The sequence below is a fragment of the Arthrobacter sp. N1 genome (assembly GCF_048288285.1).
GTDB lineage: Bacteria > Actinomycetota > Actinomycetes > Actinomycetales > Micrococcaceae > Arthrobacter_D.
Window position 1 is genome coordinate 2,672,031 of the sequence record NZ_CP102608.1, and the last position, 114,864, is coordinate 2,786,894.

General features: G+C 67.7%; 105 protein-coding genes and 3 pseudogenes (2 of these 108 running past the window's edge). 54 read left to right on the forward strand and 54 right to left on the reverse strand.

The features are described from left to right. The 3 genes from NVV32_RS12345 to NVV32_RS12355 form a co-directional block, all read right to left on the reverse strand. A protein-coding gene (locus NVV32_RS12345) for a mannitol-1-phosphate 5-dehydrogenase (protein WP_422390348.1) crosses the window boundary here: on the reverse strand, positions 1 to 793 show its 5' portion. 359 nt of this gene lie to the left of the window's left edge; only the first 793 of its 1,152 coding nucleotides appear in the window; its start codon is at positions 791 to 793; its stop codon lies beyond the left edge, outside the window. Beyond that, positions 793 to 2,784, reverse strand: a complete 1,992-nt coding sequence (locus NVV32_RS12350) for a PTS mannitol transporter subunit IICBA (protein WP_422390349.1) — start codon at positions 2,782 to 2,784, stop codon at positions 793 to 795. Before NVV32_RS12350 ends, NVV32_RS12345 begins: the two co-directional genes overlap by 1 nt. A gap of 62 nt (positions 2,785 to 2,846) precedes the next feature. Further along, complete coding sequence (locus NVV32_RS12355) at positions 2,847 to 3,575, reverse strand: TetR/AcrR family transcriptional regulator (protein ID WP_055768309.1); 729 nt, start codon at positions 3,573 to 3,575, stop codon at positions 2,847 to 2,849. Between the two features lie 119 nt (positions 3,576 to 3,694). Here NVV32_RS12355 and ptsP point away from each other — a divergent pair, with 119 nt between their 5' ends. Continuing rightward, positions 3,695 to 5,380 (forward strand): phosphoenolpyruvate--protein phosphotransferase, encoded by a 1,686-nt coding sequence (gene ptsP / locus NVV32_RS12360; RefSeq protein ID WP_055768306.1) that lies wholly within the window; start codon positions 3,695 to 3,697, stop codon positions 5,378 to 5,380. A 55-nt stretch (positions 5,381 to 5,435) separates the two neighbouring features. Here ptsP and NVV32_RS12365 read toward each other — a convergent pair whose 3' ends face one another. The 3 genes from NVV32_RS12365 to NVV32_RS12375 are packed head-to-tail and all read right to left on the reverse strand — an operon-like array spanning position 5,436 to position 8,221. After that, the gene (locus NVV32_RS12365) at positions 5,436 to 6,035 is read right to left on the reverse strand and encodes a maltokinase N-terminal cap-like domain-containing protein (RefSeq protein WP_422390350.1); all 600 of its coding nucleotides are present in this window, start codon (positions 6,033 to 6,035) and stop codon (positions 5,436 to 5,438) included. 9 nt (positions 6,036 to 6,044) lie between these two features. After that, complete coding sequence (locus NVV32_RS12370; protein WP_422390351.1) at positions 6,045 to 7,040, reverse strand: DUF6807 family protein; 996 nt, start codon at positions 7,038 to 7,040, stop codon at positions 6,045 to 6,047. Then, complete coding sequence (locus tag NVV32_RS12375; protein ID WP_422390352.1) at positions 7,037 to 8,221, reverse strand: Gfo/Idh/MocA family protein; 1,185 nt, start codon at positions 8,219 to 8,221, stop codon at positions 7,037 to 7,039. Before NVV32_RS12375 ends, NVV32_RS12370 begins: the two co-directional genes overlap by 4 nt. A 168-nt stretch (positions 8,222 to 8,389) precedes the next feature. Here NVV32_RS12375 and NVV32_RS12380 point away from each other — a divergent pair, with 168 nt between their 5' ends. After that, entirely contained in the window at positions 8,390 to 9,442 is a 1,053-nt protein-coding gene (locus NVV32_RS12380) for a LacI family DNA-binding transcriptional regulator (RefSeq protein WP_422390353.1), read from the forward strand. A gap of 27 nt (positions 9,443 to 9,469) precedes the next feature. On the opposite strand, the gene NVV32_RS12385 is transcribed toward NVV32_RS12380, so the two are convergent. Continuing rightward, entirely contained in the window at positions 9,470 to 9,694 is a 225-nt protein-coding gene (locus NVV32_RS12385; RefSeq protein WP_422390354.1) for a hypothetical protein, read from the reverse strand. Between the two features lie 271 nt (positions 9,695 to 9,965). Here NVV32_RS12385 and NVV32_RS12390 point away from each other — a divergent pair, with 271 nt between their 5' ends. The 10 genes from NVV32_RS12390 to NVV32_RS12435 all read left to right on the forward strand — a co-directional run bounded on the left by NVV32_RS12390 (position 9,966) and on the right by NVV32_RS12435 (position 16,943). Further along, positions 9,966 to 10,691 (forward strand): GAF and ANTAR domain-containing protein, encoded by a 726-nt coding sequence (locus NVV32_RS12390; protein WP_422390355.1) that lies wholly within the window; start codon positions 9,966 to 9,968, stop codon positions 10,689 to 10,691. Next, positions 10,691 to 10,987: a hypothetical protein gene (locus NVV32_RS12395; protein ID WP_055768287.1), complete on the forward strand. Its 297-nt coding sequence runs from the start codon at positions 10,691 to 10,693 to the stop codon at positions 10,985 to 10,987. The genes NVV32_RS12390 and NVV32_RS12395 overlap by 1 nt, the downstream gene beginning before the upstream one ends. A gap of 112 nt (positions 10,988 to 11,099) precedes the next feature. Beyond that, positions 11,100 to 11,396 (forward strand): hypothetical protein, encoded by a 297-nt coding sequence (locus NVV32_RS12400; protein WP_055768284.1) that lies wholly within the window; start codon positions 11,100 to 11,102, stop codon positions 11,394 to 11,396. Positions 11,397 to 11,547: 151 nt separating this feature from the next. After that, a complete protein-coding gene (locus NVV32_RS12405; protein ID WP_055768281.1) occupies positions 11,548 to 11,847 on the forward strand; it encodes a hypothetical protein in 300 nt (99 codons plus the stop codon). A gap of 155 nt (positions 11,848 to 12,002) precedes the next feature. After that, positions 12,003 to 13,190, forward strand: coding sequence for a Gfo/Idh/MocA family protein (locus NVV32_RS12410; protein WP_055768278.1), 1,188 nt, complete (start codon positions 12,003 to 12,005; stop codon positions 13,188 to 13,190). Then, the gene (locus NVV32_RS12415) at positions 13,187 to 14,341 is read left to right on the forward strand and encodes a dihydrodipicolinate synthase family protein (RefSeq protein WP_422390356.1); all 1,155 of its coding nucleotides are present in this window, start codon (positions 13,187 to 13,189) and stop codon (positions 14,339 to 14,341) included. The genes NVV32_RS12410 and NVV32_RS12415 overlap by 4 nt, the downstream gene beginning before the upstream one ends. Beyond that, entirely contained in the window at positions 14,338 to 15,231 is an 894-nt protein-coding gene (locus NVV32_RS12420; protein ID WP_422390357.1) for a sugar phosphate isomerase/epimerase family protein, read from the forward strand. The genes NVV32_RS12415 and NVV32_RS12420 overlap by 4 nt, the downstream gene beginning before the upstream one ends. 9 nt (positions 15,232 to 15,240) lie before the next feature. Next, positions 15,241 to 15,627, forward strand: a complete 387-nt coding sequence (locus NVV32_RS12425) for a nuclear transport factor 2 family protein (protein WP_422390358.1) — start codon at positions 15,241 to 15,243, stop codon at positions 15,625 to 15,627. 202 nt (positions 15,628 to 15,829) lie between these two features. Next, a complete protein-coding gene (locus tag NVV32_RS12430) occupies positions 15,830 to 16,636 on the forward strand; it encodes an SRPBCC family protein (RefSeq protein WP_422390359.1) in 807 nt (268 codons plus the stop codon). Between the two features lie 142 nt (positions 16,637 to 16,778). Continuing rightward, positions 16,779 to 16,943 (forward strand): zinc-binding dehydrogenase, encoded by a 165-nt coding sequence (locus tag NVV32_RS12435; protein WP_422392044.1) that lies wholly within the window; start codon positions 16,779 to 16,781, stop codon positions 16,941 to 16,943. 213 nt (positions 16,944 to 17,156) lie between these two features. Here the strand turns inward: NVV32_RS12435 and NVV32_RS12440 are convergent. The 8 genes and pseudogenes from NVV32_RS12440 to NVV32_RS12475 all read right to left on the reverse strand — a co-directional run. Next, a pseudogene (locus NVV32_RS12440) lies at positions 17,157 to 17,354 on the reverse strand (MarR family transcriptional regulator); the annotation flags it as partial. 253 nt (positions 17,355 to 17,607) lie between these two features. Continuing rightward, on the reverse strand, positions 17,608 to 18,243 hold the full coding sequence (locus NVV32_RS12445; RefSeq protein ID WP_422390360.1) for a GNAT family N-acetyltransferase: 636 nt from the start codon (positions 18,241 to 18,243) through the stop codon (positions 17,608 to 17,610). Positions 18,244 to 18,344: 101 nt separating this feature from the next. Continuing rightward, positions 18,345 to 19,436, reverse strand: coding sequence for a tRNA (adenosine(37)-N6)-threonylcarbamoyltransferase complex transferase subunit TsaD (gene tsaD, locus NVV32_RS12450; protein WP_422390361.1), 1,092 nt, complete (start codon positions 19,434 to 19,436; stop codon positions 18,345 to 18,347). Beyond that, positions 19,433 to 19,900 carry a ribosomal protein S18-alanine N-acetyltransferase gene (gene rimI, locus NVV32_RS12455; RefSeq protein ID WP_422390362.1) on the reverse strand — a complete coding sequence of 156 codons (468 nt, stop codon included), beginning with the start codon at positions 19,898 to 19,900 and terminating at the stop codon, positions 19,433 to 19,435. The genes tsaD and rimI overlap by 4 nt, the downstream gene beginning before the upstream one ends. Then, complete coding sequence (gene tsaB, locus NVV32_RS12460; protein ID WP_422390363.1) at positions 19,897 to 20,586, reverse strand: tRNA (adenosine(37)-N6)-threonylcarbamoyltransferase complex dimerization subunit type 1 TsaB; 690 nt, start codon at positions 20,584 to 20,586, stop codon at positions 19,897 to 19,899. Before tsaB ends, rimI begins: the two co-directional genes overlap by 4 nt. A gap of 9 nt (positions 20,587 to 20,595) precedes the next feature. After that, positions 20,596 to 21,147: a tRNA (adenosine(37)-N6)-threonylcarbamoyltransferase complex ATPase subunit type 1 TsaE gene (gene tsaE / locus NVV32_RS12465; protein WP_422390364.1), complete on the reverse strand. Its 552-nt coding sequence runs from the start codon at positions 21,145 to 21,147 to the stop codon at positions 20,596 to 20,598. Beyond that, positions 21,134 to 22,300: an alanine racemase gene (gene alr / locus NVV32_RS12470; RefSeq protein WP_422390365.1), complete on the reverse strand. Its 1,167-nt coding sequence runs from the start codon at positions 22,298 to 22,300 to the stop codon at positions 21,134 to 21,136. Before alr ends, tsaE begins: the two co-directional genes overlap by 14 nt. A 103-nt stretch (positions 22,301 to 22,403) precedes the next feature. Then, positions 22,404 to 22,772 (reverse strand): VOC family protein, encoded by a 369-nt coding sequence (locus NVV32_RS12475; RefSeq protein ID WP_422390366.1) that lies wholly within the window; start codon positions 22,770 to 22,772, stop codon positions 22,404 to 22,406. Positions 22,773 to 22,833: 61 nt separating this feature from the next. Here NVV32_RS12475 and NVV32_RS12480 point away from each other — a divergent pair, with 61 nt between their 5' ends. From NVV32_RS12480 to NVV32_RS12495, 4 genes are all read left to right on the forward strand, one after another. After that, positions 22,834 to 23,295, forward strand: a complete 462-nt coding sequence (locus NVV32_RS12480; RefSeq protein ID WP_422390367.1) for a MarR family winged helix-turn-helix transcriptional regulator — start codon at positions 22,834 to 22,836, stop codon at positions 23,293 to 23,295. 80 nt (positions 23,296 to 23,375) lie between these two features. Next, positions 23,376 to 23,591 (forward strand): AsnC family protein, encoded by a 216-nt coding sequence (locus tag NVV32_RS12485; protein WP_422390368.1) that lies wholly within the window; start codon positions 23,376 to 23,378, stop codon positions 23,589 to 23,591. After that, complete coding sequence (locus NVV32_RS12490; protein ID WP_422390369.1) at positions 23,591 to 24,235, forward strand: GIY-YIG nuclease family protein; 645 nt, start codon at positions 23,591 to 23,593, stop codon at positions 24,233 to 24,235. Before NVV32_RS12485 ends, NVV32_RS12490 begins: the two co-directional genes overlap by 1 nt. Before the next feature lie 364 nt (positions 24,236 to 24,599). Beyond that, on the forward strand, positions 24,600 to 25,724 hold the full coding sequence (locus NVV32_RS12495; protein WP_422390370.1) for a hypothetical protein: 1,125 nt from the start codon (positions 24,600 to 24,602) through the stop codon (positions 25,722 to 25,724). A gap of 109 nt (positions 25,725 to 25,833) precedes the next feature. Here the strand turns inward: NVV32_RS12495 and NVV32_RS12500 are convergent, their stop codons facing one another. Continuing rightward, positions 25,834 to 26,973 (reverse strand): PfkB family carbohydrate kinase, encoded by a 1,140-nt coding sequence (locus tag NVV32_RS12500; protein WP_422390371.1) that lies wholly within the window; start codon positions 26,971 to 26,973, stop codon positions 25,834 to 25,836. Positions 26,974 to 27,058: 85 nt separating this feature from the next. Here NVV32_RS12500 and NVV32_RS12505 point away from each other — a divergent pair, with 85 nt between their 5' ends. Next, the gene (locus tag NVV32_RS12505; RefSeq protein WP_422392045.1) at positions 27,059 to 28,507 is read left to right on the forward strand and encodes a 6-phospho-beta-glucosidase; all 1,449 of its coding nucleotides are present in this window, start codon (positions 27,059 to 27,061) and stop codon (positions 28,505 to 28,507) included. Here the strand turns inward: NVV32_RS12505 and NVV32_RS12510 are convergent. The 10 genes from NVV32_RS12510 to glmS form a co-directional block, all read right to left on the reverse strand. After that, complete coding sequence (locus NVV32_RS12510; protein WP_422390372.1) at positions 28,462 to 29,262, reverse strand: HpcH/HpaI aldolase family protein; 801 nt, start codon at positions 29,260 to 29,262, stop codon at positions 28,462 to 28,464. The genes NVV32_RS12505 and NVV32_RS12510 overlap by 46 nt on opposite strands. A gap of 44 nt (positions 29,263 to 29,306) precedes the next feature. Continuing rightward, a complete protein-coding gene (locus NVV32_RS12515) occupies positions 29,307 to 29,846 on the reverse strand; it encodes a GNAT family N-acetyltransferase (protein ID WP_422390373.1) in 540 nt (179 codons plus the stop codon). Further along, entirely contained in the window at positions 29,846 to 30,892 is a 1,047-nt protein-coding gene (gene mgrA / locus NVV32_RS12520) for an L-glyceraldehyde 3-phosphate reductase (RefSeq protein WP_422390374.1), read from the reverse strand. Before mgrA ends, NVV32_RS12515 begins: the two co-directional genes overlap by 1 nt. 52 nt (positions 30,893 to 30,944) lie before the next feature. After that, positions 30,945 to 32,150, reverse strand: coding sequence for a GGDEF domain-containing protein (locus NVV32_RS12525; RefSeq protein WP_422390375.1), 1,206 nt, complete (start codon positions 32,148 to 32,150; stop codon positions 30,945 to 30,947). A 163-nt stretch (positions 32,151 to 32,313) separates the two neighbouring features. Continuing rightward, positions 32,314 to 34,065 (reverse strand): malto-oligosyltrehalose trehalohydrolase, encoded by a 1,752-nt coding sequence (gene treZ, locus NVV32_RS12530; protein WP_422390376.1) that lies wholly within the window; start codon positions 34,063 to 34,065, stop codon positions 32,314 to 32,316. Then, positions 34,062 to 36,374 (reverse strand): malto-oligosyltrehalose synthase, encoded by a 2,313-nt coding sequence (treY, locus tag NVV32_RS12535; RefSeq protein ID WP_422390377.1) that lies wholly within the window; start codon positions 36,372 to 36,374, stop codon positions 34,062 to 34,064. The genes treZ and treY overlap by 4 nt, the downstream gene beginning before the upstream one ends. Positions 36,375 to 36,495: 121 nt before the next feature. Then, positions 36,496 to 38,682, reverse strand: coding sequence for a glycogen debranching protein GlgX (glgX, locus tag NVV32_RS12540; protein ID WP_055768216.1), 2,187 nt, complete (start codon positions 38,680 to 38,682; stop codon positions 36,496 to 36,498). Between the two features lie 144 nt (positions 38,683 to 38,826). Further along, complete coding sequence (locus tag NVV32_RS12545; protein ID WP_422390378.1) at positions 38,827 to 40,389, reverse strand: bifunctional ADP-dependent NAD(P)H-hydrate dehydratase/NAD(P)H-hydrate epimerase; 1,563 nt, start codon at positions 40,387 to 40,389, stop codon at positions 38,827 to 38,829. 44 nt (positions 40,390 to 40,433) lie between these two features. Continuing rightward, on the reverse strand, positions 40,434 to 40,805 hold the full coding sequence (locus NVV32_RS12550) for a holo-ACP synthase (RefSeq protein WP_422390379.1): 372 nt from the start codon (positions 40,803 to 40,805) through the stop codon (positions 40,434 to 40,436). Positions 40,806 to 40,862: 57 nt separating this feature from the next. Further along, a complete protein-coding gene (glmS, locus tag NVV32_RS12555; RefSeq protein ID WP_422390380.1) occupies positions 40,863 to 42,803 on the reverse strand; it encodes a glutamine--fructose-6-phosphate transaminase (isomerizing) in 1,941 nt (646 codons plus the stop codon). 61 nt (positions 42,804 to 42,864) lie between these two features. Between glmS and coaA the strand changes: the two genes are divergently transcribed. From coaA to NVV32_RS12570, 3 genes are all read left to right on the forward strand, one after another. Beyond that, positions 42,865 to 43,842 (forward strand): type I pantothenate kinase, encoded by a 978-nt coding sequence (gene coaA / locus NVV32_RS12560; RefSeq protein ID WP_422390381.1) that lies wholly within the window; start codon positions 42,865 to 42,867, stop codon positions 43,840 to 43,842. Between the two features lie 8 nt (positions 43,843 to 43,850). Further along, positions 43,851 to 44,705, forward strand: coding sequence for a D-alanyl-D-alanine carboxypeptidase family protein (locus tag NVV32_RS12565; protein WP_422390382.1), 855 nt, complete (start codon positions 43,851 to 43,853; stop codon positions 44,703 to 44,705). Positions 44,706 to 45,033: 328 nt separating this feature from the next. After that, positions 45,034 to 45,954 carry a 2-dehydropantoate 2-reductase gene (locus tag NVV32_RS12570; protein ID WP_422390383.1) on the forward strand — a complete coding sequence of 307 codons (921 nt, stop codon included), beginning with the start codon at positions 45,034 to 45,036 and terminating at the stop codon, positions 45,952 to 45,954. Between the two features lie 87 nt (positions 45,955 to 46,041). Here the strand turns inward: NVV32_RS12570 and NVV32_RS12575 are convergent. The 6 genes and pseudogenes from NVV32_RS12575 to NVV32_RS12600 all read right to left on the reverse strand — a co-directional run. After that, a pseudogene (locus tag NVV32_RS12575) lies at positions 46,042 to 46,089 on the reverse strand (hypothetical protein); the annotation flags it as partial. A 157-nt stretch (positions 46,090 to 46,246) separates the two neighbouring features. Then, positions 46,247 to 47,644, reverse strand: coding sequence for a sensor histidine kinase (locus tag NVV32_RS12580; protein ID WP_241742711.1), 1,398 nt, complete (start codon positions 47,642 to 47,644; stop codon positions 46,247 to 46,249). Positions 47,645 to 47,820: 176 nt separating this feature from the next. Next, complete coding sequence (locus NVV32_RS12585; RefSeq protein WP_422390384.1) at positions 47,821 to 48,570, reverse strand: response regulator transcription factor; 750 nt, start codon at positions 48,568 to 48,570, stop codon at positions 47,821 to 47,823. Positions 48,571 to 48,742: 172 nt separating this feature from the next. Beyond that, positions 48,743 to 49,000, reverse strand: a complete 258-nt coding sequence (locus NVV32_RS12590; RefSeq protein WP_422390385.1) for a hypothetical protein — start codon at positions 48,998 to 49,000, stop codon at positions 48,743 to 48,745. Positions 49,001 to 49,321: 321 nt separating this feature from the next. Then, on the reverse strand, positions 49,322 to 49,900 hold the full coding sequence (locus NVV32_RS12595; protein ID WP_422390386.1) for a hypothetical protein: 579 nt from the start codon (positions 49,898 to 49,900) through the stop codon (positions 49,322 to 49,324). Positions 49,901 to 50,273: 373 nt separating this feature from the next. Then, a complete protein-coding gene (locus NVV32_RS12600) occupies positions 50,274 to 50,885 on the reverse strand; it encodes a hypothetical protein (RefSeq protein ID WP_152812310.1) in 612 nt (203 codons plus the stop codon). Between the two features lie 272 nt (positions 50,886 to 51,157). Here NVV32_RS12600 and NVV32_RS12605 point away from each other — a divergent pair, with 272 nt between their 5' ends. Next, positions 51,158 to 52,489 (forward strand): HupE/UreJ family protein, encoded by a 1,332-nt coding sequence (locus NVV32_RS12605; RefSeq protein WP_422390387.1) that lies wholly within the window; start codon positions 51,158 to 51,160, stop codon positions 52,487 to 52,489. A gap of 109 nt (positions 52,490 to 52,598) precedes the next feature. Further along, positions 52,599 to 53,660 carry an intradiol ring-cleavage dioxygenase gene (locus NVV32_RS12610; RefSeq protein ID WP_422390388.1) on the forward strand — a complete coding sequence of 354 codons (1,062 nt, stop codon included), beginning with the start codon at positions 52,599 to 52,601 and terminating at the stop codon, positions 53,658 to 53,660. A gap of 114 nt (positions 53,661 to 53,774) precedes the next feature. Here NVV32_RS12610 and NVV32_RS12615 read toward each other — a convergent pair whose 3' ends face one another. Then, complete coding sequence (locus tag NVV32_RS12615) at positions 53,775 to 54,188, reverse strand: MerR family transcriptional regulator (protein ID WP_422390389.1); 414 nt, start codon at positions 54,186 to 54,188, stop codon at positions 53,775 to 53,777. A gap of 86 nt (positions 54,189 to 54,274) precedes the next feature. On the opposite strand from NVV32_RS12615, the gene NVV32_RS12620 reads away from it, so the two are divergent. Beyond that, positions 54,275 to 55,258 carry an aldo/keto reductase gene (locus NVV32_RS12620; protein ID WP_422390390.1) on the forward strand — a complete coding sequence of 328 codons (984 nt, stop codon included), beginning with the start codon at positions 54,275 to 54,277 and terminating at the stop codon, positions 55,256 to 55,258. 419 nt (positions 55,259 to 55,677) lie between these two features. Here NVV32_RS12620 and NVV32_RS12625 read toward each other — a convergent pair whose 3' ends face one another. Continuing rightward, positions 55,678 to 56,940, reverse strand: a complete 1,263-nt coding sequence (locus NVV32_RS12625; RefSeq protein ID WP_422392046.1) for an alpha-hydroxy acid oxidase — start codon at positions 56,938 to 56,940, stop codon at positions 55,678 to 55,680. A 351-nt stretch (positions 56,941 to 57,291) separates the two neighbouring features. Between NVV32_RS12625 and NVV32_RS12630 the strand changes: the two genes are divergently transcribed. The 6 genes from NVV32_RS12630 to NVV32_RS12655 all read left to right on the forward strand — a co-directional run bounded on the left by NVV32_RS12630 (position 57,292) and on the right by NVV32_RS12655 (position 66,731). Beyond that, positions 57,292 to 59,466, forward strand: coding sequence for a beta-glucosidase family protein (locus tag NVV32_RS12630; RefSeq protein ID WP_422390391.1), 2,175 nt, complete (start codon positions 57,292 to 57,294; stop codon positions 59,464 to 59,466). A gap of 227 nt (positions 59,467 to 59,693) precedes the next feature. Then, entirely contained in the window at positions 59,694 to 61,001 is a 1,308-nt protein-coding gene (locus tag NVV32_RS12635; protein ID WP_422390392.1) for an ABC transporter substrate-binding protein, read from the forward strand. 104 nt (positions 61,002 to 61,105) lie between these two features. Continuing rightward, positions 61,106 to 61,990, forward strand: coding sequence for a carbohydrate ABC transporter permease (locus tag NVV32_RS12640; RefSeq protein ID WP_422390393.1), 885 nt, complete (start codon positions 61,106 to 61,108; stop codon positions 61,988 to 61,990). Positions 61,991 to 61,994: 4 nt separating this feature from the next. Then, positions 61,995 to 62,903, forward strand: coding sequence for a carbohydrate ABC transporter permease (locus NVV32_RS12645; RefSeq protein WP_422390394.1), 909 nt, complete (start codon positions 61,995 to 61,997; stop codon positions 62,901 to 62,903). Between the two features lie 471 nt (positions 62,904 to 63,374). Then, complete coding sequence (locus NVV32_RS12650) at positions 63,375 to 65,591, forward strand: family 78 glycoside hydrolase catalytic domain (protein WP_422390395.1); 2,217 nt, start codon at positions 63,375 to 63,377, stop codon at positions 65,589 to 65,591. Positions 65,592 to 65,723: 132 nt separating this feature from the next. Beyond that, entirely contained in the window at positions 65,724 to 66,731 is a 1,008-nt protein-coding gene (locus tag NVV32_RS12655; protein WP_422390396.1) for a LacI family DNA-binding transcriptional regulator, read from the forward strand. Between the two features lie 265 nt (positions 66,732 to 66,996). Here NVV32_RS12655 and NVV32_RS12660 read toward each other — a convergent pair whose 3' ends face one another. After that, positions 66,997 to 67,455, reverse strand: coding sequence for a winged helix-turn-helix transcriptional regulator (locus tag NVV32_RS12660; protein ID WP_422390397.1), 459 nt, complete (start codon positions 67,453 to 67,455; stop codon positions 66,997 to 66,999). A gap of 72 nt (positions 67,456 to 67,527) precedes the next feature. On the opposite strand from NVV32_RS12660, the gene NVV32_RS12665 reads away from it, so the two are divergent. Continuing rightward, positions 67,528 to 68,367 carry an SDR family oxidoreductase gene (locus NVV32_RS12665; RefSeq protein ID WP_422390398.1) on the forward strand — a complete coding sequence of 280 codons (840 nt, stop codon included), beginning with the start codon at positions 67,528 to 67,530 and terminating at the stop codon, positions 68,365 to 68,367. 478 nt (positions 68,368 to 68,845) lie between these two features. Here NVV32_RS12665 and NVV32_RS12670 read toward each other — a convergent pair whose 3' ends face one another. Both NVV32_RS12670 and NVV32_RS12675 read right to left on the reverse strand, forming a co-directional pair. After that, complete coding sequence (locus NVV32_RS12670) at positions 68,846 to 72,232, reverse strand: DUF5695 domain-containing protein (RefSeq protein ID WP_422390399.1); 3,387 nt, start codon at positions 72,230 to 72,232, stop codon at positions 68,846 to 68,848. Between the two features lie 345 nt (positions 72,233 to 72,577). Next, positions 72,578 to 73,624, reverse strand: coding sequence for a LacI family DNA-binding transcriptional regulator (locus tag NVV32_RS12675; protein ID WP_422390400.1), 1,047 nt, complete (start codon positions 73,622 to 73,624; stop codon positions 72,578 to 72,580). Between the two features lie 305 nt (positions 73,625 to 73,929). On the opposite strand from NVV32_RS12675, the gene NVV32_RS12680 reads away from it, so the two are divergent. The 5 genes from NVV32_RS12680 to NVV32_RS12700 all read left to right on the forward strand — a co-directional run bounded on the left by NVV32_RS12680 (position 73,930) and on the right by NVV32_RS12700 (position 79,711). Further along, positions 73,930 to 75,141, forward strand: coding sequence for an ABC transporter substrate-binding protein (locus tag NVV32_RS12680; protein ID WP_422390401.1), 1,212 nt, complete (start codon positions 73,930 to 73,932; stop codon positions 75,139 to 75,141). A 118-nt stretch (positions 75,142 to 75,259) separates the two neighbouring features. Continuing rightward, the gene (locus NVV32_RS12685; protein WP_422390402.1) at positions 75,260 to 76,213 is read left to right on the forward strand and encodes a carbohydrate ABC transporter permease; all 954 of its coding nucleotides are present in this window, start codon (positions 75,260 to 75,262) and stop codon (positions 76,211 to 76,213) included. A gap of 4 nt (positions 76,214 to 76,217) precedes the next feature. Beyond that, entirely contained in the window at positions 76,218 to 77,042 is an 825-nt protein-coding gene (locus tag NVV32_RS12690) for a carbohydrate ABC transporter permease (RefSeq protein WP_422390403.1), read from the forward strand. Between the two features lie 94 nt (positions 77,043 to 77,136). After that, positions 77,137 to 79,062, forward strand: a complete 1,926-nt coding sequence (locus tag NVV32_RS12695) for a glycoside hydrolase family 127 protein (RefSeq protein WP_422390404.1) — start codon at positions 77,137 to 77,139, stop codon at positions 79,060 to 79,062. Positions 79,063 to 79,525: 463 nt separating this feature from the next. Further along, positions 79,526 to 79,711, forward strand: coding sequence for a hypothetical protein (locus NVV32_RS12700; protein ID WP_422392047.1), 186 nt, complete (start codon positions 79,526 to 79,528; stop codon positions 79,709 to 79,711). 66 nt (positions 79,712 to 79,777) lie between these two features. On the opposite strand, the gene NVV32_RS12705 is transcribed toward NVV32_RS12700, so the two are convergent. From NVV32_RS12705 to NVV32_RS12720, 4 genes are all read right to left on the reverse strand, one after another. Further along, positions 79,778 to 79,996 (reverse strand): DUF4913 domain-containing protein, encoded by a 219-nt coding sequence (locus tag NVV32_RS12705; RefSeq protein ID WP_422390405.1) that lies wholly within the window; start codon positions 79,994 to 79,996, stop codon positions 79,778 to 79,780. A gap of 320 nt (positions 79,997 to 80,316) precedes the next feature. Continuing rightward, positions 80,317 to 80,688 (reverse strand): DUF4913 domain-containing protein, encoded by a 372-nt coding sequence (locus tag NVV32_RS12710; protein WP_422390406.1) that lies wholly within the window; start codon positions 80,686 to 80,688, stop codon positions 80,317 to 80,319. Between the two features lie 20 nt (positions 80,689 to 80,708). Beyond that, positions 80,709 to 82,115 (reverse strand): type IV secretory system conjugative DNA transfer family protein, encoded by a 1,407-nt coding sequence (locus tag NVV32_RS12715; protein ID WP_422392048.1) that lies wholly within the window; start codon positions 82,113 to 82,115, stop codon positions 80,709 to 80,711. 108 nt (positions 82,116 to 82,223) lie between these two features. Continuing rightward, positions 82,224 to 82,367, reverse strand: coding sequence for a hypothetical protein (locus tag NVV32_RS12720; protein WP_422390407.1), 144 nt, complete (start codon positions 82,365 to 82,367; stop codon positions 82,224 to 82,226). Positions 82,368 to 82,749: 382 nt separating this feature from the next. On the opposite strand from NVV32_RS12720, the gene NVV32_RS12725 reads away from it, so the two are divergent. Next, positions 82,750 to 83,025, forward strand: a complete 276-nt coding sequence (locus NVV32_RS12725) for a hypothetical protein (RefSeq protein WP_422390408.1) — start codon at positions 82,750 to 82,752, stop codon at positions 83,023 to 83,025. A gap of 393 nt (positions 83,026 to 83,418) precedes the next feature. Here NVV32_RS12725 and NVV32_RS12730 read toward each other — a convergent pair. From NVV32_RS12730 to NVV32_RS12740, 3 genes and pseudogenes are all read right to left on the reverse strand, one after another. Further along, positions 83,419 to 83,757: pseudogene (locus NVV32_RS12730) on the reverse strand (VIT1/CCC1 transporter family protein); the annotation flags it as partial. Positions 83,758 to 84,102: 345 nt separating this feature from the next. Beyond that, entirely contained in the window at positions 84,103 to 85,149 is a 1,047-nt protein-coding gene (locus NVV32_RS12735; RefSeq protein WP_422390409.1) for an NAD(P)-dependent alcohol dehydrogenase, read from the reverse strand. Positions 85,150 to 85,491: 342 nt separating this feature from the next. Then, complete coding sequence (locus NVV32_RS12740) at positions 85,492 to 85,629, reverse strand: hypothetical protein (protein ID WP_422390410.1); 138 nt, start codon at positions 85,627 to 85,629, stop codon at positions 85,492 to 85,494. A gap of 274 nt (positions 85,630 to 85,903) precedes the next feature. On the opposite strand from NVV32_RS12740, the gene NVV32_RS12745 reads away from it, so the two are divergent. From NVV32_RS12745 to NVV32_RS12755, 3 genes are read left to right on the forward strand one after another with little or no spacing between them, the layout of a single operon-like run. Then, positions 85,904 to 87,307 carry an MFS transporter gene (locus NVV32_RS12745; RefSeq protein ID WP_422390411.1) on the forward strand — a complete coding sequence of 468 codons (1,404 nt, stop codon included), beginning with the start codon at positions 85,904 to 85,906 and terminating at the stop codon, positions 87,305 to 87,307. Between the two features lie 60 nt (positions 87,308 to 87,367). Beyond that, complete coding sequence (locus NVV32_RS12750; protein ID WP_422392049.1) at positions 87,368 to 89,488, forward strand: molybdopterin oxidoreductase family protein; 2,121 nt, start codon at positions 87,368 to 87,370, stop codon at positions 89,486 to 89,488. Continuing rightward, positions 89,485 to 91,008 carry an FAD-dependent oxidoreductase gene (locus tag NVV32_RS12755; protein WP_422390412.1) on the forward strand — a complete coding sequence of 508 codons (1,524 nt, stop codon included), beginning with the start codon at positions 89,485 to 89,487 and terminating at the stop codon, positions 91,006 to 91,008. Before NVV32_RS12750 ends, NVV32_RS12755 begins: the two co-directional genes overlap by 4 nt. A 15-nt stretch (positions 91,009 to 91,023) precedes the next feature. Here NVV32_RS12755 and NVV32_RS12760 read toward each other — a convergent pair whose 3' ends face one another. The 3 genes from NVV32_RS12760 to nirB are packed head-to-tail and all read right to left on the reverse strand — an operon-like array spanning position 91,024 to position 95,926. After that, a complete protein-coding gene (locus NVV32_RS12760; RefSeq protein ID WP_422390413.1) occupies positions 91,024 to 92,145 on the reverse strand; it encodes a uroporphyrinogen-III synthase in 1,122 nt (373 codons plus the stop codon). Continuing rightward, positions 92,142 to 93,248 (reverse strand): uroporphyrinogen-III C-methyltransferase, encoded by a 1,107-nt coding sequence (gene cobA / locus NVV32_RS12765; protein WP_422390414.1) that lies wholly within the window; start codon positions 93,246 to 93,248, stop codon positions 92,142 to 92,144. Before cobA ends, NVV32_RS12760 begins: the two co-directional genes overlap by 4 nt. Positions 93,249 to 93,250: 2 nt before the next feature. After that, on the reverse strand, positions 93,251 to 95,926 hold the full coding sequence (gene nirB / locus NVV32_RS12770; RefSeq protein WP_422390415.1) for a nitrite reductase large subunit NirB: 2,676 nt from the start codon (positions 95,924 to 95,926) through the stop codon (positions 93,251 to 93,253). A 228-nt stretch (positions 95,927 to 96,154) separates the two neighbouring features. Between nirB and nirD the strand changes: the two genes are divergently transcribed. From nirD to NVV32_RS12790, 4 genes are all read left to right on the forward strand, one after another. Beyond that, entirely contained in the window at positions 96,155 to 96,526 is a 372-nt protein-coding gene (gene nirD, locus NVV32_RS12775; RefSeq protein WP_422390416.1) for a nitrite reductase small subunit NirD, read from the forward strand. Between the two features lie 19 nt (positions 96,527 to 96,545). Further along, a complete protein-coding gene (locus NVV32_RS12780) occupies positions 96,546 to 97,346 on the forward strand; it encodes a sirohydrochlorin chelatase (protein ID WP_422390417.1) in 801 nt (266 codons plus the stop codon). Between the two features lie 118 nt (positions 97,347 to 97,464). Beyond that, the gene (locus NVV32_RS12785; protein WP_422390418.1) at positions 97,465 to 98,673 is read left to right on the forward strand and encodes a cysteine desulfurase-like protein; all 1,209 of its coding nucleotides are present in this window, start codon (positions 97,465 to 97,467) and stop codon (positions 98,671 to 98,673) included. A 74-nt stretch (positions 98,674 to 98,747) separates the two neighbouring features. Continuing rightward, positions 98,748 to 99,416, forward strand: coding sequence for a DUF305 domain-containing protein (locus tag NVV32_RS12790; RefSeq protein WP_422390419.1), 669 nt, complete (start codon positions 98,748 to 98,750; stop codon positions 99,414 to 99,416). A gap of 189 nt (positions 99,417 to 99,605) precedes the next feature. Here the strand turns inward: NVV32_RS12790 and glmM are convergent, their stop codons facing one another. The 3 genes from glmM to rplM form a co-directional block, all read right to left on the reverse strand. Continuing rightward, a complete protein-coding gene (gene glmM, locus NVV32_RS12795; protein ID WP_055768158.1) occupies positions 99,606 to 100,964 on the reverse strand; it encodes a phosphoglucosamine mutase in 1,359 nt (452 codons plus the stop codon). A 111-nt stretch (positions 100,965 to 101,075) separates the two neighbouring features. Next, entirely contained in the window at positions 101,076 to 101,573 is a 498-nt protein-coding gene (gene rpsI / locus NVV32_RS12800; protein WP_055768155.1) for a 30S ribosomal protein S9, read from the reverse strand. Between the two features lie 40 nt (positions 101,574 to 101,613). After that, entirely contained in the window at positions 101,614 to 102,057 is a 444-nt protein-coding gene (gene rplM, locus NVV32_RS12805; protein WP_055768152.1) for a 50S ribosomal protein L13, read from the reverse strand. Between the two features lie 503 nt (positions 102,058 to 102,560). Here rplM and NVV32_RS12810 point away from each other — a divergent pair. The 9 genes from NVV32_RS12810 to NVV32_RS12850 all read left to right on the forward strand — a co-directional run bounded on the left by NVV32_RS12810 (position 102,561) and on the right by NVV32_RS12850 (position 110,056). Then, complete coding sequence (locus NVV32_RS12810; RefSeq protein ID WP_422390420.1) at positions 102,561 to 102,815, forward strand: Flp family type IVb pilin; 255 nt, start codon at positions 102,561 to 102,563, stop codon at positions 102,813 to 102,815. 97 nt (positions 102,816 to 102,912) lie between these two features. Then, positions 102,913 to 103,272 carry a TadE/TadG family type IV pilus assembly protein gene (locus NVV32_RS12815; RefSeq protein ID WP_422390421.1) on the forward strand — a complete coding sequence of 120 codons (360 nt, stop codon included), beginning with the start codon at positions 102,913 to 102,915 and terminating at the stop codon, positions 103,270 to 103,272. Between the two features lie 68 nt (positions 103,273 to 103,340). Continuing rightward, on the forward strand, positions 103,341 to 104,303 hold the full coding sequence (locus NVV32_RS12820; RefSeq protein ID WP_422390422.1) for a Tad domain-containing protein: 963 nt from the start codon (positions 103,341 to 103,343) through the stop codon (positions 104,301 to 104,303). A 22-nt stretch (positions 104,304 to 104,325) separates the two neighbouring features. Beyond that, entirely contained in the window at positions 104,326 to 105,090 is a 765-nt protein-coding gene (gene cpaB, locus NVV32_RS12825; RefSeq protein ID WP_422390423.1) for a Flp pilus assembly protein CpaB, read from the forward strand. Further along, positions 105,087 to 106,283, forward strand: a complete 1,197-nt coding sequence (locus NVV32_RS12830; protein WP_422390424.1) for an AAA family ATPase — start codon at positions 105,087 to 105,089, stop codon at positions 106,281 to 106,283. Before cpaB ends, NVV32_RS12830 begins: the two co-directional genes overlap by 4 nt. After that, positions 106,280 to 107,719: a CpaF family protein gene (locus NVV32_RS12835; RefSeq protein ID WP_422390425.1), complete on the forward strand. Its 1,440-nt coding sequence runs from the start codon at positions 106,280 to 106,282 to the stop codon at positions 107,717 to 107,719. The genes NVV32_RS12830 and NVV32_RS12835 overlap by 4 nt, the downstream gene beginning before the upstream one ends. Before the next feature lie 124 nt (positions 107,720 to 107,843). After that, on the forward strand, positions 107,844 to 108,659 hold the full coding sequence (locus NVV32_RS12840; protein WP_422390426.1) for a type II secretion system F family protein: 816 nt from the start codon (positions 107,844 to 107,846) through the stop codon (positions 108,657 to 108,659). A 10-nt stretch (positions 108,660 to 108,669) separates the two neighbouring features. Continuing rightward, positions 108,670 to 109,551, forward strand: a complete 882-nt coding sequence (locus tag NVV32_RS12845; protein ID WP_422390427.1) for a type II secretion system F family protein — start codon at positions 108,670 to 108,672, stop codon at positions 109,549 to 109,551. A gap of 127 nt (positions 109,552 to 109,678) precedes the next feature. After that, positions 109,679 to 110,056: an Hpt domain-containing protein gene (locus tag NVV32_RS12850; protein WP_157365754.1), complete on the forward strand. Its 378-nt coding sequence runs from the start codon at positions 109,679 to 109,681 to the stop codon at positions 110,054 to 110,056. 15 nt (positions 110,057 to 110,071) lie between these two features. On the opposite strand, the gene NVV32_RS12855 is transcribed toward NVV32_RS12850, so the two are convergent. Beyond that, on the reverse strand, positions 110,072 to 110,848 hold the full coding sequence (locus NVV32_RS12855) for a response regulator transcription factor (RefSeq protein ID WP_055768127.1): 777 nt from the start codon (positions 110,846 to 110,848) through the stop codon (positions 110,072 to 110,074). A gap of 193 nt (positions 110,849 to 111,041) precedes the next feature. Between NVV32_RS12855 and NVV32_RS12860 the strand changes: the two genes are divergently transcribed. Next, positions 111,042 to 112,736 (forward strand): sensor histidine kinase, encoded by a 1,695-nt coding sequence (locus NVV32_RS12860; protein ID WP_422390428.1) that lies wholly within the window; start codon positions 111,042 to 111,044, stop codon positions 112,734 to 112,736. After that, positions 112,737 to 113,381 carry a prepilin peptidase gene (locus tag NVV32_RS12865; protein ID WP_422390429.1) on the forward strand — a complete coding sequence of 215 codons (645 nt, stop codon included), beginning with the start codon at positions 112,737 to 112,739 and terminating at the stop codon, positions 113,379 to 113,381. Here NVV32_RS12865 and NVV32_RS12870 read toward each other — a convergent pair. From NVV32_RS12870 to NVV32_RS12880, 3 genes are all read right to left on the reverse strand, one after another. Beyond that, positions 113,378 to 114,166: an anti-sigma factor gene (locus NVV32_RS12870; protein ID WP_055768118.1), complete on the reverse strand. Its 789-nt coding sequence runs from the start codon at positions 114,164 to 114,166 to the stop codon at positions 113,378 to 113,380. The two genes, NVV32_RS12865 and NVV32_RS12870, sit on opposite strands and share 4 nt — an antisense overlap. After that, positions 114,153 to 114,722 carry an RNA polymerase sigma factor gene (locus NVV32_RS12875; protein WP_422390430.1) on the reverse strand — a complete coding sequence of 190 codons (570 nt, stop codon included), beginning with the start codon at positions 114,720 to 114,722 and terminating at the stop codon, positions 114,153 to 114,155. The genes NVV32_RS12870 and NVV32_RS12875 overlap by 14 nt, the downstream gene beginning before the upstream one ends. 86 nt (positions 114,723 to 114,808) lie before the next feature. Next, positions 114,809 to 114,864 carry the 3' end of a sortase domain-bontaining protein gene (locus NVV32_RS12880; protein ID WP_422390431.1) on the reverse strand. It continues 679 nt past the right edge of the window, so 56 of the gene's 735 nt are visible here — the last part of the coding sequence; the start codon falls outside the window, past its right edge — the gene reads right to left on this strand; the stop codon is at positions 114,809 to 114,811.

Below are 114,864 nucleotides of genomic sequence, written 5' to 3' on the forward strand. Positions count from 1 at the left end.
GCTCCGCCTCGTCGAAGCCGTGCTTCGACACCAGCAGCTGCTTGGTCTCGTCGAGGACCGCGCGCACCTTGCCCGCGATCCCCTCGTCCGCCATCGCGTCGGCGATCTTGTCCACACCGGCCGCGTAGCCGAAGTAGGCGGCCGAGGCATGTCCGGTGTTCACCGTGAACAGCTTGCGCTCGATGTACGGGGCGAGGTCGTCCACGTAGGTGGCCCCCGGGATCTCCGGAGCCCGGCCCGCGAACGGCGTGCGGTCGATGACCCACTCGAAGAAGGTCTCCACCGTCACGTCGAGACCCTGACCCTCGGCCTGGTTCGGCACGATCCGGTCGACGGCCGTGTTGGCGAAGACCGCCCGGGCCGTGAGGTCAGCACCTTCGTAGACCTGTTCCACCTCGCGCCGCAGGAGATCCGTCGCGTTGATGGCGTTCTCGCACGCCATGACCTGCAGGGGTGCCGACCCGGCGTCGCGCTGGGCGATGGCCCGGGCGATGACCGGAGCCAGGAACTTCAGGACATTGGGTCCCACGGCGGTGGTCACGATCTCGGCCGAGGCGATCTCCGCGACCACCTCCTCCTCCTGCGAGCGCGAGTTCAGGGCGCGGTAGTTGTCCACCGTCTTCACCGCGGGCTCCTCCCCGACCTCGTGGACCTCGTAGCCGGGCGTCGAGGCCAGCTGATCGATCAGGGCGTCCGCGACGTCGGCGAAGACCACCTCGTACCCGGCTTCGTGGAGCAGGAGCCCCACGAAGCCGCGTCCGATGTTGCCGGCACCGAAATGTACTGCCTTCACTACGCATTGACCTTTCCGAAGAGGGCGAGGACCTCGTCCACCGAGGTGGCCTCGTCGAGCTTGGCCACCTGGTCCTTGTCGGAGAAGACACGGGCGATCGCCGAGAGGATGGACAGGTGCTCATTGTTGACGCCTGCGACGCCCACCACGAACTTCACCTGCTTGCCGTTCCAGTCGATGCCCTCCGGGTAGCGCACGATCGACACGGCCGAGCGCTTGATCAGGTCCTTCGCCGCATTGGTACCGTGCGGGATGGCGAGGAAGTTCCCCATGTAGGTCGGGACCGACTTCTCGCGCTCGTGCATGGCGGCGACGTAGGTGGCATCCACCGCGCCGCGATCCACCAGCAGGCGGCCCGCCTCGTTGATGGCGTCCTCCTGCGTCGTGGCCCTGCCGTGCAGGACGACGCTCTCCTCGGCCAGGACGTCGTTGCCGCCCCCGGCTGCATCGCCGTCGCTGACGTCGTCGACCTCGGATGCCGCTGCTGCGGGCATCGGGGCCTTCGGGTCCACGCCGCCCTCGGCCGCCGCACTGGCGCGGACCAGTTCGACGATCTCGTCGTACCGCGGGCTGTTCATGAAGTTGTCGACGGCCACGTGCGTGGCGCTCCGCGTCAGGGGCTCGGCGCGTGCGGCGAGGTCCTGGTGCGTGACGACGACGTCGTAGTCGTCCTTCAGATTGGCGATGGCGGAGTTGGTGACCTTGACGTCCGGGAAGCCGGCGGCCTTGATCTTGTTGCGCAGCACCGAGGCGCCCATGGCGGAGGAGCCCATTCCGGCGTCACAGGCGAAGACGATCGAGCGGATGGGACCGTCGGTGGCCGACGAGGACGCGAAGTTCCCGGTGACCGAGCTCTTCTTGCCCTTCAGGCCCTCCATCTTGGCTGCGGCACCCGAGATGTCGTCGTCGTCCGAGGCCTTCGAGGTCTTGAGGATGACGGAGCCGATGAGGAAGCTGACCGCTGCTGCCATGAGGACGGACAGTGTGATGCCCACGAAACTGTCGGACGCCGTCGCCGCGTAGACGGCGATGATGCTGCCCGGCGCCGCGGGCGAACGCAGGCCGGCTCCCGTGAGGACGAGCGTGAAGATCCCGGCCATGCCGCCGCCGATCACGGCGAGGACCATGAGGGGCTTCATGAGCACGTAGGGGAAGTAGATCTCGTGGATGCCGCCGAGGAACTGGATGATGATGGCGCCGGGGGCGGAGGCCTTGGCCATGCCGCGGCCGAAGATCGCGTAGGCGAGCAGGAGGCCGAGACCGGGGCCGGGGTTGGCCTCGAGCAGGAACAGCAGCGACTTCCCCGTCTCGGTGGCCTCCTGCGTGGCAAGGGGTGTGAGCACGCCGTAGTTGATGGCGTTGTTGAGGAAGAGGATCTTCGCCGGCTCGATCAGGATGCTGGTGAAGGGCAGCAGGCCGTTGCTGACCAGGAAGTCCACGCCCCTGCCCGCGGCGTCGCTGAACAGGGTCACCACGGGGCCGACGGCCAGCAGGCCGAAGACCGCCATGAGCGCCGCGAAGATTCCCGCGGAGAAGTTGTTGACGAGCATCTCGAAGCCGGGGCGGATCTTACCGTCCCAGATGGAGTCGAGCTTCTTCATGAGGTACGCGGTGAGCGGGCCCATGATCATGGCACCGATGAACATCGGGATGCTCGTCCCGACGATCACGCCCATCGTGGCAGCGGCGCCGACGACTCCGCCGCGGGTCTCGTAGATCATCTTGCCGCCGGTGTAGCCGATGAGCAGCGGCAGCAGGTAGGTGATCATCGGGCCGACCAGCCCCACGTTCGGATCCCCCGCCGCGTTCTCCCCGAAACCGCCGAGGACGCCCACGGGGAAGTATCCGGCCTCGATGAACAGCGCAGTGATCAGGCCCCAGGCGATGAACGCACCGATGTTGGGCATGATCATCGCGGAGAGGAAGGCTCCGAACTTCTGCACGCGGACCCGGGCACTGGTGCCGGATCGTGCCTCTACTTGTATTGCCACATTCTTTCCTTACCGTTGTCCCCGCAACTCTGCCGGGAGGGATGGGTGGTGGGTGAAGCGCGTCAGCTCCCGGATCTGCTGGAGATCCGCTGGAGCCATTCGAGGAAGAGCTTGAGTTCCGAACTGGAGAGCTGGTCCGGATGTGAGGACTGGAGCGCCGCGTTGAGGGCGATCGCGGCCACGACGACCGACGGCGTCCCCTCGGTGTCGGTCACCGGGTCCGCTTCCGAATCGGTGGCGACCGCGGAGATCACGGCCTCCCGGGTCATGGCGGAGAGCTCGAGGTTGCGTTTGGCGGCCGGTTCCGCGATCAGCATCAGCGTGACGCCGATGTTGGCCGCGAGCATGCTCCGTGCAGCCTCGTGGGGCGAGACCACGAGGCGGGCCGCCTCGGCGGCGCGGGCGAGGACCTCCTCGAGGAACGCCTCGGCACTCGCCACCATCGACGGGCGGCGTTCCGGGCGGATGTTGCCGAACATGACGAGATAGAGATGCGGGTGGTCGAGCCCGAACTGCACATGGTTGTCCCAGTGCATCCGGAGGTCCTCGATGGGCTGGCCCGAGGTGGGGAGGGATCGTTCTCCGTCGAGATACTCGGAGAAGCCCTCCGCGACGACGGCGTCGAACAGGCCCTCCTTGTCACCGAAGTGGTGGTACAGGGTCGGCGCCGACACCCGGGCGGCCTCCGTGATCTGCCGGGTCGAGACGGGCTCGCCGTTGGACTCCGCGAGCAATGCCGCAGCGGCCCTGAGCAGCCTGGTCTTAGGCGCGGGTTCGCCTACCTTTTTCATGCCTGCTACCGTAACACCTATAGCACCGTTATATGAAGTGGCTCACACAAGCCCTTTGCGTCCGGCGGCACAATGGTGTTAGACCGAGACCACCACCGGCAAGGAAACGAGGACGTTCAATGGAGAATTTCGCAGGGGTCGGAGTCAGTCCCGGACGCGTGATCGGACCCGTCCGCCACATGCCGACACCCGTCAGCGAACCTCCCGCAGGTGAACGCCACGACTCCCCGGACGCTCCCGACGAGGCCGTCGCCGCACTGAAGACCGCGTCGAAGGCGGTGCAGGAGGAGTTGAAGCGCCGCGCCGGCATCGCCAAGGGCGACGCGAAGGCCGTGCTCCAGGCGACCTCACTCATGGCTGCGGACCCCATGCTGCTGAAGTCCGCGACGAAGCTGATCACCAAGGGAACGTCCCCGGCCCGCGCCGTGTGGGAGGCCGGCGCATCGGTCGCCGAGATGCTCCACAACCTCGGCGGCTACATGGCCGAGAGGACGGCCGACGTCCTGGATGTCCGGGCGCGGATCGTCGCCGAACTGCGCGGCCTGCCAGCACCCGGCATCCCCTCCTCCGACACGCCCTTCGTCCTCGTCGCCGAGGACCTCGCCCCCGCCGACACCGCCACACTCGATCCCGCCATGGTCCTCGCCCTCGTCACCTCGGGTGGCGGTCCGCAGTCCCACACCGCGATCATCGCGCGCTCACTGGGCCTGCCCGCCGTCGTCGCCGCGACGGGTGTCGACGGGATCGAGAAGGACGCCGTGGTCTACGTGGACGGCGCCGCGGGCACCATCGCCCTCGATCCCGGCGCGGAGGAGGAAGCCGCCGCCGAGGCCTACAGGACGGCGGCCGCCGCCCTCACCGTGTTCGACGGCGTGGGCGTCACCTCCGACGGTCACGAGGTCCCCCTGCTCGCCAACGTGGGCGGAGCGAAGGACGCCGTCAAGGCAGCCGAGGCGAACGCCCAGGGAGTCGGCCTGCTCCGCACGGAGTTCTGCTTCCTGGAACGCGACACGGAACCGACGGCCGAGGAGCAGATCGAGGCGTACAAGGGTGTCTTCGACGCGTTCCCCGGCAGGAAGGTGGTGGTGCGCACGCTCGATGCGGGCGCCGACAAGCCGCTGCCCTTCCTCACCGACGCCTCCGAACCGAACCCGGCCCTCGGCGTCCGCGGCTACCGGACCGACCTCACCTCCCCGGGTGTCCTCGAGCGCCAGCTCGCGGCGATCGCCGATGCCGCAGCACAGGCCACCGCCGACGTGTGGGTCATGGCACCGATGATCTCGACCGCCGAGGAAGCGGCCGACTTCGCCCGCATGTGCGCCGCCGCCGGTCTGCAGACCCCGGGCGTCATGGTGGAGGTCCCCTCCGCCGCGGTCATGGCGGAGGCGATCCTCGGTGAGGTGGCCTTCGCGAGCCTGGGCACCAACGACCTCACGCAATACACCATGGCGGCCGACCGCCAGCTCGGCTCACTCGCGGCCCTCAACAACTCGTGGCAGCCCGCGGTGCTCCGCATGGTGCAGCTGACCGTGCAGGGCTCCGCCGCGGAGGGTCACGACAAGCCGGTGGGTGTGTGCGGCGAGGCTGCGGCGGATCCCGCTCTCGCCGTCGTCCTCGTGGGGCTCGGCGTCTCGACGCTGTCGATGACGCCGCGCGCCCTCGCCGGGGTGGGCGCCGTGCTCGCCAGCGTGACGCTCGCCGACGCCCAGCGGATCGCCGGGATCGCGGTCGCCGCTCCCACGGCGGCCGAGGCGAAGACCCGCGCACGGGCGGAACTGCCGGTGCTCGAGAAGCTCGGCCTCTAGCCCCCGGGACGGCGGTCGGGGCGCATGCGGCGCTGCCGCGCTCCTTCGCCGTCGTCTAGCCTGCGGCTGCGAGCTGCACCGTCCAGTCCTCCCGTGAGGCGAGCAGAGCTGTCCGGCCGACGACCTCGGCGCGCGGGTCGAGGGTACGGAACAGCAGCACCAGTCCGCGGGCCGTCTCCAGGCGGGCGACGGCACGGTCCGCCGCGGACTCCGTGCTGAAGTTTCCGCCCTCCGACCACGCGAGCGTGAGGGTGGGCTCGATCGGTAACCGCCGGCCCTCGACCTCATGGAACTGCTCGGCCTGCGGGGCGCCGTCGTACACCGCCTCCGCGAGGGTGGCGAGGTACACGGGATCGGCGACGCCGTCGTACACCCAGCGCTGCCCCAGTGCGGGATGATCGAGCGTGCCCACGAGGTGCCCGGTCCACGCGTCCACCGGCGCGCCACGATAGGTCAGGGGAATCTGGAACAGATCCGGCCCCACGCCGATCAGCAGGGTCTCCACGCCCACCTCGCCCTCGGGATCGTCGAAGCGGAAGGATGCCACGCGGGCCGGTGCCCCCGACAGCCCGGACGCCCAGGGCTGCTGCGGCAGCCACCCGACGAGGAGCTCGAGCTTGGAGGGGCGCAGGGTGACGTCGTGGATGAGGGCCATGGGCCCAGCCTAGATGCCGGGTGGATCCACCCGTCCGACCGCCGGCAACGGCACGCGCGCCGCCACCGCGAAGGCCGTGCCCGGGACGGCACCGTCGGCGACGAGGACGGACCAGGTCCAGTCCACCGTGGCCGCCGGGGCGAGCGGGACCTCCTCGTGGAAGAACGGCGCCGCACACAGCATCGGGGTACCGGTGGTCCGCACGAACCAGGGCGCAGGCCCGCCGTGAGCACCCCGCCCGGCGACCATGAGCACCGATGCCGTCGCTGCACGGACGCCGAGCCAGGACCCCCGGCGCCCCATGGCCTCCGCCTCGTCCAGCTCGACGGCGGTGGGCGCGGGCGGCCCTACTCCCCCGGCGCCCCGATCCGGGTCACGCGCGGGGCTCGGATCGGGGGCGCCGAGGACGGTCGCACCGTCGAAGGTCTGCGCCAGCCGCAGGAAGAATCCGCCGTAGCCGGCAGCTGGCCGTCCCGACGTGGTCGGGCTCCCGAACGCCAGGCCGCCCCCGCCGGTGTTGGTCCAGCGACTGCTGACCGTGGTGCGGAACCAGTCGACGCCGCCGGCCCGGATGGTGTCCACGCGCCAGCTCCTCTCCTCGGCGAGGACCTCGGTGCCGTCCGCCGCCCGCCAGACGAGCTGCTGCCGCACGCGGCCGTCGGTGCCGTCGGTGGAAGCGCTGTCGGTGACAGCGCTGTCGGCGGAGCCGACCTGCTGGACACCGTTGTTCGGCAGCTGGACGTAGCCCTCGCCCCGCAGGAAGGTGGGGCCTCCCCAGAAGTTGACGGGATGGGCCTGCCCGGTGACCGTCACCGTCGAGACGGCGATCCCCAGGCCGTGGTGCCAGGGGTGGTCGGACGGCCGATCACCGGAGACCGTCAGCCCGCCGGGCGTGAGGAGCGGGTGGACGAAGGGGCGCGGTGAGTGGACGGCGGGCTCGTCGGTGCCGTCGTGCAGGAGTCCCGCCCGGCGCCCACCGACCGAGAGGGGGACGGAGGCGCTCACGTCGTCGTCCCGCCGGTCCCGTCCGCGCGTCGCCTGCCATCCGTGACGGGGGCGGCCAGCGGCCCCCGCAGCGCCGGGTCGGCGAGGTCCGCGCGGGCCAGCCAGCGACCCTCGCGCGCCGACGCGTAGATCCCCGTGACGATCTCGAGCGCCCTGCTCGGGTGGGACACGATCGGGGGCATGCCCCCACCGGAGCGCAGTGATGCGTAGATCTCGGCGAGGAGCGCGTCGTGCCCGCTGGGGATCTCGAGCTCGGGCAGGACCCATGCCGAGGACGTCTCCTCGTCGACATGGGCCGCCGGGGTGATCGTCCAGTCGGCGTGCGCGTGCCCGTACAGGTGCTCCAGCTCGATGGTCGCGTGCTCGGTGTCGATCCTGATGAGACTCGACTGACGGGGCCCGAGGACGGTGGTGACCACCGACGCCACGGCCCCGGAGGCGAAGACGAGCGATGCGTGCGCCAGATCCTCGGTCTCGATGTCGTGCTGCTGACGCCAGAGCGTCGCGTGCACCGACTCCCACTCACCGAGGAGGTATGCGAGCAGGTCGATCTGGTGGCTGCCGTGGCTGAGGGTGGTGCCGCCGCCCTCGGTGGCCCAGGTACCGCGCCACGGCACGGCGAAGTACTCGGGTGTGCGGTACCAGTGCGTCTGGCAGAGCGCGGACAGCGGCCTGCCGAGGACACCGGAGTCGAGCAGTTCCTTGACCCTGGCCGCCGCCGACCCGGACCGCTGCTGGAACACGACGGCGAGTCCGCGTCGTGCGGCGTGGGCGGCGTCGAGCATGGTGTCGAGCTGGTCGAGGCTCAGGGCCGCGGGCTTCTCGACGACGACGTGCGCACCCGCGCGGACGGCGGCGGCGGTCTGCTCGGCATGACCGCCGGGCGGCGTGCAAATGTGCAGGACGTCGACGCCGCCTCCCTCGAGGAGCTCCTCGAGGGAGGAGAAACGGGAGGGCACGCCGTAGGCGTCGGCGAAGTCCGTCAGGTGCTGCCCGGAAGGGTCCGCGGCGGCCACGAGGTGCACCCCGTCGAGGCCCGCAAGCGCAGCTGCGTGGAGATGCGCCACGCCGCCCGTCCCCAGGATGGCGGCCCGGAGCAGCGGGGCCGGGCCATCGGCCCTGCCGGACCCAGTGGGGTCGGCGGACGGTACAGGCGCTCCGATCGGGACGGGCTGGGGCATGGATCCTCCCTGGTCGGTCGGCAGTACGGTTCTCGGAACAGTAACAGAGAAAGCGCTTACCAGCCTCGGAGGGCCGGCCTCGCACCGTGCAAGAATGGCCCTTTGACGCGGAAGATCCACCAGGGTGCGGCCGGACGGCCGGAGCCCGGACCCCCAGGAGTACGAGCGATGTCGGCACCGGCCAGCAAGAGTCCCGCGACGCTGCACGACGTCGCCCGCGAGGCAGGCGTCTCCCTCGCCACGGCATCCCGGTCGCTGAACGGCAGCGCGCGCAAGGTGAACGAGTCCTACCGGCTCCGCGTGGTGGAGGCCGCGCAGCGGCTCGGCTACACCACCAACCTGTTCGCCCAGGCGGTCGCCAAGGGCAGCACCACCACCGTGGCGCTCCTCGTGGCGGACATCGCCGATCCCTACTTCTCGAGCATCGCGGCCGGGGTGATCGACGCCGCGAGCGAGGAGAACCTCGTGGTGACCATCGCCGTGACCGGCCGTGACTCGCAGCGCGAACTGGATACCGTCCGGGCCCTCCGCGGCCAGCGTCCCCGGGTGATGATCCTCGCGGGGTCCCGCACCACGGGATCGCCCTTCGAGGAGCACCTGCGCGCGGAACTGTCCTCCTTCGAGGACACGGGCGGCAAGGTCGCCTTCATCAGCCAGGACGCGGCGCCGTTCGCGACGGTGCTGCTCGACAACCACGGAGGCGCGCGGGACCTCGCCGTCGCCCTGGCCGGCCTCGGCTACCGGGACGTCGCCGTGATCGCCGGGCCCGCCGAGATCAGGACCGCGCAGGAGCGGCTCGCAGGCTTCACGGCCGGGCTCGCGGAGCACGGCGTCCGGCTGCCGGCCGAGCGCATCATCCACGCCGACTTCACGCGGGACGGCGGATACCGCGGCACGCAGGAACTCCTGGCCGCCGGCGCCGGCGTGGACCTCATCTTCGCGGTCAACGACGTCATGGCCGTGGGCGTCGTCTCGGCACTGCGCGACGCGGGCCTGGTGCCCGGACAGGACATCGGCGTGGCAGGTTACGACGACATCCCGACCGTCCGTGACATCACGCCCGCGCTCACCACGGTGCGGATCCCCCTGGAGGACGTGGGACGCCGCGCCCTCCGGCTCGCCACGGGTACCGCCCACGACGGCGATGGGACCGGCGCTTCGGCAGGGCCCGGCGCGATTCCGACGGAGACCGTCATCCGGGAGAGCACTCCGCCGCGGTAGGGCACGTCCGGCCCCGGCCGGATCCCGTCAGAAGGGCAGGACGGAGCCCGGGGCAGCGTCCTGTGCCGCGAGCTTTGCGACGTCCTCGACCGGGAGTTCTGCCAGCTCCGCGACGACGGCGATGTCCTCACCGTGGACGAGCGCCTCTGCCACCGCCTCCTGCAGGACCAGCTCGGCGCGGTCGAGCTCGAACTCGACGTCCTCCTTGTCCGCCGCGGCCACGCGGATCTTCTGCAAATCGTCGTTCGTCATGGCGCGGAGCACCTCACACTCGTTGGGGGACGGCACGACGCCGACACGTCCATTCCATCGATCAGGGACCGTGGGCACGGCGACCGTGGCGTCGTCGCGACAATCCTAACCAGACGATCGCGGCTTTCGGGGAGCAATTTCCCAGCGGCGACGGGTCCCGGCACCTGCACGGTTACGATGGGGTCAGCTGATCGCCGGAAACGTGCGATCGTGGTCTAGCAGAAGGCCCGCAGCGCCAGGATCAAGCCTGGCATGACGTTCGAGGCTACTGATGGATTCCTTTCCCCTCTCCAGCGAGCTGGGTGCCACCCTGGGCCGCATCCGCGGCCTGACGCTGACGCAGGAGACCGCGCAGCATGCCGTGGACCTCCTCGCGCAGGTCGCGCAGGAGACCACGCCCAACGCGGTCGGCGCCGGCGTCTCCCTCATCCACGACGCGGAGCGTACCAGCGTCGGTGCCACCGACGCCCTCGTGCGCACGGCGGACGACCTCCAGTACAGCCTGGGTGAGGGCCCGTGCCTGGCGGCCTGGGCCACCCGGTCGCCCGTCACCGTCGAGGACACCGCCTCGGACAGCCGCTTCCCGGCGTGGAGCGTCGCCGCGGACGCCGCGGGCATCAGGGCCTGCTTCAGCGTTCCGCTGATGCGGGGACGCGATGCGATCGGCGCCATGAAGGTCTACTCCACCACCCCGGCGGCCTTCGACGAGTCCGACCGCACCCGGCTCCGCAGCCTGTCCGTCGCAGCCTCGGCGCTGCTCGGTCACGTGCAGACCACCGATACGTCCACGCGCATCAGCAGGGAGCTCCGGGAGTCCCTGCGATCGCGGGACCTCGTGGGCATCGCGAAGGGGATCATCATGCAGCGTGAGGGCCTGACGGAGGCGGAGGCGCTCGCCGCCCTGACGGCCCGCGCCCGCAGCACCGGCATTCCGTTCCGCCGGCTCACCGCGGAGATCGTGAACGGCCACGGTACCTCCGAGGGCAGTGACGCCTAGTGGCCGGATTCCCCTACGCAGAGGAGCAGCGGGCATCGATCAACGCCGCCATCGTCGAGGCCGGCTTCTCGACCGGTGAGGTGTGGCTGCGCTACTTCTCGCTCAGCGGCGAGGTCGAGGAGTACGAGGTCGAGGCCTACCTGGCCGGTCTGATCCCCCTGCCGCCGCTCGAGTGCGATCTGCTCGCGCTCGCCGTGAACGAGATGGTCGACGACCTGCCGCCGAGGCGGAGGGCGCGCTTCTGCGACGACCTGGTCCGGGCCCACTCGGCTTCCGAGGACGACACAGAGCAGTAGCGCCGTCGCGAGCCGGGCCGGCCGCTCGGAACCAGCGGTCCCGGCGAGCGGCGTGCGGCGGGACACCGGAGGGCCCTGCCAGGGTGTCGGACCAGCGGCGTACCCTCGTGGCATGGCCGAACGACCGGGGTGGCACGGCATCCCACCGAGCGCTGACCGCTACGTCCCTCCCCTGCAGCTGGACACGCCGGGCGGGCACGTCACCGAGCCGCCCGCGTCGCCGGCGCTGTGGGTGGACCTCGACTATCCCGACGGGTCGAGGCGGACCATGAAGGGCTTCGCGATGGCATGGACCGGATCCGCCGTCCTGGCGCAGTGGATCGAGTACTCGCGGGCGCGGGAGGCGTGGGTCGAGGCCACGCGCTGCCGGCGACGGGACCTGGCCACGCGCACCACCCACCCGGCCTGACGGCCCCTCCCCCTGCCGCCTCCCGCCCCCTCGTACAGTGGTGCCATGGACCGGACGACGACGAACACCGCACCGCCGTCGAGCCCGTCCGGCCGGCCGCCCGCCCCGCGGCGCACGGTCCGCTGCGGAGGACAGCCGACGGGACGACGCCGTGGCTAAGGCGGCCGGATGGCACGGGCTGCCGCCCACGACACACCAGTACCTCCCGCCGGTGCAGCTCGAGACGCCCACCGAAGGCATCACGGAGTCCGTCCCGCCCGCGCCCGCCCTCTGGGTGGACCTCGAGTACCCCGACGGGTCGCGGCAGACCGTCCGCGGGTTCGCGATGGCGTGGACGCGGACCGCGGTGCTGGCCCAGTGGATCGAGTTCTCGATAGCCCGCGAGGCCTGGGTGCGTCCGGACCAGTGCACCCGGCGTGAGATCCCGCGTCGGTCCGCTCCCGGGATCTGACGCGCCCTCCGCGTCCGGCTACTGCTGCCCCGGCCGTTGCGCCACCCCGCCGGAACCGGGCTTATTGCCGCTCCCACGATCTTGACCTACACTCGCGGTAAGCGTTTTCCAAGGCCGCTGGGAACAGCAGCCGCGCCGCAAGCCAAGGAGCATCAATGTCAACGAGGACAATCGGGATCATCATGAACGGCGTCTCCGGGCGCATGGGGTACCGGCAGCACCTGGTGCGCTCCATCCTCGCCATCCGCGACCAGGGCGGGGTGCTGCTCTCGGACGGTACCCGCGTCCAGGTGGAGCCCATCCTGGTCGGCCGGAGCGAGGCCAAACTGGCGGAACTCGCCGCGAAGCACGGGATCGAGCACTGGTCCACCGATCTCGACAGCGTGCTCGCGGATCCGACATGGGAGGTCTACGCCGACTTCCTCGTGACCAAGGCGCGTTCGGCCGCCATCCGCAAGGCGATCGCCGCGGGCAAGGCCATCTACACCGAGAAGCCCACCGCGGAGACGGCGGCGGACGCCCTCGAGCTGGCCGACCTGGCCGAGGCGGCCGGCATCAAGAACGGCGTGGTGCACGACAAGCTCTACCTTCCGGGCATGCAGAAGCTGAAGCGCCTCATCGACTCCGGTTTCTTCGGGCAGATCCTCTCGGTGCGCGGCGAGTTCGGCTACTGGGTCTTCGAGGGTGGGTGGCAGGACGCCCAGCGTCCCAGCTGGAACTACCGCGCCGAGGACGGCGGCGGGATCGTCGTCGACATGTTCCCGCACTGGAGCTATGTCCTGGAGAACCTCTTCGGCAGGGTGGAGTCCGTGTACGCCCGCGCCGTCACCCACATCGACGAGCGCGTCGACGAGCAGGGCCGGACCTACCGCGCCACGGCCGACGACGCCGCGTACGCCGTGTTCGAGCTGGAGGGCGGCATCGTGGCCCAGCTGAACTCGAGCTGGACGGTCCGCGTGAACCGCGACGAACTGGTGCAGTTCCAGGTGGACGGCACCCACGGTTCCGCCGTCGTCGGGCTGTTCGGCTGCAAGATCCAACCCCGTAACGCCACACCGAAGCCCGTGTGGAACCCCGATCTCGAGGACACCCACGACTACGACGCGGACTGGATCGACGTCCCCACCAACGAGGTGTTCGAGAACGGCTTCAAGACGCAGTGGGAGGACTTCCTCCGCCATGTCCTCGAGGACGGCCCCCACCCGTACGACTTCCTCGCCGGTGCCCGCGGCATGTACCTCGCGGAGCAGGGACTCGAGAGCTCCCGCTCCGGCCGGCGCCTCGAACTCGAGGACGTCCGCACCACCCCGCTCCCCCTCGAGGATGCGGTCGCCTCCGCATGATCACGCTCGTCGATGCGGCGGGGCGCACCTCCGCCGTCGAACTCAACGCCGCGCCGTCGTTCGCCCGGCCCACGGCGCCCCTCGCGAGCCGCACCGTCTACGCTGCCGCCCACGTGGTGCCGCGGACGACGGCGGACAACGTCCCGGGCGCTCCCGCCGACCTCGACTGGGACGCCACCCTCGCCTTCCGCCACCACCTGTGGTCCTGGGGACTCGGTGTGGCCGACGCCATGGACACCGCGCAGCGGAACATGGGCCTCGATGCCGCTGCGACGCGCGAGCTGATCACCCGCAGTGCCGCCGAGGCGCAGTCCGTGGGCGGTGGCCTCGTGGTCGGGGTGAACACGGATCACGTGGACGACGCCGTCATCACCCTCGATGCCGTCGTCGACGCCTACAAGCACCAGCTGCACCTGACCGAGGACGCCGGTGCGTCGGTGGTCCTGATGGCGAGCCGTCACCTGGCGAGGGCGGCGCGCTCCGCGGAGGACTACGAGCGCGTGTACGCCGAGGTCCTGGCCGCCGCCGGCGCCCCGGTGATCCTCCACTGGCTCGGCGCCGCGTTCGATCCTGAACTCGGCAGCTACTTCGGGTCCCCCGACACCGACGCCGCATCCTCGACCCTCCTGAAGATCATCGCCAACGCCCCCGACAAGGTGGCGGGCGTGAAGATGAGCCTGCTGGACGCCGACTCGGAGCGTGCGGTCCGCGGCCGGCTGAACGCGCCGACGCGCATGTTCACCGGCGACGACTTCAACTACGTCTCGCTCATCGGCGGCGACTCCTCGGGGTACTCGGATGCCCTGCTCGGCGCCTTCGCGGCGCTCGGCCCGCACGCCTCCGCGGCGGTCCAGGCGCTCGACGCCGGCGATCACGACGCGTACCAGCGCATCCTCGGGCCGACCGAGGCGCTGTCCCGCCAGATCTTCAGCACGCCGACGTTCTACTACAAGACCGGCGTGGCATTCCTCAGCTGGCTCAACGGGCACCAGCCCGGCGTGGGGATGGTGGGCGGACTGCACGCGGCCCGCAGCCTGCCGCACCTCTCGGAGATCGTCCGGCTGGCGAACGACTGCGGTGCACTCGAGCAGCCGGAGCTCGCCCGTGAGCGCTGGCACGGGCTCCTGTCGGTCAGCGGGGTCCCGGCATGACCCGCGCGCCGGATCCACGGCTGTCCATCAACCAGGCCACCATCAAGTACGCACCCCTCGCCGAGGCCCTGCAGGTCACCGCCGCCGCGGGGATCGGCAGCATCGGACTGTGGCGGGACTCGGTGCAGGCCGCCTCCCTGCCCGAGGCCGGCCGGCTCCTCGCCGGCTCCGGGCTCCGCTTCTCGAGCCTCTGCCGTGGAGGGTTCTTCACCGTGCCGGAGGGACCTGCCCGGCGCACCGCCATGGACGACAACCGCCGGGCCATCGAGGAGACCGCGCAGCTCGCCGCCGCGGGCGCCCCGGGGTCGGTCGCCGTCCTGGTCATGGTCGCCGGCGGCCTGCCGCAGGGATCGCGGGACATCGCCGGCGCCCGCTCCATGGTGGGGGATGCCCTCGCCGAGCTCGCGCCGGAAGCGCGCGCAGCAGGAGTGAGGCTGGCCCTCGAGCCGCTGCATCCCATGTACGCCGCGGACCGGGCCGTCATCTCCACCCTCGGGCAGGCGCTCGATCTCGCCGCCCCGTTCGACCCCGCCGTGGTGGGCGTCGTCGTCGACACCTTCCACGTGTGGTGGGACCCGGACCTCACGGCGCAGATCGTCCGCGCCGGGCGCGAGGACCGGATCGCGAGCTACCAGGTATGCGACTGGCGCACTCCCCTGGCGGCGGACGTGCTGCTCTCCCGCCACTACCCCGGGGACGGCGTCATCGATTTCGCCGCGATCACGGCCGAGGTGGAGCGTGCGGGCTACGCGGGCGACGTCGAGGTGGAGATCTTCAACCAGGAGATCTGGGACACCGCCCCCGCCACCGCCGTCGCGCGTACGGTCGAGGGCTTCCAGCAGGCCGTCGCACCCCACCTCGCCGAGCGGCCTGCGGGTCTGCGCCGGTAGCATCGGCGTATGGAATCCACCGAGGTCGTGCGGCAGTACTGGCAGTCCGTCTGGAGCAGGGACTGGGAGGCCGTCGGACGGACCCTCGCCGAGGATGTCGAGGTCTTCTGGCCCGTCACGCGCGAGATCATCCGGGGACGCGCGAACATGGTGGCCGTGAACTCCGAGCACCCGAACGGCTGGAGCATCGACGTCCTCAACGTGTACGACGCCGGGGAGGCGGTGGTCTCTGAGGTCCAGGTCCCGCAGGAGGACGTGGGCATCTTCCGCGTGGTCTCCTTCTGGACCGTGGCGGACGGCGTCATCACCTCCGGCCGCGAGTACTGGACGATGTACGGCGGCGAGGAGGGCCGCGACTGGCGCCGGAAGTACGCGGATGTGGGCGATCTGCCCTGAGGCGCCGAGGAGCTCGTCGACGCGTGGGGACACCCCACCGCCCAGCTCCTGACCCGGATCGCTCCCCCCCTTGTTCCGGCGTGAAGTACTGGCGGGACGCGTGCCCAACCCATAAGCTAAGCATGCTGATGATGTTTGTCGGCGACCGCACGCACAACGCCAGGGAGGCACAATGAGCACCAAGGTCGAAGAAACCGTCGTAGTGAATCTTCCAGTGACCACCGTCTACAACCAGTGGACGCAGTTCGAGGAATTCCCGCACTTCATGGGTGGCGTCAAGCAGATCACCCAGCTCGGCGACGACCGCATGGAATGGGTCGCGGAGATCGGCGGGATCCGCCGCCAGTGGGAAGCCAGGGTGGTCGAGCAGGTCCCCGATCGCAAGGTCTCCTGGGCCGCGACCGAGGGTGCCACCAACGCGGGCACCGTGTCCTTCGAGGACCTCGGCGGGACCACGCGGATCAACCTCGTCCTGGAGTACGAGCCCGAGGGGCTCGTGGAGAAGGTCGGCGACAAGCTGAACGTCGTCGAGAACCAGGCCAAGAAGGACCTGCAGAACTTCAAGGAGTTCATCGAGTCCGAGAGCTACGCCACCGGCGCGTGGCGCGGCACCGTCCCGGGCATCGGCGGCACGCCGACGGTCGAGGACGCCGACTCGTCGCGTGGTGACAGCGGCAAGGCCGGCGTGTCCGGCAAGGTTGCCGCCGGAGTGGGCGTCGCCGCGGCCGCCGCGGTCGCAGGAGTCGCAGCGGCAGCAGCCAACAAGAAGGACGACGAGGACACCACGGTGGAGGTCACGCCCGTGGTCGATGCCGCGCCGGTGGTCCCCGAGACCGCCCCGGTCGTGCCCGGGACCACGCCGATCGTCGCGGACGACGACGTCGTGGATGTCGATCCCGTCCCCGCCGTCGACGGCATCCCCGGGACCGGGGTCCCGTCCGAGACCGGCGGCCTGCAGGACGGCACCGTCCTCGACGGGAACGGCACCGACCGCAGGGGCACGCTGTAGCCGCCTGCCGGTAGGGATGCGGCACGGACCGCAACGCCGGAAGAGGACCGGACCCCCTCGGGGGCCGGTCCTCTTCCATGAACCGGCCGTCGCGGAATTATGTTGCCCGGGCCTGGGCGTCGCGGTGGCGGCCGGGGACCCCATGCGGCTGACGGCGGACGGCTTCGCCGACGCACTCGATCTCGCCGCGCGGGGAGTTGTCACGACGTCGATCGCCGCCACCTTCGCCATCGCCGCGCTCCCCGACGCCCACCGCCTCAGCGAGGGTGGGCACCTGCGCGGCAAGGTCGCGGTTCAGGGACCCTGAGGGTCCCGTCCGGCACTCGCCCGGTCGATCCCGGTCGATCCCGACCACAATCTTCCGGGCGAGCCGCTGGAAGTCGACCTGTTCCGCGACTGTCAGCTCGGCGGCGACAGCCGCCTGCAGCTCGGCCCAGGCCGCGGTGACCGGCCCGTGCAGTGCGCGGCCGGCCTCGGTGAGATGGACGAGGGTGACGCGGCCGTCGCGGGGGGACCGCGACCGGGAGACGAGTCCCCCGGCCTCGAGCCGGCGGACGGACTTGGCGACGGTCGAGTGGTCCAGTCCCTGAGGCATCCCGAGCGCCTTCTGGGACAGCCCGTCCTCCTCCCACAACTGCATGAGCAGCAGTTCCTGTCCAGGGAAGAGACCCAGGCCGCCCAGGTAGGACGCCGCGAGAGCCCGCTGGCCGTGGCCCATCGACAGGATCGCCGCGCTGACAGGGTAGTCGCGCGCAACGGCGGGATCATCACGGGTGGACACGGTCTGCTCGCTTCGTGGGATGCGGCACCCCACGTTACGTGCCTTCACCCGACGGAACCGCCCGGTGCCCGGAACGCTGTCGGGATTCCGGGGTCCGTCACGGCAGCGTCCCTGCCGCGCGCTTGCCCGTCTCGCGCCCTCGTGGTCGGCGGCCGCATCCTGGCCGGCAGATCCCTCGGGAACGCGGTGGTCAACCGGCGAGCAGCGACCTGTACTGCGGGTTGCCCGCCAGGAAGGCCTGCACCTCGCCGCAGTAGGGCAGGGCGGACAGGCGCCGCCTGTGGGCGTCGAGCAGGACGTTGCGGATGAGGATCTGCTCCAGCCCGGCCCCCTCGAAGGCTTCGGCGACGACCGTCCGGTGCAGCCGCAGGCACCCGGCCCGCATGGAGTAGGACACGTAGCCGGCCAGGATGCCGTCCTGGAACAGCTCGAAGCGGCGGTTGAGCGGATTGTCGCGGAAGGAATCCCGACGGCGGGTCCCGGCCGACCCCTCGCGCGCCTGCTCCTCGCGGCGTCCGAGCTCGTCGACGACCCGCTCGTAGTCGTCAGAGGCCCCGAAGGGCGGGGTATCGGAATCGAGGATCCTGTAGAGCTGGTTGCTCCACCGACGGAGCTGGCGCGTCGTCGCATCATCGAGCGACCACGGGAGGGTCGTCGGCTCGGCCTCGGCGGACACGGCCCCGAGGTCGCCCGTCGAGGCCATCCCCGGCCACCGATCGAAGCCGGCGTCGTCGCCGTGCGTGGTCTGCGAGGACATCTCGAGGAGGTCGGCCGGAGCACCGGCAGCGATGGTGGAGGGGTGTGAAGAGGCTGGAGCAATGGTCATGGCGTCACCAGAGGTCAAAGGGGGTCAGGCCGTCTTCTCGACCTGCACCCAACCTAGCCCTTAGTACAGTTTATGTAAAGCTAGTTTGCCTAGCGGTATGCCTACTGATGGTTCCCGTCCGGCAGGGCGATGCGCGTGACCGGGAGCGAGGGATCGGTCCCGAAGGTGATGCCGCTCGGTGGTAGGCCTGCCAGGACGATCTGCGCTCCCAGCGCTGCGACCATCGCCCCGTTGTCGGTGCACAGCGACGGTACAGGGACCGTCAGCGTGATCCCTGCAGCGTCGCAGCGCTCGGCGGCGAGCTCGCGCAGCCGACGGTTCGCGGCGACCCCGCCGCCGAGGAGGAGCTTCGTGATCCCGTGTTCGCGGCAGGCCAGGACGGCCTTGGACGTGATGATGTCCACCACGGCCTCCTGGAAGGACGCGGCGATGTCCGCGACCGGCAGGTCGCGTCCGGCGGCCTCGTACTGCTCCACACTCCGGGCGACGGCGGTCTTGAGTCCGCTGAAGGACCAGTCGTAGCGGTGCGGCCCTGGTTCGTCGGCAGTCCCCATGTACTTGGGCTGGGACAGCCCGCGAGGGTACCTGATGGCCCTGGGATCACCGTCTCGTGCGACCCGGTCGATGGCAGGACCGCCCGGATAACCGAGCCCGAGGATCCGTGCGGTCTTGTCGTACGCCTCGCCCGCCGCGTCGTCGATCGTGGACCCGAGCAGTTCGACGTCGTGCGCCAGGTCACCGACGCGGAGGATCTCCGTGTGGCCGCCGGAGACGAGGAGGGCGCCGAGGTTCGGCGGCAGCCCCTCGGGGAACGTCCCGCCGAGGACCCCGACGCCGACGTGCGCCACGAGGTGGTTGATCGCGTAGAGCGGCTTGCCCGTCGTGACGGCGAGCGCCTTGGCCGCGGAGACACCGACCATCAGGGCTCCGGAGAGGCCCGGCCCCGCGGTGACGGCGATGGCATCGATCTCCCCGAGCGTCACCCCGGCGTCGTCGAGTGCGGCCCGCAGCGTCGGCACGAAGGCCTCGAGGTGGGCCCGCGACGCGATCTCGGGGATCACGCCGCCGAAGCGCACGTGCTCGTCCATGGAGGAGGACACGGTGTTGGTCAGCAGCTCGGTCCCGCGGACGATGCCGACGCCGGTCTCGTCGCAGGAGGACTCGATCCCGAGGACGAGGGGCTGCGCGCTCATGACGCCACCCCTCCCGCGGGGGCCAGGACGAGCCGCATGACCCACGCGTCCACCCCGTCCCGGTAGTACGTCTTCCGGGTGTGGATCTGCTCGAAGCCGAACCTGGCGTAGAGCTGCTGGGCGCGCGGGTTGTCGGCGCGGACCTCCAGCATCACCGTCTCCGCACCTCGCCGTCGGGACTCGTCGAGCAGTTCCGCCAGCATGGCCCGCCCGATGCCCTGCCCCTCGAAGCGGGGCAGCACGCCGATGGTCTGGATGTCCGCCGTCGTGTCGATGACCATCACCCCTGCGTAACCCACCGCCGCACCGTCGACCTCGGCGACGATGTAGCGCCGCGTGTCCGGCTGGAAGAACTCGGTGTAGAACATCTCGAGCGGCCAGGCGTCGGTGGGGAACAGCTCGTTCTCCAGCCGCCCGATGGTCTCGATGTCCTCGAAGGCGAGGCCGCGCAGGGTGAAGCTCACGCCGTCGCCCGCTTCCGGGGTCCGGGGACGCGCGCATCGGATTCGCGCAGGTAGAGCGGCGTGGTGTCCAGCGACGGCACACCCAGGAGGATCCGCGACCGGGCGACGCGGCCGAGGGACACGGCGTCCGGATCAGCCGCGGCGAAGGCCGGGACACCGACGACGTCGGCCGGGTACAGGCTCGCCGCCCGTCCGACCAGCGGCACGCCCGGCGGGAGGGTACCGGCCGCGCCGACGTGCGGGCCGTCCAGCAGCTCCGGTGTCGCCGCGTCCCTGCCCTGCGGGGCGCCCGCGCGGTAGGACGCCCAGTACACCTCGCCCCGACGGGCGTCCGTGCCCACCAGGAACGTGCTTCCGGCGTCGACTGCGCCAGCCGCCACGGCATCGAGGGCGAGGGCGTCGAGGCTCATCACGCCGTGCAGCGGGACGTCCCAGACGAAGCTCAGGGTCCGCGCCGTGACGAGGCCGGCCCTCAGCCCGGTGAACGGACCCGGCCCCACGCCGGCGACGACCGCGTCGAGATCGGCTCCGGAGACGCCGGCAGCCGCCAGGATGTCCTGGATGGCGGGCGCGAGCACTTCGGCGTGCGAGCGGGTGTCGCCGCTGCTGAACCGGCCGACGACGGCGTCGTCGGCCAGGAGCGCGACGGTGGCCGCGGCGGACGTGTCGAGGGCGAGGAGAAGCACCGGTCCAGCCTAGTCGAGCGCGAGTGCCGGGGGCCCGCCCCGCCAGCGCGGGCCGACGCCCGCCAGGGTGACGCCGCGCACCTCGTCCTCGCCGTCGTCGTCGAAATGGGTGGTCAGGACGGCGGCCTCCCCCGCGCTGCCGGCCGCCGCGCCACCGGTGGGACGGACGATGTCCACGAGCAGGTGGCTGTCGCTGAGGTGCTCCACGCGGCCCGCTCCCCACTCGATCACGGTGACGTTCGCCGCGAGGGTCGCCTCGAGGTCGAGGTCGTCCACCGCGGCAGCACTCTCGAGGCGGTAGGCATCGACGTGGATGAGCCCCGGTCCGGACACGGTGGAGGGGTGCTGGCGCACGAGGACGAAGGTCGGCGAGATGATGCGCTCCTCGACGGCGAGCCCGCGCCCCAGCCCCTGCGTGAACGTGGTCTTGCCCGCCCCCAGCTCCCCGGAGAGGACCAGCAGGTCGCCCGGAGCCAGCTGGTGCGCGAGCTGCTCCGCGAGTGCCTGCAGTTCCGCGGCCGACGCGACCTCGAACGCCACGGACCACTCAGGCGTCGTCATCGCTCTCCCGGGACGCTTCGAGGTACACGCGCTCCACGCGGTCGCTGATCCGCGTGACGATCTCGTAGTTGATGGTCTGGGCGGCCGCTGCCCAATCCTCGACGGCGGGCGCCCCCGCTCCGCCGAAGAGGACGGCCCGCCGGCCCAGCAGGCTGTTCGGCGTGTCGGCGAGGCCCGTCGCACCGAAGTCGACGACGAGCTGGTCCATCGCGATCCTGCCCACCACCGGATACATCCGTCCCTCGACGAGCACGGGTGCTCCGGTGGCGATGCGTGGCACGCCGTCGCCGTAGCCGACGGGGATGAGGCCCAGCGTGGTCGCCTTCTGCGTGCGGTACGCGTAGCCGTAGGAGACCCCCTGGCCGGCGGGCACCTCCTTGCAGTGCGAGACCACGGTGCTGAAGGTCATGACGGGCTTCAGCCCGAGATCGGCGGAGCCCTGGTCCGCGAACGGCGAGAGCCCGTAGATGCCGAGCCCCACCCGGACGAGGTCGAAGTGGCAGTCCGGCCGGGAGAACGTGGCCGGGGTGTTGGCCAGATGCCGCACCTCGACGTCGATCCCGGCGTTCTCGGCGGCAGCGACGGCCTCCCGGAACGCGTGGACCTGGAGGTCCGTCTCCGGGCGGGCGGGCTCGTCGGCGACCGCGAGGTGCGAGAAGATCCCGACCACGCGGATGAGCCCCTCCTCCTGGTACTCCACCGCACGGCTCAGCAGGGTGTCCCACTTGTCCGGCGGGCAGCCGTTCCGGCCCAGCCCGGTGTCGATCTTCAGGTGCACGATGGCGGGGCGCTCCAGCTCCCTCGCCGATGCCACGATGTGCTCGAGTTCCCAGCCCGAGATGCCCAGATCGAGCCCGTGCTCGACACCGGCCGTGAAATCGGTCCCGGCGGTGTGCAGCCATGCGAGGATCGGCGCCTCGATCCCGGCCCTGCGCAGGGCCACCCCTTCGCTGACGTGGGCCACACCGAGCCAGGCGGCGCCGGCCTCGAGGGCCGCACGGGCCACCGGGACAGCACCGTGTCCGTAGGCATCGGCCTTCACGACAGCCATCACGCGGGCTGGATGCGCCACATCGCGCAGCTGGCGGACATTGTGTCGCAGTGCATCGAGATCGATCTCTGCGACACGCTCGGGGAAACTCACGCGGTCCATTCTGCCAGCTTGTGCCCGCACTGCCCGGTGACGACCGCCGGGACGGCCGCCGGCCCTGTGGGTGGTGTGCCGCCGCAGATCCGGGTGGACCGCGCGGCCTGCCTCACGCGCGGTCGTGGAGGGTGATCCGGTATCCGTCGGGATCGGCGAGGGTGAAGGTCAGGCCGAAGGGCCCGCTCTCGGGACCCGTGACGATGGTGTGGCCGTCGGCCACCAGGGCGTCGTGGATGGCCTGGACATCGGTGGAGTGGAGCCAGACGGCCGTTCCGACCCCCGGGTGCGACGCGGAGGCGAGATCGGTTCCGGGCATCACGCTGCGCAGCGCGAAGGCAATGGGCGTCGTCTCGAAGACGACGGCGTGCGGTGGTCCCGTCGGGGACCTGACGAGACCGAGGTACTGCTCGTAGAACGCCCGTGAGGCGTCGAGGTGCTGGACCTGGAGGGAGACGAAATCGGGGCCGGTGACGGGCATGGGAACTGCTTTCTCTCATGTCAGTTATCTGACATAAGAGAAAGTATGTCAGAATTCTGACATGGGTCAAGACCGGATCGAGCTCGAATCCTCCGTGGGGTACCTGCTGAAGGAGGCATCGAGCACCCTCCGGGCGGCCATGGACGCCGTCCTCCGGCCCCTCGACATGACCGTCACGCACTACTCCTGCCTCGAACTCCTCGCCCAGCGCCCCGGCCTGTCCAACTCCGACCTCGCCCGCGGGGCCTTCGTGACCCGACAATCGATGAACGTCCTGCTGCATGCGCTGGAACGGGACGGATTCGTGACGCGGCCGGCCGAGGCTCCAGCCGGCAGGACCCTCCCCGTCACGCTCACCCCGCTGGGCAGGCACCGCCTCGAGCAGGCGAGCACGGCCGTCCGGTCGGTGGAGGCACGGATGCTCCGGGGCATGACGCAGGAGGAGCAGTCCCACGCCTTCCATGCGCTGCAGCGCATGGTCCGGTCGCTTCACGAGGACGACGTGCCGCGCGGCCAGGGATGACGCCGGCCCTCCCCGGCCCGCCGCCCGATACCCGCACCGCACCCTTGCCCTTCCTGCCATTTGTCAACTAATGTTGACGAATGGAGGTGGAGCACATGAAGACACTCATCGGCTCGATGGACGGGGAAGGACCTGCCGCATCACTGCAGGCGGTCGCGGAACTGCAGAGGGAGATCGGGCGGGCGGAGGCGGGGCTGGTCCGCAGGGCCCGTCAGGCCGGTCTCTCCTGGGAAGCCATCGCCCAGTCCCTCGGCGTCAGCAAGCAGGCGGTGCACCGGAAGTACGGCAAGCAGTAATGCCGCCACCTCGGCTCGGGCCGCTGCTCGACGCGACCTTGCATTCCCTGCCACCGGCCGGGAAGATCGACGACGTGGTCGAATCCCCACCCGGCTGCGTCCTGTCGGACGGCGGCGGCGGGCTCTGCGGGCGTCCGGTGGAGGATGCACCGTTCGCCCTCTGTGCTGTGCACGTGGCCCTCGTCGCCGAATGGTCGGACACGACGTCGGGAATCACCGACCTCCTGCCCTCCGCCTGCCGTGCCTGCGGGTCTCGGCTCGGCGTCCGGTATCCGTCGGGCTGGGTGTGCGCTGCCTGCGAATGGCCCGTCGGCGCGGTCCTCGACGACGGCCTCCCACCCCCGAGGGTGGACGTCGTCTACTACCTCCGCTTCCGGGACCGCATCAAGATCGGCACCACGGCGAGCCCGCGCCGACGCCTGGCGCGGATCTGGCACGACGAGCTCCTCGCCTTCGAACGGGGCGACCGGCTCGTGGAACACCGCCGTCACGAACAGTTCGCGGCGTCACGACGCGACAGGTCGGAATGGTTCACCACCACCCCGGACCTCGAGGCCCATGTGGGGCGCCTGTCCGCCGGCGTCGTCGATCCCTGGGCGCTGTATGCGCGCTGGCTCGGCGAAGCGGCGGCCCTGCGAGGCTGAGCTGTTCCCCGAGGTGCCGGCCTGGAGGAAGACCTCGGGCCTGATCGACCGGTCCGGTCGGATGCTTGCTGGTGCCGGCTCCTCCCGGCCCGCCCTGTCGATCGGACGCGGGCCAGGATCGGAGGTGCGGGACGGCCCAGGAATGGCGGATCGGCATGCCTGCCGCCCGTGAGCGGCAGCGGCTCGAGCCGGTGGTCCGCGACGCGGAACCACTGGACCTGGCGACGGATGACGTCCCCTTCCGCTCACGGGCGCATCCTCCCACACGTCACGACTCAGCCCCGTGGCCCGGCTGCGTCGACCCGCAGCCCGAAGGACGGGCCCTGCTGCTGCTAGTCTGGCGCCACGCCGAGCAAGGAGCACAGTGGTACCCGAGATCGACCCGCAGAACCTGCCGCCCCGGCAGATCGACCTGATCAACGAGGGCCGGAGGCTCGAGGGGATCGACATCACCCTCTTCGGCTACTTCGGTGGACCGGAACTGCAGGGCGCGTGCATCGGCCGCATGCAGCTCGACGAGGACGGGCAGCTGCCCGCGTCGAACTACGACTCGCCGGAGGAGCGGCTCCACGCCCTCGTCCAGGCGCAACTGCTGCGCGGCGCCCTACGCCGATCCATCCCGATCGTCCTCGACGGCATCTTCGAGGACATCTTCGCCCTGCGCACCCTCGAGACCGCCGACGGTGACGTGGGCGCCTACGTCACCTCGGCCGCGGCCCGCGTGGTGGACACCCTGCCCCGCGCGTACCGGTCCCACTACACCTCCGGCTTCCTGCAGCGCTTCGCCGTCGTGCTCTCCGAGGTCGCCGCGGAGTTCGAGCTGGGTTGGGACCGGGCGCGGACATTCGCGCACGGCCTTGCCGTCTACTGTCTCGCCCGCAGCGGGGTCCGGCACGCCGACGCCGAGTACGGCACGAAGCTCGGGGCAATCGGGATCGACCGCATCGTGAGCGGGCTCCTGGAGGACACGGACGCGTTGCAGGGGACCTACCAGCGCACGTCCGGCGACGACGACGCGGCGTCCTCGTGGTTCACGCCCTACGACGCCGCGTCCCGCGTGAATCCGTACCTCCATCCGGAGGGACAGCCCAGCACGGAGCAGATCGACCTCCTCGAGCACCAGGTGACCAGCGAGGTGCCCGAGAAGTACCCCGGGACCTCGCGGCAGGTGGCGCTCAGGAACGGTGAGCTCGTCGACATCAGCCCCTACGCCTCGCGGCACTACTTCCTGTGCCCCGTCGCCGTCGAGCAGGCCGTCCTGGACGCCCTGGATTTCACCGGACTCCCGCCCGACTCCGAGTGGGAGGACCTCCTCCTGTACATCGCATGGCACGGGGCGGCCGAGCACCCGGCCTGGAAGAGCTATCACTACATCGCGCCCGGCTTCGAGGGCGAGAAGGCCTATGTCGCCCTGGTGGCCGGCATCGACGAACTGGAATCGCCGGTGCTGACCATCCAGTACGTGGGAGAGGTCCTCGACGAGTCCTAGGACCCGGGAGACGCGACGGTCCGTGCCGACGCCTCCCGTCGGCCGACCGGTGGGCGGTACTCCCCCGGCCGTCGATCCACGCCCGGCACGGCCCCTGGGGCGCCACCGCTCAGCCCAGGTCGGCGATCCCCTCACGCCGCGCCTCCGCCGGGCCCGATGACGGCGCGGCGTCGGAATGCCGGGCGATGGTCGCCGAAGCCCGGCGCACGGCCTCCGTGGGGACGTCGGACACCAGGTCCTCGAGGAAGGCATAGCGCCGCAGCCACTGCTTCCGGACGCCGTCGCGCCCGGTGTTGACCCGGTGCCACCAGTCGGCGATGTCGCCCCACCCGGGCGCCGCCAGGGACCCGCCCACGTGCTGCACCGACAGGGAGGCGCACAGATTGGCAAAGCTCAACCGGTCCGCGAGGGGGAACCCGGCGAGGTCGCCCATGACGAATGCCGCCCCGAAGCAGTCCCCCGCTCCGGTCGGATCGTAGGCAGAGACCGGGAGCGCCGGCACCCACTCCTCCTCACCCGTCAGCGAGTCGATCGCGATGGCGCCCTGCTGGCCCACCGTCACCACGGCGACCGGCACGCGATCGGCGAGGGAGTAGAGCGCGGCCCACGGGTCCTCGGTCCGCGTGTACGCCATGGCCTCCACGGCGTTCGGCATGAACGCGTAGAAGTGTTCGAGCGAAGCCAGCGTCTCGGGCGCCCACTCCCCCTCCGGGTCCCAGCCCACGTCGCCGAACAGCTTCGTCCCCGCAGCTGCGGCGGCACGCGCCCAGGGCTCCACCTCCTGCTCCACACCGACGACCGCGGCGCGGCACGACGGCGGCGTCCCGATCAGTTCCGAGGCGCGCAGCGGCGACGGGTGCCCGTGCGTGATCATCGACCGGTCCTGGTGCACCGAGAGCGACACCGTGACGGGCGAGTGCCACTGCCCGAACACCCGCGACCGCGAGAGGTCCACGTGCTCCTGGTCCTGCAGGACGTCCCAGTTGAACTGTCCGTACCCGTCATCGCCGAAGGCAGCCGCGAGTGTGGTGCGCAGGCCCAGCCTGCTCGCCGCGATGGCCTGGTTCGCGATCCCTCCGGGCCCGGACCCCATCCCGTCGGTCCATACCTCGGTCCCCGGCGACGGCAGCTGCTCGAGGCCCGTGAAGATGATGTCGAAGAACACCTGCCCGGCGAGGAGGAGGTCGAACTCGGGGCCGTCCGGGCCACGCGTGGCCGCCAGCGGATCGAACCGGTGCTGTGGGGACATGTACGGCACAATACTTGCAAGACGCGGGCAGCGGGCCATGAACGCCCGCACCACCACGGGCGGCGGAGCACCGGCCGCCCCCACGATGACGGAAGCGGGTCCAGCAGTGCGCTCATCGACCGGACCGGGAGCCACCCTCGTGATCGTCGGCGGCGGCGGCTTCCGCGTGCCCCTGGTGTACCGGGCGCTGGCGGACGGGCCGTTCGCCGGCCTCGTGTCCGACGTCGTCCTGCTCGACGCCTCTGCGGAACGGGCGCGCGCGATCGCCCGGGTGCTGCACGCGATGCCCCCGCCGACGGGGAGCCCCGCCCCGGCGGTCCGCGTGGAGACCGATCTCGCGCGCGCCCTCCCCGGCGCGGACATCGTCTTCGCAGCCGTGCGCAGCGGCGGGGCGGACGGACGCGTGCTGGACGAACGCGTGGCCCTCGAGGCGGGCCTGCTCGGCCAGGAGACCGTCGGAGCAGGCGGGATCTCCTACGCCCTGCGCTCCATCCCCGACATGCTGCGGCTGGCCACCGCGATGCGGGAGCTCGCACCCGAGGCCTGGCTGATCAACTTCACGAATCCCGCCGGGATGGTCACCGAGGCGGCCTCGGGCGTCCTGGGCCACCGGGTCATCGGCATCTGCGACTCCGCCTCCGGGCTCGTCACCCGCGCCGCCCGCGCCGTCGGCCTGGACCTCGGGGACTCGCTCGCAGGCGTCGACTACGTGGGCCTGAACCATCTCGGGTGGCTGCGCGGGCTCGACGGCGGCGCGTCCGCCGGGCAGGAACGCGGGCACGACGGCGGATCGCCGTCGCCCGCCGCACGGGACGGCGACAGGCTGCCGGCCCTGCTCGCGGATCCCCTGCGGCTCGGTTCCTTCGAGGAGGGCCGGCTGTTCGGACCGGACCTGCTGAGCAGTCTCGGCGCCCTGCCGAACGAGTACCTGTTCTACTACTACTTCCACCGCGAGGCCCTGCGCGCCATCCGGGGTGCGGACAGGACGCGCGGCGAGATCCTCCGTGATCAGCAGCAGGGCCTCTACCCCCGCCTCGCCGAGGCCGTCGACCCGTTCGGTGCCTGGGAGGATGCGCGCCGCGAGCGCGAATCCGGCTACCTCGCCGAGGCGCGTCCCGCCGACGAGCAGCGGGACGAGGCCGATCTCGCCGGTGGCGGCTACGAACGCGTGGCGCTGCGGGTCATGCGGGCACTACTGACCGGCAGGCCGGCCGAACTCGTGCTCAACGTGCGGAACGGGACCACGTTCCCCGAACTGCCGGAGACCGCCGTCGTGGAGGTGCCGGCCGTCGTCGACGCCTCCGGGGCCGCGCCGCGTCCCGCGGCTCCGCTGACCGCGCACCAGCTGGGGCTGATGGCCGCCGTCAAGGCCGTGGAGCAGGACACCGTCCGGGCTGCGGTGCACCGCGATCGAACGGCGGCCCTCCGTGCCTTCGCGGGCCATCCACTGATCGACTCCTTCCACGCCGCGACGGCCGTCCTCGCGGGCTACGAGAGGGCGTTCCCCGCACTGGCGGAGTTCTGGACCGACTGATCGGAGGCGGCCCGGCGCAGGTTCTCGCGGAGACCCGACACGCCGAGCGCGAGCAGGGCCGCGTCCGTGGTGGAGGCGATCCAGTGGAAACCCGACGCCGCGAGGAGCGCTGCCCGTTCCGGCGAGCCGGCGTACGCGCCGGCGGTGATCCCGGCGTCGCGGCAGGCCCGGACGATCCTCGGCAGCGGCGCGTCGTCGTCGGTCGCCGCCAGGAGTTCGTCCACCTGCAGCCCCAGGGCCAGGGACAGGTCGAACGGCCCCACGAACAGCATGTCCACGCCGTCGAGCGCAGCGATCTCCCCGGCCGCGTCGAGTCCCGCGGCGGTCTCGATCAGCACGGCGCAGAGCGGTACCGCGTGAGGCCCGGCGTCGCCACCCGGCGCATGGACGGGCAGGCTGCCGTGGAGCGGACCCCAGCTCCGGGTACCGAGCGGCGGATAGTGGCTGGCGGACGACGCTGCCAGGGCGTCGGCGACACTGTCCACGAGGGGGACGACGACGCCGTCGGCGCCCGCGTCCAGGGCACGCCCGATCAGGGCGGGATCGTTCGCCCCGACCCGGACGAGCATCGGGGCGGAGCCCGCGGGGCGGTGGAGAAGCGCTTCGCGGAGGGAGCGGTCGTCGAAGTGCCCGTGCTGCGCGTCGAGCCCTACCCAGCCGGCGCCCGCGCCGGCGAGTTCGCGAGTCAGGCGGGCTTCGCCGAGTGTCGCCCAGACACCCAGCAGCGGATCATGGACGGTCGCATCGGCGGTCATGCTCCCATTGTGGCCCCCACCGCCACGGACTCCGAGCGTGACGGTCAGCCCGCCCCGCCGGCCGGTACAGGCGACTCGAGGAAGCGATGCATGATGTGCAGGCCCGTGGGGCCGAGGACGGGGTGATCGAACGCACGGGGCACGGTACCGATGATGCCGAACCCGAGCGACGTCCACAGGGCCACCGCCCGCTCGTTGGTCTGCACCACGGCGTTGAACTGCATGGCCGTGTACCCCCTGGTCCGGGCCTCTGCCAGCACGTGGCCGGCGAGGGCCCGTCCGACGCCTCGGCCTGCCGCCTCCGCTGCGACCAGGAAGGAGGCGTTGGCGACGTGCGCCCCCGGTCCGCCGCGATTGGCATGCACCTGGGCGGTGGCGAGGACACGGTCCGTGGCCGGGTCGAGGGCGACGAACACCGTGAGGGTCGGATCGGGTCCCGCAGGTCCGGGGAGCCATTCCCGCCGGGCGGCTTCCTCGTCCATGTCCCGGTCCCAGCAGTAGGTCTCCCCTGCCCGGACCACGGGTTCCATCAGGGCCCAAACGGCCGGCCAGTCCCCGGCCGTTGCCTCCCGGAAGCGAAGCATCAGCCCTGGCGGCCCTTCGTCCAGGTGTTGATGTCCGAGTCCACCGCGAACTCGTCGATCGCGTGCAGCTCCTCCGCAGTGAAGTCGAGGTTCTGCACGGCCGTCAGACTGTCCTCGAGCTGGCGGACGCTGGACGCGCCGATCAGCGCCGAGGTGACGGCGGTGCCCTTGGGCTGCGGACGGATGATCCAGGCGATGGCCATCTGCGCGAGGGTCTGCCCGCGGCCCTCGGCGATCGCGTTCAACCCCCGGATGCGCCGCAGGTTGTCCTCGGACAGCGAGTCCTCGGACAGTGACTTGTGCGCGGCCGCGCGGGAGTCAGCGGGGACACCGTGCAGGTAGCGGTTCGTGAGGAGCCCCTGGGCCAGCGGCGAGAAGGCGATGGACCCGGCGCCCACCTGCTCGAGGGCCTCGGGGAGGTTCGGGGTGCCGTTCTCCACCCAGCGGTTGAGCATGGAGTAGGAGGGCTGGTGGATGAGCAGCGGCGTCCCGAGGTCCCGCAGGATGGCCGCCGCCTCCAGGGTGCGCTCGGGCGAGTAGGAGGAGATCCCCGCGTAGAGCGCGCGCCCGGAGCGGACCGCGGTGTCGAGGGCACCCATCGTCTCCTCCAGGGGCGTCGCCGGATCCGGGCGGTGGCTGTAGAAGATGTCGACGTACTCGAGGCCCATGCGCCCGAGCGACTGGTCGAGGCTCGCCAGCAGGTACTTGCGGGACCCGAAATCGCCATAGGGTCCGGGCCACATGTCATAGCCGGCCTTGCTGGAGATCACGAGCTCGTCCCTGAACGGGCGGAAGTCGTCCTTCAGGTGCCGGCCGAAATTCGTCTCGGCACTGCCGTAGGGCGGTCCATAGTTGTTGGCGAGGTCGAAGTGGGTGACGCCGAGGTCGAAGGCCCGGCGGAGGATGTCACGCTGCACCTCGAAGGGCTTGTCGTCCCCGAAGTTGTGCCACAGGCCGAGGGAGACGGCGGGGAGCTGCAGGCCGCTCTTCCCCACGCGGCGGTAGGGCATGGAGTCGTAGCGGTCTTCGGCGGGGTGGAAGGTCATGTCCTCATCCTAGGTGAGCGGTACGTCGCCCACCGTCTTCGGAGGTCACCCCTCAAGGGGTGCGGACTGGACCGTTCGGTGGTTCGGCGGAAGACCCTCCGGTGGTGTCCGCGGGGCGGATGGCGCGGACCGCTTTGTCCCTGCCACCCGCCTTCGCCGCGTACAGGGCCTGATCGGCCGCCGCGATGGCGGCGTCGAGATCGTAGTCCAGGGCGTCGAGGGCGGCGATGCCATAGCTGACCGTCGGCATCTCGAATCCGTCCGGCGCACTGCGGCCCTGGAGGGCCATACTGACGTCCCGCGCGATGTCCTCACTACGCGCGGCCGACGCGCCGGGCAGCAGGAAGATGAACTCCTCGCCGCCGTAGCGGCCCACGAGATCGGTGGAACGCACCGTCTCGGTCGAGGCCTCGGCGAAGGCCCTGAGCACGGAATCGCCCGCAGCATGCCCGTACGTGTCGTTGACGGCCTTGAAGAAATCGAGGTCCGCGAGGATGAGGGCGCCCGGACGGGCGGTCCGCGCGAGGCGATCGGTGTGCAGCGCTGCGAGATCGAGGAACCCCGAACGGTTGAGCAGCCCCGTGAGGGCATCGCGGTCAGCCCGCGTCCGCAGGTCGGTGGCAATCTGCTCGGCGCTGAGGGCGGCGGCACTGAAGGAGACGACCACGAGCAGCACCAGGGTGATCAGCGTGGTGACACCCGAGCCGACGTAGGTGGTGAAGACGTCGCCGTTCTGCCCTTCGGCGATGAACACGACGCACCGGACGAGGTACAGCACGGACACCAGCGCGGAGACGACCGCGAGGGGTGCCTCGACACGGCTGTAGCTGCTCGGCAGGCGCCAGAGCTCCCAGGAGGCGAGCCCGATGGTCAGGGACATCATCCCGAGGAAGACCGGCCCGCCCGACCACGTGTTCGTTGCCGGAGTGTCCACCACCGACGCCAGCAGTGTCAGCAGCGGTGCCACGGAGAGCTGGAGCCAGGCCGGCTTGCTGGTCCTGAGGGTCCGCGCGCCGGCCCAGACGCTGACCGTCCCCATGACGAGCAGCGTGTTGGACAGGGGGTTCGCCCACACCTGGTGGACCGTGCCGTCCAGCAGGTAGCCGGTGGACCCCGTGAAGAAGAACGCGATCGCGGCACACCACCAGGCGCTGTACGCGGAGCGGGTCTGGCGGAACGACACCGTGTAGAACAGCACGAAGAGGGTGACGGAAACGGCTCCGAAAGCCACCCGCAGGGTCGTGATGTCCAGGGTCATGATGTGATCCGCCTCGCCTCTCCCGAACCCGGCCGACACTCGGCCACGCGGTCCGCCCCCCAGCCGGGAGGAATCTCCAGCCCAGTATGCAGGAGCGCACCGACCCTCACGGCCCGCGGCGGACGGTCCTGCCCCAACCTTGCCGTTCTCCTGAGCCCGCGGGCTAGGCCTCCGCCCGCGCCAGCACGAGGGAGGCGTACGGCGGGAGCTGGACCGCGTCGTCGAGCAGTCCGACCCCGTCGACGGTGGACAGGAGGACCTCGGCGCCGGCTGCGCGCACGGGGACCGACGCCTGGTGCTCACCGAGGTTCAGCAGCACCGAGGTGTGCCCCCGGTGCAGCACGATCCAGCGGCTGTCCTCGTCGAACTCGACGGAGACGGTGGTGAAATCGGCATCCCGGAGTTCCGCGCGGTCACCGCGGAGGCTGATGAGGTGCCGGTAGGTGGCGAGCAGCTCGGCGTGGTGGCCCTGCTCCGCCTCGGCCCAGTCGAGCTTCGCCGAGGCGAACGTCGCAGGGTCCTGCGGGTTGGGGACGTCCTCGGGGCGCCAGCCCATGCGTTCGAACTCCTTGAGCCGTCCCTCCGCCGTCGCCTTGCCGAGCTCCGGCTCCGGGTGGGAGGTGAAGAACGGCCAGGGCGTCGACGCGCCGTACTCCTCACCCATGAACAGCATCGGGGTGAACGGCCCGAGGATGTTGAGGACCGCGGCCTGGGCCAGCTGTGCCGGATTCAGCGTGGCACTGATGCGGTCCCCTGCGGCCCGGTTGCCGATCTGGTCGTGGTTCTGCGTGCAGACGACGAGCTGGAGGGGCGCGACGCGCGCCGGATCGATCTCGCGGCCGTGGTGGCGTTCGCGGAACGAGGAGTAGGTCCCGTTGTGGAAGAAGCCCTTCTCGAGGACCTTGGCGAGCGCGCCGACAGAATCGAAGTCGAGGTAGTACCCCTCGGTCTCCCGCGTCAGGTTGACGTGCACCGCGTGGTGGAAGTCGTCGCTCCACTGGCCGGCGAGGCCGTACCCGCCGACGTCGCGGGTCTGGATCAGTCGCGGGTTGTTCAGGTCGGATTCGGCGATGAGGAACAGGGGCTTCCCGAGCTCCTCGGCGCAGGCGTCCGTCCGGGCACCGAATTCCTCGAGGATGTGCACCGCGCGCTCGTCGTGCAGGGCATGCACGGCGTCGAGCCGCAGCCCGTCCACATGGTAGTCGGTGAACCACATGAGCAGGTTCTGCAGGACGTACTCCCGTACCTCGTCGGACTGCGGGCCGTCGAGGTTCAGGGAATCGCCCCAGGTGTTGGACATACCCTCGGTCAGGTAGGGACCGAAGAACCCGAGGTAGTTGCCGCTGGGACCGAGGTGGTTGTACACGACGTCCTGGATGACTCCGAGGCCGCGCTGGTGGGCGGCGTCGACGAACCGCTGGTAGGCCGCCGGACCGCCGTACGTCTCCTGCACGGCATACCAGAGCACGCCGTCGTAGCCCCAGTTGTGCGTGCCGTTGAAGGCGTTGACGGGCAGCAGCTCCACGTACTGCACCCCGAGGTCCACCAGGTGGTCGAGCTTCCCGATGGCGGCGTCGAGCGTGCCCTCGGGCGTGAAGGTGCCGAGGTGCATCTCGTAGATGACGCCGCCGTTCATCCCGGGCGACTGCCAGGCGCCGTCCTGCCACGCGTGCGCGGACGGGTCGAAGGTCCGTGACAGCTGATGGACGCCCTCTGGCTGCCGGCGTGAACGCGGATCCGGGACCGGGGTGTCGGACCCGTCCACGAGGTACCCGTAGGCGACGTCGTCGCTCGACGCGGGGGGCTCGGCCGGCTGCCACCAGCCGCCGTCGCCCTGCGTCATGGGGTACTGCGTCCCCTCGACGACGAGGGTGAGGGATCGGGCGCGCGGCGCCCAGACATCGAAGGGGCTCATGCTGCGTCCTCCTGGACCAGTAGGGCTGCGGGGAAGGTGGAGAAGAGGTCTGCCGCGCGGACGGTCCCCCCGGAGACCGAGGCCCCGGTGAGCGCGCACGTGTAGCTGCCGGCGGGCAGGTCGACGGTGGTGTCGCCCCATCCACCACGCCGGTCGAGCCCGTAGGGCAGGCGCGTGATGAGCGTGATCGCCCCGCCACGGTCGAAGCCGAACACGTGGTCGGCGGCCTCGCCGGACGGGACGACGGCGGCGTACCCGGTGAACAGTTCGGGACGGTCCCTGCGCAGGGTGAGCGCCCGCGTGACGACGAGCAGCTTGGCGTGGGCGTCCTCACCGAGCTGCGGCAGCGCGCCGAAGGCGAGGTCGGTCAGGACCTTCCGGCGGGCGTCGTAGTCCACCTCGCGGCGGTTGTCCGGGTCCACGAGCGAGGTGTCCCAGAACTCGGTGCCCTGGTACACGTCCGGTACGCCGGGCATGGTGAGCTGCAGCAGTTTCAGCCCGATCGAATTGGACCAGCCGGCCTGCCGGATGCGCTCGACGAAGGCGGACACGAGGGCCGAGACGGCGCCGTCGTCGAACGCGGCGTCGACGGCCGCGTGCATCCCGCGCTCGAAGTCCTCGTCCGGTGCTGTCCAGTGCGTGCTGAGGTCTGCCTCGCGGGAGGCCTTCTCCGCGTAGGCATGGGCCCGCTCGCGCGTGAGCGGCCAGGCGCCGATGAGCGACTGCCACAGCAGCGGCGCGAAGGTGGGGTCGCCGATGGGCGCCAGCTCCTCGAGCTGCGCGAGGACACCGGTCCATTCGTCGGCGAGCTCGGAGATGACCGAGATCCGGGTCCGCGTGTCCTCGCTGCGCTTCGTGTCGTGCGTGCTCAGCGTCGTCATGGCCAGGGGAGCCTCGGTCTGGCGTTCGAGCAGCCGGCGGTGCAGCTCGAGCGGATCGATCGCGAAGATCGCGGGATCCGCCCCCACCTCGTTCAGCGAGACGAGCCGCGAGTACCGGTAGAACGCGGTGTCCTCGACGCCCTTCGCCATGACCATGCCGGAGGTCTGCTGGAAGCGCTGGGCGAGTTCGGTCCACGCGCCGTCGCCCTCGAGGAAGGGGTTCAGCAGCGGGTGCAGCGCGGCGATGGTGTCGGCGAGGTCCGGACGGCGGACCTGCGCATCGCGCACGGCCTCGGCGAGGTACTCGGCGCCGCCCGGGAGGTAGCTGCGGTAGACCGGGAAGCAGGTAAGCAGTTCGGCGATCGCATCCGCCGTCGCCGCGGCGTCGAGCCCTGCCTCGGCGGGCACGAGGCGTGCGAGGCGCAGCACCTCGGAGCGCAGGATGCCGTCGGCGATGCCGCGCTTGGTCCCGTGGATCATCTCGTGGAACGGGTCGACGGGGACGGTGGCCGTGAGCGCGTGCTCGCCGGCCGGATCCGTGAAGAGCCGGTCGACGTCCGCGAGTGCGTCGTATCCGGTGGTCCCCTCGGTGGCCCAGTCGGTGGGGAGCTTCTCCCCCGGCTCGAGGATCTTCTCGACCAGCACGTAGGCGCCGCCGGTGAGGGCCCGCAGGTCGTCGAGGTAGCCCTTCGGATCGGCGAGGCCGTCCGGGTGGTCGATGCGCAGGCCGTCCACGAGTCCCTCGTCGAACCACCGCTTCACCTCGCTGTGGCTCTCCTGGAAGACCCAGGGCACCTCGACCCGGAGCCCGGCCAGGCTGTTGACGCCGAAGAAGCGCCGGTAGTTCAGTTCGCTGTCCGCCCGGCGCCAGTTGACGAGTTCGTAGTGCTGGCGGTCGTGCACCGCGGCGCCGGTGTCACCGGGGTGTGCTGTGCCGTCCGCGATGGGATAGCGGTTGTCGTAGTAGTGCAGTTCGCCGTCGACGACGGTGAGCTGATCGAGCTCGCCGTCACCGTCACCGAGGACCGGCACGCGGAGCCGGCCGCCGTCGGCGTCCCAGTCGACGTCGAAAGCCTCCGCCATGCGCGAGGTGCGGCCCTCCTTCAGGAGCTGCCACCACCAGGCGTTGTCCACAGGGGTCTCGATGCCCATGTGGTTCGGGACGATATCCACGAGGACACCCATCCCGGCGGCCCGCGCGGCCCCGCTGAGCGCGGCGAGGCCCGAGGGTCCACCGCGGTCGGGGTCGACGGCGGTGGGGTCGGTGACGTCGTAGCCGTGGCCGGAGCCCTTCTCCGCCGTCAGGATCGGGGAGAGGTAGACCCAGTCCACCCCGAGGTCGTGCAGGTACGGCACCAGGGCCGCGGCCCGGTGCAGGTCGAACTCGCTCCGGATCTGCAGCCGGTAGGTCGATGTCGGTGTCAGCACGGTGGGGGTCCTCCTGGACGGGCGGTGGTGAAGGCGGTGGTGCGCTCGGGTCGAGCGCGAGGGGTGCACCCGGCTGGACTGCGCGGGTGCACCCCGTGGTGCTGCGTGGTGCCGGGTGGTGCTAGGGGGTGCCGGTCTTCGCCGTGACCTCGTTGGCGAGGATGGCCAGGGACGCCGCGACCGAATGGTCGAGGTCCTCGACCTCCGAGTGCGCCCGCAGGACGACCATCGACTTCCCCTCGACCGCGATGGTCTTGCCGGCCGGGATCGCCTCACTGTCCGCGTACTTGCCGGCCGTGTCGATCACCTCGTCCCACGACGTCCCGTACTCGTCCGAGGGGATCGTGAAGTCCACGGCCTCGTCGTGCGCGTTGAAGTACAGCAGGAAGTTGGCATCGACGATCCGCTGGCCGCGGGCGTCACGCCCCTGGATGCCCTGGCCGTTGAGGAAGACACCGATCGAACGGCCGAAGCCGCTGTCCCAGTCCTCGGGGGCCATGAGCTCGCCGGCGGTGTCCAGCCACACGATGTCCGGCAGCGCCTCGCCCTCGCCGCGGCGCACGGGGCGTCCGTCGAAGAAGCGGCGGCGGCGGAACGTGGGGTGCTCGGACCGCAGCCGGTTGACGGCCGCGGTGAATTCGAGCAGCGGCTGGTCCATCTTGTCCCAGTGCACCCAGCTGAGCTCGGAGTCCTGGCAGTAGGTGTTGTTGTTGCCCTCCTGCGTGCGGCCGAGCTCGTCGCCGTGCAGCAGCATCGGCACGCCCTGCGAGAGCAGGAGGGTGGCGATGAAGTTGCGCTGCTGGCGCACCCGGATCGCGAGGACCTCGGGATCATCGGTGGGCCCTTCGGCCCCGCCGTTCCAGGAGCGGTTGTGCGATTCGCCGTCGTTGTTGTCCTCGCCGTTGGCCTCGTTGTGCTTCTCGTTGTAGGAGACGAGGTCGCGCAGGGTGAAGCCGTCGTGGGCCGTGACGAAGTTGATGGACGCGACGGGGCGGCGCATCGAGTGCTCGTACAGGTCCGCCGAGCCGGTGAGCCGCGAGGCGAACTCGCCGATGCTCGAGTGCTCGCCGCGCCAGAAGTCGCGCACGGTGTCGCGGTACTTGCCGTTCCACTCGGTCCACTGCGGCGGGAAGTTGCCCACCTGGTAGCCGCCGGGGCCGACGTCCCACGGCTCGGCGATGAGCTTCACCTGCGAGACGATCGGGTCCTGCTGGACGAGTTCGAAGAAGGCCGAGAGCCGGTCCACCTCGTAGAACTCGCGGGCCAGGGCCGAGGCGAGGTCGAAGCGGAAACCGTCCACGTGCATCTCGGTGACCCAGTAGCGCAGCGAGTCCATGAGCAGCTGCAGGGAGTGCGGGTTGCCGACGTTCAGCGAGTTGCCGGTGCCGGTGGTGTCCATGTAGTACTGCTTGTCGTCCTCCACCAGGCGGTAATACGCCGCATTGTCGATGCCGCGCATCGAGATGGTGGGGCCCATGTGGTTGCCCTCGGCGGTGTGGTTGTAGACCACGTCGAGGATGACCTCGATGCCGGCGAGGTGCAGCTCGCGCACCATCGCCTTGAACTCCTGGACCTGCTCACCCTGGTCGCCGGAGGAGTTGTACTTGTTGTGCGGCGCGAAGAAGCCGATGGTGTTGTAGCCCCAGTAGTTCGAGAGGCCCTTCTCCTGCAGCGTGCTGTCGTTCACGAACTGGTGCACGGGCATGAGCTCGATCGCCGTGACGCCGAGCTTCTGCAGGTGCGCGATGACGGACGGGTGCGCCACGCCGGCGTAGGTACCGCGCTGCTCCTCGGGAATGTCCGGGTGCAGCTGCGTGAGGCCCTTGACGTGGGCCTCGTAGATGACGGACTGGTGGTAGGGCGTCCGCGGCATGCGGTCGCCGTCCCAGTTGAAGAACGGGTTCACGACGACGCCGAGCATCATGTGGGCGGCGGAGTCCTCGTTGTTGACCGAGTGCTCGTCACCGAAGTTGTAGCCGAACAGGGCCTGGTCCCAGTCCAGGTCACCGGAGATCGCCTTCGCATAGGGATCCAGCAGGAGCTTGTTCGGGTTGCAACGGTGTCCCTCGGCCGGATTGTTGGGGCCGTGCACGCGGTAGCCGTACTTCTGGCCCGGGGTCACGTGCGGCAGGTAGCCGTGCCACACGTAGCCGTCGACCTCCTTCAGCTCGACGCACGTCTCGGTGCCGTCGTCGTCGAAGAGGCAGAGGACCACGGAGTCCGCGATCTCGCTGAACAGCGCGAAATTCGTGCCGGTGCCGTCATAGGTGGCTCCCAGGGGGTAAGCATCGCCGGGCCATAGTTCCATTGGTTCTCCTTGGTGTCATACGCCACGATCCCCTCGGGGCCGTGGCGGTGGTGCTCGCAGTCTCCGGGGTCCTGGTGCCCCGGAGCGCCTGCTCCATACATAGCGCATTCGTCTGTCGACGCGGTTAACGGCGTCGACCCTCTCCTACGGGACGGCGGCTAGGCGACGCCCTTCGAGGAGGTCGGCGACGACGGCTCCGATGTCCGACGGGAGGGTCGAGACGACGACGGGTCCGCGCAGCGCGGCCCGCTGTCCGGCACGGCCGTGCAGCAGTGCCCCGGCGGCCGCGGCCGCCGCCCAGAGGTCCTCCTGCGCGACGCCGACGCGACCGGCGGCGCCGTCGTCCTCGGCCAGGGTCGCGGCGAGCGCCCCGATGATGCCCGCGAGGGTGTCACCCGAGCCCGCGGTGGACAACCAGGGGCTCGCGTCGGTCTGCGCGAACAGGGTGCCCGACGGCGCCGCGACGACGGTGGTGAAGCCCTTGAGCAGCACCGTGGCGCCGGTCATCTCGGCTGCGCGGAGTGCATAGTGCGCGGGCTCGGCCTCGATGGCCGCCCGGTCGGCGTCGACACCACGCCCGGCGAGCAGTTGGCTGAGTTCACCGGCATGGGGAGTCAGGATCACCTGGGGTCCCACGCGCTCGGGCACCTCGGAGAGCGCACCGGCATCCACCACCACGGGCAGTCCGGCGGCGATCGCCTCGACGGCGCGCACGCGCTGGTCCTCGTCGTCCACGGCGCCCGGACCCACGAGCCAGGCCTGCGACCGGGCCTCGCCGACGGAACCGCCGGAGGCCACCACCTCGGGGTTGCGCTGGTGGACGAGGGCCGCGACGGCGTCGGGACCGAGATAGCGGACCATGCCGAGGCCCGTGGCGAGCGCCGCGCCGACGGCCAGGGCCGCAGCGCCGGGGTAGCGGGCCGAGCCGGCGGCGACGCCGAGGACCCCGCGGGAGTACTTGTGGTCCTGGGCCGTGGGACGGCGCAGGAGGGCGGCGACATCGGCGTCGAGCAGGCTCCGGACCGCGGGGGTGAGGGCGGAGAGATCCAGCCCGAGGTCGACGACGTTCAGCTCCCCCGCCGCCAGGGCACCGTCCCCGAGCAGGAGTCCGGGCTTGGCGGCACCGAACGTGACGGTGGCGTCCGCGGCGATGACCGGTCCGTCGACGCGCCCCGTGTCGACGCCGATCCCGCTCGGCAGGTCGCAGGCGATCACGAGGGCAGTCCGCCGTCCTCGGGGTCCGGCGACGGTGGTGAAGGCTTCGACGAAGCTCCGGGCGGTGCCGCGCAGGTTCCCGCCCGAGCCCGTGCCGATGATGCCGTCGAGGACGAGGTCGGCACTGGCGGCGTGGCGGGCGAGCGCTTCCGCGTCGGCGCCGTCGTCGAGCCTGACGCTCGTGCCCCCGGCACGGAGGAAGGCGTCGAGCGAGGCGGTGTGCACGCGGTCCGACAGGAGGACGGCCGTGGCGCCGACGCCGCGGCGGACGAGCCGCTCACCCGCGTACAGGGCGTCCGCACCGTTGTTGCCGCTGCCTGCGAGGACGACGGCCGTGGCGCCGTAGGTGCTGCGGCCGGCCTCACGCAGCAGCCCGAGCGCGACGCCGAACAGCCCGTGCGCCGCCCGTTGCATCAGGGCGTCACCCTGCCCGGCGTCGATGAGGGGAGCTTCCGCGGCGCGGACGTCTCCCCCGGAGAAAGCTTCAAGCATATGGTCGAGCTTAGCGGTTCGAAGGCCGGTCATCAGTACGGTTACTATCTGGTGCCCGACGGTGTATGGCCTTCTGCGACGACCATCGCCGTGGCGAGGCCGCCGTCGTGGCTGATGGACAGGTGCCACGTCTCCACCCCGCGGGCGCGGGCGGCGTCGGCCACCGTCCCGTCGACGACGACCGAGGGCGCACCCATTGCGTCGACGTCGATGGTGCAGTGCTGCCAGTTCATCCCCACGGGAGCGCCGATCGCCTTCGCGATGGCCTCCTTGGCGGCGAAGCGCGCGGCGAGGGACCGCGTGTTCAGTAGTCGCTCGGACGGTACGAAGAGCCGCTCGAGGAGGGCGGGGGTACGTTCGAGCTGCTTCCGGAAGCGCTCGATGTCGACCACGTCGACGCCGATCCCGACGATCACCGGGACGCCCCGCACGGTGCCGCCGCGGCACGGAGCCGCGGCGGCATCCCGATGGATCTACTCAACCGTGACCGACTTCGCCAGGTTGCGCGGCTGGTCCACGTCGTAGCCCTTCGCGCTGGCCAGGGCCAGGGCGAAGATCTGGAGCGGGACGGTGGTCAGCAGCGGTGCCAGCAGCGTCGGCGAGGCCGGCACGTAGAAGACGTGCTCGGAATAGGCCTCCACCGAGGTGTCGCCCTCTTCGGCGATCACGATCGTCACGGCACCGCGGGCGCGGATCTCCTGGACGTTGGAGACGACCTTGGCGTGCAGGGAGTCGCGGGCGCTCGAGGACGGCATGACCACGACGACGGGCTGGCCCTCCTCGATCAGGGCGATCGGTCCGTGCTTGAGCTCGCCGGCGGCGAAGCCCTCTGCGTGGATGTACGCGAGCTCCTTGAGCTTGAGCGCACCCTCCATGGCCACGGGGAAGCCGACATGGCGGCCGAGGAACAGCACCGACTTCGCGTTCACCATGTCTGCGCCGAGCTGCTTGATCTTGTCGGCGTCGTCGAGGATCGCCTGGATCTTCGCCGGGATGGCGGACAGGTCGGTCAGCACGTCGGCGATCTCGTCGCGGTACTTGTTGCCGCGCAGCTGCGCCAGGTACAGGCCCAGCAGGTAGGCGGCGGTGATCTGGGCGAGGAACGCCTTCGTCGAGGCGACGGCGATCTCGGGTCCGGCATGCGTGTAGAGGACGGCGTCGGATTCGCGCGGGATGGTGGACCCGTTGGTGTTGCAGATGGCCACCACCTTGGCACCCTGCTCGCGGGCGTAGCGGACGGCCATGAGCGTGTCCATGGTCTCGCCCGACTGCGAGATGGCCACCACGAGGGTCTTCTCGTTCACGATCGGGTCGCGGTACCGGAACTCGTGGGAGAGCTCCACCTCGGTGGGGATGCGGCACCAGTGCTCGATCGCGTACTTGGCGACCTGGCCGGCATACGCGGAGGTACCGCAGGCGAGCACCACGATCTTGTCGACCGAGCGGAGGATCGACTCGTCGATGCGCAGTTCGTCGAGGACGAGGTTCCCGGAGACGTCGGAGCGGCCGAGGAGCGTCTGGCCGACGGCGTCGGGCTGGTCGTGGATCTCCTTCTCCATGAAGGAGTCGAAGCCGCCCTTCTCGGCGGCCGCGGCGTCCCAGCTGACGTGGAACTCCGTGCCCTCGGCGGGCGCGCCGAAGAAGTCGGTGATCGCGACGGCGTCGGGCGTGATCGTCACGATCTGGTCCTGGCCGAGCTCGACGGCGCGGCGCGTGAAGTCGATGAAGCCCGAGACGTCGGACCCGAGGAAGTTCTCGCCGTCGCCCAGCCCCACCACGAGGGGCGAGTTGCGGCGGCCGGCGACGACGACGCCCGGCTGGTCCTGGTGGATGGCGAGGAGGGTGAAGGCGCCCTCGAGGCGCTGGCAGGCCTGCTGCAGGGCGAGGGTCAGGACGTCGCCCTGGACACCGCTGTCGACGAGTCCGCGGTAGATGTAGCCGACGAGGCCGGCAGCCACCTCCGTGTCGGTGTCGGACAGGAAGGTCAGCCCCTCACCGGTCAGCTCGGCCTTCAGCTCGGCGTAGTTCTCGATGATGCCGTTGTGGATCAGCGCGAGCCGGTCGCCGTCCGCGAGGTGCGGGTGCGCGTTCTGGTCCGTCGGTCCGCCGTGGGTTGCCCAGCGCGTATGGCCGATCCCGGTGAGCGAGCGCGGCAGCGGGTCCGCTGCCAGTTCCGCGACGAGGTTGGTGAGTTTCCCCGCCTTCTTCCGCGACTCGATGCCGGCCGGTGTGATCACGGCGACGCCTGCCGAGTCGTACCCGCGGTACTCCAGGCGCCGGAGCCCCTCCATGACGACGTCGAGCGCCCCGTGCCGCGCGTCCGCCGCTTCCTGATCGAACGCCGGAGCGACCGATTCGAGAGCCGATGATCCCTGGCCGTGGTCCCGGCCTACATACCCCACAATTCCACACATGGGTCCAAGCGTACCGGGGGCCGTGTTTGTTCTTGTGCAGGCCACCGGGCAGAATCGTCGGGTGAGTGACAGAAGCACGGGGACGCAGCAGGCCACCAGTGCCGAATCCTTCACACCGTTCGTCGAACTGGACCGCCAGATGTGGTCCCGGCTCTCCCATGAGATCGAGAGCCCGCTCAACATGGAGGACGTGCAGCGCCTGCGCGGTCTCGGGGACGCGCTGAACCTCGACGAGGTCCGGGAGGTGTACCTCCCGCTCTCCCGCCTCCTCAACCTCTACATCGCGGCGGCCGGCCGGCTCCACGCGGCCACCAACACCTTCCTCGGCGAGACCACGACGCGTACGCCGTTCGTGATCGGCGTCGCGGGGTCCGTGGCGGTCGGCAAGTCGACGACGGCGAGGGTGCTGCGGGAGCTACTGAGGCGGTGGCCGGACACCCCCGAGGTGGAACTGATCACCACGGACGGCTTCCTCTACCCGAACGCGGAACTCGAACGGCGCGGCCTGATGCAGCGCAAGGGCTTCCCGGAGTCCTACGACCGGCGCCGCCTGCTGCGGTTCGTCAGCGAGGTCAAGAGCGGCGCCGCCGAGGTCACCGCGCCCTGGTACTCGCACCTCACCTATGACATCGTCCCCGGGCGGGAGGTCGTGGTGCGGCGGCCGGACGTCCTGATCGTCGAGGGGCTCAACGTGCTCGCACCCGCCCGGCCGAGGCCGGACGGCATCACCGGGCTCGCCCTTAGCGACTTCTTCGACTTCTCGATCTACGTCGATGCGAAGACCAGCAACATCCGGCAGTGGTACATCAACCGCTTCCAGTCGCTGCGCTCCAGCGCGTTCGCCGACCCGGAGTCCTACTTCCACCGGTACGCCACATTGACCGACGAGGAAGCACGGTTGAAGGCCACCGACATCTGGGAGCGCATCAACGAGCCCAACCTGGTGGCGAACGTGCTGCCCACACGCGGGCGCGCCCAGCTCGTCCTCACCAAGGATGCGGACCACTCCGTCCGCCGCATGCTCCTGCGGAAGACCTGACGGTGCGGGTGGCGCCGCTGACGGCGGCCCTCGTGCTCGCCGTCGGCCTCTCGGCCTGCTCCTCCCCCGCCGCGGATGTCCTGGCTGCCGATACTCCGACGGCGGGAGCGTCCGCCCCGGGAGGCATCCCCCAGGGCGCCGCCGACCTGCCGGCGCCTCCCGGCGTGCTCCCCGCGCCCGCACAGCGCACCCCCGGTCCCGCCGTGACCGAGGAGGGGGCGGCCGCAGGACCCGCGACGCCCTCGCCGGCGGCTCCCGCCCGCGGTTCCGACACGCACCTGGATCCCGCCGCCGCCGACGTCGTCGTCAACAAGCGCCGGCCCCTGGTCCCCGTCGACTTCGCGCCGTCCGGACTGCGGCAGCCGGACGTCGCGACGGCCACCGACAACGGCCTGCTCCGACCGGACACCGCCACCGCCGTGGAGGAGATGTTCGCGGCAGCGTCTGCCGACGGCGTCGGACTCGTCCTGGTCAGCGGGTTCCGGTCCTACGCGAACCAGGAGTCCACCTACGCGTACTGGGTGGGTCAGTACGGCGACCAGGCCGGAGCGGACACCGTCTCCGCGCGGCCGGGGCACTCGGAGCACCAGACCGGGCTCGCCTTCGACATCGGCCAGGCGGACGGAGCGTGCACGCTGGTCTCCTGCTTCGCGGGCACCGCGGCGGCCCGGTGGGCGGCCGAGAACGCCGCCGAGTACGGGATCATCCTGCGCTACCCGCTCGGTTCCGACGGGACCACCGGGTTCTCGGCGGAACCGTGGCACTTCCGGTTCGTGGGACGGGACGTCTCGCTCGCCATGCAGGACGCCGGGACCCGCACGCTCGAGGAGCACTTCGGGTTGCCTGCGGCGCCGTCGTACTGATCCCGACCATTCGTCCGGGTACTTTCCGCAGAGGCTCGCAACTCGACGCTGCAATGGCTGGCAGCCCAGAGAGATATCCCCAGCGCCTTGACCAGCGGTAGTCGATCGAAACAAGTTTTATCGTGGTTCCGTCCCGTCAAGCTAGCTTTACAGAAGGTCAATTATCGGCGGTTTATAGAAGGTCCGACTCGGCCCATTGGTGCACTATGGTTCAGCGGGTGCTGGTTCGTTTCCGGGTGCCCAGGCGGGCAGGATGTGAGAAGTTGCAGCGCATACGCCCGTGCTATCACGTGAGATTGCTGGTCGTGATCGAAAGGATGTCATCGCGGTGCGGATACTCGTTGTAGGCGCAGGAGCAACCGGTGGTGCATTCGGCACTTTGCTGCAGGAAGCGGGGCGGGACGTGACTTACCTCGTCCGCGAACGCAAAGCCGACGCCTTACGTCGGGACGGGTTACGGTTTGTTTCCCCGGAAGCTGACCGGACACACCCGGTGCAGGTCCTCACGGCGATGGATGTTCCCGCGGCCACGCAACAGCCATTCAATATGGTGCTCATCACGGTGAAGGCAACAGCCTTTTCCTCCGCGGTCACTGACCTCCACCCCTTCGTCGATGAAAATACCCGCATCCTCCCGATCCTCAACGGCATGGCGCACATCGACCACCTCCAGGGGCGGTATCCGGGACAGGTCCTCGGCGGCCTGGCCCGCATCGTGGCGACCTTGGACGGGGACGTCGTCCACCAGAAGACGCCGATGAGTTCACTCATGGTGGGATCCCTAACTGACATCCCGGTACCGGAAGACGTTCGGGACGCTCTCGACGCCCCAGGTAACGACTTGTCCGTCGCTGACGACGTGAGGGGTGCCCTCTGGGACAAGTGGGCGATCATCGCTGCTGCCAGCATCATCAACTGCCTGTTCCGCGCCCCTATAGGCCGCGTTCTCGAAGCCGGCGGCGAGGATTCGATCCATGCGGCGATCCATGAGCTCGAGGTTGTCGCTGCGCGGGCAGGACATCCCGTGTCGGATTCGGCGCACCGACAAGCGGTGGCTTTGCTGACTGAATGGGGCTCGTCCTTCACCACATCGCTGTATCGCGACCTCACAGTAGGACTTCCCTCCGAGGTTGACCACATCCTCGGTGACTACGCCCTGCGCGGCCGAACCCTGCAGCAACCAACTCCCCTGCTTGACCTGGCACTGATCGCAATCAGGGCAAACTTCCTGCTGAGTGCCCCAGCGTGACGGTCGTCCCAGGTAGACATGTTCGGGCCGGGGTCCCCCGCCGTCGGCGTGAATCCGCCACCAGTCGGACATGCCCGTGCCGGGATCGAGCCTCAGGGTTTCCCACGCCCTCCACAGGGCGTTGTGGCGACTCACCGCCTAAGTCATCGGCGATACCGAATCACTTTGAGGGGTGGTTATCTGTCGCTCCTGCCAGTCCTTACTTACCGACTCGCGCAACACTTTGCGTGCTCGGAGGAAACGGGCCGCCGCAGGCGATACAGAGACGGTCTTGGCGCGCTTCTGGCGACGGTTATGGGATGAACAGATCCACCCTGAATTGCGTCCGGCCCGGTTCGCTGGTCACGCTGAGCGCGCCTCCGTTCGCCTCGACGAGGGCCTGCACGATCGCCAATCCCAGTCCGGTGCTCGTGGTGCTCCCGGTTCCGGCCGCGCGTGAATCGTCGCCTTTGCTGAAGCGCGTGAAGATGGTGTCCAGGAATGACGGGTCGATGCCTGGACCCGAGTCCGTGACCGTGATCGTCACTTCCCGGTCACGGACTGTGAGGGCCGTGGAGATCGAGGTACCCGGTGGGGTGTGTTTGTGCGCATTGGAGAGCAGGTTGATCAGCACTTGGCGGATTTCCGGCTCGACGGCCCGGATCTCGACAGGCTCCTCCGGCAGATCAAGGCTCCAGATGTACGCAGGCGCGGTTACCCGTGCGTCGCTTGTTGTCTCGATCACGAGTTCCGTCAGGTCGACGTCGGACACCTCACCGCGTTGGCCCTCATCGAGGCGCGCCAGTAGCAGGAGGTCCTCGACGAGGGAGGACATGCGCTTGGACTCGCTGTCGACGCGCTCGAGGGCGGAGCGTCCCGCCGCGCTGACTGTCTCGCTCATGAGAACCAGTTCGGTGTACCCGCGGATGGACGTGAGCGGCGTGCGGAGCTCGTGGCTCGCGTCCGCGACGAACTGCCGCACTTTCATCTCACTGGATTGACGCTGGCGCAGCGCGCTGGTGACGTGGTCGATCATTTCGTTCAGGGCGATCCCGACGGTGCCGACCTCCGTTCCGGGCTGCGCTGCCGTGGAAGGCACCCGCACGGGGATGGCCACTTCGCCGGAGGACAACGGCATCCTGGACACCGAGGTCGCGACCGCGGAAAGCTCCTCGAGCGGACGTAAGGACCGGCGGATGATGACCGTTCCGGCGAGGCCGGTCAGCGTAAGACCGATGAGGGAAAGCCCAGCCACGGTGATGCCGAGGGAGGCGAGGGTATTGTCGCGCTCGGTGGTGGACAGCCCGGTCACGAGGATGGATCCTGCATCAGGGCCAAAGGCCAGCGCCGCTGCATCGACCCGATATCGCCCTGATGAGAGCACGAGCTCTTGGGGCTGGCTAGCCGGATTCACTGACTCGAGTATGTCGAGGTCTGCGTCGGTGAGCGGTTCTGTGCTGCCGTCGTCCTGCACGAGCGCGGAGTTCTGCACCTCGCCGTCGTCGAACACCGCGTTCAACGTGCCTGGCCTTTGGCCGGCCGCATTCTCGGGGTCTACGTCATCAAAATCCGGTGCTTGCCCGCGCGGTGGACCGTTGGAGAAGCCAGCCCGCCCTGCGGCCGGGGTCAGTGCCTCATCGAGCTGGCTCGTCAGGTAGCTGCTCATTGCAAGGTGACTGAACACGCCGATCGCTATGCAGATCGCGGTCAACAGTGCCAGGGTTGCCAGGATCAGCTTGGTTCGCAGGTGTAGTCGTCGGTGGCGGTGTCTCCACGATGTGGACCCGGAGACACCGGGAGTGCTGAGTCCCGATTGAGGGTTTCGTCCGAGAGTGGACACGGGGACCGACGGGTTAGTGCTTGGCAGCTCAGGCGCGGGGGAAGGACTCACGGGACCGTGGGCTTGATGACGTACCCGGCGCCACGCACAGTGTGGATCATCGAGGGACGTCCGAGGTCGATCTTCTTGCGCAGGTAGGAAATGTAGAGCTCGACAATGTTTGCTTGACCGCCGAAGTCGTAGTTCCAGACGTTGTCGAGGATCTGGGCCTTGCTGAGCACGCGGCGGGGGTTCTCCATAAGGTAGCGCAGCAACTCCCATTGGGTTGACGTGAGTGTGATGTCCTCGCCACCGCGGGTCACCTCCCGCGTGTCGACGTTCATGACCAGGTCTCCGACGACGAGTTCTGCGGAGTCCGATGCCGCAACCCCGGAGCGCTGCACGAGCCGGTGCAGGCGCAGCATGAGTTCTTCCATGCTGAAGGGCTTGGTGACGTAGTCGTCCCCGCCGGCGGAGAGCCCGGAGATGCGGTCCTGGACGGCGTCCTTTGCTGTCAGGAACAGCGCGGGCACGTTCGGTGCGAAGGCGCGGATTTTCTTGAGTGCGTCGATCCCGTCGACCCCGGGCATCATGACGTCGAGTACCAGCACATCAGGGCGGAAATTACGCGCCGCGGACACCGCTGTGGCGCCGTCGTTCGCCGTGGTGACGCTCCATCCCGCCATGCGCAGCCCCATGCTGACGAGCTCCGCGAGGCTGGTTTCGTCGTCGACGACGAGGGCCCTGATGGGGGTACCGTCCGGGTGGGCAAGGCGCGGCAGGTTGTCGATCATGGAGTGGTGCGAGCCATCGGCCATTATGTCTACCTTGGTGTCTTTCATCATGTCATCGGTGCCCGTGATGCCGGTGCCGGGAATGCCGGTGATGCCGACGGTGCCGGTGGTTGCTTGAGAGGCTGTGCGGGCCCGGCGTTGCGGTCCAGTATCCCCTACGGAAGACGGCGCACGGCGGGAGCTCCCGAGCGGCGTGTTAGACGGTCAGGGGTCCGGCCGCAGCACCCTCGTCGAGGGAGCCCCCGGTGTCCTGGCGCCGGATGAGCGCCTGTTCGGCGGGAACTGTGGTCCCGACGATCACGCCGGCGCGGGCTTCCGACGCCACAGAGGTATCGGCTCCCATGGGCGCGAAGGCCGTGGTCCCGAGGACCGCGGCCAGGGCCATCGCGCTAATCGCGGCCCTGATGCCCTTGCGTCCTGCGGCGATTTCCGGGGTGGGTCGGTAGCTGATCATGGTGTTCTCCTAGCTGGCTGTGGTTGTTCCTCCACTGTGCCGTTCGGGCTTAGGACGTGCCTTTCCCGAAGCTGTGCAGCTGCTGTGCAGGTTGACATCCTCAGATCGACTCGGAGAGATCCATAATCGGCTGACGAATAAACGTCTGAGCGCCGGCCTAGTACGGTCTCGGTGCGCACGTGGTCGAGACACTTGGTGGCGTCCTTACACGATCGTGCCGTCCCGGGAGATAGACAAAAGTTCTGACGGTGTCTATCTCGCCGAGACGGCTGGTCCTTCACGTGCGGTAGCTGTTAGCCCCCATTCAGCGCGCGGTGGTGGTTATCCGCGACCTCCGCCGCCGAGGATGCCAAGCTCGAGCGCCTTAGCGGCGCCGTCGGCTTCGGCCTGGGTGAGAGATCCGTCCGTCACCGCAGCGTCGAGTCGCTCCTGCACGGCCGCGGATCGAGCAGTAGTCCTCTCCGCCTGAAGCTCATCGATGGCCGTCTGGACGGTTGCTTCATCCAGTCCGAGCGCCTCGGCCAGCGCTGCGGCGACAGCACTTTGAAGCGCTTTCCTGTCAGGCCTCTCGCCCTCGGTGGTCTCGGCGTCCGACTCGGCGGCGTCTCTGGCGGCCTGCAAGGCGTCGGTCACCGCCGCCTCGTCGACGCCGAGCTTCGTTGCCAGTGCAGCGGCGTCGACACCGCCCTGTCCGCGTCCCTGTCCAGGTCCGTGTCCGGGTCCGCCCTTGCGGTCCATGGCTGTCTCGTCGCCGGTGGTGGCTTCCGCGGTAGCCGAGGACGTTGAGGTGGGGGCGGAGCCGGTGGTCGCCGCCGACGCCATACCGGTAGCGCCGAGACTCACGCCAAGGACGACGGCAGCCGCGCTTGCTCCAAGGGCGATTTTCTTCGGGGTAGACATGATGTGTGTTCCTTACTGTGCCGCTACGCGGCCTTGGTAGTCGTTCCTGGTGGTAGCAGTCCCGATAGGAGGGACTACTACGAATTTGGGCTTGCACTTTAGGTGTGCCCTGTCGGGCACCTGTCGTTGGGCTGTGAACTAAGGGCGGTTTCTGTGCTGCGCTGCTGCTGGCCCCTGCGCGTTCTAAACCAGGCAGACCAGCTGCATGGTGCTCGATATGGGTACGGACTCGGGCCGGTCAGCGCTAGTTTCTCGATGCAGGTGCCGGGGGCAGCGCTGGCACAACGAAGGCGCCCAGCGTGTGCCGGGGCCTTCGTTGAGCTGTTGTACGGGTGTAGTGAAAGAGGTCCTGAGAGTGTTGTCGCTGCAGGAGTTAGGCGGTGAAGCCGTCGAAGGTGGGGGTGGCTTCTTCTCCGTCCCACGTGACGCGGTAGGTGAAGGCTTCCTCGAGCGCGGCGGCGTAGGCGTCGGCTTGCTCCTGGGTGATGGTGCCGGACGCGAGGAGGTTGTCGATCGCAGGGCTCCACGATTCGACCAGTGCATCAATGAGGGTTTGCGTGCCGACGCCGAGCTCGTCGGCGATGTCGGAGAGGTTCTGGCCGGCTTCCATGCGCACGTGCAGTTCCTCGTGGGAGATGGTGAGGACCTCGTCGAGGACGTCCTGTACCGGCATGTGGCCGCGGTGCAGGTCCAACCCGGCATCGCCGTAGGCTTCCTGGATCAGCGCGATGAGCTCATCCTCGGTTGTGACACTGGAGGCATCGACGCCATCGCCCGGGCCGCCGGCAGGCATACCGCCTTCGAGCGGTGTTCCGGTCCCGATGGTCGAGCCGGCGGCTGACTCAGTGGCTGTGGCGGAGGCACTGGAGGACGTGGTGGTTGCCGAAGAGTCCGTGGTCGAGCTGGCGGTGGTCCCGGCTGCGCACCCGGAGAGGGCGAGACCGGCCGCGAGGCTGAGAGCGGCGAGTTTCATCTTGATGTTCATGGTGTTGGCCCTTCCAGGCTGGTACGAGTGGAGTTGATGGTTCAAGCCTCGAACCCGTTCCTTTCGAAACCCTATGAACTACCCATGGCTCGGATATGAGCAGATCTGCGCCGATCGGTGGGTCAGACACACCGATCGGAGGGACAACCGCTCCCCCACTCCCTCGCTCAACTCATCGCTGCATGGAGATCGGTGTTGGCCAGGTATATAGGCATGGTTGGGGTTAATGCTGGTCACAGGCTGAGCAAAGCAAGTGCGATGAGCCTTGGTTCATGCGATCTTTCCGACGATTAGCCCTGACCGCTTCTACTGCTCTCGCCGCCACCGCGCTGACACTCATTCCTGCCACCTCAGCGCAGGCCCACAGCCTGGACAGCAGTACCATCGCGGTGCGCCTGACTGAGGACTCGGCGGAAGCGACGGTATCGGTCGCGCTGGAATCTCTCGATACGGCTCTTGGTACTTCCTACGCGACAGCGACCGAGCTGACCGACGCCCAGGTCGACGCCATCAAGGACTACATCGACGAGCACCTCACGGTGACCGGGGCCGATGGAACCACATGGTCTGAGACTTACTCGGATGCTGTGGTGGAATCCGTCGAGGGAATTCAGTCGTTCAGTGTCGACGTCAGCTTCGATACCGGCAACGTCGACCCCTCGAGTCTGGTCATCGACTACCACGGCATCATCGAATCCGATGCTTCCCATGAAGCGGTCGTCGTCCTCACCGACGCAGCAGGCTCCATCTCAACACCAGGTGTCATCACAGCCTCCGACGAAACCCTAACCATCGGTGATGCTGTCGAACCGGGGCTGATGGACATGATCGGTTACGGCTTCCACCACGTCCTCAGTGGAGCAGATCATCTGCTGTTCCTCACGACACTTCTGCTCGTCGCACCCCTTGTTGTCAGCATCAGGGGGCGGTGGATCCCGCGCGCTGGATTCGGGCGATCGCTGCGCAATGTTATCGGCGTGGTGACGGCTTTCACCATCGGACACTCGTTAACGCTCATCGCCGCCGCCCTTGGGTGGATCACCTTGTCGTCCGGGCCCGTAGAAATTCTCGTCGCCTCGTCCGTAGCCGTTGCAGCCCTCCACGCCATCAGGCCCCTCATCCATCGCGGAGAAGTCCTCATTGCAGGCCTGTTCGGGCTGGTCCATGGACTGGCGTTCGCCGGTATCCTCACCGACCTCGGGTTCGACGGGACCCTGTCGATCTTCACCCTGCTCGCGTTCAACGTCGGCGTGGAGCTCGCTCAACTCGCGACCGTCGCCTTGGTCTTCCCCTCCATCTACCTCATCTCACGCACCACGTGGGGCACACAGGTACGCACCGGGATAGCCCTCGTCGCCCTCACCGCTGCCGGGTTCTGGGTCCTGGACCGAACCGGCATCCTCACCAGTCCCATCACAGGACTCGAAGAAGCACTCATTAACAACTCCTGGGCCGTCGCTGTAATCCTCGCCGGCATCGCAATCACCGCCTGGCTGACAAGCCGTACTGCCACCGCATCTCGGCCAACCGGAACCACCTTCGCCCCAGAACGACCATCCGCGATGCGACGAGCCGACAAGGTATACGGCCTCGGCCGGCATTGATGCCTCGGCTCTGCACGCTTCAAAGGTGGCGCATAGCTGCGGCAAAGCCCTCCCATTGATAAGCCGTCGAGGCTGGAACTATTCCAGTCCACAAACCGAGTGAGGCATCATGAGCAACATCCCAGAACCGGACAACACACCGGAAGGCCCCATGTACGAGGGGCGGCTCCTCAACCGGACAGATGAGGAGGTCGTCGACCAAGGTGTCGCTTTCGACATCGGAACACTCGTCAGCCGACGCTCGATGCTCGGACTGTTCGGCGCCGGCGTCGGGGCTCTGGCCCTAGCTGCTTGCACGCCCAACACGACCCGGACCACCACCTCAAGCGCCACAGCCGGATCCACCGCGTCTGCGTCATCGGGCGCTTCGATCGTGGGAGAGATTCCGGACGAAACTGCCGGCCCTTACCCCGGAGACGGATCCAACGGTGCCAATGTGCTTAAGGAATCAGGCATCGTCCGCACCGATATCCGTTCGAGCATCGATGGTGGCACCACAGCGGCCGGCGTACCGATGACCCTGACCCTCACCATCGTGGACATTGCCAACGGCAACCTTCCCTTCAAAGACGCCGCCGTATACGTATGGCATTGCGACGCCGCCGGTGGTTACTCCATGTACTCAAGTGGTATCGAGAATGAAACGTACCTGCGCGGCGTGCAGGTAGCCGACTCCAACGGCATCGTGACGTACACGTCGATCTTCCCCGCCTGCTACACCGGGCGCTGGCCTCACATCCACTTCGAGATCTACCCGAACGTTGCCGACATCACCGACTCGGCCAAAGCCATCGCGACCTCCCAGGTCGCCCTACCTCAGGACGTCAGCCAAACCGTATACGCCCTCACCGGCTACGAAGGCTCGACCTCTAATCTCTCCCGAGTCAGCCTGGATTCCGACAACGTCTTCAGCGATGACAGCGGCGCCCTGCAGCTCGCCACCGTGACCGGAGACTCGACCTCCGGATACCAGATCAGCCTCACGGTGGGAGTAGACACGACCACCACACCCGCAGCAGGCGGAGAAATGCGCGGCGGGATGGGTGGGACTCCCCCAGGAGGCCTGGGCAGCACACCCCCTGAAAGTGGCCTCGGCGGGACGCCTCCCACCGACACGACCCAGGAAGCGCCGACCGACACGGCCACACCCACACCCACACCCGCCAGCTGAGCATCCCCGCATAGTGCGCGACCACACTGATGACGCATCAACGACGCGCCGCCTCTCGCATTCTCGCATTCTCGCGCTCGAGGGTTCTATAGGCGGTCGTTCATGGGATGTATCTCAACGATCAATCACGTGGGCCTGATCGTTTCTATGGATCACACCCTTGTAGGCCTCTATTTTTCGTTCGAGAGCGTCGAGGTGTCGACGAACTTCCGCCTGCCGCGCCATGACCGTCTCGTAATGCGCTTCTAGCAGCGCGAGCCGCTGTTTGTCAATGGCTCCGGCCCGGTAGGCCGCCGCGTACTCACGCATCTCGGTAACGTTCATCCCGGTTCCTCGGAGCATGACCACTCCCGCAAGCCACGCCAGAGCTCTGTCGTCGTATCGCCGCCACCCGTCCGCACTGCGATTGGGGGCGGGAGCGATTCCTTCCTTTTCGTAGTACCGGATCGTGTCGACGGTGATTCCGAGCAGATCAGCGGCGGCGCTGATGGTGACCGGTTGAGGAACCTTGATGGCAGGAAGGAGCATCTTCCAAGTGTGGCATTTGACATGGTGTGAACACCATGGTTGAGGCTCGTGGTGTCCGTCCTTCTAAGACGAAAAGAGACGCCAGCATGAGACAGATCACTCTGGGTTCGCAAGGCTTGACCACTTCCGTCCTCGGACTCGGGTGCATGGGAATGAGCGCCTTCTACGGCGGTGCGACAGAGGCCGGATCCATCGAAACGATCCGCCGGGCCCTCGACCTTGGGGTCACGATGTTCGATACGGCGGAGGCGTACGGCCCGTTTGAGAACGAGAAGCTTCTCGCGCGGGCCCTCGGTATCGATCGTGAAAAGGTCGTCATCGCGTCGAAGTTCGCCTCCGATTTCGCCGACGACGGGACGCCCCTAGGTCTGAATGGCTCTCCCGAGCACGCGCACCGTGCCATCGACCGGTCACTGCAGCACCTTGGTACTGACCACGTCGATCTCTGGTACCTGCACCGTGCCGACCCGAACGTGCCCATCGAGGAAACGATCGGGGCAATGAGTGAAGCCGTCACCGCGGGAAAGGCGAGCTATATCGGTGTCTCCGAAACATCCGCTGATACCCTGCGTCGCGCTCATGCGACGTTCCCCATCACCGCGATCCAGTCCGAATACAGCCTGTTCGAGCGAGACGCTGAGCACAACGGCGTCCTTAGCACCGCCCGCGAACTTGGTATCGGCTTCGTCCCGTTCTCGCCACTCGGCAGAGGCTTCCTCGGTGGAACCGTTATGCGCAAGGCCGACCTGCCCGAGGGTGATGCCCGCCGCAACCTCCCCCGATTCTCTGATCAGGCCATTGAGGCGAACCTACGCATCGTTGACGCTCTCCGACTGATCGCGAAGGAAAAAAACATCACACCGGCGCAGCTTGCCCTCGCCTGGGCCATCCAAGCCGGCACTGTTCCCATTCCGGGAACGACAAAAGTCTCGCGAATGGAAGAGAACGCTGCCGCCGCCGACATCGAGCTGACCAGCGAAGACCTAGCCCGCATTGATGCTGTGTCGCCTCATGGAGCCGCTACCGGTGCGCGAAACACAGAAGCAGGAATGGCTCGCGACCGCGGCTGAACCTGAATGTCTTCAGTCACTGATCGTGAGTCTCGAAGCGCTACTGCATCTTGAACAGGACTAGGGGGAATCCGAGACGGTGTCGGGGCGGGCGAGGTCCTGATGCTTCTCTGCGGGCTCCGGACACCCAGTGGGGCTTTGAAGCGTCCCTGACTAAGCGCGGCGTATCGAGTCACTTCATATGGGAAGTCCACACACAACAAACTATCCGCGGTTTGAGCACAAATTCTGAAGTCATCATCATCGGCTGCGCTAGTAGTTCAGGCCTAGCACCTAGTGGCAAGGGTCCTGCCCGCCCCGTTCCGGTGGGCAGGACCCTCTATGTCGAGTGACTAGGAAGAGATGGAGGTCTTCGGTCACTCGAGTTTGGAGCTGCTGATCGCGGACTAAGGTCTGTGACCAATAGGGATCGGCAAGGACTAGATCGGTGTGGGTTGGTGAGCCTGGGCGTTCGGCACTGGGATGTAGCGGGTGAGTTGGGTGACGTGTTTGGGTTCGAGTTCGCCGATGTGTGAGACGCCGAGCAGGCGCATGGTCCGTTCGATCTCGTCGCGGAGGATGGCGATGGTCTTGTCGACGCCTTCGCGGCCGCCGGCCATAAGCCCGTAAAGGTACGCTCGGCCGATGAGGGTGAACTTGGCGCCGAGTGCCATGGACGCGATGATGTCGGCTCCGTTCATGATGCCCGTGTCGACCATGATTGTGGCGTCGCTGCCAACTTCGCGGACCACCTGCGGCAGCAGGTGGAAGGGGATGGGTGCGCGGTCGAGCTGGCGGCCGCCGTGGTTGGACAGGATGATGCCGTCAACGCCCTGGTTGACCAGTCGCACGGAGTCCTCGACGTTCTGTACGCCCTTGATGAGGATTTTGCCAGGCCACATCTCGCGGATGATGGCGAGATCGTCATAGCTGATGGTTGGGTCCATGGCCGCGTTCAGCAGGTCACCGACGGTGCCGCCGGTGTCAGTCAGGGATGCGAACTCGAGCTTCGGCGTGGTGAGGAAATCGACCCACCACCAGGGCCGGGGCACGGCATTGAGAATGGTGCCGATCGACAGCTGCGGCGGGATCGAGAAGCCGTTGCGCTTATCCCGGAGACGAGCTCCGGCGACTGGGGTGTCGACAGTGAACATGAGGGTGTCGAACCCGGCCTCGCCGGCCCGCTTGACGAGGTCGTAGGAGATCTCTCGCTGTCGCATGACATACAGCTGGAACCAGTTGCGTCCGGCCGGGTTCGCTGCCTTCACACCCTCGATCGACGTCGTGCCGAGCGTGGAGAGGGTGAAGGGGATACCTGCGGCCGCGGCCGCCCCGGCACCGGCAGTCTCGCCCTCGGTCTGCATGAGCCGGGTGAAACCTGTGGGCGCTATTCCGAACGGCAGCGCGCTGGGCCCGCCGAGAATCTCCACCGAGGTGTCGACGTGCTCGGCCGGACGGAGGATCGAGGGGTGAAACTCGATGTCCTCGAACGCCTGGCGGGCACGTTGCAGCGACAGCTCGCCCTCCGCTCCCCCATCGGTGTAGTCGAAAGCAGCCCTCGGGGTACGCCGCTTGGCAATCGTACGGAGATCCGCGATGGTCAGTGCAGAGTCCAGGCGACGCTTCTTACCGTTGAGCTCGAACTTTTTGAACTGCATCAGCTCGAGCATCTCCGCTGGAACGGGAAGTTGCCGTTTGATCATCGGTTCCCTTTCGACTGCATCATTGAGGTCAGTGAAGCACTGGTCAGATCCTTGCTCGGTCACGCACGTGTACCTGTCACTCTTGATAGTTCGGCAAGACCAGAGAAATTGACCTTGACGCAACCGCAAAACTCACTCTACGTTTGTGCCTACTTGAGACCCCGATCACACATCGCGTAGCTCATGCCCCTAACCTGCCCACAAGTGCAGCAAGGTACAGATCAAAATTGAAGCGCTTCAAAAGCGCTATGTCAAGGAGGACATGTGAAATATCAGTCTCGTACATCATCACGGAGAGCTATGGCCGCGCTAGCAGTGGGTGGCTTCCTGGCGGCCTCGATCGGGGGCCAGGTGCCGGCGGCAGAAGCCCAAGGGACGGTACCGGCACCGGCTCCGTATCTTGCGGAGTGCCCGTGGATGGATACCTCAAAGTCACCTGACGAGCGTGCGCGCGTCCTGCTGGATGCCAGTTCACTCGGACAGAAATACCGGTGGCTTGTCGAGCAACCGGCGAATGATCCGACCACCACGGCATTCGGTACGGTGCAGTACGAAGCTCAGCTCCCCTGCACGCCCAGGGTTGTCTACACCGATGGACCAGATGGCGTGAGGTTCACGGAGGGCGTGACGGCGTTCCCCGCCCCCATCGCCCTCGGAGCTACCTGGAACCGCGACCTCGTTTTCGACAAGAGCGCTGCGCAGGCCGCCGAAGCCTTCGACAAGGGGAAGAATGTCGTCCTCGGCCCGGGTATCGCCAGCGGTCGCATCCCGCTGTCCGGACGCACCGCAGAGTATTTTGGCGAGGACTCGCTGTTGAGCGGAACCCTCGCGGGAGCGGCGATCCGCGGCATCGAGGAGGGCAATCCCGACAAGCCGGTCCTGTCGAACGTCAAGCACTACGTCGCCAACGAGCAGGAAGTGTCCAGGAACGCGAGCAGCTCGAACATCGACGAGCGGACCTTGCGTCAGGCCTACGACCTGCCGTTCGAGATCACGATCGCCGAGGGCGAGCCCGAGAGCATTATGTGCTCCTACAACCAGATCAACGGGGTCTACGCCTGCGAGAACCCGCTACTGAAAGACACCCTGCGGGACAAGCTGGGCTTCGACGGATACGTCATGTCCGACTTCGGTGCCGTCCATTCCACTGCCCCTTCACTCAAGGCAGGGCTGGATCAGGAACTCAACCGGCCGATCTACTACACACCAACGCTCCTCAACCAGGCACTGGCGAAGGGGGAAATCACGGAGGACCACGTCGACGACGCCGCCTTCAATGTCGTCCGCTCCTACATCCGCGGCGGGCTTTTCGACACCCCACTTCCTGCAGCGGCCCCTGGTTCGGTCTCCACGACCGCGCACAAGGACCTCGCACGGCAGGCCGTCGAGGAAGGCACCGTTCTCTTGAAGAACGACGGAATCCTCCCGCTGTCCTCGACGCCTAAGACCATCGCCGTCATCGGCCCGACAGCATCGAAGACGCCAACTAATGGGGTCAGCGCCAAGGATGCGTGCAGCATGAGCTGGCGCTTCGGTTCCCCAAACACCCTGACCTGCGAAAGCATAGTGACGATCGAGGATGCAATCCGCCAGCGTGCCGCAGCAGAAGGGTCCAATGTCGTGTTCGACAACGGCTCGGACCCGCAGCGAGCGGCCGCCGTCGCCGCGAAGGCTGACGTCACCATCGTCGTCGGGTACTACAAGTCCGGTGAATTCAGCGACCTGCCGAACCTCCGTCTCGCTGGCAACGGCGATGCCCTAATCGACGCCGTAGGCGCGGCCAGCCCGCGGACCGTCGCCATCCTGCAGACCGGAAGCGCTGTGGAGATGCCGTGGCTCGGAAAGACCGAAGCCGTACTCGAGAGCTGGTATGCCGGCGAACAGCAAGGGCCTGCCCTAGCGAACCTCCTCTGGGGAGACGTAAACCCCTCCGGTAAGCTCCCCATGACCTTCCCCGCATCCCTCGCCGACACCCCGACCAGGACCCCGGCGCAGTACCCCGGCATCTACTCCAACGGCTCCACCACCGCCCCTGTGGGCGCCTCGGAGATCCGACAGGTCAACTACACCGAAGGCCTTGCCATCGGCTACAAGTGGTACCAGTCCCAAGGCATCAAGCCACTCTTCGGCTTTGGTCACGGCCTGTCCTACACCGACTTCGAGTACCGGAACCTCCGTGTGAAGCCCATGGTGGATAAGAAAACCGGGAACACAGCCCTGGATGTGAAGTTCCAAATCAAGAACACCGGCAAGACCGCAGGTGCCGAAGTGGGCCAGGTGTACCTGACCCTGCCCAGTGCCGCCGGCGAACCCGGCAAGCGCCTCGTCGGCTTCGAGAAGGTCACCCTCAAGCCGAATCAGACAACGCAGGTCCACCTGGTCATCGACGCCACCGGATCTGATCACCCGCTGTCGATCTGGGATGCAGACAGCGATGAGTGGACGACGCCAACCGGTGAGTTCACCCTCGAGGTCGGCTCCTCGTCGCAGGCGCTACCGCTCCGCTCCTCAGTGACTGTGCGCTAGCCCAGCACGACCGACGCAACGTCGAGAACAAAGGGTCCGCCCCCACCGAGAGGGGACGGGCCCTTTGTTGTGCGTGACACCATTTACAGCGCCCAGCGGTCCACATCGAAGCAGGACATAAAAGGAGTAGCCAACCCCCAGTGTGACTGTTGACACAGGGTTTTTTGGCCCCTAACCTCAATAATTGAAACGCTTCAAATATGAGCGCACACTTTCAAGGAGGAAACGTGGCCACCACGCGTAAGAAGAACCGGATGCTGTTCCTGGGCGTAGGACTCAGCACCGTATCGCTGCTGCTGACCGGCTGCGGAGCTGGTAGCTCCGGCGATGAGAGCGGGAGCGAGAGCGAGGCGGGCGAGTTCACCACGCTCAGCGTCGTCGAGAACACCACCATTCCTGCTGTGCTGGAAACACTGGCCGGGGACCAGTGCAAGACCGCCGCCGATGCGATGCCGCTGAAGGTAGACACCGTCCCGCAGACCAATCTGGACCAGCAGCTCCAGCTGCAGGCGGGACAGGGCGCCCTGCCCTCCCAGTTCGCCGCGGGTTCCGCTCCCGCGCTCACGAAGGAACTCGCGGATTCCGGCAATGTCCTAGACCTTGAGGCCACGCTGACCGATCTGGGCGTCATCGACCAGGTGGAGCCCGCAGCCATTGACACCGTGAAGGCGCTCTATGGCGGCTTCAACGTCCTGCCCTACGAATACAACGTCGAGGGCATCTGGTACAACAAGCAGCTCTTTGCCGACAACAACATCGAGATCCCCGCGACTTGGGATGACTTCACCGCAGCCGCCGAGACCCTCAACTCCTCGGGCGTCACTCCTCTCTCCGCTTCCGGCGAGCAGGGCTGGCCGTTGACCCGCCTCATCAGCGGCTACCTGTTCAGCGACCTCGGCAAGGACGCCCTGCAAAAGGTCGCCGACGGTGAAGCAGAGCTCACCGACCCGGAATACGTCGAAGCTGCCGCCGCGGTCGCGGACCTCGGCGCGAAGGGCTACTTCGGCGAGGGCGTCGGCTCCATTGACTACGACACCGCCGTCAATCAGTTCCTCACCGGTAAGGCCGGCATGCTCTACATGGGCAGCTGGGTCCTTGCGAACTTCAACGACGAGGCAGCCAACCAGATCGGCACCGAGAACATCGGCTTCATGCCCTTCCCGAAGGTCGACGGCGGCGTCGGCATCGACAACCAGTACGCAGCGAACGTCGGCCTGCCCATGGCGATCTCCGAGAAGGCCTACAACGATCAGACCGGCGACTGGCTGAGCTGCATCACTGAGAATTACGGCAGCGTCGGCCTGTCCGAAAAGGGCGCAATCTCCGGATTCAAGGTCAACGAGGAAGTCGAAGTCGACCCCCTCACCCAGACCGTCCAGGACACCATCGCCGGCACCAGCGAGAGCGTCCTGTGGTTCGAGGCTCTCTTCGGCACACAGGCGACCACGGCCAGTCAGACCAACGCCGCACCCTTGGTCACCGGCAGCATGAGCCCGGAGCAGTTCATGGAAACGGTTCAGTCCGCCCTCAAGTAGGGTACGAGCGCGCCGGGCGAAGGAGTCGGCTTTCCTTCGCCCGGCGCTCAATCTGTTCTGGGCCACCCACCAGCCCAGAAGCCTGACGTAAACAAAGGACCACCATGCAGTCAGTACTGGGCGATAAGAAAGCCCTCATCATCCTCCTCGGCCCAGCATTGCTGGTGTACACCCTGGTGATGCTCGTCCCGATCGTCTGGTCCATGGGGTATACGTTCTTCAGCGGCAACGCCATCTCCGGCTTCACCTTCGCCGGGACGGACAACTTCACCCGCCTATTCACGGACCCCGAAGTCCGCACGGCGCTCTCCTTCACCGTTCGATACGCCATCGTGATCACGGTCGGTCAGATCCTGATGGGCTACGCCCTTGCGCTCATGTACGTCTTCATACTGAAGAAGTCATCGAACATCATCCGCACGCTGGTGTTCTTCCCGGTCGTGCTCCCCACGGTGGCCGTCGCCCTCCTGTTCCAGAAGATGTTCGAGATCGCCCCGCAGAACGGACTCGTCAACAGCCTCCTCAACGGAGTCGGCGTCGAGTCGGTGGACTGGTTCGGCAGCTCCTCAAGCTCGTTCTGGGTCATCGTCCTCATGGACATCTGGCGATCCATGGGCTTCTACGCCGTCCTGCTGTACGCCGGCCTCGTCGACATCCCCGAGGACATGCTCGAATCCGCACGCCTCGACGGCGCCACGGGATGGCGGCTCATCAAGAACATTGTCCTGCCTCTGTCGATGCCGGTCCTTCTGTCCTCGATCATCTTCAGCATCAACGGCACCCTAAAGGTCTTCGACTCCATCGTGGCGCTGACCAACGGCGGACCCGGGTCCTCCACCACACCGCTGACGCTCTACATGTTCCGCACCTCCTTCGCCTTCGGCGACTACGGCTACGGCAGCTCGATCGCACTGCTGCTCACACTGCTGTGCCTGATCGTGACCATCTTCATTTTCCGGTCCTCGCGCCGCGACCTCACCAAGGACTGACGCCATGAGCACACAGGCACCCGAACACAAAGTGCCCCTTAAGGCGCTGAAGCGTCAGGAACCACGCCGCGCACGGTCCCGCGCCGCGAAACGCTGGGCGAAACTTCCCATCCACCTGCTGATCGCCCTCCTGCTCGTCGTCGTGCTCTACCCCCTGCTGTGGCTAGTACTTGGCTCGTTCAAGACGCAGCAGGAATTCCTCAACGACCCTGTGTGGTCATTGCCGGGATCGTTCAACTTCGACAACTACACAGAGGCCTGGACCACCGGCAACCTCGCAGTGTTCGTCGCCAACTCACTAATGGCCACACTTCCGTCGCTGGCCCTGATCATCGTCTTCGGAGTCGCTGCCGGTTTCGCCCTCGAGGTCATGGTCTGGAAGGGACGTAACGGCGTCCTGCTGATCTTCCTGACCGGCATCATGGTGCCCGGCCAGATGATCCTGCTCCCCCTATTTTCCGCCTACTTCAACACCGGCCTCACAGGGACACTGTGGCCACTGATCATCACCTACACCGCCACCGGCCTACCTTTGACGGTGTTCATGATGGCCACCTACTTCCGTGCCGTACCCCGCGAAGTCTTCGAAGCCTCCACCCTCGACGGCGCGAGCATCATCAGGTCCTTCATCTCCATCGGCTTCCCCATGGTCCGCAACGCCGTCTTCACCGTGGCCCTCGTCCAGTTCTTCTTCATCTGGAACGACCTCCTGATCGCCCTGACCTTCGCGAACAACAGTGACCTCAGCACCATCCAGGTGGGCCTGCTGAACTTCACCGGGCAATTCGGAGCAGTCCAGTACGGTCCCCTCTTCGCGGCCATCTGCCTCAACGTCTTCGGCACCCTGGCCATCTACCTCTTCCTGAATCAGCGCATCATGAAGGGCCTCGCCGCAGGCTCCGTCAAAGGCTGACACCTCGCCGTCACCGCACGACTCGCACCTCCTCCGCCTACCCGCGGCGTCTCACCACCCAGAAGGATCCACTCCATGCCAATAACCGTCAGCCCCGTCTCGTTCGAGCACCACCGCGAGCCGCTGGGCATCGGCGAACGGCGACCGCGACTGAGCTGGAAAACCACGGCAGACCCCGGGTGGACACAGGAACGCTATGAAATCGAAGTAACGGACGCATCTGGTGCGGCATCCTCACGAGTCGTCTTCTCGCCCGACTCAGTCCTCGTCCCGTGGCCGGGGAAAGATCTCACCTCACGGACTGCCGTCTCCGTGAGGGTCCGGGTCTGGGGAGCCGGCACGGAGATACCCAGCCAGTGGAGCTCACTTACGACCGCGGAAACCGGCATCCTCGAGGCCTCCGGCTGGACGGCCCACGCCATCTCCCCGGCCTGGGCTGAAAATGCCGACACTCTCCGCCGACCCCCGCTGATGCGACGCGACTTCACCCTTCCCCGCCCTGTCCGATTGGCGCGCCTCTACGTCACAGCGCACGGCCTCTACGAAATGGAGATCAACGGACGTCGCGTCGGCCATGAAGCCCTCGCCCCCGGCTGGACCGTCTACGGCGAACGACTGCGCTACGCCACGTACGACGTGACAGAACACCTCGTCGCTGGAGTGAACGCCATGGGCAGCTGGCTCGCCGACGGCTGGTACCGCGGCCGCCTCGGCTTCCACGGAGGCCACCAAAACCTCTACGGGACAGATATCGCCCTCTTGGCTCAACTGCACGTCACCCACGACGACGGAAGCATCACCGTCATCGCCTCCGACGAATCCTGGCGTGCGTCCTTCGGCCCGATCCTGACCACCGGCCTCTACGAGGGCGAGACGTACGACGCCCGCGAAGAAGCAAAAGAATGGTCCTCCCCCGGATTCGACGACACCGCCTGGTCCCCGGTCCGAGTCGTTCCCCGTGATCCATCCACGCTGGTCGCCCCCGAGGGTCCACCCGTCCGCTGCACGGAAGAGCTTGCACCTGTCGCTGTCACGACATCACCGTCGGGCGCGACGATCCTCGACTTCGGGCAAAACCTCGTCGGCCGACTCAGGGTGCGCCTATCCGGACTCGAACGAGACCACGAAGTTCGGCTGCGCCACGCAGAGGTCCTGGAAGACGGCGAACTCTGCACGCGTCCGCTGCGCGGCGCCGCTGCCACCGACACCTACATTGCGGCAAACGAGACCGACGTCGAGTGGGAACCCCGCTTCACGATCCACGGGTTCCGCTACGCCGAACTCACCGGCTGGGCAGGCGAGGACCCGGCATCAGCCGTCACGGCCCGCGTCTACCACACGGACATGGAGCGAACCGGGTGGTTCGAATGCTCGGACAAAGACATCAATCAGTTGCACGAGAACGTGCGCTGGAGCATGCGCGGCAACTTCGTCGACATCCCCACCGACTGCCCGCAGCGCGACGAACGGCTCGGCTGGACAGGTGACCTGCAAGTCTTCGCCCCAACCGCGACCTTCCTCTACGACTGCTCCGGAATGCTCGGCTCCTGGCTCAAGGACGTCGCCGTCGAACAGCTCGAGGACGGAACAGTGCCCTGGTACGTACCCGTGATACCCGGGGGCGAGGAATGGACACCCATCCAGCCCGGAGCCGTGTGGGGTGATGTGGCCGTACTGACCCCGTGGACCCTGTATCAGCGCTTCGGAGACACAAGAGTCCTGGCAACCCAGTACCCCAGCGCCAAGGCATGGGTTGACCTCATGGCCGAACGTGCCGGCGAGTCCTACCTCTGGAACACGGGCATGCAACTCGGTGACTGGCTCGATCCCGCAGCCCCACCTCACGACCCCGCTGACGCGACGACGGACCGCTACCTCGTCTCGACCGCGTACTTCGCCTGGTCTACCCAGCACCTGGGCGAGATGGCCAGCGTCCTGGGGAACACGGCCGATGAACTTCACTACCGGGAGCTGGCGCGAAAGGTCCGCAGCGCCTTCGCCCGCGAATTCATTTCTCCCTCCGGCCGGGTCGTCAGCGACGCCCAAACTGCCTATGCCCTCGTACTCGCCTTCGGTCTGGCGACTACAAAAGAGCAGGAACAGCGCGCCGGCGAGCGACTGGCCGAACTCGTGCGGCAGGCAGGAAACCGGATCGCCACAGGCTTTGCAGGAACCCCCCTGGTCACTGACGCTCTCACGAGCGTCGGTGAGATAGATACCGCCTACGCCCTCCTAATGGAGAGGCAATGCCCCTCATGGCTCTACGCCGTAGAACAGGGCGCGACCACGATCTGGGAACGGTGGGACAGCATGCTGCCCGACGGGTCGATCAACCCAGGAGAGATGACCTCGTTCAATCACTATGCGCTCGGGGCGGTCGCGGACTGGATGCACCGGGTGGTCGCCGGTCTGGCTCCGGCAGAGCCAGGTTACCGCTCCATCCTCTTCCGGCCCCGCCCCGGCGGCGCAATCACCGCCGCACAGGCCACCCACGAAACGCCATACGGGACAGCGTCCATCTCCTGGACCGTTAATACCGGAGCTAATACCGGAGCTAATACCGGAGCCCTCTTGGTCGACATCACCGTACCCACCGGCTGCACGGCCGTGGTCGACCTTCCAGGGCAGACGCCTGTCACCGTTCAGTCCGGTACACACTCGTTCTCCCCCGAAGTTGTCAACTCCTGACCATCGCTTAATATGAGAGATACCCTGCCCCGCAGCCGCCCCGGCACGGGGACGCGTTCCCAGCCGAACTCTGATCGAGGTACCGTGACCGCCGTCCAGCCCACGAGTGACGATTCCGCTGTCGCTCCCAGCATGAACGACGTCGCCCGTCTCGCAGGCGTCTCTCTCGGAACCGTCTCGCACGTACTGAACAAACCGGAGATTGTCTCCGCCAAGACAATCGCTCGTGTGACCGCCGCGATCGATGAGCTCGGATTCGTCCGGAACGACGCCGCGCGCTCACTAGCCGCGGGACGAAGCAACACCATCGGGTTGATCCTCACCGACGTCGGCAACTCCCTCTTCGTCGACATTGCCCGTGGTGCCGAAGACGCAGCCAGCTCAGCCGGGCGATCACTTCTGTTGGCCAACAGTGATGTCACCTTCACCAAGCAGGAGTCCTACCTCGACATTTTCAACGAAGCACGCGTCGCAGGCATCATCCTCGCGCCCCTCGACGCAGGACTCGATGGCGTCGACCGTGTGCGCCGGCACGGCCGCAACATCGTGCTCGTCAACTACGCCGGTGACCGGACCGACTGCTGCAGCGTAGTCGTCGACGAAGAACACGGCGGCTACCTCGCCGCCTCCCACCTCATGGACATCGGACGCACCCGACTCTTGTTCGCAGGCGGGCCCCGAGACCTGCACGCCGTCAACGCACGGCGCTTCGGCGCCCAACGCGCTGTCCAAGAACGCGGCGGCAGTGTCAGCCTTGACGTAGTGCACAGCCGAAACCTCAAAAGCTTAAGCGGACGATCCATCGCCCAGGACCTAATCACGTCCGGTGCACTCCCCGACGGCATCCTCGCACCAGCAGATCAGCTGGCTGCCGGCCTCATCCACGAACTGACAGACGCCGGTATCTCCGTCCCAGCCGACATCGCCGTCATCGGCTACGACAACAACCAGTTCGCCTCAGAAGCAGCAATCCCCATGTCGACAGTCAGCCAGCCCGGTCACGATATGGGCAGGGAAGCACTCCGCCTCCTCGTTGACGAAATCGACAACCCACGTACCCACGAACACCAGCGCGTCACACTACAACCAACACTGATCGTCCGCCGGAGCACGACAGCACCCAACCCTTCGTCGACCTAGAACACCCACCCGTGGCTTGCCTACGACTCGAAGCCGAACCCCCGGCGTGGACTGCAGGAGACCCGGATCGGTCGCTGCAGGATGAAGCTAGCAAACACAGAACGCTGGTCTAGTCGCCGGCTGCACATGAACGCGATTGACGGAAGATAAATCATCATCCAATTGACGATGACGATGACGATGACGGTTGGCACGGCGACCCGCCCCGAGTCCTTCGGACTCGCTGTCTGGAAAACGATGAATTCATACCGGAAGGATCGGGCGTCTACAGGGCATCTCCGTGGTCAGAAAGCGTGGTGCGTCCGGACTGGTTCCTGTCGCCCGATGGTATGGCGCCCTGTTTATGTGCGGGTCGCGGGTCCGGCTCAGCCGGCGTCCCACAGGAGGGTGGCAGAACGACGTCCCCGCCGTCGAAGGTGGGAACGGATTGCGCCCAGGCGTTCATGGCCTCAAGGACGGTCCGCAGCTCGTACCCGACGGGCGTGAGTTCGTACTCGACCCGCGGGGGAATCTCCGGATACACGGTGCGGGTGACGATCCCGCAGGTCTCGAATTTCCGCAACCTATTAGTCAGCGTATGCGCACTGATGCCCGGTAAGGCGTTCTTCAGGTCCGTGAAGCGCATCGACCCGTTCAGTAGCTCCCGTACGACCAGCGTTGCCCAGGGTCCTTCAAGCAGCGTCAGGAATCGGGCGACCCCGCAGTCGGGCCATACCTCTGGCATGAACGACACAATCGAGCACCCTTCCGTTAGTGCAGTTGATGTAACCAGTACATCCTATGCACTAATTGGTTCATGACTTACATCGTTCATGGAGCGACCGGCGCGCAGGGCGCCCCTGTTGCCGCCGCACTCGCCAAGGCAGGCAAGTCCGTCACTGCCGCTGTCCGCAATGCCAAGACCTATACGGAGGGCCCGGCTGTATCTGTCGACTTCACAGATACAGCCACGCTCGTCGACGCATATACGGGCGCCGAAGGAGTCTTCATCCACCTACCTATGGGCTCCTTGGAGCAGCAGTACCTCCACGCACGGGCTGTCGTCACAGCCGTGCGTAAGGCCCGCCCAGCCCGTGTTGTTTTCTCCACCAGCGGCTTCGACCACGGAAGAGGAGAAAACAGCCCACACGGGATGCTGATGCGAGGCATTCTCGACGCCGGCGTCTCCTCGGCCGTGATCGCCCCCCGCCTCTACCTTGAGAACCTCCTCCTTCCTCCGGTGGTCGCCTCGGTCCAAGAACATGGAGTTCTTCCCTATCCGATCAGGACCGACTACCGCGTTTCCTGGAGCTCGCACCTGGATATCGCCGACATCGCCGTGCAGCTCTTCGACAAGGTCGACATCACAGGTAGCATCGCCGTCGGCGCGCTTCCCGCGCTGATCGGAGACGACATCGCCGCCGGGTTCGCGGCGCACCTCAATAAGTCCGTAGTCTTCCAATCCCAGACTCCGGACGAATTCGCTGAATCCCTCATCCCGATCTTCGGCGTCGATCCAGCGATGCCTGTGGTCGAGTCCTACCGCGGGCGATACACCCAGCACGACGACATCATCGACAAGACCCGCAGCGCCCAGACACTTCTTGGCCTCCGACCCCGTTCCGTCGCAACCTGGCTCCACGACATCAAAGCCTGATCTTCGAGGCCCGGCCCAGAGGACGCAACCTAGGCCACATCAAGTGGCCAGGCTTCCTCTAATACGGCCGGACATGGAGGTGGCCATCCTTCCCCCGGCCTTGTCTGAAGCAGTTGCGTGCTGAGGTTCTGCGGGACGAACCCGGTGAAGACCGCAAAGCGAAGGGGAGACAGATATCGCCTGATGAAGCCCGAGACGAGCGGCTCTGAGTGATGCTAATACGCTACGGGAACGAAGGGTCGAGCTTTTTGGCGGGGGCGTCTCCGGTCTCTACGGCTTCGTTGTCACTCCATTAGTTAGCTGCCTTAAGTGAGGAAGCCTGACCGCATCCACTCAAATGCGGTCAGGCTTCCCTTAGGGTGACGTGCTGCACCGTTTCGCGTCGGTGCTGCACGCCAAGCTGGTTGGATCTAGTAGAGGTTCCAGCACGTGTAGGTGTCCTGGAACCTGGTCATAGATGATGATGCGAAGTTGGTCCTCATGTCCCGGTGATGATGACCGTGTGTGATGGGCCGGTCAGGTTCGGCAAGGACAGGGTGGTGCTTGTTCCGTCTGAGGTGAAGGTCCGCGGTTGCTGGCCGTTCACTGTCACGGTGTATGTGCCTGCGGGCAGCTTCGTAAGGTTGATAGCTGGCGAGTAGGAACTGGTGGTGACGTTCTCGAGGACGAGTTCAACGCGTCGTAGATCTTGGTTGATGATGGCGTTTCGGTACTTCGCCCCCTCGATGTCGAAGCCGAACTTATTCTTGTTGAACATCGTGAGCCGCTGTCGCACACCGTCCTTCGGAGTGATGACGTACCTGCTGTTCTCGATGCGGAGATCGCCACCGTAGGCGTAGGTTCCGACGACCTTGTCGTCGACGACATTGACTGCTGCGGTCTTCAGGCCGCCCCAGAAACCGAGGGCTGATTCTCCTGACCATGCCCACCACCCATTGAGGTTGGGAACGAACCCGTATTCGGAGGACCCCTTTTCGCTCTGGTACTGCCAGGAGGCTGCACCGTAGTTGGCGGGATCGGTGCTGATCTGCCCGGAGTTGATGTTCGCCCAGCCGGCCAGATATGCACCATAGGTCGAACGCATCGCTTCATCGGTGTCGAATCCGTTGCTCGTGGCGTCGTAGGACTTCAGATAGTCCTGTTGCTGCCATGCACCGAGTTGGGTTTCATAGCCGAGGTTCCACCAGGACTCCCCCATGTGCCGGTTGTCACTGCCGTAGTAGTACCAGAGGGGCTGTGTCCCACGGGCCGAGAGCGATGCGGCAGTGACTTTCCGTGCGAGCTCGTTGTCGCCGAACATCTTGGCAAGGGTGTAGTTCGCTTCGAAGGCGGTCGTATCGATGCTCATCTCTGAGGCGAAGGGGTATTTTTTTGACGCGAAGATGTCGTACTTATGGCGGAAGTAACCCTGGAGAAGATCAGCGTCCGCCGTCCGACCTTCGGCTCTGAGCGCGTCTCGCACGAGGGGCAGGGACAGCTCGCCCATGGAAGCCATGTCGCGGGATGCGTCAGGAAGGATTTTGCCGGAGTCTCGGTGTTCGAAGTAGGCCAGCATGGTGTTGAAGGTGAAGTCGAGGTACTCGTCGGCGGTTCGCTGCGTGAGTTCGGGGTGGTCCTTCGCGATTTGATACATGGCGAAGTAGGTGTTCCACACGTGGGGCGAGTTCATGACGCGCCAGGTGGCGAGTCCGTCTCCGACGTCTCCGCTACCGTCCTCGCGGCCGGTGGCGGGGCGATCGCCGTCTCCACCGTCATACCAGTGGTAGATGTTCCAGGTCCTCTGTCCGTCCTTGAACTGGTTCTGCAGGTATCCGAGAAGGAAGTTGTCGATGTAGTAATCGAGAGACTGGATCTGGGTGGCGTTTGGCGTGAATGAGTTCTTCTCCGCCAGGAAGGCCGCTGGGGACAGTCCGACATCGTCGGAGCCTCCGGTCATCCAACGGAGCCTGAACTCGTCGATACCGGTCAGGGCGAGTGAGCTGAAGTTCTGCCTGGTGATCATCTGCTTGGTGCGCATGTCCCATTGCAGGTACGCGCCGTCGTGTCCGCGGGCCTTGTCCTTGGACTGTTGCTTCGTGGCGATGAACGAAGCATTTGCGTTGATGAGCTTTTCGACAGGTTCGATGGAGTAATACTGCAGAACGGATTTCCTCCCGCCACCGTACTGGACGGTGATGAAGTTCTCGCCAAGGGAATTGAAGGTGATGTCGTAGAACTTGTAGCCGTTGCCCTCCCCTACCGCCTGAATCGTCGCGTTGCTGCCTGCTGCGGTTGTACCGCCTCCGGCGGTAACGGACTCGATGCCGTCCTTCGCCCGTATTGCCAGTCGGGCTTTGGTGTCCTGCGGGATGGTCATGCCTGGCAGGGAAACGACGTCGACGACGCCTGCTTCGTAAAGGACATCACGCATATCCGCATAGGAGTCCGCCCACCGGAAGGTGAAGCCGTAGGTCTTGCTTTGGCCTGCTCCGATCGACGCGGACGTAGCTGGCAGGAACTGGGCCGCTTTGCCCTGGCCAACGCGCTCAGGAGCTTTGGCTTTGGAGTGGATGTAGTACTCGACCAGTCCTTCGAAGGCTGGGTCCTCTTCGGCGAAGGGGCCCTCGCCGGGTCTGGCCTTGTCCTTGAACTCCAGTGACGTGTTCTCATCCGGGACCATGACGAGGTAGGGGCCCTCGCCGTTGGGTCGTTGCCAGTACATGTATGATCCGTCGTCGGCAACGAAGGAATGCCGGGCCACGTTCTGTTCGTAGATTCCTGTCTGGTTGCCGCCGTCCCACCACGAGTTCATGAGCAACGGGATGCCGAGGTCCTGCACCTCGAGCGATGCATTCGAGGTGTTGTCCAGGGTGATCGACCAATCCATCACCTCTCCCTGCGTGCCAGTGAGCGCGTAGGTCTCGGTGAGGTCGAAGCCTCTGATGCCATTGGCATTGGCGGCTGTGCCGGCGTAGTCGACAACGACTGAGTCGGCGGTGCGGGAGACGGTGCGGATATCGTCGGACAGCCCGGTTGTTCGAGGCACTCCATTGACCTTCATCAGTACATCGCCGACCCAGCGTGAGTCATTGACGTCGAAACGCGGGTGCAACGAGGGGTTCATGACGTAGTTCGTGCAGTACGGGCCGTCCTGGGCGTTGCCGAGCTGGAACAACCCGCCGGTCTTCCGGTCGATGGCGACATTGAAGCTGTCGCTGGTCAGTACTTCCTGCCCACCAGTCGGGTTGGTCGACGGCCCGCCGGCTACCGCAAATTCACTGACCGCTACTGCGGCACGGGTCGTGCCGTTGGTGGTGGCCGTGAAGACCGCCCTGAGTTTCGTCGTCGTGACAGGGGCCGCAAAGGCAACAGTGTTTGGGGCAGTCTTCGCTCGAGGGTACGCGGCGCCGTCCTTGAGGGCGATGCTCCGCCACGCAGTTCCGTCCCAGGACTGGAGCCTCCACGACCCGGGTACGGACACACCTTCTCCTGCAGTGTCGGAGAGGTTATCGGCCCAGAAGGACACCGTCGCACCGGACAGGGTCATGGAGCTTGCCCAGTCGTACTGCAGCCACTGCTCAGCTGGTCGATTGGCGCTGGTGTAGGTTCCCCAGATCTTGTTCTGGTCGCCTGCAGAATGCAGGACGACCCCGTCGGTTACGGGGCCGAGGGCGTTCCACGGTGCGGTGTAGGAGGCCGATATGGATGCCTGCTGTCCCGGCGTCTTCGTTGATACGGGCTTCGGGCAGGACACAGGTGCCGTGACAGCTGGTATCGAAGCCCCAGCGGCCGTGCCGCTGAATGTGCCCCCGGGGACTAGCGCGGTCAGGATCAGGGCCGCAGCTACGCCAAGGCTGGTCGTCGGACGGAGGAGATGTCTAGTCATGAATGCCTCGTACTTCCTTGTCGCGAGGTAAGCAGCACCGGCCTGGGGTCAGCGGGCTACCCTGTCTACCCTGTGCACGCTAGGCACTAGTCATCGTTAAGTAAAGCTTTTCGGTAAGTTTCGTAAGTCGCCGTCAGATCGCAGTCTGGACTCATGTTCAACACAGTCAGGGAGACACAAAGAATCGGAGTCACGAAATGGTTTCGCGAAAGCCTCCTGCTCGCGCGAGGAGGCTTCACGGGTTGCTGCTACGGGCTCACCAAGTCGAATCGTGGTGGCGAGAATCGGCAGAGCGGCGCACCAAACGGCCCAAGCAGGCGAGTGCTCCCGAGCAGCTCGCCGCCCTCAGGTGGAGAGGGTGGTTGTCTGCCGTGTAACCAGTCGGGTCGGGATGATGTGAGGTCCGGGTGCTGGGTGTCCATCGATTGCGGCGAATAGAAGCTGAGCTGCGCGGCGCCCGATCAGTTCGAGGTTCATGTCGATGGTTGTCAGGGGCGGACGCGACTGGCTGGCGATCTGCTCCCAGTTGTCGTGCCCGATGACCGCGACGTCGTCGGGAACACGGCGGCCGCTCTCACGCAGGATATCCACGACCCCGCGGGCGATCTCATCGCTGGCGCATACGATCGTGTCCAGCTCGGGGTAATTCTCCAGCAGGAAATGCGCTGCACCCCTGCCCCAGGACTCGGACCAGGCGCCGTACAAGGCCTCCTTCCCGAGTAACTCCAGCCCGTGATCGCGGAGAGCTTCGATTGCGCCACGTACCCGATCCTGAGCCGCAACATAGTCCCGATCGCCGGAGACATAGGCAATCTTGCTGCGACCGAAGCTGAGGACATGTTCCACCGCCTGGCGTCCCGCCGCCACGTTGTCACTGACTACTGACATATCCCGCGGATCTTCCGACGGGGAGTAGGCATAGACCACGGGCACGCCCAGGTCCTGCCCGAGCGACCTGCGGGGGTTCGTCGTATCTCCCACGACAATCAAGCCGTCGACCCGGCGGCCAAGTAGGGCACGCAGGTGGTGCTGTTCGCGGATTGCATCCCCACGGGCGTCGCAGAGGAAAACGGACATGCTGTCGGTTCCGAAGGCATCCTCCGCGCCGAGCATAACCGGGATGGAGAACCGACCCACGAGATCGCTGGTCAGCAGCCCGACCGTGCCTGAGCGATCCGAGTGCAGGCTCTGGGCGTGCAGATTGGGAAAGAAGTTCAACTTCTCCGCGGCCTGCTCCACCCGCTGCCGGGTTTCCTTACGCACGTGGTCGCGGCCGTTCAGGGCCTTGGAGACTGTTGCGATCGAGACGCCGGCCAGCGCGGCGACATCGCGCAGGGTCGGCGGGCGCAGGATCTGCTGGTCCGCTTCCACGTCCTTCACCGTTTTAGCCATCGTTGCTTAGTCTCACGTTTCGTTAAAGCTTTTCCGTAATACCTTGACCCCAGTCTACCCCGGCTCTACTCTATGAAAAGCTTTTCGGAACGTTTCGTTCACCGTTTCATGACAACCGACATCAGGAGCCTGACCGGCACCTTTGATGACGATCCGGCTTCACCGAATCAGCCTCCTACTACAGTTCACCTCCAGAGGTGGGACGAGGCGCTCAAGGAAGAGTGGAAGGTACAAAAATGCTTGCAGTGAAACGTGGTCGCCAGACCACCAGCGCGAGGCGCGGAGTGACCGGAGCGACAGGAGCCGTGCTCATCGCACTAGCCCTTAGCGCCTGTTCCTCCGGATCCTCGGCAGAGCCCGCGGGAGCCCCGTCGGAACTCACCATGTGGACGCGCGCAGCCACGCAGGTCCAGAGCCAGGCGTTCGTCGATGCGTACAACGAGAGCCACGAGACGAAAATCGACCTGACCATCATCCCCACCGACGACTACCAGGCCAAGATCGGTGCCGCCGCTGGCTCCAAAAGCCTTCCGGACCTCTTTGCCTCCGATGTGGTGTTCGTCCCCAACTACACCTCGCAGGGCCTGTACCTGGACATCACGGACAGGATCGACGGATTCGAGCACGCCGACGACCTGGCGCAATCCCACATCGAGACCGGGACCCTGGACGGGGCCAAGTACGTCGTCCCGCACACCATGGACCTGTCCGTCCTCTTCTACAACAAGGACCTCTATGAGCAGGCCGGTCTGGATCCGAACACCGGTCCCACCACCCTCGCCGAGTTCGACGAACAGGCCCGTGCCGTCGATGCCCTCGGAGGCGATGTGAGCGGAACCTACTTCGGCGGGAACTGCGGCGGCTGCATGGTGTTCACCGGTTTCCCCTGGATCTGGGGCGCCGGGCAGGAGGTCATGAACGAAGACGGCACCAGCGCGAGCCTTGCCTCGGACGAAGCCAAGGAAGTCTACGAGGTCTACCGCGGACTTGCCGCCGACGATATCGCCGGTCCTGGCACGCAGGATGAGACCGGAGCGACCTGGACCGCACCTTTCGCCGAAGGAACCATCGGTGTTATGCCGATGCCCTCCACCACGCTGGGCGCAATGCCGGACTCCACCGGCGTCGCCGCGATCCCGGGCATCGACGGCGGTGAGTCGACGTTCGTCGGAGGCGACGCCATCGGCATCTCTGCCACCAGCGAGAACGCCGACGCGGCATGGGAATTCCTCGAATGGACCCTCGGTGACGAGGCGCAGGTCGAGGTCCTCGCGAAGAACAACGACGTCGTCGCTCGAGCGGACCTCGCATCGAACAAGTACTCCGACGCCGATCCCCGGGTCGTGGCCATCAACGAAGTCGCAGCGAAGGGGAAGACTCCTTCCTCCCTGCACTTCGGGGCTGCGTTCAACGATCCCAACGGGCCCTGGCTGACCCTCTTCCGCGGAGCCGTCTTCGGGGACGGAACGACCATCGATAAGGACAACGAGGCCGTCAGCGCCGTCCTCGGCGGCTGACCAGACCCCACTCAGCGTGCGGGCAACTCCGGTTGCCCGCACGCACCCTCACCACCACCCACCACCCACCACGGTCACCGATCAAAACGCAGCGCCGCGGTTTGAAGAGGAAGCACGCATGTCCACTCACAGCACACTCACTCCGCCCACAACTGACCCCTCCGACCGGCTCACCGGTACACCCCTGCGCCGAGGCCGGACAAAGGCCACCAAACGGGCCATCGTCGGCTGGGCGTATGCCGCACCGGCAGCACTGTTCGTCGTCCTGCTCTTCCTTGTGCCACTCTTCACCGTCGGCCAGATGTCCGTCAGCGACTGGAGCCTGCTCGGCGGCAACGGTGGCATCAACGCTCCCGAGAACTTCACCGGGCTGGCCGACAACCCGCTGCTCTGGCCGAGCATCGCGTTTACCCTGCAGTACACGGCCATCGTGACCGTCATCATGCTCTCCCTCGCACTCGGCATCGCGTTGCTCGTGCAGGAAGTCACCCAGTGGAACAAGTTCCTGCGCACAGCGGTACTCGTTCCGAGCGCCCTCGGACTCGCCTCTGCGTCCCTGCTCTTCTGGGGGCTCTACAGCCCCAACATCGGTCCTATCAACCCAATCCTGCAGTCCCTCGGTCTCATCGAGGAACCCATCTCCTTCCTCGGCACCCCGCAAGCCGCCCTGTGGTCCACCGTTTTCCTCATCATCTGGCGATTCACCGGCTTCTACATGGTGATCCTCATGGTCGGCCTGCAGGGCATTTCCGGTGATATCTACGAGGCGGCGCGAATCGACGGCGCCGGCCGCTTCACGATCTTCCGGACCATCACCCTGCCGCTGCTCAAACCGTCCATCGCGATGTGCATGATCCTCTGCGTCACCGGATCCCTGCTCGCCTTCGACCAGTTCTTCATCCTCACCAAGGGCGGCCCGGACAACTCCACCATCACCGTCGTGCAATTGATCTACCGCGAGGCCTTCCAACGCTTCGACCTCGGCTCGGCAGCAGCCCTGTCCGTCCTCGTCCTGGCAGCACTCGTCCTGATCAACTTCATCCAGTTCCGCGCTCTGCGCGAGAAGGACTAACCCGATGAGAAACCTCCGCGGCTTCGCACGCACCCCTTACTACGTGATGACCGGTGGACTTGCCATCATCTTCCTCTCACCGCTCCTGTGGGCGGGACTGGCCTCCGTCTCCGGGCAACCGGGCACCGCGCAAGCTGAAGGCTTCGGCCTGGCCAACTTCCAACGCCTCATCGACTACGGTCCGGGCCTCGGACAGCTCATCATGAACAGCGTGATCGTCTCGGGCATCACCGTCGCCCTCACCCTGAGCCTGGCACTGCTGGCCGGCTACTCCTTCGCCCGCTTCGCCTTCCCCGGCAAGAACATCCTGTTCCTCGCCATCCTCGCGATCCTGATGGTTCCCTACGCCAGTCTCCTGGTCCCCCTCTACGTCCTGCTCGGGAACATCGGCCTCACCGACTCTCTCGTCGGCCTCGCCCTGGTGCTGACCATGTACCAGCTGCCCTTCGCGGTCTTCATGATGCGGGTGTCCTTCGAGGCGATCCCGGCCGAACTCGAAGAATCCGCCCAGGTCGACGGATGCAACTCCTTCACCGCCCTGACCAGGATCCTCATCCCCAGCGTGGTACCCGGGCTGGTCACCGTTGGACTGTTCACCTTCCTGGCCGCCTGGAACGACTTCATCGCACCCCTCATCCTGATCAATGACGCCGATCTCGCGCCGCTACCCCTCGCGGTCGCCAACCTGCGCCAGCAGGCCATGGGCGCCGTCGATTACGGCGTCACCGAAGCCGGCGTCGTCGTCCTCGCCCTACCGTGCATCGTCCTCTTCCTCTTCCTTCAGCGCTTCTACATCACCGGCTTCATGTCGGGAGCGCTGAAGGGCTGACCTCACGGCGCAGCACCCCTGCAAGTAACCCGCCTGCCTCTCCGACATCAGGCACCCCCTTCTTCTCTCAAATCCCTTGACCATTGGACCTGTCATGCCTTCCACCGCCCTGACGCAGCACGACCCACGCCCGGTATCCCCTCTTCACACACTCCTGCGGCCTCTCGGCCTGAGCGAAGTGCAACTCCGGCCGACAGGATTTTGGGGGCAGCGGGCCCGCGTCAACGCCGAGAACACCCTCCCGCACTGCCTGGGATGGCTCGAACGAGCCGGCTGGCTGCCGAACTTCGACCGCGCAGTCGCGGGGACCCTCCCCCAGGAGAGAACCGGACGTGAATTCGCCGACTCCGAGATCTACAAGCTCATCGAGGCATACTGCTGGGAAAGCGAAACCAATCTCAGTCAGCACCTGGAGCAGGTCATCACTTCAGTCACCGAGCGATTGGTCGCAGCCCAAGACGACGACGGATACCTGAACACCAACTTCGGCCGACCAGAACAACAGCCCCGCTACAGCGACCTCGAATGGGGCCACGAACTCTACAACTACGGACACCTCCTGCAGGCCGCCGTCGCCCGACTCCGCACTCACGGCGAGGACGAATTCGTCGCCATGGCACGCCGCGTCGCCGACCACGTCTGTGAAACGTTCGGACCCAACGGCATCCAATCCGTCTGCGGACACCCCGAGATCGAGCTCGGCCTCATGGAGTTCTCCCGCGCAACCGGTGTGACGAAGTACCGGAACCAGGCAAGCCTGTTCATCGAACGACGGGGACGCGGAACGTTGAAAGACATCGAATGGGGCCGCTCCTACTACCAGGACGACATCCCCGTCCGAGATGCCACCGTCTTCCGCGGCCATGCTGTTCGCGCGCTCTATCTTGCCGCTGCCGTCGTCGACCTCGCCGTCGACACAGAAGACCGGCACCTGCTCGGCATCATCGAGACGCAGTGGGAGAACACCGTCGCCAAGCGCACCTACATCACCGGCGGAATGGGCTCCCACCACCAGGACGAAGCCTTCGGCGACGACTACGTCCTTCCCAACGATCGCGCCTACTGCGAAAGCTGCGCGGGTGTGGCATCCGTCATGCTCAGCTGGCGCCTGCTCCTCGCGACAGGCAAAGCACGCTACGCAGATCTCATCGAACGCACACTCTTCAACATCGTTGCAACATCCACCTCCGACGATGGCCAGTCGTTCTTCTACTCCAACACCCTGCACCGCAAAACGCCCGGCGTTGCCACCGGGCCACTCGAACAGAGCAAGCGCGCCGATTCCAGTCAGCGCGCCGCATGGTTCGACGTCGCCTGTTGCCCGAACAACATCGCACGGACTTTCGCCTCACTGGCCACCTACCTCGCCACAGCCCACGACGACGGCATCCAGATCCACCAGTTCGCCAACACCGACATCAACGCCGACCTGCGCGGTGACGAGCGCGTCCGGCTCACCGTCAACACCCGCTACCCCCATGACGGGAACATCGCGATCGTCATCACCGAATCCGGTACCGAGCCTTGGTCGCTGTCTGTCCGTATCCCGGACTGGGCCGAGGGCGCCACCGTCGGTGTCAACAGCGAGCAGGAAGAAGTACAGGCCGGCTACTTCACCATCACCCGGGCATTCACCGCCGGAGACGTGATCCACATCCGACTGCCCCTCATCCCGCGCCTTATCCGAGGGCACGATCGCGTCGACGCCATCAGAGGAGCGCTTGCCGTCGAGTACGGCCCCCGTGTCTACTGCATCGAATCAGCAGCGCTGCCACCCGAACACCACGTCGACGACTTCATCCTGAACCCCCGAACGCAACTCGACGTGGAGGGCGACCGCATCATCGTCAAAGGCTGGCTGGAGGAGAATCTCGCACCGTCATGGCCATACAAAGCAGCTGCCACTGAACTAAGCCGACCCCGACGACCAATCACTGCGGCCCTCACCCCCTACCACCACTGGGGCAACCAGGGGCCCGTCACCATGAGGATCTGGCTCCGCACGATCAACAACCCGTGATAGATGAGCCACACCGCGAGAGACTGCCGGCGTTGCCGGTAGAGGAGGCCCACCAGCAGAACCTAGCCACCCTTCCTCCACATGATTCGTTGAGCAGCAACGGTAGCCTCCTGCCCGACCGGGAGAACCAGCCATCAGTCAGGATCCCCGATGACAGCCTCCACAGTCATACCGTTCCTCGGACGCAGGCTATCGAGGCGATATCTCAATACGCCCGGTCGTCACCAACACTTGGCGGGATCATCTACTGAATGATGGGCGCCTGATCATGGACCCGTAATCGCGCGTGGGCCGACGCAAGCGCCCTGCCCTCGCTCGGAAAGTTCAACCACAGTCCCTTCACTAGGGCTGGAAAAACCGGTAACGAAGGACGATATCAGTGGCGGAAAGCATTACTTGTGATGGGCCCACACTGTACGACGTCGCCCGATTGGCGGGTGTCAGTCACCAGACGGTGTCACGAGTGGTCAACAACCGTCCCCACGTCAGCGAAGCTACCGGCCGACGAGTTCAAGAAGCCATAACGACCACCGGGTACGTACCGAACGAAGCCGCCAGAGCTCTCGTGGCTCGACAATTAAGGTCAACAGCGGACGACGAGGAACCCGATCCTAAAATCAAACCAGTAGTGTCAGCACGCAAACCCTGATACTGACACAGCACCTCTCCCGCACAATCAGGTACGACCCTGGGTCTTTCAGCTCGTTTGTTTCGCTTACAAGCCCGAGTACAGACCGTCTGGTGCCGGAACGAGCGGCAGCGGTTTGTCCGCAGGTTTGTGCTCCAGCGGCGTACAGCCCTGGAAAGGTTCGGTGCCATAGAAGAGGAAGGCCCTGCTTGGGTCGGCGTAGCTGTTCCACCAATTCGCTAGCCCTGTGGTCTCGTCGGTACGTAGTGCTTCCCATGCACGCCAGAGCGCGTTGAGGCGGTTCACCTCTTCCTTGTGCCACCACCAGCTGGCGCACTAGGTGAACTCCGCACGACCATGAGACAAGACCGGCCGCTGATACTGATGCATCAGAAACTGCGTCACAAACTCCTCGAGGTTGTCGAAGACCATTTCCGGTGCCGGGTGCGCGGTCCCTGAGCTCGGGGGACGCTAACGGGTTCGAGCTCCTCGCCGGGAAACACATCATCGGCCAGAGCCCTCTGCTTTGAAAGGGGCGTGTAAATCCACTGGGCTACTCCTTCACCATGGCTGACCAGCGGTTACCGCCGGCCACGGCAGCAGGACTGTCAGGCGGAAGCGTGGAGCTACCAGGACCAGTTGTGAGGCGGCTGCTCGGTAGCAAGAATGCGCCGGGCGGTCGTTCGGACGTGCGTTGTTCCGCATTCCTCGAACGGGCCTCGCTTGGCGAAGAGGACTGTCGCGTGGCGGTCAAAGTGGTCAATCCACCACGACGACATGCCGCCGTTTGCCTGAGCCTCCAACCACTGCTCGTACAACCCCCTGAACCGGTCGACGGCTTCTGGGTGGTTCCACCACTGGGAGCACCAGTACTGGTTTTGCGACCGATCCACGGACTCGAGTACTGCTACGAGGCTTTCCACCCAGTCCACGAGATCCTCCGGGGTATAAGTGAGCTCTGCCCCCTCGCCCTGACCGTTAGGTTCGGTACCACTCACGGTCGTGTTTGTAGTTCCCGTCATGACGGCATCCCTGTCTTTTGACCCTTGATACGGTCGACTGTCTCCCCGATGCGGGTGTTGATCGTTTTGTCTCGGAACCAGGGGACGGTGCGGACGATGGTTCCGCCTCTGTTGGAGGTCTTCACCCATGCTCGGTTGGTCGGAAGCTCGGAGAGCTGGGAGACGGACATGATGTCGCGGCGCTGGGTCTGCACGGACCGGGAAGATCCGTTTCTCGAGGTCGAGGAGCTGCGAACCTTCGCGTCATACTGGCCGATCGTCTTGGACAGCGACTCGAGAAACTGTGTGTCGTCGGACCCGCCGCCGTAGACCTTGATGGCGGCCGCGGGCCAGAGGGTGTCCCACCCGGTGCGTTCGAGCATGGCCATGCCCTGCCCGCGGGTCTGGAAGTAGGCGCTGACAACGATGCCCATGGAACCGAAGAACGAGTACCACTCGGGGAGCTGCTTGAGTTTGACGACGTTCCCGACCTCATCCAGGTCAGCCACGAGCGGCACCGGAAGGCGACCGCCGGCGCGGCGGGCGGCCTGCTGTGCGGCCGTGAACACCGCGTAGACCAACGTGGACACGAACGCAGCGCCAGAACCCGCGGAGTCCTGCGAGAGCAGGATCAGCGTGTCCTTGCCGGTCACAAACCGGGCCGGATCAAACACTGGGACGCCCGGAGTCGGCGTCGACCACGCCACGAGCTCGTCGTGCACCAACGCTGAGGCCATGCGCTGCGCACTGGCGGCCACAGAGCCACGGGTGTCCTCCGGCTGTCCACTCATACCTTTCAATGCCGACGCCGGGCCCGCATGCCCGGCCCGTTCGAGGAGCTCGGCGGGTTCCATGAAGTCCGCCGAGGACACCCATCGCAGGACCTCCTTCATCGTGCCGTCACTTTTGGCGGCGGCGAGGAGGCACCAGGCGAGGAAATCACCTCCCTGCGAGTCGAACTGGGCGTCCCCCTTCCCCTGGCCGGCACTGGGAGCGGAAGAGGTTTCAAAGATGGACGCGACCTCGCCTGCGCTCACCGTATCCGTGACGACCGTGAGCGGGTTGAAGATCATGGCCGGCCGGTGGCTGTCGCGCCAGATCCGCTGCGGATCGAACAACCACACCATTCCGGTCTCGGTTCCCATTGTTGTGCGGGCGGCCAGGACCTCGGCGACGCCGTCGACCTTGTTGCTGGTCATGATGTACGCGCCGGGCGCTTCGGTGGCGTGACGGATAACCTGCGTGGTGGTCTTGCTTCGCCCGGTTCCCCAGACGTGGGTGGAGCACTCCCGCCAGCCTTGGATGACTGCTTTGGTGCCGGTGTCGCCGGTGTACCCAATGGTCAGGCCCGGGCCAATGCTGTCGGCGGTCGGGTGCAGTGGGGCGGCTTCGGTGAGGCGGGCATCGAGCATCGCCGGGCGCATCTCCACGCCGGGACTCATATGCCGGGATGCCTCCGCGCTTCGTGACACCGGGCGGGTCCTCCACCTCGCAAAGGCAGCGATGACCACGACCGCTTCGGCGCCGAGCAGCTAGCTCGCGGCCGCCGGCCACGGATCCCCGGTGGCAAGGCCGCTGACGAGGGTGATCGGGTTCCATGACAGGTCGGTGGGAACCGGTGTGAACGCGTCGGCAAGGTGGATGAGGGCGACCGCGGCGAACGCAGCGAGGACCACGAACGAGAGGCGATGACGGAGCCGTTTTCCTCGGTCCACGTCCGGGGGGCGGGGAGACCTGATTGGTGTTCGGGTTCATCGACCCTTCGGCCGACCAGCCGACCAGCATCGCCTTCTCCCGCTCCGAGACGGGAAACACCGTTTCCAGCAGGTCCATCTCGTTCTGCGCGAGCCCGCCGAGGATCTTCACGGATGAGCGTTCCACGAAGCCGGTGGCGATTTTCGTCAGCTCGTCCGTGGACAGCTGCAGGTCCTTCATGGAGTGCGTGATCATCAGCTGCCCCAGGCCCTTGGTTCGGTTCAGGCGGGTGATGGAGTCGATCTGGTGCACCAGCAGTTCGCTCGCGCGCAGGGACTGCCATAGCTCGTCCATGATCATCAGGTGATGGCGTTCCTCCATCAGCCCGGCATCGGCCAGGGTTTTAGCGGCCGAAATGCCGGCCTGACCGTAGGACCAGCACACTGTCTGCACCGCGGCGCGGAGCGTCAGCTGCGACTCGTCGATGAGGGAAATGTCGAAGTCAACGGAGGCGTCGATCTCTATTTCCTTGGTGGTGTGCTGGCAGAACACGTCGCCGAACGGGCCGTGCTCGCCGAGGGCGTTCAGGCCGGCCAGGAAGTTCTTGAGCCGACTGGATCTGCGGTGGCGCGGACTTGATGGCGTCGACGACGTCGCCGACCAAAGGTTGCCGGTCCTCAGCTTCCGCTTTTTCGGCTGCCATGGCGATCGCCATGGACAGCACAGTCTGTTCCTGCTTCTTCGCATCCAGCGGTTCCTTGAACACCAGTTCGATGAGTCCGGTGAGGGTCATCAGGCGCCGGGCGTGGATCTCGGCGCGCATCTGCCGCTGCATCGAAGCCGGAAGACGCTCGAGCTCCCGCCAGAGCGGGCCGGCGTCGAGAGGGTTGATCCCTCCGACGCCCGTAGCGGCGTTCCGCATGATCTTCGCCTCGACAGCCTGCAGCTGGTCAGGGCTCTCGACCGTCGCGGTGACGCCGATGCGAAGCGCACCAGTGCCGCCCTTCGGCTTGCTCCCGTTCGGCCTTGCGGGCCTTCTCGAGGGTGCAATCCGGCCAGCTCGTCGAGCTCACCGTCGGGATCCTCCCGCAGCTCCTGCCTCTCCTTCTCGATCAGGGCTTCCTGGCTGTCCTTCTGGCTACTGACCGATACGTACTCGCCGAGGGCCATCGAGACGGAGCCGCCCACCACCGCGGCGGTGCCGGCGACCAGGATCGGCGCGAGGATGTTCGTCACGCCGGCGACTCCGATCATCGTGGCCGCTGTGGACACGATCCCGTCGTTGGCTCCCAGCACGGCAGCCCGCAGCCAGTTCAACCGTGCCGCAACACCACTGTCATGGGGCTCTACCAGACCCTGTTCATCTGTCATGGAAGCAGTCAACACCCGACGTCCGGATCCAGCCACGCAGGAACGGGTCACCTAGGACCGGCACCGCAGCCGGCGTGCCTTGACCCTCCGGAACGGGCTGTCGGGCAGTCATGCCCCAGAAGGTTTCGCCGGCAGTTCTACCCGCGCACACCACTCCGTCCCTGGCTGAAGTGTCCGCTTCCTCATCAGGCAGGTCGACGCTGCCGAGAGTTGACGGGCGCAGCGATAGGTTTCGCCGTCTGGAGTGGTCGTCATCCGTGGGGGTATCAGCCCCGCGGGTGTGGTGGCGGAACGGGTCACCTTCACCGGGGGGGGTGAAGGTGACCCGTTCCTCCTTCGCACGCGTCAGGCGAAAGTGGCGGCGTCGATGACGAAGCGGTAGCGGACGTCAGAGTTCAGCACACGCTCGTAGGCGTCGTTGATCCCGTCGGCGCCGATGAGCTCCGTCTCGGGGTGAATGCCGTGCTCAGCGCAGAAGTCGAGCATCTCCTGCGTCTCGCGGATTCCGCCGATCATCGAACCTGCCCAGCTGCGGCGGCCCGGGATCAGGGCGAATGCGGGGACACCGAGGGGCTCGGAAGGAGCGCCCACGTTCACGAGGGTCCCGTCGACCTTGAGGAGGCCGAGGTAGGCACCCATGTCCACCTTCGCCGAGACCGTATTGATGATCAGGTCGAACGAGTTGGCGAGCTCCGTGAAGGTCTCCGGCTCCTTCGTGGCGTAGTGGGCCTTCGCGCCGAACCGCAGGGAGTCCTCCTTTTTGGAGGTCGTCTGCGAGAGCACCGTGACCTCGGCGCCGAGGGCAGCGGCGATCTTCACGCCCATGTGACCGAGACCGCCGAGGCCCACGATGGCCACCTTCGTGTCCGGGCCGGCCTTCCAGTGGTGCAGCGGCGAGTAGAGCGTGATCCCTGCGCAGAGCAGCGGGGCGACCTTCTCGAAGTCGAGGCTCTCGGGGACGCGGAGTACGAAGTCCTCGGTGACGACGACGGCCTGCGAGTAGCCGCCCTGGGTGATGGTGCCGTCGGCGGGATCGACGCCGCCGTACGTCTGGATGTTGCCCTTGCTGCAGTACTGCTCGTCGCCGCGGACGCAGTATTCGCACTCGCCACAGGAGTTGACCATGCAGCCCACGCCGACGCGGTCGCCGACCTTGTGTTTGGTGACCTCGGAGCCGATCTCGCTCACGGTGCCGACGATCTCATGGCCGACGACCTGGGGGTACTGGATGTCGCCCCACTCGCCGCGCACGGTGTGGATGTCGGAATGGCAGACGCCGGAGTAGGCGATGTCGATCAGGACGTCCTTGGGGCCGACGTCGCGGCGCTCGATGGTGGTCCTGATCAGTGGTTCGGTGGCGGACGGTGCCGCGACGGCGTTGACGGTGCGCATGATTCTCCTTGAAAAGGGCGGGGTGTGGGCAGGCTGTGGGCGTACAGATGAGGCATCAGTGCGTATTCACGACAGCTGGCGTGTTGGTGTCGGTCGATGGTGACCGCGGCCTCGAGGTACACAGGACGCGGGGTGGACCCTGTTGACGCCGGGTGACCGCCAGCGCATCGTCTGAGGCCCCACGATCGGCACCTCTTCGACAGTGCCTGATCAGCGATCCCTACGTAGTAGCCGATCTGTTCGTCGTAGCGGATTCGTCGGCGGTCGATGCTCGACAGTCGATCTTACCGAATCCAGCGCTACTGATTGCGCGCGCCGCCATCGTCGAGTGGCTTGAGACGCTCAACCGCACGCCACAAGCATGCAGGACGAGGTGAGCGGGAGCTGCTTCGGAGTCCGCTGGCCGAACGGCCCGTGCTCACCGAGGGCGTTCAGGCCCGCCAGCAGGTTCTTGACCTGCGACAGGCACTCCTTCCTCACGGCCGCACCCTCCTAAATCCGGTCGGCACGGCTCATCGAGGACAAGACCCCTGATCCTGCTTCTTCGCGTCCAGCGGCTGCCGGCCCCGGTGCCTCCAGCCGGCCGGCACGGCACACGGGTCGACGCCGGAGGAGGACCGCGCCGGAACTTCTCACGATGCACCTGCGCCGCGGATAGGTGATCGTCACGAGTCGTTCACGCAGCGCGCCAAGACCTGAAACGCGGCCTCACTAGCCTCGGGGAAACGCTCGAACACCATCCCTGGAGGACTCCGTGAGCATCGACGAGGCAGCATCCCCCACCCTTGCCCCACCACCATCGGGCGTCACCGCGCTGACCCATCGCCCCGGCCGCTGGATCGACGGCTGGGATGCCGAGGACACCGCGCAGTGGAACGGCGTCGGCAGGTCCATCGCGAGACGCAACCTGCAGTGGTCCATCGCCTGCGAGTTCCTCGGTTTCGTGGTCTGGCAGCTCTGGTCCATCGTCGTCGTCTACCTGCCGGCGGCGGGCTTCACCTTCACGACGTCGCAGATCTTCTGGCTGATCTCCATGCCGTCCCTCGTCGGTGCGACGCTGCGCATCCCCTACACCTTCATGGTGCCGAGATTCGGCGGACGCAACTGGACCATCATCTCGGCCCTGCTCCTGCTCATCCCGGCCGTCGGACTGGCCCTGTGCGTCTCGAACCCGGAGACGCCGTTCGGCGTGATGCTCGCCGTCGCCGCCCTCGCCGGTCTCGGTGGCGGCAACTTCGCCAGTTCGATGGCGAACATCACCTTCTTCTACCCTGCCCGCGAGAAGGGCTGGGCGCTCGGGCTGAATGCCGCGGGCGGCAACCTCGGTGCCGCCGTCGCGCAGTTCGTGGTCCCCGTCGTGATCGGCCTCGGAGCGGCCTTCTCCCTGGGCATCCCCCTCGCCGGGTGGGTCTGGGTCCCGCTGATCCTGGTCGCCGCGTTCGGCGCCTGGAAGTACATGGACAACCTGTCGAGCGCCAGGAGCGACCTCGCCGGATCCCTCGCGGCGGTCCGCGAGCCGCACCTCTGGATCATGGCGCTCCTCTACATCGGGACGTTCGGCTCGTTCATCGGCTTCGCGGGCGTCTTCCCGAAGCTGATCGCCGATTCCTTCCCGGCCTTCAGGACCATCGACATGCTGGGGATCAGCCTCACCCTGGCCTTCCTGGGCCCGCTGGTCGGCTCGCTCGCCCGCCCGTTCGGGGGGCGTCTCGCGGACCGCTTCGGCGGTGCGATCATCACGGTGTGCGCCTTCGCCGTGATGGCGGCCATCGCCCTCACCGTGGTCTGGACGCTGCCCCTGGGCAACTTCTGGCTCTTCCTCGGCCTCTTCCTGGTCCTCTTCACGGCGGCCGGCGCCGGCAACGGTGCCACGTACCGGATGATCCCGATCATCTTCGCCCGGCGCGGCGCAGCGGGACAGGCAGGGGAGGTCCGTGAGTCGGTCAGTACCGCCCGGACGTCAGCCGCGGCCCTCGGCCTCATCTCCGCCGTCGGTGCCTACGGCGGCTTCCTGATCCCCCAGGTGCTCAACGCGTCGAACAGTGCGACCGGCAGCTATGACAACGCCTTCTACGGCTTCGTGGCCGGCTACGTCCTGATGCTCGCCGTCACCTGGTTCTTCTACCTCCGCCGCTCGTCCACGGTCGGCAAGGTCTGATCCGTGCCGGCCCAGGTGGGAACCGAGACGCACTGCCCCTACTGCGCACTCCAGTGCGCCATGACGGTCACGGCGGGCTCCGGGAGCGTCCGCGGGGACACCGGACGGCACGACGACGCCACGATCGCGGGCCGCGACTTCCCCACCAACCGCGGCGGGCTCTGCCGGAAGGGCTGGTCGGCCGCCGACCTCCTCCGCCACCCGGACCGGCTCACCGCTCCCCTGCTGCGTGGACCGGACGGCGTGCTCCGGGAATCGACGTGGGACACCGTGCTCCCCCTCGTCTCCCGACGCGTCCGGAGCATCCAGGCCGAGCACGGCCAGGATGCCGTCGCGGTCTTCGGCGGCGGCGGGCTCACCAACGAGAAGGCGTACACCCTCGGCAAGTTCGCGCGGCTGGCCCTTCGCACCTCGAGGATCGACTACAACGGTCGATTCTGCATGTCCTCCGCGGCAGCCGCCGGGAACCGTGCCTTCGGCGTCGACCGCGGCCTGCCGTTCCCCCTGGCCGACCTCGACGACGCGTCGGTGGTGCTGCTGCTCGGATCCAATGCGGCGGACACCATGCCGCCCTTCATCCAGCACCTCCGCGGCGCACAGGCGGCGGGCGGACTGATCGTCGTCGACCCCCGCCGGTCCGCCACCGCACGCCTGACCGGACAGGGGCAGGGCCTCCACCTCCAGCCCACCCCGGGGACGGATCTCGCGCTCCTGCTCGGGCTCGCGCACGTCGTCGTCGCCGAGGGTCTCGAGGACCGCGCCTTCCTCGCGTCCCGGACGCGGGGGTACGGGGACGTCGCCCGGGAAATGGCGCGCTGGTGGCCCGAGCGCGTCCAGGCCGTCACCGGCGTCCCGGCCCCGCTGATCCGCGCGACGGCGAGGCTCCTCGCCCGCGGCGCCCGCAGCGGGACGGCCGGCGGACCCGGTGCGTACATCCTCACGGGGCGCGGCATCGAGCAGCACGCCGACGGCACGGACACCACCACGGCCGCGATCAACCTGGCGCTGCTCCTCGGCCTGCCCGGCACCGCGGGAAGCGGGTACGGCACCCTGACGGGTCAGGGCAACGGGCAGGGCGGCCGCGAGCACGGACAGAAGGCGGACCAGCTGCCGGGCTACCGCAGGATCACCGACCCCGCGGCCCGCGCGCACGTGGCATCCGTGTGGGGCGTGCCCGAGGACGCCATCCCCGGACCGGGACTTCCGGCGGTCGAGCTGCTCGCCTCGCTGGGGCGACCCGACGGCACGCGCTGCCTCTTCGTCCACGGAGCCAACGTGGCGGTCTCGGCACCCGACGCCTCCGCGGTCATCGCGGGCCTGGAGTCCCTGGACCTGCTGGTCGTCTCGGACTTCTTCCTCTCCGAGACCGCTGCCCTCGCCGACGTCGTGCTCCCGGTGCTGCAGTGGGCCGAGGAGGAGGGCACCGTGACGAACCTCGAGGGACGCGTCCTCCGCCGCCGCGCCGCCGTCACGCCGCCGTCCGACGCCCGGAGCGAGCTGTGGATCGTGCAGGAACTCGCGCGCCTGCTGGAGGCCCCCTCGGTGTTCAGCGAGGACCCGGAGACCATGTTCGACGAGCTGGCGCGCGCGAGTGCCGGCGGCCCTGCCGACTACTCCGGCCTCGACTACGCCGTGCTCGACGGCGGCTCCCCCGCCTACTGGCCCTATCCGACCGGCAGCACCGGCACGCCCCGGCTCTTCCTCGACACCTTCGCCCACTCCGACGGCCGGGCCGTCCTCGTCCCCGTCACCCCGCGCGCCGACAGTGCGGCGGCCCGCATCCCGGCGCCCCTGCTCCTCGCGACGGGCCGCCTGCTCGAGCACTACCAGTCGGGTACGCAGACGCGCCGCGTGCCCGAGCTGCTCGCCGCCCGGCCAGGGCCCCGCCTGGACCTGCACCCCGCCACGGCGCAGGGGCTCGGGATCGGCCAGGGAGACCCCGTCCTCGTCACCAGCACGCACGGGGAGGCGCAGGCCGCCGCCCACCTGACCCCGGACATCCGCCAGGACACGGTGTTCCTCGCCTTCCACTTCTCCGGCGCCGGGAGCGCGAACCTCCTGACGGGCGGGCCGACCGACCCGGTCTCGGGCATGCCGGAGTTCAAGACGACGCCGGTACGGGTGACCCGCCTCCTCGCGCGCGCCCAGGGGGACGATCAGGTACAGGAGGTGTACGCATGACGGCCACGGGCGGAACCGCTGCCGAGCGCATCGTGATCGTGGGCTTCGGGCCCGTCGCCGCACGCCTTCTCGAACACCTCGAACACCTCGTCGCCGCGGGCACCGTCGCGGTGACCGTGATCGGCCAGGAGCCGGAGGCGGCATACAACCGCGTCCTGGTCGCGGATGTCGCCGTCGGCCGCACGCGGGAGGGGGCCATCCGGCTCGCGGACGCCGCGGCCCTGGCCACCCTCGGCATCGACGTCCGGCTCGGTGCGCGCGTCACCCGGGTGGACCGGCCGTTCCGGCGCGTGCTGCTCGACGACGGTGGGAGCGTCGACTACGACCGCCTGGTCCTCGCGACCGGCTCGCGCCCCGTCCTCCCCCGGCTCGCCGGGATCGACGACGCTCTGCTGCCTGTCGGTGTCAGCTTCCTCCGGGATCTCGCCGACGCGCGGGCGCTCTCCTCGGCCATGGCCGCGGACCGGCGCATCGTGGTGCTCGGCGGCGGGATCCTCGGCATCGAGGCCGCCCTCGCCGCCGCCGAGGAGGGAGCACGCGTCACGCTCGTCCACTCCGGCCGCGCTCCGCTGGAACGCCATCTCGGCGACGGCGCCCGCGTCCTCGGAGCGGCGCTCGCCCGGACCGGTATCACTGTGACGGGCGGTGCCTCGACGGGGATCACCCTGACGGACGGGCGTTTCTCGGGCCTCACCCTCGAGGGCGGCCTGCAGGTCGAGGGCGGGGCGCTGGTGATCGCCTGCGGTGTCCGTCCGCGGACCGAGCTCGCGGACGGCTGCGACCTCAACACCGCCGCCGGCATCCTCGTGGACCACGACCTCCGCGCGCTCGACACCCGGGACATCTGGGCCATCGGCGACTGCGCCGAGGTGCGCTGCTGGGATCCCTCCTGCGCGGGGTGCTCCGGAACCACCGTGCCGCAGGGGCTGATCGGGCCGGGCTGGCAGCAGGCGGACCAGCTCGGGGCGGCCTTCACCGCCGAGCTCACCGGCGCCCTCCCGTCCGCCGCCGCCGGGCCGCCCGATCGGCGGGACCCCCTCCTGCTCCTCAAGGCCCGCGGTGTCGACGCCGTGACCGCCGGGGAGACCGACGCCGATCCCTGGTCCACGGAGCCCGGCCTCGACGTCGCCGTATGGACCGACCCGGGCCACGGCCGCTACGCGAAGATGGTGACGCGCGACGGCGTCCTCACGGGACTGGTCTGCGTGGGCATGCCGCGGACCGGCGCCGAACTGGTGCTGCTCTTCGAGCGGGGCAGCGAACTGCCGGCCGACCGCTCGAGCCTCCTGCGCCTCGACGGTGTGGAGGGAGGGGCACCGGCCCTCCGTCCGGGACCGGAGGCGACGCTGTGCCGGTGCGCCGGCATCACGCGGGGCACGGTGGAGGCCTCCGTCCGCGCTGGCTGCACGACGGTACAGGAGGTGTCCGCGGGGACGCGTGCCGGCACCGGGTGCAGAGGCTGCCACGAGGACATCCGGTCGGCAATCGAGCAGCATTACGCGGCGGCGGTGGCCCCGTGAGCGGGCAACGGGAGCTCAGACGTGCAGCCGGTACCCGCGCTTGACCACCGTCTCGACGAGGTGCGGGTCGGGCAGCGACTTCCGCAGGCGGTTCACGTTCATGTCCAGTGCGTGCCCGGCCCCGGTGTGCGCGAGCAGGGAGGTGAGCGCGTCCCGGCTCAGCACCGCGCCGCGGGCGGAGAGCAGCGCCTTGAACAGCACCAGCTGCGCGGGGGCGAGGTCCACCTCGACGTCGTCGACCCGCACGGACCGGCCGCGCACCTCCACGTATCCGGCGCGCGTGCGGAGCTGCTCCACGTGGTGTTCCGCGAGGTGGTCGCACACGAGGCGGATCAGCGCGCCCATGCGAAAGCGCTCGGGGACGATCGGCTCGATCCCCGCATCGACCAGGGGCTGCGCGGTGACCGGGCCCACGGCGGCGGCGAGGACGCTCCGCCGGAAGCGCCGGATCAGTTCCTCCTGCAGCCCCTGTTCCGCGGCGGTGCTGAACAGCGCGTCGACGGCCGGTGCACTCGTGAACGTCACGCAGTCCAGCCGGCCCGCACACACGGCCTCGATGAGGCGGGGCAACCGCTCGGATCCTTCGGGCTTGATCCACCGGTAGGGCGTCACGGTGAGGAGGGCGGCGCCGGCTGACCGCAGGCGTTCCAGCTGATGCGCATCCGCGTAGGCGTGCAGCTGCACGCCGATTGTCAGCCCGGCGAGGTCCTGCTCCAGCAGCTCGTCCACGAGCGTCGCCGTGGTCTCGTCGGAACTGATGCCGACGTCGTCGAGCCCTGCGGCGCGCACCGCACCCCGCGCCTTCGGGCCGCGGACGTAGATCCGGCCGCTCCCGAGCACGTCCAGGAGATCGTCACCGAGGCCCGCGGCGTCCGCGGCCTCGAACCACCGGCGCATGCCGTACGCCGTCGTGATGAGGAAGAGATCGGGCCGGGCCTCGACGATGGCGGCCGTGTCGGCGAGCAGGTCGACGTCCTCGGCGATGGGCGCGATCTTCAGCGCGGGGGCGTGGAACACGGAGGCCCCACGCCGTTCCAGGGCGTCGATGAGGTCGCCGGAGCGTCGGTCGGACGTGACCCCGATCCGGAACCCGGCGAGCTGTCCGCCGGACGTGTCGACGCGGAGGGTCTCGGTCATGAGGCCAGCGATTCCGTGAGGCGGGCCAGGTACGCCGCTCCGCCCTGCAGCTCCAGACCCACGCGCACCACCTCACCGATCACGAGCACCGCCGGCGACTGGCAGCGCGCGGCACCCGCCGCGGTCACGATCGTGGCGAGCGTCCCCGCCGTCGTCCGCTGCGACGCGCTGTAGCCGCGCTCGACGACGGCGACCGGCATGTCCGGCCGCATCCCCGCGCGGCCGAGGCCCGCGACCAGCTGGGGCAGCGTCGAGACGCCCATGAGGACCACGATGGTCCCGCCGAGCCCGGCGAGGTGCAGGTGCTCCTCCTCGGAGAGGGGCGCGTGGCCCGAGACCACCGTGAACAGGTGGCTGACGCCCCGGTGCGTGACCGGGATGCCCGCCGCGGCCGGCACCGAGATCGCGGAGCTGACGCCGGGGACCACCCGGCACGGGACGCGTGCCTCCAGGCAGGCAGCGAGCTCCTCGCTGCCGCGCCCGAAGACGAACGGGTCCCCGCCCTTCAGCCTCACCACGTGCCGCCCCTCCCGCGCGTGCCGGACGAGCAGGTCGTTGATGCCGGACTGCGGGACGCGGTGGTGCCCCGGCAGCTTGCCGACGTCGATCAGCTCCGCGGCCGGGGCGAGGACGGCGAGGTCCTCGGTGGGTGCCAGCCTGTCGTACAGCACGACGTCGGCCTCGCGGAGGGCGGCCGCGGCGTCGAGCGTGAGCAGGCCGAGCGCTCCCGGGCCGCCGCCGATCAGTGTCACGTGGCCGGGTCCCACGGCTGCGGCCTCCTCCCGGACGACCAGGACACCGTCGTGCCGGCAGCGGTTACGCAGATCCCCGGCGACGTCGGTCCGGTCCGGTCCCGCCGGCCCCGATCCGGCAGCCACGGACGGAACGTCCGCGGCCCGGGGGGTGCATCCGCCCCCGTGCGCTCCCTCGACGAGGACGACGAGGCGCGCGCCCGCCAGGGCGCCCCGTTGGAGCGCCGCGGCACCGCCCACGCGCTCGACGTCGGCCCCGGCGGCGCGATACCGCGCCAGGACCCTGCGCGAGGCCTGCTCGGCCCCGACGACCACGACGCGCTGCCCTGCCAGATCGACCTCGAGCTGCATGGTCAGCCTTCCGTTCGTGGGGTGGCGCCGGCCCCGGCGCGCACGGGGATCGCGGAGCCGAGATCGGTCCGGCGTGCCCGGGCCTCGAGTTCCGCCTCCGTGGCCGGGCGTCTCTGGCCACGTTCCTCGACGAGGACGATCGACTGGTCCGCGGCGTCCGGCGCGTTGACGAAGGACCGGAAGCGGCGGAGCCGGTCCGGGTCCCTGAGCGTCGCGGACCACTCGTCCTCGTAGTGCTCCACGTGCCGGGCCATGGCCGCCTCCAGGTCCTCGCCGATGCCGAGGGAATCCTCGACGACGACGCTGCGCACGTGGTCGAGACCGCCGTCGAGGTCGTCCATCCAGCGGGCGGTGCGCTGCATCCGGTCCGCCGTCCGGATGTAGTACATGAGGTAGCGGTCGATGTACCGGATCAGGGTCTGCCCGTCGAGGTCCTGGGCGAGGAGCTGTGCGTGGGCGGGCTGGAACCCGCCGTTGCCGCCCACGTAGAGGTTCCAGCCCTGGTCCGTGGCGATCACGCCGACGTCCTTGCTGCGGGCCTCGGCGCATTCTCGGGCACACCCCGAGACGCCCATCTTGAACTTGTGCGGCGCGCGCAGCCCGCGGTACCGCAGTTCGAGGTCGATCGCCATGGCCACCGAGTCCTGGACGCCGAACCGGCACCAGGTGGACCCGACGCAGGACTTCACGTTCCGCAGCGCCTTGCCGTACGCCTGGCCGGACTCGAACCCGGCCTCGACGAGGATCTTCCAGATGTCCGGCAGCTGCTCGAGCCGCGCGCCGAAGAGGTCGATGCGCAGCGCGCCCGTCAGCTTCACGTACAGGCCGAACTGCTCCGCCACCTGCGCGATCACCGCGAGTTTCTGCGGGGTGATCTCGCCTCCCGGGATGCGCGGCACCACGGAGTAGGTGCCGTTGCGCTGCATGTTCGCCAGCGCCCGGTCGTTGGTGTCCTGCAGCGTGCCGCGGCCGCCGTCGAGCACGTACTCGCCACGCTGGGTCGCGAGGATGGACCCGATGGCCGGCTTGCAGATGTCGCAGCCGTGACCGGCCCTCGCCTCGTCGGTGGTGCCGAAACGCCGGATGATGTCGGTGAAGGAGCTGAGGTCGAGCGCCTGGATGGCCTCGAACAGCTCGGGACGGGAAATCCCGAAGTGCTCGCACAGCCCCCGGGAGACCGTGCGCCCCGCCTTCGTGAGTTCACCGTCGAGGAGCTTCTTGAGCATCGGGACGCAGGAGCCGCACTGCGTCCCGGCCCGCGAGCAGGCCTTGAGTGACGGCAGGTCGAGAGCGGGCTCCACCGCCGAGCCGTCCTCCGCCGTCCCATGGACCGCCGAGCGGCAGGCCCCCGCCGTCACGTTGTTGCAGGAGCAGAGCACGACGTCGTCCGGCAGCTCGGACTGCGGGGCCTCGCTGCCGCCCGCGGAGGAGAGGTACGCGCCGGGTTCGGCGGGGAGTTCGCGTCCGAGGAGCGGCCGCAGCGCCGAGTAGGGGGTGGCGTCGCCGACGAAGATCCCGCCCAGCAGAATCTTCGCGTCATCGGTGACCACGAGCTTCTGGTAGAGCCCGCGTGCGGGGTCTGCGTAGACGATCTCGAGGCTGCCCTCGGTGTCGGCGAGCGCATCCCCGAAGCTCGCCACCTCCACGCCGGAGAGTTTGAGCTTGGTCGCCGTGTCGAAGCCGGCGAAGCTCGAGACCCCGCCGAGGATCCCGTCGGCGCAGACCTCGGCCATGGCGTTCGCCGGCGCCACCAGCCCCATGCTGACGCCACCGTAGCTGGCCACCTCGCCGATCGCCCAGACGCCCGGCACCGACGTCTCGCAGGACGCGCTGATGATCACGCCACCGCGCGGTGCGGTCGCCAGGCCTGCATCGCGGGCCAGCTCGTCCCGGGGGCGGATGCCGACGGCGAAGACCACCAGATCCGCGGGGAGCACCGCCCCGTCGCTGAGGCCCACGGCCGTGACCCGGCCGTCGTCGTCCCTGTCGATCGAGGTCGGAGCCCCGCCGCAGTGAAGGCCGAGCCCCTTGGCGGCGATGAGGCGGCCGAGGGCCTGGCCGCCGCCCTGGTCGAGCTGTGCGTTCATGAGCCAGCCGGCGCGGTTCACCACCGTGGCGTCGGCGCCGAGGACCTGCAGCCCGCCCGCGGCCTCGAGCCCGAGGAGCCCGCCGCCCACCACGACGGCGCGCGGCGGCCGCCCGAGGTCCTCCGCGAGTCTCGCCGTCTCAGTCCGCAGCCACTGCACGTCGTCGAGCGTGCGGTAGACGGCAGCGTGCTCGCCGTTGGGCACCGGCAACCGCACGGCATCCGAGCCGGTGGCGAGGACGGCGTCGTCGTACGCGTAGACCGTCCCGGACGCGCCGATGACACAGCGTGCCGCCGTGTCGAGCCGCACGGCGCGCTCACCCGTGACGAGGCGGATGGTGGGTTCGCGCCACATGAGGGGTTCACCGAGGGTGAGATCGACGTCGCCCGTGAGCGCCGAACTCAGCGCCACGCGATCGTAGGGCGCGTGCTCCTCCTCGGTCAGGACGGTGATGTGCAGTCCGTCCGTGCCGCGCCGCCAGAGCGCCTCGACGAAGCGGTGGGCCGCCGGGCCGCCACCGACGACGACAATGCGGCGCTCCGCTCCTTGCGGGGAGTCCCCGGCGGGCCGTGGTGATCGCGTCTCGCTCATGGGTGCCTTCCGTCCGGACCTGGTGTCCCGTTCCTTGGCTCCCACAATACGAACGGGCAATTTCTCCCGTGTGTCACCGATGTGTCGCAACGTTAACTTCCGGCTCACGCGGCAGCCCGACCGCGGTGAGCCCGAAGTTACCCGCGCGCAACAGCGGCGGGACGCACCCGACACGCGCGGTGCCTAGCGTGGGATGCAGCCCGACCTCTGCCCGACAGGAGAACCGACATGACCGAACTCGTCCTGCAGCGTCCCGTGAACGCGGGAACCACGGAGCCCATCTGGCGTCCGGTGTGCCGCCTCGACGACCTCGAGGAGTGCTGGGGCGAGGCCGCCCTGGTGGACGGCGAACAGATTGCCCTGTTCCGGCTGCCCGGCGACAAGCTGCACGCCGTCGGCAACATCGACCCCCGGACCCGCGCGGCCGTGATGGCCCGGGGAATCGTCGGGTCCCGAGGCGCAGCACCCACCATCGCCTCGCCGCTGCACAAGGAGGTGTACGACCTCGCGACCGGCACCTGCCTCTCGGGCGGCGAGTGCCTCCCGACCTATCCCGTCCGGAGCGTCGACGGCGTCGTCGAGGTCGGCCAGGCCACGTGATGCCGGGCCGGATGCTTGAATGTCACCCATGATCCTCGACGCCGCCGGTCCGCCGGTCCTCATCGCCTGCTCGCACGGGACGGACAACGCGCAGGGGCGCCGCGAGATCGATGCCGTCCGCGCCGGCATCTCCGCCCTCCGACCGGACCTCGACGTCGTCGAGGCCTATGTGGACGTGCAGGAGCCCGACCTCGTGGACGTCATCGCCGCGCTCCCCGAGGGGCGGTCCGCCGTCATCGTCCCCCTGCTCCTCTCGGTCGGCTACCACGTGAAGGTGGACATCGCGCGGGCGGCCGCCCGCAGGCCGGGAACGGTCTCCGCCCTGCCGCTGGGCCCGGATCCTCGCCTGGCCCGGGTCCTGCAGGAGCGGCTCGCCGACGCGGGGGTGCCCGACGATGCCGCCGTGGTCCTCGCTGCCGCCGGATCCTCTGATGCCTGCGCGGCGGAGGACGTGGGCGAGGTGCTCGCGGTCCTCGCCGGCCTCCGGACCGGGCCGGTGAGCGCCGGTTTCGGGTCGAAGGCATCGCCGTCCGTGCCGGCGGCGGTCGCCGCGTTCCGATCGGCCGGGCAGGAACGGGTGGCGCTCGCCTCCTACCTCCTGGCTCCCGGATACTTCCACGACCAGCTGGCCCGGGCACAGGCCGACGTCGTCACCGCTCCCCTGCTGCCGAGCCCCCTCGTCGCCGAGCTCGCGGTGGTGCGGTACGACGACGCCGTCGCGCGCATCCCCGGTCCGGCCCGCACGACGACGCCCTGTCCACGTCCCTGCCGCGCGCTGGTCCGGACCTGCGTGCGCAGCGCAGCGATGCAGACCGCCTGACACCCCGGAGCCGACCTTCGCTCCCCGGGCACGGGCGTGTCCGAGGAGTCAGCGCCGGCATCAGCCACACCACCCCGCCCTCCTTCCCGCGCCGGCCCCCACCTGACACAGTGTTGGGATGAACCTCGACATCGCCGCGTTCCGTGCGCACTTCCCCGCCCTTCTCACCGGCATCGCCTTCTTCGACGGGCCGGGCGGAACGCAGGCCCCCGCGGCCGTGGGAGCGGCGATGGCCGGGGCCATCACCGGGCCGCTGTCCAACCGCGGCTCCGGCGTGCTCTCGGAGACCAACGCCGACGCAGCGGTCGGCGGATTCCGGCAGGCGATGGCCGACCTGCTCGGCGCCCATCCCCGCGGCGTCGTCTACGGGCGGAGCGCCACGCAGCTCGCCTACGACTTCTCCCGCCACCTCGCCAAGTCCTGGGGGCCCGGTGATGAGGTCGTCGTGTCGCGCCTGGACCATGACTCGAACATCCGCCCCTGGCTGCAGGCCGCCGAGGCGGTCGGCGCCACCGTACGGTGGATCGAGTTCGATCCGGGGACCACGGAGATCGACGAAGCGTCCGTCGCAGCCGCGATCACCGGGCGCACCAGGCTCGTGGCCGTCACCGCCGCGTCGAACCTCCTCGGCACCAAACCGCCGCTGCGCCGCATCGCGGATGCCGCGCACGCGGTCGGCGCCCTGGTCTATGTCGACGGCGTGCACTACACCGCTCATGCCGCGGTCGATGTGCAGGAGCTGGGAGCCGACTTCTTCGCCTGTTCGCCCTACAAATTCCTCGGGCCGCACTGCGGGGTCCTGGTGGCCGACCCGGAGCTGCTGGAGTCGCTGCAGCCGGACAAGCTGCTGCCTTCCACGAACGAGGTGCCCGAGCGGTTCGAGTTCGGCACCCTCCCGTACGAGATCATGGCCGGGGTCACGGCCACCGTCGATTTCCTCGCCGCGATCGCGCCGGGCACGGCGACCGGGCGCCGCGCGCGCCTCCTCGCCTCCGCCCAGGTGCTCGACGCGCACGAACTCACGCTGCGGCACCGCCTGGAGGCAGGGCTGGCCGAGCTCGGCGAGGCCGTCACGCTGCACAGCCGGGCACGGGAGCGGACACCGACGCTGCTGGTGACCTTCCCGGGACGGTCCTCCGCCGACGCCTACCGGTATCTCGCGGATCGCGACGTCCTCGCACCGGCAGGGTCCTTCTACGCCTACGAGGCCTTCCGCCGGCTGGATCTCGAGGACAGCGCCGCGCTGCGCATCGGCGTGGCTCCCTACAACGACGACGACGACGTCGACCGCCTCCTGGCCGGGCTCGGCGCCTTCGTCGCTCAGTAGCCTCAAATGCCGCAGGTGCCGCGGCGGCCCAGGCCCATCATCCCTTCCCGTGACCATTAAAGGATTTGACCATCGTGAAGCGTCCACTCCCCCTTGCAGCCCTGTCCCTGACCGCCCTGATCACCCTCTCCGCCTGCGGTTCCTCCTCCGGCGGAGACATGGAGGGGATGGACATGGCCCAGGAGAGTTCCGCCGCCCCCACCGCCGGGTCCGGCGCCGGGGCTTCGTCGGGTGCCCCTGACGAGGCCCCGGCCGAGCACAACGACGCGGACGTCCTGTTCGCGCAGATGATGATCCCCCATCACCGGCAGGCGGTGGAGATGAGCGGGATGATCCTCGCCAAGGACGGCCTCGAGCCGCAGGTCACCGGGCTGGCGACCACGATCAGGAACGCCCAGGACCCCGAGATCGAAACGATGACCGGTTGGCTCGGGGCCTGGGGCGAGCCGTTGGAACCCGAGGACGCCATGGAAGGCCACGACATGGGTGACATGGGTGGCTCGGGGACCATGAACGGCATGATGAGCGAGGACCGGATGGTCGAGCTCGCTTCGGCTGACGGTCCCGACGCGTCACGCCTCTTCCTCGAGTCCATGACGGCCCATCACGAGGGCGCGATCGGGATGGCGCAGGACCAGCTCGACGACGGCCGGTACCCCGAGGCTCTCGAACTCGCAGCGACCATCGTGGAGACCCAGCAGGCCGAGATCGACGCGATGGAGCAGGTGCTCGCCGCCCTGTAGTCCGCTGGGCGGCGCCGGCCGTGGCGAGGGCGACGGCTGCCGTGGCCTGGCCCGCAGCAGCACCGACCCTGTCCTGGGTCGCCGGTACGCCGGCCGACTCGGGACGGAGGGCAGCAGGTCGGTCCATCCCGGGCAGCAGATGTGCGTTCGCCCCTCCGTGCCCGCCTGCGCACGGGTGGTGCGGCGCTGCTAGGCGACCGGCTCGAGGGACAGGCGCTCCTGCACCGTCGCGGCGAGGTCCTCCGCGATGCGCTGCGCGGTGTCCGTGTCCGCGGCCTCGACCATGACACGCACCACCGGCTCCGTGCCGGAGGGTCGCAGCAGGACGCGTCCCGTCTCCCCCAGCACCGCTTCGGCCTCGCGCACCGCGTCCTGGACGCCCTCGTCGGAGCCGGCCGCCGTCCGGTCCACGCCCCTGACGTTGATGAGCACCTGCGGGAGCTTGGTCATGACGGCGGCGAGTTCCTTGAGCGTCTTGCCCGTACCGGCCATCCGCGCCGCGAGCTGGAGGCCCGTGAGGACGCCGTCGCCCGTCGTCGCATACTCGGCGAAGATCACGTGGCCGGACTGTTCACCGCCGAGGCTGTAGCCGCCGTCGCGCATCCCCTCGAGGACGTAACGGTCCCCGACGCCGGTCTCCTTCAGGGTGATGCCGGCCTCGCGTAGCGCGATCTTGAGGCCCAGGTTGCTCATGACCGTGGCGACGAGGGTGTCGTCGCGGAGCTTCCCGGCGTCCCGCATGGCCAGCGCCATGACGGCCATGATTTCGTCGCCGTCCACGATGCTCCCCTCGTGGTCGACCGCGAGACAGCGGTCGGCGTCGCCGTCGTGGGCGATCCCGAGGTCTGCGCCGTGCTCGAGGACGGCGGCCTGCAGCTTCTCGAGGTGGGTGGAGCCGTAGCCGTCGTTGATGTTCACGCCGTCGGGATCCGCGCCGATGACCACGATCTCGGCGCCCGCGTTGCGGAACACCTCGGGCGAGCAGCCGCTCGCAGCACCGTGGGCACAGTCCAGCACCACGGTCAGTCCGTCGAGGCGGTGCGGGAGGGTCTGGAGGAGGTGCACCACGTAGCGGTCCTCGGCGTCGGCGAACCGCTGGATGCGTCCTACGTCGCCGGCGACGGGACGACGGTTCTCGTTGGCCATCTCCGCCTCGATGGCGTCCTCGAGCGCGTCACTGAGCTTTTTGCCGCCACGGGCCAGGAACTTGATGCCGTTGTCCGGCGCGGGATTGTGCGAAGCGGAGATCATGACGCCGAAATCGGCGTCCAGGTCCGCGACGAGGAACGCGGCTGCCGGTGTGGGGAGGACCCCGGCGTCGTACACGTCGACCCCGGAACTCGCGAGGCCGGCCTCGACGGCGGCCGCGATGAATTCACCGCTGATGCGGGGGTCACGCGCGATCACCGCGGTGGGCCGGCGACCGCCGTCGACCACGTTGTGCCCGAGGACGACCGCGGCGGCCTGTGCCAGCTGCAGGGACAGTTCGGCGGTGATCAGGCCATTGGCCAGACCTCGCACGCCATCGGTGCCGAATAACTTGCTCATCGTTGATCATCCTAAGTGAGGAACTCGAGACCGCTCAGGTGGGCCTCCATCAGGTTAAAGCACGATGCCCGCCCGGAAGGCCCGGACGGGCATCGAAATGCGGTGAAAAAATCAGCGCTTGGAGTACTGGGGCGCCTTGCGGGCCTTCTTGAGACCGGCCTTCTTGCGCTCGATGACGCGGGCGTCACGAGTCAGGAAGCCTGCCTTCTTGAGGGCGGGGCGGTTATTCTCGCGGTCGATCTCGTTCAGCGTGCGAGCGACACCGAGACGCAGCGCACCGGCCTGGCCCGAGGGGCCGCCACCGTGGATGCGGGCGATGACGTCGTACGCGCCGTCGAGCTCGAGGAGCTTGAAGGGATCGTTGACTTCCTGCTGGTGCAGCTTGTTCGGGAAGTAGTCGGCGAGCTCGCGCCCGTTGACGATCCACTTGCCGGTGCCGGGGACGAGGCGCACGCGGGCGACTGCTTCCTTACGGCGTCCGACGGCTCCGCCGCCGACGGTCAGGGCGGGGCGCTCCTTGACGGCGGTCTCGCTGCCTTCGGTGGACTCTGAGGTGTAGCTCGTGAGCTCCTCAGTCGGTTCGTTCAGCTCTTCAGTGTTCTGAGCCACGGTTCTCCTTGAAGTGATTTCTTAGTGTTGGTGGCCAGGACTACTGGGCGACCTGGGTGATTTCGTACGTGGTGGGCTGCTGCGCAGCGTGGGGGTGCTCCGCGCCGCGGTAGACCTTCAGCTTGCCGATCTGCTGAGCGGCGAGCGAGTTCTTGGGAAGCATGCCGCGGATGGCCTTCTCGACCGCGCGCTCCGGGTTCTTGTCCAGGAGCTCGACGTAGCTGGTCGACTTCAGGCCGCCCGGGTAACCCGAGTGGCGGTAGGCGCGCTTCTGCTCGAGCTTGGAGCCGGTGAGGGCCACCTTCTCGGCATTGATGATGATGACGAAGTCGCCCATGTCCATGTGGGGGGCGAACGTCGCCTTGTGCTTTCCGCGCAGCAGGATGGCTGTCTGGCTGGCGAGGCGGCCGAGCACAACGTCGGTTGCATCGATTACGTGCCACTGGCGGGAGATATCGCCTGGCTTCGGGGTGTACGTACGCACGGTTATGGCCTTCGTTTCTATTTCGGTGTCGCCCACATCCACGGAGTGCTCCGTGCCCGAGGGCTCAGCTTATTCATGCGCTACCGGAACTTCAGGTGAGGGCTGAAATACGACCAGTCATCCCGTAAAACTCGGCTCCGCCCCCGGGCCAGGTGGTTCTGCAACTGAACCGCTCCGGAGGGCGCAGACGTATCGAGCAGGGATACGCACAACGACTACCAAGATTAGCGTGCCCCGCTCCCATAGGCAAAACAGCGGGTGGATCTGCCCTACCCGGGAGCCCTAGAAGGCGGGAGGCGGTGGGCTTCTCTGCCGCGCGCGGCTGCGAGGAGCCGCACGACGACGCTTGGGCAGCGCGAGCGCAGGTTCTGCTCAGGAGCAGTGCAGCTTTGCGAGCGTTCACTCAGGATCAGGGCAGATCCGGTTCCTGCCGGCATCGCGTTGCTACTTTTCTGGCAGTGCTGGCGCTGGGCCAGCCGCACCGTCCCCTCAGGAGTCCCCCCATGTTCCTCGTTTCGAACACCCGCATGCACCTCCTCCCCCGTCTGGTCCGCAAGGAAGACGGCGCCACCGCCGTCGAGTACGGCATCATGGTCGCGCTCATCGCCGTCGTCATCATCGCCGCTGTGACCCTCCTCGGTGGAGGGCTGAAGACCTCCTTCGAGACGACTGCGTGCTCGCTCAAGGGCGGCACCTACACGGCTGCGGCTGCAGCCACTGACTCTACTGCTGCAGTCACCGGTGGTTGCAGCAAGTAGCAGGGCTTCGGGGGTGCTGCTCGAGTCGTGGGGCGGCACCCCTACCGATTCGACGGTCTGAGGACACATGAGATTTAGAGAGCGAGGAGCGGCCGCAGTGGAACTGGCGCTGGTCCTCCCGGTTCTTATCCTTCTTCTCCTCGGAATCATGGAGTTTGGTCGTGCATACAACACGCAGATATTGATGACCAACGCAGCGAGGGAAGGGGCGCGGGTGATGTCTATCTCGAAGGACCCCGCCCTCGCTCGTTCAGCCGCCATCGATGCAGCGTCGACGCTGAATCCGAAACTTGTGGCATCGAATATCGCCATCGCTTCAATCGGCCAGACAACGACCAATCTCTGTCCTTCGGGCAGCACGGCGACCGTCACCATCAGCTACCAGTTGACGAGCATGACACGAATCGCCGGCCCCTTTGCCATGACCGGCAAGGCGGCAATGCTGTGCGGCGGCTAGGACGTCCGATTCAATACCGGATTCGGTCCGGTGAGCGAGGTGCAGTCAGTGTCATCGTCGCCCTGCTCATGGTCGTGTTACTCGGTTTCGCTGCCCTGGCCATAGACGTCGCAATGATCGCGTCCGAACGGGCGCAACTACAAAATGGTGCAGATGCGTCTGCCTACGCCGTTGCGCAGAAGTGCGCAGCCAACCCGCTCGACTCCGCGTGCGCGACGACGTCGAGCCTCGCGGCGAGTCTCGCAAACCAGAATGCCCTCGATAGTCGCAGCAACATCAAGCAGATCGTGCTTGATACAACGGCTCGGAAAGTGACAGTCATTGCAGGCGCGCAGCAATCAGGCCAGGCTCCCAATCGGCTCTCCCTTCTGTTCGCGAACGCACTGGGAATCAGTTCCAGCGAAGTGACCGCGACCTCGAGCGCCATCTGGGGTAGCCCCACCAAGGGGACGGCTCCGTTCCCTCTCGCCTTCTCCATCTGCCAGGTGCGGGGCCAGGTCAACGGATCACTCCAGCTCCTGCAGGCTCACGGAGACAACGCGAATCCTGACTGCAACTACGGGCCCTCAGGTGCAGCCGTCCCCGGAGGTTTCGGTTGGCTCACGCAGTCATCCGGCCAGTGCGGGGCATTCGTGGACATCGCAGTGCAATTGGGCGGCAGCGACACCGGCAATGACGGACCGAGCAACTGCAATTCGGTGATGAACGGGTGGGCGGCCGACATTTCTGCCGGTAGGCCCGTGACACTCCTCCTACCGGTGTTCGATCAGGTGACTGGGACGGGCAGCGGGGCCCAGTACCACCTCGTGTACTTCGCTGCCTACGAGGTGAAGGGGTGGGCCTTCAGCGGAAACAACAGCCTGCCGAAGACCTTCAATACCTCCGTGACCAACGGGTCAGTGACCAAAAGCTGTAACGGCAATTGCCGCGGCATCATCGGGTCCTTCGTCAAATACGTCTCCCTTGCAGACGGTTACACCCTCGGACCCGTGTCCAACGGCGGGGTCACCATCGTCCGCCCCGTGCTCTAGAACCTTCCAGGGAAGAACCACCATGAAATCCCGTCTCCTCGCCGGCGCCGCCGCCGTCGTCCTCGCGCTCGTCGGAGCCATGCTGCTGTACGGCTACGCGCAGGGCGCCGAAGCACGCGCCGTCGAGGGTCTCGATCCGCTGTCCGTTCTTGTCGTAGCGACCGAGATTCCCGCCGGAACGCCGACCGCCGAGCTGATGCCTTTCCTGACCACGGAGAGCCTGCCGTCCACCGCGGTGAGTGCAACCGCCCTGAAAGACCTCGACGCGTCTGCGGGCAAAGTCACCTCGGTGGTCCTCATGCCCGGTGAACAGGTGCTTGCCGAGCGGCTCGTCGACCCTGACGACGCGGCGATCACAGGCAGCGTCGCCGTGCCTGACGGCCTGCAGGAAGTCTCGTTCACGATCGAGCCGGACCGGGCGGTCGGCGGAAAGATCACGCCGGGCGACACCGTCGGCATCTTTGTCTCGCTGGAGAGCGGCGGCCTCGAGGAGACCCCGGACGTCCCCACCACGAAGCTCGCCCTGCACAAGATCCTCGTCACCTCCGTTCAGCGTGCCCCTACTGCCGCCGCCGTCGACCCGGCTGCCGATCCCGAAGCACAGGCGCGAGCTGAAGCGGAAGCCCTGCCGAGCGGTTCGCTCATGCTTACGGTCGCGGTGGACACCGCCCAGGCGACCAAGATCGTCCACGCGAACCAGAACGCCACCCTGTGGCTGAGCAAGGAATCCGACACCACGATCGAGGGCGACTCCCCGATCGTCGAGAACAAGGAACTGTACCGATGAGCCGATTCGTCCTGATCACTCCGAGCTCCGACTTCGAGCAGAAGGTCCGCCTCGCGATTGCCGGCGGGCTGCAGGGGCACGTGAAGAGCCTGCCCGCGAGCGTCCTGGGGGGCGACACCGACGCCGTGCTCGAACAGCTGGCGATCGAGCTCCCGGAGGTCCTGGTCTTCGGGCCCGGCGTCGCCATCGAGGATGCTCTACGTCTGGCCATTATCGTGGACGTGACTTTCCCCGCGATCAGCGTGGTGCTCGTCCACGACGATCACCCGGATATTGCCCTCCAGGCCATGAGGGCCGGCGTTCGCGACATCCTGAGCCCCCTTGCCGACGTGCCGAGTATCCGTGCGCAGCTCGAACGCGCCTGCCATGCCTTCGCGACCCGCCAGCGCTCCACGCAGCAGCTGCCGATCGAGAAGCAGACCGGCCTCGTCATCGGGGTCTTCTCGCCGAAGGGTGGCGTCGGTAAGACGACCATCGCCACGAATCTCGCGGTCGGTCTCGGCAAGCTGGCACCCATGAGCGTCGTCATCGTGGACCTCGACCTCCAGTTCGGCGATGTGGCGACCGGCCTGTACCTCAACCCGGAGTACTCGGTACTGGATGCCGTCTCCGGAGCCGCCACGCAGGACACCATGGTGCTGAAAGCCTTCCTCACAGCCCATCCCTCCGGCATCTACGCCCTGTGCGGTCCACGCAACCCGGCCGACGCCGACCGCATCTCCTCCGAGCAGATCACGCGACTCATTCAGCAGCTCGCGCTCGAGTTCCGCTACGTGGTCGTCGATACCGGCCCCGGGTTGACGGAGCCGAGCCTTGCGGCCCTGGAACAGTGCACCGATGCCGTGTGGGTCACCGGCATGGATGTGCCGAGCGTCCGCGGCCTGCGTTCCGGACTCGATGTCCTGAGCAAGCTCAATCTTCTTCCCGAGACGCGTCATGTGGTCCTCAATTTCGCCGACACGAAGACGGGGCTGTCCGTCCAGGACATCGAAGCGACCCTCGCCGCGCCCGTCGACGTGTCCATCCCCCGGTCCCGCGCCCTCACTCTGGCGACGAACCGCGGCGTCCCACTCCTGCAGGACAAGGTACGCGACCCCGCCACCAAGAGCCTGAACGACCTCGTCCAGCGATTCGATCACGCCTGGCGCGCGGCTTCGCAGCGCAAAGCGCACCGCCGGGTCGTGGTCCGGTGAAGCTTTCCGCCCGCATCCAGGCGGCCGGCCTCTCCCCTGCCGTGCCCGCAGTACAAGCCGTGGGAGCTGTCGAGACGCTCGAGGAGGCCCGTCCAGCCACCCTCGCTCCCGCCGTCGCACGGGAGCCGGCCGACAAGCCGGTCACAGCGAGGCTGGATGTCTTCGCAGGCCTCAAGCAACGTGCGGCATCCGCTCTCTTCGAACGCATGGGCGTCCGCGCCAGCGACACCTCGATCAGCGAGGACGATCTCAAAGCCGTTGCCCGTGAGGAACTGAGCCAGATCATCGACGCCGAGCAGGTGCCGCTGAGCCCCGACGAGCGCCGCCGCCTCATCCAGGATGTGGCCGACGACGTCCTCGGCTTCGGCCCGCTACAGCGCCTCCTCGACGACGCGACGGTCACCGAGATCATGGTGAACCGCATGGACCAGATCTATGTGGAGCAGAAGGGTCGGCTGACCCTGAGCGAATCGCGCTTCAGTTCCGAGGAGCACCTCCGCCGTGTCATCGAGCGCATCGTCTCCAAGGTGGGCCGCCGCATCGACGAATCCTCGCCGTTCGTCGACGCTCGGCTCGAGGACGGCTCGCGTGTCAACGCGGTGATCCCTCCACTGGCCGTCAACGGATCCTCCCTGACCATCAGGAAGTTCAGCAAGGTCCCTCTCACCGTCCAGAATCTGATCGACTTCGGGACCCTGACGCCCGAGATGGCCGAGCTCCTGGACGCGTGCGTGAAGGCGAAGCTCAACATCATCGTCTCCGGCGGTACGGGTACTGGAAAGACCACACTTCTCAATGTGCTGTCGTCCTTCCTGCCAGGGGACGAACGGATTGTCACCATCGAGGACGCCGTGGAGCTGCAGATCCAGCAGCAGCACGTGGTGCGTTTGGAGAGCCGCCCGCCGAACACCGAGGGCAAGGGGGCCGTCACCATCCGCGACCTCGTGCGTAACTCGCTCCGCATGCGACCCGACCGGATCGTCATCGGGGAGGTCCGCGGCGGGGAGTCCCTCGACATGCTGCAGGCGATGAACACCGGTCATGATGGCTCACTCTCGACCGTCCACTCCAACTCCCCCAGGGACGCCGTCGCGCGGTTGGAGACCCTCGTCCTCATGGCCGGGATGGATCTGCCGCTGCGTGCTATCCGCGAACAGATTGCCTCCGCGGTCCATCTGGTCGTGCAGATCTCCCGCCTCCGTGACGGCAGCCGCCGCATCACGCACGTCACCGAGGTACAGGGCATGGAGGGAGACGTCGTCACCCTGCAGGACGCCTTCGTCTTCGACTACTCGGCCGGTGTGGACAGCAAGGGCCGCTTCCTCGGGAAGCCGGTCCCGACCGGTATCCGGCCCCGGTTCATGGAGCGTTTCGAGGACATGGGGATCACCGTCTCTCCCGCGGTCTTCGGGTCCGTCACGACCCTGGGCCGGTGACGGCGTGACCCTCGTCCTCCTAGGCGGCGTCGTGCTCCTGATCGGTTCCGCGGCCCTTATCCTTGTCGCCACGCGCCCCCTGCAGTCTCCCGTCCCGCTCGAGCGCCGGCGGCCGCCTGCCGAAGTGCCTGATTCGCAGCTCTCGCGGTTCGCCGGCGCGGCAGGGCGCGCCATGGACGCCTACCTGAACCGGCACCCGATGCGCTTCCTCGACCGCTCCACGCTGGAGACGGCGGGCGTGAAGCTGAGCCAGGCGGAGGTGTACCTGCTGGTCGCCCTGGCGGGCATCACCGGGCTTTTGCTCGGCTGGGGCCTGGTCGCCCCGGTGGTCGGGGTCCTCGCTCTCCTACTCGCGCCCGCCGCTGGGCACCTGACGGTGTCCTTCCTGACCGGGCGGCGGCGGCGCCGGTTCGACGCGCAGCTGGGCGATACACTGCAGCTCCTGACAGGGGGGCTACGTGCGGGCCACAGCATCCTGCGGGCGATCGACGCGGCGGCGACCGAGGCCGACAATCCGACATCAGAGGAGATGCGCCGCATCGTCGCGGAGACGAGCCTCGGAAAGGATCTGCTCGCGTCGCTGATCGACACCTCGCACAGGATGCAGAGCGAGGACTTCGCCTGGATCGCCCAGGCCATCCAGATCAACCGCGAGGTCGGCGGTGACCTCGCTGAGGTGCTCGACCAGGTAGGCCACACGATCCGCGAGCGCAGCGAGATCAAGGGACACATCAAGGCTCTTGCGGCTGAAGGGAAGTTCTCGGCCTACATCCTGGCGGCGCTGCCGTTCGGGATCGCGCTCATCCTCACGGTCATCAGTCCCGGCTACGTAGATCCGCTCTTCACCAAGCCGCTGGGCTGGGTGATGCTCGGAGGCGCTGCCGTGATGATGACCATCGGTGGGTTGTGGCTCCGTAAGATCATCGACCTGAAGTTCTGAGGGGAACACCATGGAACCGATCCTGCTCGCTTCACTTCTGCTCACCACAACGCCGATCGCCTACTTCACGTGGTCACTTCTTACGTCGGATACCAAGGTTCGCCGCACGGTGCAGCAGAACCTGAGCCAGGGCATGGGGCCAGCAAGTGCCGCCACGGAGCAGGCCAATCCCCTGCTGAAGCTCGGCCGACGGCTCACGCCGGACGCCTACGTCGCGAAGCTCGACCACCTCCTGAGCCTTGCGGGGCGCCCCGTGTCGATGCCCCTGGCGAAGGTGCTGACCGCCAAGCCACTCCTGGGACTCGCAGGAGGCCTCGCGGGCCTGCTCCTCCTGCAATCGAATGCGACCAGGATGTTCATCCTCCTCGCTCTCTTCATCACGGTGCTGGGCTACTTCGTGCCGGATCTCCTGCTCTACAGCAAGGGCCAGGAGCGCCAGAAAGCGATGGCCCTGGAACTCGCGAACACCCTCGACCAGATGCTGATATCCGTCGAGGCCGGACTCGGTTTCGAGAGTGCGATGCAGCGCGCGGGAGAGACGGGTAAGGGCCCCCTCGCCGAGGAACTGGTCCGGACGCTGCAGGACATGCAGGTGGGGCGCAGCCGCCGGGAGGCCTATCTCGCGATGGCGGAGCGCAGCAACATCCCGGAACTGCGAAGTTTCGTCAAGGCCATCGTGCAGGCCGATGCCTACGGGATCGCCCTCTCCGGGGTGCTCAGGACTCAGGCGAAAGTGATGCGCGTCAAGCGGCGCCAGCGCGCCGAGGAGAAGGCCATGAAGCTGCCGGTGGCGGTCCTGTTCCCCCTGCTGCTGTTCATCTTCCCTGTCCTGTTCATCGTGATCCTGGGGCCTGCCGTGCTGAACGTCATCGACACCTTCGCCGGTCAGTGATGAGCGGCGAAGGTGGGCAGCCGGTCCCGGACCAGCGACTCGTAGCATGCTCAAGCGAAGGCGCAGTTATCGCTCAGTATCAGCTAATGCCCTGCAGATGGTCAGACAGTGGCCGTAGCCTGACGGAGTGCCAGTGAATGCCGCCCCGATGGTCCTCCCGATCGTGGACCTCGCCGTCCTCTCCCTCCTCGAGAGCCAGCTCAACGATCCCCGACCCGCGCGCGCCTTCGCCCGCGACTACATCGCCGGCTTCCAGGACAGGTTCCTGCGCCTGACGCGGGCCATCGGCAACCGGGACCTCCCGTCGGCGCTCGACGCCGCCCTCAGCCTGCGCAACTCGTCGGCGATGGTGGGCGCGGCCCGGCTCTCCGCCATGGCCGAGACGTTCGAGCTCGCCGTCGTCTCCGCCGATCTGGACACCGCGCGGCGCACCCTGCCCGCCATCGAACTGTGCGGCCTGGCGACCATCAGCGAACTCGAGGAACGGTACCTCGCCCCCGCCTGACCGCCGACACGGCGATCAGGCGCGGGCGGGCGTCAACCGGTAGCCGACACCGCGGACGGTCTGCAGCCACCGCGGGCTTTTCGGATCCTCCTCGAGCTTCCGCCGCAGGTTACCGACGTGCACCTCGATGGCGCGCTCGTCGGAGTCGCTGATGTAGGTGTCCTCGCCGTAGTAGTCGCCGCGCACCACACGCACCAGGTCGGACTTCGTCCGCACGGCGCCGTTGCTGCGGAGCATCTCGTGGAGGAGGTCGAACTCACTACGGGTGAGGAGCAGGTCCCGCCCGTCGACGACCACGGTCCGCGCCGAGGCATCCAGCGCCAGCCCATTGTGCTGGAGGACCGACGACGGGGCAGCAGGGGCGGCGGCCTGAACAGCTGGGGTGGCAGGGACAACGACGGCGGACGGGGTCTCGGGCACGGCGCGCGGACGGCGGAGCATCGCTGCGATGCGGGCCCGGAGCTCACGCGGCCGGAAGGGCTTCGTCAGGTAGTCGTCGGCCCCGGACTGCAACGCCGTCAGCGTGTCGAGTTCATCACCGCGCGAGGTCAGCATCACCACATAGCAGTTGCTGAAATTGCGGATCCGCCGCAGGACCTCGTACCCGTCGATGTCGGGCAGACCGACGTCGACCGTCACCACCGTCGCCTCATGCTGCCGGACCAGGTCCACCCCGGATTTCCCCTCGGGCGCCACATGGACGTCGAACCCCGATTGCCGCAGGACCGCGCTCACGAGATTCCGTACGTCGGCATCGTCCTCGATGACCACCGCCACTCCCGGATCACTCACGCGGCGCCCCCCGTCTGACCTGCGCTGAGGCTCTGTCGACTCGTCATGAACCCCATTGTGCCTGCCGTCATCCCCTCTTGGTGTCGGCTACTGCCGCAAAATGCCGAGTCGGCTACATAATGGTACGCAGTACGTAGGTCTCAGCGTCCAAAGGTCTCTCACATGCGGTTCTCCCCCTACCCCCGGCCAACACGTGCCTAGCGACACCACGGCGCTTCGATTGCGCGCTGTCGCGTCGAAGGTCACCGTCCACCGATCCATCGTGCTCTGCCAGATCCCCCTGTCCGTGATCGTGGTCGTCATCGGCATCACCGGCCCCATCCTCCGGCCAGGGCTCATGTCGGATCCGACCTTCGAACTCGGGTTCTCGGCGATCCTCGTGCTCCTGGCGGTCTCCGTCCTCGTCCCGTGGCGAGAGCTGCCGCGCGGGAGCCTCCTGCTGATACCCGTCCTCGACTTCCCTGCGATCGCGCTGATCCGGGCAGGGGCGATGGAGTCCCAGCCCGCGCTCGGCGTGCTCGCCATCTTCCCGGTCCTCTGGCTCATGCGTTCGTCGCTCCCCACGTGGGCGGCACTGGCTCTGGCCACCGGGGGCTCGCTGCTGATCACGGCCTGGCCGTTGCTCGGAGCCTTCGACCCAGCCCTTGCCCACTCCTACCTGGGCGTGCTCCTGCTCCCGATCGTGATGCTCTGCATCGGCGTGATCGTGCGCATCATGAGCCTGAACGCCTGGGCCCGCGAGATCGAGATCGAGCAGAAGGACCGGGAACTCAATGAGCTCCTGCGCGCCGCCATCGACCGCGAACGCGTCCTCACGGCCATCCTGAACACGGTCGACGTCGGGCTCACCGCCGTGGATGCGCAGGGCACCACCACCATGACCAATCGTCAGCAGGAGTTGTTCAACCGGCTCGCTGCCGGGCCCGACGACGACGGCGGCACAGCGCCCAGCCTGGTCTTCGGCGCGGACCGGACCACCTGTCTGCCGGCGAACCGCCGGCCGATCTACCGAGCCCTGACGGGTGAGACCTTCGCCGACGAGTTGGTGTGGGTGGGCGACGGCGACGCCCAGCGTGCGCTCTCGACAGCCGCGCGGCCGATCACGAATGCGCAGGGCGAGCTCACCGGCGCCCTGATCGCCTGCAGCGACGTCACCGAACTGGTTGAGGCGGTGACCGCCAAGGACACCTTCATCTCGAACATCTCCCACGAGTTCCATGCGCCGCTGACCTCGGTCCTCGGCTACCTCGAGCTGGTCCTCGAGGACGAGCACCCGTTGCCGCCGCACCTCCGCGGCTACGTCGACGTCGCCGGCCGGAACGCGGAGCGTGTGCTGCACCTCGTCGCCGATCTCCTCTCCACCGCGGGTGACCAGGTCCGGGTGCACCCTCGGCCCGTCGATCTCGCGGCGCTCATCGAGATGAGTGTGCGTTCCAATCGCCTGCGGGCGCAGAAGAACCGGGTGAAGCTGCGGTCGGACGTCCAGGAGCCGCTCTGGACCCTCCTCGACCCGCTGCGGATCTCCCAGGTGCTCGACAACCTCCTGTCCAACGCCATCAAGTACTCGCCCGACGGCGGGATCGTGACGGTGCACGCGGAGGAGTCGGAGTCGGCCATCGCGATGCACGTCGAGGACCGCGGCATGGGCATGACCGAGCAGGAGGCCCAGCAGGTGTTCTCGCGTTTCTACCGCACCCCGTCCGCGCGGCGCGCGGACATCGCTGGCGCGGGCCTGGGCCTCGCCATCACCCGGTCCATCGTCGAGAGCCATGGCGGCTCCATCCGCTGCGCGAGTTCACCGGGCAAGGGCAGCCGCTTCACGGTGACGCTCCCGGTCAACGGTGAGGTGGGTCGGGTGCACCAACACTCCCTGGAGGAATCGGCCTAGGTGCAGGTTCTCGACGCATCGGTCCTCGGGGCGGTCCTCGCTGCAGTCCTCGCCTCGCTGCTGGCCCTGGTGGTCGTCGACCGCGCTGGACGCGATCCCCGTACGGCGCTCCCGCCCTCGGGCCGGGCTCCGCTCGCCGCCTTCGCGGGACTAGCCGCCGCCTGCGGGAGCCTGCTCCTCGAGGCGTGGTGGGAAGATCTCCTGGTGACGGTGTTCGCCGCCTTCGCCGTCGTGCTCGCAGCGATCGACGCGCGGACCAAGCTGTTGCCGAACGCCCTCGTCCTGCCCTTCGCCCTCGGCACGCTCGCGGTCCTGCTCGTGGCGGCTGTCGCGAGCGGATCGTGGTGGAGCCTGCTCGGCGCCCTCGGCGGAGGGCTGGCCCTGTTCGCGGTCTACCTCCTGCTGGCGCTCGTCTCACCCGCGGGCATGGGGATGGGCGACGTGAAGCTCGCCGCGGTCCTCGGCCTCTATGGCGGGTGGGCCGGCTACGCGGCGTGGATGTGCACGCTGCTCGGCGGATTCCTGCTGGGTGGCCTCGCGGGCGTCCTCGTCCTGGCGCTACGGCGCGGCACCCGCGGCACCACCTTCCCCTTCGGTCCCGGCATGCTCCTCGCGGCATTCGCCGGGCTCGTCCTCCTCGGCTAGTCCTGCTGCCGGTCAGATCCGGCCGGCAGTGTCCCCCGGAGCACGCTCACCCCGGAGTGGGTGGGATCGCCGTCGAGCGGCTCGTCCGAGACGTCGACGATGGGGAATTCCGCCAGGTCCACGCTGTCGGGGATCGTCAGGGAGCCGTCACCGCCGTGCAGCACACCCAGGCTGTACATGCGGTCCAGTCCGGGTGCGATCAGCCAGACCTCCTCGAAGCCGCCGGCCTCGCCCGCCGTCGACCGGACGTCGAGCGAGCGCACGCCGCCCTCGCCGGACACGACGGTCGCCGTCCCCTCCCCCGTGGATCCGTCGAGGGGTTCGAGCACCGTCTCCGCGAGCACCTCCGGTCCGGGTGGGGACGCGAAGACCTGGACGGCCCACAGTGCGCCACCGCCGACCAGCACGCCCACCGCGGCCGCGGCCGCCAGGTGACGCACACCCAGGGGTCGCCGGGACGATCGGCCCCTCATCGACGCGCCGTCCGCGGTCCGCGAGCCCGCCCCGACGGCCCGGAGTGCGTCATGGGTCGGAACCGTCCGCGTCAGGGGGTCCCCGAGCTGCGCCGGCTCGAGGCCGAGCTCCGCGTGGATGCCTGCCCACACCGCCGGATCCGGCGACTCGAGGGGGTCGTCATCGCCGGCGCGGGCCAGCCGGACGACCTCGTGGAGATCCTCGACCTCCATGGCACAGGTGTCGCATCCCTCGAGGTGGGCACGGCCGGACTCGTCGAGGTCCTCCCCGAGGGCGGCCAGGCTGATGGACTCGGGGTCAAGGTGCTGCATGCCAGGCCTCCAATCGGCGTCGTAGGTGGGTGAGACTTCGGCGGATGTGACTCTTGACGGTCCCGAGGGGCAACCGCAGCCGCGTGGCGATCTCCTGGTGCGTGAGGTCGTCGTAGAAGGCGAGCTTCAGGATCGACCGCTGGGGTTCCCCGAGCATCTCCAGCTCGGAATCGAGGACCACCCGATCCGCCAGTCCATCCATGATCTCGCTCCCCGGACCGGCGGAGCGGTGATCGGCCACGGTGGTCGCCAGATGGCCCAGGCGCTCGCGCCGGCGGCGCGCAGCGAGGGCATCGGCGATCACGTTCCGGTTGATGCCGAGCAGCCAGGCGGGCAAGCTCCCGGCCTCGGGGTCGAATCCCGACCGGAAGCGCCACGCCCGGATGAAGACCTCCTGCGTCGCGTCCGATGCGGCCTGGCGGTCTCCGAGGGCGCGGAGGGCCACGCTGAACACCAGCGGCGCATGAGCGCGGTAGGCCAGGGCCAGCCCTTCCTCACCACCGGTCGCGAACTGCAGCTCGGGAGTCCCGGCCGGCCCTCGACCTGAGGATGCCACGGTGCTCTCCTTCGGGCGGGGACGCTGGACGACGGCCTCCTGCGTCGACTCCGTCGCGCCCGTCCACATCTCGATGTCGGGGCGTTTCAGAGCGGCGTTGCCGTGAGGACCACATTATCCTCATAGTCCGCGCGGTCCGAGA

Bases quoted from the DNA above. Each gene is read 5' to 3' on its own strand.
- NVV32_RS12620 (WP_422390390.1), top strand. From the start codon at position 54,275: ATGAGACAGATCACTCTGGGTTCGCAAGGCTTGACCACTTCCGTCCTC.
- NVV32_RS12390 (WP_422390355.1), top strand. From the start codon at position 9,966: ATGGATTCCTTTCCCCTCTCCAGCGAGCTGGGTGCCACCCTGGGCCGC.
- NVV32_RS12485 (WP_422390368.1), top strand. From the start codon at position 23,376: ATGGAGGTGGAGCACATGAAGACACTCATCGGCTCGATGGACGGGGAA.
- NVV32_RS12590 (WP_422390385.1), bottom strand. From the start codon at position 49,000: ATGATCAGCTACCGACCCACCCCGGAAATCGCCGCAGGACGCAAGGGC.
- tsaD (WP_422390361.1), bottom strand. From the start codon at position 19,436: ATGAGCGCGCAGCCCCTCGTCCTCGGGATCGAGTCCTCCTGCGACGAG.
- NVV32_RS12675 (WP_422390400.1), bottom strand. From the start codon at position 73,624: ATGGCTAAAACGGTGAAGGACGTGGAAGCGGACCAGCAGATCCTGCGC.
- NVV32_RS12510 (WP_422390372.1), bottom strand. From the start codon at position 29,262: ATGACCGCCGATGCGACCGTCCATGATCCGCTGCTGGGTGTCTGGGCG.
- NVV32_RS12610 (WP_422390388.1), top strand. From the start codon at position 52,599: ATGAGCAACATCCCAGAACCGGACAACACACCGGAAGGCCCCATGTAC.
- NVV32_RS12785 (WP_422390418.1), top strand. From the start codon at position 97,465: ATGAACCTCGACATCGCCGCGTTCCGTGCGCACTTCCCCGCCCTTCTC.
- NVV32_RS12755 (WP_422390412.1), top strand. From the start codon at position 89,485: ATGACGGCCACGGGCGGAACCGCTGCCGAGCGCATCGTGATCGTGGGC.
- NVV32_RS12445 (WP_422390360.1), bottom strand. From the start codon at position 18,243: ATGACCATTGCTCCAGCCTCTTCACACCCCTCCACCATCGCTGCCGGT.
- NVV32_RS12375 (WP_422390352.1), bottom strand. From the start codon at position 8,221: ATGCCCCAGCCCGTCCCGATCGGAGCGCCTGTACCGTCCGCCGACCCC.
- NVV32_RS12695 (WP_422390404.1), top strand. From the start codon at position 77,137: ATGCCTTCCACCGCCCTGACGCAGCACGACCCACGCCCGGTATCCCCT.
- NVV32_RS12420 (WP_422390357.1), top strand. From the start codon at position 14,338: ATGACCCGCGCGCCGGATCCACGGCTGTCCATCAACCAGGCCACCATC.
- NVV32_RS12640 (WP_422390393.1), top strand. From the start codon at position 61,106: ATGCAGTCAGTACTGGGCGATAAGAAAGCCCTCATCATCCTCCTCGGC.
- NVV32_RS12415 (WP_422390356.1), top strand. From the start codon at position 13,187: ATGATCACGCTCGTCGATGCGGCGGGGCGCACCTCCGCCGTCGAACTC.
- tsaE (WP_422390364.1), bottom strand. From the start codon at position 21,147: ATGACGACGCCTGAGTGGTCCGTGGCGTTCGAGGTCGCGTCGGCCGCG.
- NVV32_RS12660 (WP_422390397.1), bottom strand. From the start codon at position 67,455: ATGCCAGAGGTATGGCCCGACTGCGGGGTCGCCCGATTCCTGACGCTG.
- NVV32_RS12615 (WP_422390389.1), bottom strand. From the start codon at position 54,188: ATGCTCCTTCCTGCCATCAAGGTTCCTCAACCGGTCACCATCAGCGCC.
- NVV32_RS12525 (WP_422390375.1), bottom strand. From the start codon at position 32,150: ATGACCCTGGACATCACGACCCTGCGGGTGGCTTTCGGAGCCGTTTCC.
- NVV32_RS12810 (WP_422390420.1), top strand. From the start codon at position 102,561: ATGTTCCTCGTTTCGAACACCCGCATGCACCTCCTCCCCCGTCTGGTC.
- NVV32_RS12605 (WP_422390387.1), top strand. From the start codon at position 51,158: ATGCGATCTTTCCGACGATTAGCCCTGACCGCTTCTACTGCTCTCGCC.
- NVV32_RS12600 (WP_152812310.1), bottom strand. From the start codon at position 50,885: ATGAACATCAAGATGAAACTCGCCGCTCTCAGCCTCGCGGCCGGTCTC.
- mgrA (WP_422390374.1), bottom strand. From the start codon at position 30,892: ATGACCTTCCACCCCGCCGAAGACCGCTACGACTCCATGCCCTACCGC.
- NVV32_RS12400 (WP_055768284.1), top strand. From the start codon at position 11,100: ATGGCCGAACGACCGGGGTGGCACGGCATCCCACCGAGCGCTGACCGC.
- NVV32_RS12750 (WP_422392049.1), top strand. From the start codon at position 87,368: ATGACGGTCACGGCGGGCTCCGGGAGCGTCCGCGGGGACACCGGACGG.
- glmM (WP_055768158.1), bottom strand. From the start codon at position 100,964: ATGAGCAAGTTATTCGGCACCGATGGCGTGCGAGGTCTGGCCAATGGC.
- NVV32_RS12355 (WP_055768309.1), bottom strand. From the start codon at position 3,575: ATGAAAAAGGTAGGCGAACCCGCGCCTAAGACCAGGCTGCTCAGGGCC.
- NVV32_RS12480 (WP_422390367.1), top strand. From the start codon at position 22,834: ATGGGTCAAGACCGGATCGAGCTCGAATCCTCCGTGGGGTACCTGCTG.
- glmS (WP_422390380.1), bottom strand. From the start codon at position 42,803: ATGTGTGGAATTGTGGGGTATGTAGGCCGGGACCACGGCCAGGGATCA.
- NVV32_RS12380 (WP_422390353.1), top strand. From the start codon at position 8,390: ATGTCGGCACCGGCCAGCAAGAGTCCCGCGACGCTGCACGACGTCGCC.
- nirD (WP_422390416.1), top strand. From the start codon at position 96,155: ATGACCGAACTCGTCCTGCAGCGTCCCGTGAACGCGGGAACCACGGAG.
- NVV32_RS12820 (WP_422390422.1), top strand. From the start codon at position 103,341: ATGGTCGTGTTACTCGGTTTCGCTGCCCTGGCCATAGACGTCGCAATG.
- NVV32_RS12665 (WP_422390398.1), top strand. From the start codon at position 67,528: ATGACTTACATCGTTCATGGAGCGACCGGCGCGCAGGGCGCCCCTGTT.
- NVV32_RS12435 (WP_422392044.1), top strand. From the start codon at position 16,779: ATGCGGCTGACGGCGGACGGCTTCGCCGACGCACTCGATCTCGCCGCG.
- NVV32_RS12830 (WP_422390424.1), top strand. From the start codon at position 105,087: ATGAGCCGATTCGTCCTGATCACTCCGAGCTCCGACTTCGAGCAGAAG.
- NVV32_RS12385 (WP_422390354.1), bottom strand. From the start codon at position 9,694: ATGACGAACGACGATTTGCAGAAGATCCGCGTGGCCGCGGCGGACAAG.
- NVV32_RS12645 (WP_422390394.1), top strand. From the start codon at position 61,995: ATGAGCACACAGGCACCCGAACACAAAGTGCCCCTTAAGGCGCTGAAG.
- alr (WP_422390365.1), bottom strand. From the start codon at position 22,300: ATGGACCGCGTGAGTTTCCCCGAGCGTGTCGCAGAGATCGATCTCGAT.
- NVV32_RS12500 (WP_422390371.1), bottom strand. From the start codon at position 26,973: ATGTCCCCACAGCACCGGTTCGATCCGCTGGCGGCCACGCGTGGCCCG.
- NVV32_RS12690 (WP_422390403.1), top strand. From the start codon at position 76,218: ATGAGAAACCTCCGCGGCTTCGCACGCACCCCTTACTACGTGATGACC.
- NVV32_RS12715 (WP_422392048.1), bottom strand. From the start codon at position 82,115: ATGCGCCCGGCGATGCTCGATGCCCGCCTCACCGAAGCCGCCCCACTG.
- NVV32_RS12655 (WP_422390396.1), top strand. From the start codon at position 65,724: ATGAACGACGTCGCCCGTCTCGCAGGCGTCTCTCTCGGAACCGTCTCG.
- NVV32_RS12685 (WP_422390402.1), top strand. From the start codon at position 75,260: ATGTCCACTCACAGCACACTCACTCCGCCCACAACTGACCCCTCCGAC.
- NVV32_RS12780 (WP_422390417.1), top strand. From the start codon at position 96,546: ATGTCACCCATGATCCTCGACGCCGCCGGTCCGCCGGTCCTCATCGCC.
- NVV32_RS12595 (WP_422390386.1), bottom strand. From the start codon at position 49,900: ATGTCTACCCCGAAGAAAATCGCCCTTGGAGCAAGCGCGGCTGCCGTC.
- ptsP (WP_055768306.1), top strand. From the start codon at position 3,695: ATGGAGAATTTCGCAGGGGTCGGAGTCAGTCCCGGACGCGTGATCGGA.
- NVV32_RS12475 (WP_422390366.1), bottom strand. From the start codon at position 22,772: ATGCCCGTCACCGGCCCCGATTTCGTCTCCCTCCAGGTCCAGCACCTC.
- NVV32_RS12365 (WP_422390350.1), bottom strand. From the start codon at position 6,035: ATGGCCCTCATCCACGACGTCACCCTGCGCCCCTCCAAGCTCGAGCTC.
- NVV32_RS12735 (WP_422390409.1), bottom strand. From the start codon at position 85,149: ATGCGCACCGTCAACGCCGTCGCGGCACCGTCCGCCACCGAACCACTG.
- cobA (WP_422390414.1), bottom strand. From the start codon at position 93,248: ATGCAGCTCGAGGTCGATCTGGCAGGGCAGCGCGTCGTGGTCGTCGGG.
- NVV32_RS12650 (WP_422390395.1), top strand. From the start codon at position 63,375: ATGCGACGCGACTTCACCCTTCCCCGCCCTGTCCGATTGGCGCGCCTC.
- NVV32_RS12585 (WP_422390384.1), bottom strand. From the start codon at position 48,570: ATGGCCGATGGCTCGCACCACTCCATGATCGACAACCTGCCGCGCCTT.
- NVV32_RS12670 (WP_422390399.1), bottom strand. From the start codon at position 72,232: ATGACTAGACATCTCCTCCGTCCGACGACCAGCCTTGGCGTAGCTGCG.
- nirB (WP_422390415.1), bottom strand. From the start codon at position 95,926: ATGAGCGAGACGCGATCACCACGGCCCGCCGGGGACTCCCCGCAAGGA.
- NVV32_RS12760 (WP_422390413.1), bottom strand. From the start codon at position 92,145: ATGACCGAGACCCTCCGCGTCGACACGTCCGGCGGACAGCTCGCCGGG.
- NVV32_RS12515 (WP_422390373.1), bottom strand. From the start codon at position 29,846: ATGCTTCGCTTCCGGGAGGCAACGGCCGGGGACTGGCCGGCCGTTTGG.
- NVV32_RS12870 (WP_055768118.1), bottom strand. From the start codon at position 114,166: ATGCAGCACCTTGACCCCGAGTCCATCAGCCTGGCCGCCCTCGGGGAG.
- NVV32_RS12845 (WP_422390427.1), top strand. From the start codon at position 108,670: ATGGAACCGATCCTGCTCGCTTCACTTCTGCTCACCACAACGCCGATC.
- NVV32_RS12625 (WP_422392046.1), bottom strand. From the start codon at position 56,940: ATGATCAAACGGCAACTTCCCGTTCCAGCGGAGATGCTCGAGCTGATG.
- glgX (WP_055768216.1), bottom strand. From the start codon at position 38,682: ATGGAACTATGGCCCGGCGATGCTTACCCCCTGGGAGCCACCTATGAC.
- NVV32_RS12490 (WP_422390369.1), top strand. From the start codon at position 23,591: ATGCCGCCACCTCGGCTCGGGCCGCTGCTCGACGCGACCTTGCATTCC.
- NVV32_RS12410 (WP_055768278.1), top strand. From the start codon at position 12,003: ATGTCAACGAGGACAATCGGGATCATCATGAACGGCGTCTCCGGGCGC.
- NVV32_RS12425 (WP_422390358.1), top strand. From the start codon at position 15,241: ATGGAATCCACCGAGGTCGTGCGGCAGTACTGGCAGTCCGTCTGGAGC.
- treZ (WP_422390376.1), bottom strand. From the start codon at position 34,065: ATGAGCCCCTTCGATGTCTGGGCGCCGCGCGCCCGATCCCTCACCCTC.
- NVV32_RS12505 (WP_422392045.1), top strand. From the start codon at position 27,059: ATGACGGAAGCGGGTCCAGCAGTGCGCTCATCGACCGGACCGGGAGCC.
- NVV32_RS12545 (WP_422390378.1), bottom strand. From the start codon at position 40,389: ATGCTTGAAGCTTTCTCCGGGGGAGACGTCCGCGCCGCGGAAGCTCCC.
- cpaB (WP_422390423.1), top strand. From the start codon at position 104,326: ATGAAATCCCGTCTCCTCGCCGGCGCCGCCGCCGTCGTCCTCGCGCTC.